The sequence below is a fragment of the Thiomicrospira sp. S5 genome, assembly GCF_003991075.1.
GTDB classification, from domain to species: Bacteria; Pseudomonadota; Gammaproteobacteria; order Thiomicrospirales; family Thiomicrospiraceae; genus Hydrogenovibrio; species Hydrogenovibrio thermophilus.
Map to the genome: position 1 here is coordinate 1605749 of NZ_CP014470.1, position 115343 is coordinate 1721091.

Consider the following 115343-nt stretch of genomic DNA (forward strand, 5'->3'; position numbering starts at 1 on the left):
GAAAGACATGGTTTAAAGCGTAATAAAAATGCATTGAAAATCTATATGATGTGCGAGATTCCCAACAATGTACTTGAAATGGATGCCTTCGCGCCCTACTTTGACGGTATCTCCATCGGCTCGAACGATTTGACGCAGCTGGTGCTTGGTGTGGATCGGGATTCCGCTTTGGTCGCAGACAGTTACGACGAACGTGCCGAAGGCGTGAAAACCATGATTAAATGGGCGGTTGAAGGAGCTAAACGCAATGGTCTGCACTCCGGACTATGCGGTCAGGCGCCGTCGGATTATCCGGAAATGGCCGAGTTCTTGATTGAACTGGGTATTGACTCCATCAGTTTGAATCCGGATTCGGTGTTGAAAACCATGCAATGCATTGCTGAACTGGAAGGTCAGGCCAAAACCTGATTGAAGGTGAAAGCACTTTCCTGAAAAGTCGCCAGGCCTGGTGACTTTTCATACTCGCTTGAATTAAAGTGTTGGTGTCTCTGGCGGACGATTAAAGGCCTGTTTAATCAACTCCGGCGCGGAATCCAACAGCTTGCGAGTGTAGTCATGCTGCGGGTTCAGCATAATGTCTTCCACCGGCCCCTGTTCGACAATCTGCCCTTCTTTCATCACCGCCACCTGATGGGCGATGGCGGGAATAATCGATAGGTCGTGGGTGATGAACAGATACGACATGTGATATTGCTGCTGCAATCGGTTCAACAGCTCCAACACCTGCGCCCGTACCGATACGTCCAAGGCGCTGGTCGGCTCGTCGCAGATAATCAGTTCCGGCTCCACCGCCAAGGCACGGGCAATGCCGATGCGCTGGCGCTGGCCGCCGGAGAACTCATGCGGATAACGGAACTTGTGCTCCGGCAGCAGCCCGACCTGCTCCAACAATTCATCAATGCGGTCATCCTGTTCGGCCAGCGTTTTCGGGCCGACCTTCAAGGTGTTCATGCCTTCACGGATAATGTCACGAATCTGCATTCGCGGGTTCAGCGCCGAGAACGGGTCCTGAAAAATCACCTGCACCCGTTTGCGAAACGGCTTCATATGGCGTTCATTCAAGGGCAGCAAATCGACGATTTCCGATTCGGTATGAAACTCCACTTCGCCGAACGTCGCGTCCACCAAGCGTAAAATCGCCTGCCCGATGGTGCTTTTGCCACTGCCGGATTCGCCGACCAGCGCCAAGGTTTCCCCGCGATTAATCGCCAGATTGACGCCATCTACCGCTTTCACATAACCGACGGTGCGCTGGAAAATGCCTTTTTTAATCGGAAAATGCACCTTCAAATCGCTGATGCGCAACAGGCTGCGCGCTTCCGAAACCGGCTTGTAAGTCAGTTTCGGCACGGCATCGGCCAGCAGTTTTTGGGTATACGGATGGGTCGGGTTGGCAAAGAAATGCGCTTTATCGGCCTGCTCGACCAATTCACCCTGCTTCATCACCGCCACGCGATCCGCCATTTCGTTGACCACGCCCATGTCATGAGTAATAAACAAAATCGCCAGGCCTCGCTCATCGCGCAACCGTTTCAGCAGCTCCAACACCTGGGCTTGAATGGTGACGTCCAAAGCGGTCGTCGGTTCATCGGCAATCAATAAATCCGGCTCACAGGCCAACGCCATCGCAATCATTACGCGTTGCTTCTGCCCACCGGACAATTGGTGTGGATACCAGTCGTAACGTGCCTCCGGGTCGGGAATGCCGACTTCCTCAAACAGGCTGATCACCTTTTTGCGGGCGGCCTGACGATTCATTTTTAAATGAACCTTCAAGGCTTCCGCGACTTGATCCCCCACTTTCATGACCGGGTTCAAGGATGTCATCGGTTCCTGAAAAATCATCGCCACTTGCTGACCGCGCACTCGCTGCATTTTCACTTCTGGCAACAAGAACAGACTTTCGTCGTTGAGCACAATTTGCCCGCCGGTGATGTCCAGTGCTTCCGGCAGCAGACGCATAATCGCTAATGACGTCAGGGATTTGCCGCTGCCCGATTCCCCGACCAACGCGAAAATTTCCCCCGGTTGAATCTGAAAGCTGATGTTTTTGACCAGCGAAGTTTCACCGGCTTTGATTGCCAGGTGTTCAACGCTCAATACGGGTTCTTGTGATGCCATAGATTCATCCTAACATTATTTCTGATTACGCGGATCCAGCACGGTCTGCACTCGATCCGAGAATAAATTGGCGGCCAGCACCAAGATAAACATAAAGAAGAAAGCCGAAAACAGCGACCACCAGACCATGGGTTCCCGCGCCATTTCCAAGCGCGCCTGGTTGATCATATTCCCCCAACTGTGCATGGTCGGGTCCACCCCGACACCAACGTACGACAAAACGGCCTCCGCCAACACCAGGCCACTGAAATCCAGCACCACCGCGATCAATACGATGTGCATGACATTCGGCATGATGTGGCGGCCTATGATGCGGAAGCGGCTGACGCCAAACGCTTTCGAGGCCGTAACGTAATCGACTTGGCTGATTTTCAGGGTTTCGGCGCGAAGCAATCGGCACAGTCCGGTCCAACTGGTCATGCCGAGAATGAAAATCAAGAACAGCAATCGAATGTCCGCTCGCTCTTCCGTGCTGCTGAACCATTCCGGATTGTTGCTCATAATCGCTTGCATCACCAGGACGGCGGCGGCAATCAACAAAACACCGGGAATCGAGTTCAAGGTGGTGTAAATGTATTGGATGACGTCATCCACCCAGCCGCGGAACAAACCCGCGCTGATGCCCAGAATCAACGATAGCGGCAACATCACCAAAGTGGTCAGCACCCCGATCAACACGCCGGTGCGGATACTTTTCAAGGATTCGTACAAGACATCATTGCCCACCTTGTCGGTTCCGAACACATGGTAGAAGAAACTGAGGTGATACAGCCAAGTCAAAAAGACAACCACCAATATCAGCGTTAAATAGCCGGTCCGCCAAGGCAGGCGTGTTTGGTTAAGCCATACTTGGCGGCTGTAAGCCAGTAACGACTGCCGGTGAACCCGTGAGCGCCACAAGGCGTGCAATAAAATCAACAACAAGCCGATCAGTAATCCGGCTAAAGCGGCTTCCAAACTGGCCTGAACAATCGACACCGGTTCCACATGCGTCAAGGGACGGTAACGCTGTTCGACGCGACCATCGTCGCCGACTTCCAAACTCTTGTTGTATTCGGTCGTCGCAAACGGTGCGGAGTAAGTGCGTTCCTGATCACTCGCCAAATGCGGTAAGACGGTGTCCAGCACACTTTGATTATCCGATAACTGCGTGGACGACGCGTCAACGCGGAAATGCACCGAATCCATCAGGGCAATCAACAAATACACCATCAACAAAATCGCGGAAATCATTGCCAAACGCGATTCAAAAATCTGCAGCCATTGTTGACGCACCTGCGGTGAACGGCTGATCAAACGCGCCCACACCAGCAAGGCCAGCATCAGCCCCCAGATCATGTAATCCGTCCAAAGCATTTCCAAGCTGATGTCCATCATCCGTCCAACCTCACTCTCGGGTCAAACACCGTATAGGAAATATCGGTGAGAATCAGGCCGATGATGTACAACACCGAACCGAGGAACACCATCGACTTCACGATGGCGAAGTCCTGCGCATTGATGGCGTCAATCGTATAACTGCCCAGGCCTGGAATACCGAAGAAAGACTCCATAATCAAGCTGCCCATGAACAAGCTCGGAATCACCACCACAACGCCGGTCAGAATCGGCAACAACCCGTTTTGCAATAAATGGCCGAACAGCAATTTGATTTCGGACAAGCCTTTGGCCCGAGCCGTGCGGATGTAATCCTTATTGATTTCTTCCAGGAAAATGCTGCGATACCAACGCACGCCGGCACCCAACCCGGCGAAAACACCGATGGCCACCGGCAAAATCAGGAACTTAAAGGCATCCCAGCCTTCGCTGTAACCGGAAATCGGCACCCAATGCCAAATTTTGCTGAACAGCACCTGGCCGGCGATGATGTAGAACAACCCGGAAATCGACATAATCGCCACCGCCACCATCATGGTCACGCTGTCGAGTACCGAGCCTCGAAACAGGACAATCAACAACGCCAGTGAAATATTGGTCACCAAACCGATGAGGAAGGTCGGCAAGGCAATAGCCAGACTCGGCCACATACGCTCCTGAATGTCGGCGGAAATCTGCCGACCGTCATCCGATTGACCGAAATCAAAGGTAAAGAGCTTGACGGATTCATTCACAAACAAGGTATCGGTCAAAACGCCCAGGCCTGGCGCTTTTTCATTATAGAACAGCGGTTTGTCGTAACCGTGGTCCTGCTTCCAGGCTTCGATCATTTCCGGCGTGGTCTGCTTGGCACCTAGATGCGTGCGCGCCATATCGTCCGGTGTATTCACCATGAAAAACAGTACGAAGGTAATCAGGTTCACCCCGATCAAAATCGGAACGGCGAACAACAAGCGTCTTACGATATAAGCCAGCATTTACACGCCTCCCGAGTCATGCGTTTCAATTGCGGTTTTTTGCCGTTTTTGATAGGCACGTACCAACGGGTAAATGGACACCAATAACAGGACCAGCACCAAAATCAATGGCCACAACACCGGTGGATTCCATTCAACCTGTTTTTCCGCTCTAAGTTTTGGGTCCAAGCGCTTGTATTTTAAGGTGTTATTCGCCAACGGGTTCGCCCAGGCATTGTGGTACCAACTGTGATACAGCGCCAGGCTTTTCGGATTAAAGCCCCAAGACCAAGGCGCGTCCTGTTGCGCGATGCGCACCATTTGGCGAATCAATTCTAAACGCTCCGGCCCGTTTGACATGGTTTTGATTTGCTTGAACAAACGGTTGAATTCCGGATTATCGTAATTGGCGTAGTTGATACCCGCGCCCTTGTTTTTAACGGTCGCCTGCTCGCCGTCCAGCAGGAACAGGAAGTTTTCCGGATCGGGGTAATCCGCGTTCCAACCCCAGGAAAACATCTGCCCTTGCCCGGTGCGCATTTTGTCCTGAAAACGATTGTAATCGGTGGCGCGAATCACCAGCTCAATTCCCAGCTTGGCAAACTGCTTACGGTACCAATTAAGCTGTGATTTGCTGTTCGGGCCAGTGGCCGCCGTATCGTAATGCAACACCAAGGGGTCGCCGTTCGGTTGACGGCCATTCGGGTAACCCGCTTCGACCAGCAAGCGTTTGGCTTCTTCAATCGATTTGCGTTGCGGACGACCGTTTCGCCAATCATACACAAACGGATCCATGCCCGCCTTGCCGGGTTCAAAACCGAAAATACCCGGCGGAATCGGGCCTTGCGCCGCCACCCCACGCCCGTTCAGGAAAATGGAAATGAATTCTTCCTCGTTCAGCGCAATGCTGATCGCTTGACGCAGTTTGCGCTGCTTCTTACTGTAGCCGCCGACCACCGGGTCAAGCATATTGAAGCCGAAATAAAACACCGTGGGTTCCACCACATTCAGAAAGCGAATGCCTTTGTCCCGCATCTCGGGGGTCAAACTCAAATCGCCGCCGGAAGAAACCGAAATCGCCTGATCGAAGCTGTCCGAACTGACACCGGAGGCATCGTAATACCCTTGCAAGAACTTATTCCATAACGGCACACTTTCCTTTTCCAGGGAATAGATGACTTCCTTAATGAACGGCAGCGGCTTTCCGGCATCGTTCAGCAGATTCGGATTCGCATCGTCCGGCAAGCCGTCGGTCGGGTAAAAACCGTGGTGGTAATTCGGGTTAGCCAACAGGCGCATGCGACGGTTCGGGTCATTTTCCACCAATTGGTACGGGCCGGTGCCGACCGGATAGGTGTCCAATGAAATATTCTTTTCCGCCAGGCCTGGCTGATCGTAAAACACCTCCGCTTCCCAAGGAATCGGCGCGAAGAAATTCATGCTCAACCAATACAGAAATTGCGGATAAACCCCATGAATGCGGATGCGCAATTCACGGTCCGACACCACCTGCACGCCGGGTAAATCCTTCTGTCTGAGCTCGGGTACCGTTACCGGTTGCGCCGACACCGCTTTCGAAAACGATGCCATGCCGACAATCAGCGGCTTCATCGTACCCAGAATCGGCGAATGATTACTGGTCACCGCCATACGCTTGATGGCATAAGCATAATCGTCCGCGGTCAAAGGACGGGTATCGGTTTCGGTAAAGTCTTCCAAGGTGCGGATACCTTCCAACTGCTCGTTGGTAAGCGACACCAATGCCGGTTGCCCCTGCGCATCTTTGACAAAGGCCGGATGGGGTTGGAAATAGATGTTGGGTTTCAGCTGCAGCCGATATTCCGAAAAGGCAACCTCGCCGGAATCCTCCGACACCACTTCCCCGGCCTGATTTAAAAAGGTCACTGTGGGCATTTCCGTCAGGGTCAAAGGCTCAAGGGTATAAGGGCGTTTCAAATAATGGTATTGCAGCGGCGGTTCATAGACCTGGCTGATAATCGACCACTCGTTGGCATTATAAGAAATCACCGGATCAAGATGTTTCGGGCGGGATGAAAAAGCCGAAAACAGCACCGGCTCTTCCACTTGCGACAGTTCATAAGGATTGTTCCAACGGCTGCCGTCACAGCCGGAAAAAAACATGATTACCGATAAAATCACACTGATTTTTAAGAAGTTACCAACCACGCTTCATCCGCTTTATAAGAGAGATTTGAATCGACTCGACATTCCGACTAGGTTATCAAAATTACGAATGGTTTTTCAAATAAAAAGAAGATCATTATAGCCCGATTTTAACGTTATAATGACCCAAATTATTTTTGTACATTTTTCGGAAACAACCTAGTAGAACAAAGGAGTCAAAATGGGATTTCTTGCGGGAAAAAAAGCCCTGATCGTCGGGGTCGCGAATAACAAATCCATCGCATACGGTATCGCCAAACAAATGCACGAACAAGGTGCGGAAATCGCCCTGACCTATCAAACCGAAAAACTGAAAGGTCGCGTTGAGAAAATCGCCGAAGAACTGGGCAGCAGCATCGTTCTCCCTTTGGACGTCACGTCCGACGAACAAATCGACAACGTCTTTGCCGAACTGGGCAAACAATGGGACGGTTTGGACATTCTGGTTCACTCGGTCGCTTTCGCACCGCGTGAGGAATTGGAAGGCCGCATGATTGACGCCTCAACCCGCTCCGGCTTTTCGGTGGCGCACGACATTTCTGCTTACAGCCTGACAGCTTTGACCAAAGCCGGCTATGACATGCTGAACAAAAACAACGGTTCGGTCCTCACCGTCTCTTACCTGGGTGCGGAAAGAGCCGTTCCAAACTATAACGTCATGGGCATCGCCAAAGCGTCTCTGGAAGCAACCGTACGTTACCTGGCGGCCGACTTGGGACAAGATGGTATCCGTGTTAATGCCGTATCGGCCGGTCCGATCCGCACCCTAGCGGCTTCCGGCATCAAAGACTTCCGTAGCATGCTGGATAAAGCCGCGGCAGCCACGCCACTGCGTCGTAACGTCAGCATCGAAGAAGTCGGCAACACCGCCGCGTTCCTATGCTCAGACCTGGCATCAGGCATCACCGGTGAAATCACTTACGTGGATGGCGGTTACAACACCACAGCCAGCAACTGATATCATCAAAAAATGGCCAGGCCTGGTCATTTCATACAAAAGCTCCGCAAGGGGCTTTTTTTATGCCTGAAGCACGGATAGAAAATACCGTAGAAAACAAAACCGCAAAGGCCTGTGAAAGGTTATTTTTAAATAAGAAAAAGGAAATCGAGAATCGATAAATGGCGGAGTGGACGGGACTCGAACCCGCGACCCCCTGCGTGACAGGCAGGTATTCTAACCAACTGAACTACCACTCCGAACAGGGATGATGATTGGAAATCATCGAAATAATAATGGTGGGTGATACTGGGCTCGAACCAGTGACCCTCGCCTTGTAAGGGCGATGCTCTCCCAACTGAGCTAATCACCCGAATCGTAGAAACAATTCGAATCAGTGCAAATAATGGCGGAGTGGACGGGACTCGAACCCGCGACCCCCTGCGTGACAGGCAGGTATTCTAACCAACTGAACTACCACTCCGAATCGAATCAAAACTGGTGGGTGATACTGGGCTCGAACCAGTGACCCTCGCCTTGTAAGGGCGATGCTCTCCCAACTGAGCTAATCACCCAACTCTGATCTATTCTTTTGCGCTTGAGGCCGTTTCAGACGCTGTCTGAGCTTGCCTCAACTGATGGGCGTATTATAAGTACTTAAGCGACGTTGTCAAACAATTTGGATGCTTTTTTTACAAATTTCTGACATAAAAAAACCCCTCAGAATTTAACCTATTGATTTGATTAAATTTGAGGGGTTGTGACAGCTATTAAGACAAATTCGGTCTTAGTTAACAGCGTCCTTAAGTGCTTTACCAGCTGAGAACTTAGGAACTTTTGCCGCAGGGATTTGCATTTCTGCACCTGTTTGAGGGTTACGACCAGTACGTGCTGAACGCTCACCAACTTTAAAAGTACCAAATCCAATGATGGCGACTGAATCACCTGAGCTCAAGGCTTTTGTAACAGTGGACACAGTTGCTTCTAGCGCTTTAGCGGCATCTGCTTTCGTTAAACCTGCTTCTTCAGCGATCGCACTAACTAATTCGGTCTTATTCATGATGTGAGTTTCTCCATAAGTATTAAGTATTCTTTCCACCCAAATTAAGGCTTGTGGTAGTTATATCAGCGTTCAACATTTACTGTCAAGCCTGTTCAGAGGAAAAATTTACAAAATTAATGCCTTTTCTGACCTTTTTTAAGAATTTGCTTGGAAGTTTCTTTATTTGCAATGATTTTGTCCATTTCGGCATCTTTCATGCTAATGTCCGCAAGCGCCTCTGCATCGTCGATTTCGGGCATGGATTCCAATGCAATCTTAAAGACTTCGTCAATCCATTGCACCGGATGAATGTCCAAACCGGCTTTCACTTCCTCGGAAATTTCCGACAAATCCCGGACATTTTCATACGGAATCAAAACGGTTTTAATGCCGCCTCTCGCCGCCGCCAGCAATTTTTCTTTCAAGCCCCCAATCGGCAAGACTTCACCACGCAAGGTAATTTCACCGGTCATGGCCACATCGGAACGTACCGGAATTTGGGTCAGCACCGACGCAATGGCGGTACAAATCGCAATCCCCGCACTCGGCCCATCCTTTTTAATAGCCCCTTCGGGAAAGTGCAAATGAATATCTTGTTTTTCATAGAAATCGTCTTCCAACCCCAATTCTTTGGAACGGCTGCGAATGACGCTCATCGCGGTTTGCGTCGATTCCTGCATCACACTGCCCAATTGACCGGTTGAGGTGTTTTTCCCCTTTCCGGGCATAGCCGTGGCTTCAATGCGTAATAAGTCACCGCCAACACGTGTCCAGGCCAAACCGGCCACTTGCCCGATCTGGTTTTTTTCTTCCGCCAGACCGAAACGGTATTTGGCGACACCGAGGTATTTTTCCAAATCCTCCGGCAACACCTGAATCGGCGCTTCGGCCTCGCCCGTAACGATTTCCTTAACCGATTTACGACAGATTTTCGCCAACTTCTGATCCAACAATCGCACACCGGCTTCGCGGGTGTAGGTTTGAATAATCTTCAAAATCGATTCACGCGGCACTTCAATTTCGTCTTTTTTCAAGCCGTGATCTTTCATTTCACGCGGTAACAGATGTTGGGAAGCGATATTAAGCTTCTCATTTTCGGTGTAACCGGCTAAATCGATGATTTCCATTCGGTCCAACAACGGTTCCGGAATATCCATGGAATTCGATGTTGCCACAAACATGACGTCGGACAAATCATAGTCGACTTCCAGGTAATGGTCGTTAAACGCCTTGTTTTGTTCCGGATCCAATACTTCCAGCAACGCACTGGCTGGATCGCCGCGCTGGTCACGCGCCATTTTGTCAATTTCGTCCAACAAGAACAGCGGGTTCCGAGTTCCGGCGGTTTTCATTTTTTGAATCACACGTCCCGGCATGGCACCCAAATAGGTTTTACGGTGGCCGCGGATTTCCGCTTCGTCTCGCACACCACCCAATGACATACGCACGTAATGACGGTTGGTGGCTTCTGCAATGGAGCGAGCCAAAGAGGTTTTACCGACCCCCGGAGGCCCCACCAAGCACAGAATCGGCCCTTTCATCTTTTTAACGCGCTTCTGGACTGCCAAATATTCAATAATCCGTTCTTTGACTTTTTCCAAGCCGTAATGCTGTTTATCCAAAATCGCCTGAGCTTTATTCAAGTCTTTAGAAACACGGGTACGCTTCTTCCACGGAATCGCCACCAACCACTCAATATAAGTGCGAACAATATTGGCTTCCGGCGATTGCGGTGACATCATTTTGAGTTTTTTCAACTCTTCTTCGGCCACCTTCAAGGCATCCGGCGTCATACCGGCCGCATCGATTTGTTCTTTCAACTTGGCCATTTCGCTGACGCCGTCTTCCGAAGCTTCGCCCAGCTCTTCGTGAATCGCTTGCAGCTTGGTGTTCAAATAGAAGTTTCGCTGGGTCTGATCCATCTTTTTCTTAACGCGCGAATTAATGCGCTGTTCCGACTCCAACAAATCGATCTCGGTTTCGATGGTACTGAGAATGTGTTCCAAACGATCATTGATGGACAAGATTCCCAGCAATTGCTGTTTTTCTTCAATGCCCAATTTCAAATTCGCGGAAATAGTATCCACCAAACGATTCGGTTCGGTCGTCTTTTGAATGCTTTTCTGGACTTCAGATGGAATCTTTTTCTTCAAATCCGCATAATCCTGAAAACGCTCTTGAATGGTGCGCACCAGCACCACCCCATCGTTATCCAAGCTTTCGTCCGACTCCACCTGCTGAATGTCACCGGTCAGGAAAGACTCTTCGTTGTTCAATCCCAGCAAGTCAAAGCGCTTAACCCCTTCCACCAGCACCTTCAAGGTTCCATCCGGCAATTTCAGCAATTGCAGAATATTCGCCATCACCCCGATGCGGTAAAGGTTATCGATGGTGGGCGTCTCCTCGGTGGCATTTTTCTGGGTAATCAGGAAAATCTGCTTATCTTCTTTCATGGCCGCATTCAATGCATTCATTGACTTCGGGCGACCGACAAACAACGGCACCACCATCCCGGGAAAAACCACCACGTCGCGTAAAGCTAAAACAAACACGTTGGTTTTAAATTCAATTTGGTCTATGTCCATAATGCGTTCCAATCTTTTTTATCGTTATTATCCACGCGTCCACGCAGTGGCAACCGTTAATTACCCGGAAACTTTTTCGTCCGATTCATGGTACATCAGCATCGGCTTTTTACTGCCTTTGATAACGGCTTTGTTAATCACAACTTTCTCGACATTTTGCATGCTCGGTAGGTCGTACATGGTATCAAGCAAAGTTTTCTCCAAAATGGAGCGTAACCCACGCGCACCGGTTTTACGTTCGATCGCCATTTTGGCGATTTCCGTCAAGGCATCCTTACGAAACTGTAGTTCCACGCCTTCCAGCTCGAACATTTTCTGATATTGTTTGACCAAAGCGTTTTTCGGTTCGGTCAGAATTTGAATCAAGGCTTTCTCATCCAACTCTTCCAAAGCCGCGACCACCGGCAAGCGCCCGACAAATTCCGGAATCAAACCGAACTTGACCAAATCTTCCGGCTCGATGCCCTGGAAACGTTCCGACAATGATGCCTTGGTGTCTTGCGACTTCACCTCAGCCGAGAAGCCGATGCCTGTATTCTTATCCGTACGCTGCTCGATAAGCTTATCCAGCCCCTCGAACGCCCCACCGACGATAAACAGAATCTTCGAGGTATCAACTTGAATCATATCCTGGTTCGGGTGCTTGCGCCCGCCCTGCGGAGGAATGTTCGCAACGGTGCCTTCAATCAGTTTCAGAAGCGCCTGTTGAACCCCTTCGCCGGATACGTCGCGCGTAATCGATGGGTTTTCCGATTTACGGGTAATCTTATCGATTTCATCGATATAGATAATGCCTCTTTCGGCTTTTTCCGCATCGTTGTCACAACGTTGCAACAGTTTCAGCACAATGCTCTCAACATCTTCCCCCACATAACCGGCTTCGGTCAGCGTGGTGGCGTCGGCGATGGCGAATGGGACATCCAGCAAGCGCGCCAGAGTCTGAGCCAGCAAGGTTTTACCGGAACCGGTCGGCCCAATCAGCAAAATATTACTTTTGTTCAGTTCGACATCGTCTTTCTGATAACCGTTTTGTAAACGCTTGTAGTGGTTATACACCGCCACCGACAGCACTTTTTTGGCGTGGTACTGGCCAATGACGTAGTCGTCCAGAATTTGGCTGATTTCATGCGGCGTCGGCAAATTATCCAACTCGAACGCATTCAATTCTTCTTCGCCGAATTCCTCTTTAAGAATGTCATTACACAGCTCAACACATTCGTCACAAATATAAACAGAAGGGCCTGCAATCAATTTTTTCACTTCATCCTGCGCTTTACCGCAAAATGAACAATACAACGTTTTTTCACTCATCCGACTGCCTTTTCTTTCTATTAACGACGTGTTAGTACTTTATCAACCAAACCGTAATCACACGCTTCCTGCGCGCTCATGAAATTATCACGATCCGTATCACGCTCAATCACATCCAACGGCTGACCGGTGTGGTCGGCCAAAGCCTGATTCAAACGCCCTTTAATTTGCATAATCTCTTTTGCATGGATTTCAATATCCGAAGCCTGCCCCTGAAAACCACCCAACGGCTGGTGAATCATCACACGGGAATTCGGCAATGCAAAGCGCTTGCCTTCCGCGCCGGCGGACAGCAAAAACGATCCCATGCTCGCTGCCTGGCCAATGCACATGGTGCTAACATCCGGCTTGATGAATCGCATCGTATCGTAAATGGCCATGCCCGCCGTTACGCTTCCGCCCGGTGAATTGATATAAAGATGAATATCCTTATCCGGGTTCTCGGATTCCAAAAACAGCAACTGGGCGACAATCAAGTTCGCCATCTGGTCTTCGACTTGTCCGACCAAAAAGATGACGCGTTCTTTCAGCAAACGGGAATAAATGTCGAACGAGCGTTCTCCCCGGCTCGTTTGTTCGATGACCATTGGAATCAAAGCGTCTTGGATCGGTGTTGAATGCATTCAAATAAACCTTTATTTTTATTTAGTTTTTATTTCAAAGACCTGAAAGCAGGCTCGAAATTTCAATTGTTTCGTCAAAAATTTACCGTATAGATGGTTCTATCTTAGCTTTTTATCAGGCAAAAAAAAACTTAACTTTGTTACAAAATTACATCATTTTGCAACAGAAGTTAAGTTTTTTACAGACGTTGAAAAGCGGTTAAGCAGCCGGGCTAACAATCTCTTCGAACGATTTTGAAACTTCTTTGACCTTGGCGTCTTTCAAGATGGTGTTGGCAATCTCTTTTTCCACCAAAATCGCATCGATTTCTTTTTGAGCTTGAGGGTTTTTCGCGTACCAGTCGATCACTTCTTTCGGATCTTCATACGCCGAGGCTTGATCTTCGATAAACGCTTTTCTCGCTTCTTCCGTCGCTTCGATTTTGTTTTCTTTGATGACTTCACCTAGAACCAAACCGATTTTGACACGTTTTTCCGCATCCGGCTTGAAGGTTTCCAACGTCAAACCGATGTCTTCCGCCTTCAAACCTTGTTGTTGGAACTGTTCCACCTGACGCTGCATCAAGGCCGACGCTTCTTGGTCAATTAGGGCTTGTGGCAAAGTAACGTCTACTTTGTCAGACAGCGCATCCAAAACAGCGGTGCGGTTTTGGTTCTCAACGGCACGTTGCAATTCTTTCTCCATATTGGAACGAATTTCGTTCACCAACGCTTCTTCGGTCCCTTCTTCGATGCCGAATGACTTAACGAATTCTTCGTCGATCTCAGGCAAGACTTTCTTTTGTACGGAGTGAACGGTAATGTCGAATGTAACCGTCTGGCCTTTCAATTCCTCTGACTGATAGTCTTCTGGGAAAGTCACCTCAATGGTTTTTTCCTCTCCCTTTTTCATGCCGATAATTCCGTCTTCAAAACCAGGGATCATGCGACCGGAACCAATTTCTAAAGGTACGTTTTCGGCTTTACCACCTTCAAACTCAACGCCGTCTTTCTTACCGACGAAATCGATAATCACTTGCTCGCCTTTACGGGCTTTTTTAGCCGCACTGGCAGGTTTCCAAGCCATTTTTTGTTCACGCAGCTTGGTCATCATGTTCTCAACGTCTTTATCCGTGACTTCAGACTTAACCGTTTCCACGGTCAAGCTTGAGAACTTAGGCAATTTGATTTCCGGGAAAACTTCGAAAGTTGCCGAATAGATGATGTTGCCGTCTTTTTCATCCAACTCTTGAAATTGCGGATAACCGGCAACATTCAATGATTCGTTTGCAATCGCTTCATAGAAAGACTGCTGAACCGTTTCGCCCATCATTTCCTGACGAACCTGACCGCCATAACGCTTTTTCACAATGCTCATAGGGACTTTTCCAGGGCGGAAACCGTCCATTTTCACGGTACGACGCATTTGGGCCAAACGTTTTTCAACTTTACTGTCTAAATCACCCGCTGGCAGCGTGACGTTAATTTTGTGTTCAAGGCCTGTATCCGGCTTTTCTACTGTTACTTGCATGTGTTTAATCTCAAAAATTAAAATCCAGTTCGTGAACAGAATTACAACATCCCGTTCGGCGGTTTATTCTCTAACTAAAATAAACGCGGGATTATACCGATTTTATTAAATTAATGAAAGACATAGCTGGAAATTTAATCCCCTCTTTCACCAAAGAGCACGACTGTGATAAAATTAACATATTGGGTTATATGAAAAATATATCTATTAACGCTCATTTATATAAAGATATTTACAAGAGGCTAACAACGATGGTTATTGAAAAATTCATGATGCTAGTGGTTGGGACAATGGTGCTATTGTCCGCCATTCTAGCGTACGCTTTCACACCGGCTTGGTTACTGTTGACCGGTTTCATCGGCATCAACTTACTGATCTCCGGCTTGACCGGGTTCTGTCCAATGGTTTACATCCTGCGTAAATTTGGTCTAAAGCACGGCTGCGCATTCCGCAACTGTTGAACACCGAACCGCATCAAGTAAAAAGGCTGCCCATGGCAGCCTTTTTTATTGAAACCAATTAACATTCCACCCAGCTATTCAAACGTTTCGGTGATCTCTTCGATTTCCGCTTCCAACAGCAACCACTCTTCTTCCAGCGTTTCAATGTCAGCGGTTAAACGCGCTTCGTCTTTGAGCAATGCGGTCAATTCTTCGGAACGGCTCGCCTCATATAAACCGGCATCTTCCATCGTCGTGTGAATTTTCGTCAATTCATCCTGCGCTTTCGATAGCGCCTTTTCCACTTGGGCTAACCGTTTGGTTTGCGCACGCGTCGCTTCCTTAAGACGCTTACGGAACTGGGCATTTTCCTGGCGCTGCGCTTTTTTATTCACAGCCCCTCTGTCATCCGAAGAATCACCAGGCCTGGCCGAATTGGCCGCTTTTTCAGCTTTGATACTTGCTTGCTGTTCTTTCAGGCGTTTTAACCGCTGTTGCAAATAACTTTCCAGATCACCGGCATAACGCTCGACCCGCGTATCGTGCACCCACCAAAACTGATCGACAATACTCGACAATAAATGCTGATCGTGCGTCACCAGAATCAAAGCGCCGGAAAACGCCTGCAACGCCATTTCCAGCGCGTCACGGGTTTCCATATCCAAATGGTTGGTCGGTTCGTCCAAAATCACTAGGTTGGGTTCTTGATACACCATCAGCGCCAGCGACAAGCGGGCCTTTTCGCCACCGGAAAACGGCTTGACCGGCGACAGAGCTTTATCATGCCCAAACCCGAATCGCCCGAGAAAATCCCGTGCTTCTTGATCGGTAATGTTCGTCATCATTTCCTTGCCAAGCGCCAGCATATGCGCCAAAGGCGTTTGATTTGGGTTCAAGGCTTCCAATTGATGCTGTGCGAAATAGCCGATTTTCAGCCCTTTGCTGTGTTTGACCACCCCGCTTTTCGGTTGCAGCTCTCGTATCAACAGTTTCAACAACGTTGATTTCCCGGAGCCGTTCACCCCAACCAAACCAATGCGGTCACCGGCGCGCAAAACTAACGAAGCCTCTTGCAGAATCGCTTCATCGCCATAGCCAAAACTCAATTCTTCGACATTCAGCATCGGGTCGGGAAGGTGGTCCGGTTCCGCCAATTGAAATTGAAATGGGTTCGTCGCTTGAACCGCCGCCACTTGTTCCATACGCTCCATGGCTTTGACACGACTTTGCGCCTGCTTGGCTTTGGACGCCTTGGCTTTGAAACGTTCGATAAACGATTTCAAATGCTGCATCTGCTTTTTCTGCTTGTCGTGCAACGCCTGTTGCTGCATCAACTGCTCGTTCCGCTGACGTTCGAAAGCGGCGAAATTGCCGGTAAAATAGTGAATACGTCCTTGGTCGAGTTGCGCAATGCCCTGCACCACCTCGTCTAAGAAATGGCGGTCATGGGAAATGACGATGACCGCCCCTTGAAAGGATTTCAACCACTGCACCAGCCAGGAAACCGCTTCGATATCCAAGTGGTTGGTCGGTTCGTCCAGTAAAAGTAAATCCGCGCGCTGCATCAAGGCTCGGCCTAACTTTAAACGCACTTGCCAACCACCCGAAAAGGCTTCCAGCGGTTTATCGAAATCCGCCTCTTTAAATCCCAAACCATACATCAATTGCTGGGCTTTCATCGGCACATCGTAACCGTCGATATGATCTAACTCATCGTAAGCCGCCACCAGTCGCTCGTGGTGGTTGTCGCGCTCCGCCTGCTGGATTTTGTTGCGTGCTTGAGCATACAACGTATCGCCAAACATCACATAATCCAGCGCTTTCATGTACAGGTGCGTTTGCTCTTGCTCCACATACCCCACCTGCCAGGCCTCGGGCATCGCAATGGTGCCAGTATCCAGCGGCACTTCATTCAAAATGGCTTTGAGCAGCGTGGATTTCCCGGCCCCATTGGCACCGATTAAACCGATTTTTTGCCCCGGATGAATCACCAGAGACGCATTTTCTAACAGGACTTTTGTCCCGGCCATCAAGGTAACGGATTGAATACTGAGCATATCAGGCGGGCGTCACCACGCGATCAGGCGTCACAAAATGGCCTTCCGACAATTGATATTGTCGATCCATTTTCGCGGCCAATTTCAAGTCGTGCGTCACCACCAACAGTGCCGTATCAAGTTCTTGATTCAACTCCAACATCAAGTCAAACACCTGTTGTGCCGAGGTTTCATCCAGGTTACCGGTCGGTTCATCGGCCAGCACGCAGGCCGGGCGAGTAATCAAGGCCCGAGCTATCGCAACCCGCTGACGCTCCCCGCCCGACAATTCGGCTGGCTTATGCGCCATACGATGCGCCAACCCAACGCGTTCCAGCAAAGCTTCCGCTTCTTGCTGTGCTTGATGCGCCGGTTTTCGGGCCACCCGCAACGGCAACATAGTGTTTTCCAACGCGCTAAGCTCCGGTAATAAAAAATGAAATTGGTACACAAACCCCATGTATTCATTTCGGAGTCGGCCGCGCTTGACTTCGCTGAGACGGGAAAAATCCTGCCCCATCAGCCCCACTTCGCCGCCGGTCGGCGTATCCAATCCGGCCAACAAATGCAGCAAAGTACTTTTACCGGAACCGGAACTGCCGACAATGGCCACCTTTTCATTGGTTTTCAGCTCAAAGTCCAAACCTTTGATGACCGGCGTCACCAGTTTGCCGTCACGGTATTCTTTTTCCAGATTCGTGGCATGAAGAATAACATTACTCATAGCGCAAAGCCTCCGCCGGTTGAGTTTTGGCCGCGCGTCGGGCCGGATAAATCGTCGCTAACAAAGTCAGAATAAACGCCAGGCCTGACACCACCCAAACGTCCTCCCAATGCAGGTCGGATGGGATTTTACTGATGTAATAGATATCCGCCGGGAAGAACTTAAAGCCAAACAGATTTTCAATGAACGGGACGATGACGTCGATATTCAAGGAAATGGTCACCCCACCAACAATCCCCATCAAGGCCCCGACAATCCCGATGATTAAGCCTTGTACCATGAAAATGGTTTGAATACTGGCCGGACTCGCGCCAATGGTGCGCAACACGGCAATGTCTTTCTGCTTGTCGGTCACCACCATGACCATGGTCGACACGATATTGAAGGCCGCCACCATGATAATCAACGCCAGCACAATGAACATCATGCGTTTTTCCATTTCAATGGCTTTAAAGAAATTGGCATGTTGCTGTGTCCAGTCTCGGATGTACAGCACCTGATCAATGTCATCGGCAATTTCATTGCGCACCGTGCGAACCGCAAACAAGTCGTCCAATCGTAATTGCAAAGCCGAGACGGCATCACCGAGTTTAAACACTCGCTGAGCATCATTCATATGCACCAGCGCCAACGCACTGTCATATTCATGCATCCCCACTTCAAACAGACCGGACACGGTAAATCGCTTTAAGCGCGGCATAATTCCCATCGGCGAAATTGACGCTTGCGGCGCGACCAGGGTGACCTTGTCACCCACCGACACCCCAAGGCCATTTGCCAACTCCGTGCCGAGAATAATGTTGTAATCGCGGGATTTCAAATCATCCATTTGACCGTAAATCATTTTGGATTGTACGTCCGCCACCTGGCCTTCATACTGCGGCAAAATGCCTCGCACCAAAACACCTTTAACACGATCGCCAGCCGTCAACATGCCTTGCCCCATGGCGTTCGGCGCAGCCCCTTTTACATGCGGCAACGTTTTCACAATGCCGTATAAGTCCTGCCAATGGTGTAACCGTTCGCCGCGCTCGGACAAGGTCATGTGCGCCGTCATGTCTAAAATACGGTCGCGCAACTCTTGCTGGAACCCATTCATAATCGACATCACCGTCACCAAGGCCGTCACACCCAAAGCAATCCCGATAATCGAGGACAGCGAAATAAACGAAATGAACCCATTCCGTTTTTTAGCCCGGGTGTAACGCATCCCCAATAACAACTCAAAAGGCAGTTTGAACATAGAAAAACTCTTACTTTAATCCTGCGTATTCACGGGCTGAAACACCGGCAATCCAATATTGAATTGCACCGCCCAAGCCCGCAAGATGAAAATCACTAAGATCGACACGATGACCGACACGTCAGCCGACACACCCCAACCTTCCAGTAGCAACAACAAACTGATACCAACAAAAGAAGCCGTTGCATAAATTTCCTTACGGAAAATTAACGGCACTTCGCCCATCAAAACATCCCGAATCACACCGCCGACCACACCGGTCATGACGCCGGTCATAATCACGATCGGATCGGACAATCCTAAAGCCATCGCTTTCTGCGCCCCGATAACGCTGAACACCGCCAATCCCAATGCATCCAAAAACAGCAACAAACGTGTCGGCAAACTGCGAAAGCGCGCGTAGAAAAACAGGAACAAGGTGGAAATCACCACCACATAGATATAGATATTTTCCGACAACCAAAAAACCGGTTGATCGAGAATTAAATCACGCAAAGTGCCGCCACCGACCGCCGTCACCATGGCAATGACAATGGCACCGAATAAATCGAGCTGTTTCCGGCTGGCGGCCAGCAGACCGGTCATGGCAAACACGACGGTGCCCAGCAGGTCCAGATAATGAAGAGTGGCGGCTAAATTCATGGCGCTTATTATAAAGCAAAGCCTTGCGGCAATGATGACTTTAAACGTTAAGCCTTTTCACTGAATGCCACAAACAAAAACGCCCTCACAAGGAGGGCGTTTTTACTGAAAGACGGAGAACGTCTTATTTGTCGGATTTCAAACGGTTGATCCCCAACATTTTCATAATGTACTTCTGGTAAATCGGCTCGGAATTACCGGCTTTCATGTTACGGATGAAGTATTTTTCAAATGCGATTTTCGCCAAGTGAACCCATTTACCACGTTTCGCCCAAGTCAGGTTACGTGGTGGAATCTGTGGCAAGGCCACAAACGCCGCACCGGTATCACCCATATCGGCTAGACACACCGTGTTCCAAGTTGGCTCGGAATCCGGCTCTTTCCCTTCCAGGTTCGCTTCGATGTTGTGGCAGATCGCAGTCACCATTGATTCGATCATCAAACCGGTTTTTGGCGTCCCCACTGGAACCGGCGTTTTTTCAACGGGTGGAATCGCAATCCCCACACCCAACGCATAAATGTTGTGATATGTTGGGTTGCGGCTGAAGCTGTCCACTTTCACGAAACCACGTGGGTTGACCAACGGTCCGCCCATGTTTTCTGGTTCAGCCAATTCTTGCAAGAATTTAGAACCTTTAAACGCCGGCAACATCATGGAATATTTAAATGGCAACTCGTGCTGGTCAATAACGTCACCTTTGTTATTGTGCTCGTCGACATACATTTTGCCGTCTTCGATTTTGGTGACTTTAGCGTTGCAGATCCAGTTGATGTGACGGTTACGCATTTCGGTTTCCATCAACCCTTTGGAGTCACCAACACCACCTAGCCCCAAGTGACCGATGTAAGGCTCAGACGTCACAAACGTCATTGGCACCTGGCTACGAATCTTACGCTTACGCAAATCGGTTTCCATGATCATCGCAAACTCGTAAGCCGGACCATAACAGGATGCGCCTTGAACAGCGCCCACAACGATTGGTCCAGGGTTTTCGCAGAACTCTTCCCACTGCTCAAACGCTTCAGTCGCGTGCGGCGTCGTACAAACGGAAACCGTATTCCCGCCGTGGCTCTTCGGCCCGAAGCCTTCGATTTCTTCAAAGGCCAGTGCCGGACCCGTGGCCAGAATCAGGTAATCGTAGTCCATTTCGTTACCGTCATCCAACGTGATTTTGTTGTTCGGAGCATCCAGCTTCGTCACAGTCTGGTGGTAAAACTCAATGCCCTTACGCGTCAAATGCGGCTCTAGCTTGAAAGAGATGTCTTCCGGTTTACGCCAGCCAACGGCCACCCATGGGTTGGATGGGACGAAGTTAAACTCGTCGATTGCGTTTACGACTTTGATGGTGTGTTCTTTGCCTAGGTGCTTACGAACATCGTAAGCCATCGGTAGACCACCGGTGCTTGATCCTACTACAACAATTGTTGCCATTTTTCGTTCCTTTTCATTCGTATCTCTAGAAATTGCACTTAACCGTCAAACAAGAATAAGGTTTTAGGCTTCAGATCCCGAAAACTCTGAATCCCGCTGCAACATCAAGCGCTTATCTGATTTTTATTTGAGAAATCCGAGCCGGAAAGTGGCGGCCGTCTTGATCAAGACGCCCTATCCGTGCTGTTTTTGAGTTACCACAGACTTCTTGACCGGAAATAATGAAGCATTAATATTCAAATTAAAAATAAATTTTTCGTATATTGAATAATAAGTTTTACTGATTTTGTGGAATAAATTTTATTAGCGGTTGTTTTTGGCCTTTTTTAACCCCAGCGCCGGCAGCCAAACCAACACAATATACGAGGCTAATAAAACCGCCAAAAGTGTAATCAAACTCGCCTGTTGCACCAGTGTATTTTCGCTGAAACTCAACACCAACAATCCGGCGATCAAAATCTGCGTGGTGGCCCAGATCGGCCGCCCTACGCTGGCCAGCGCAAACCGGTGACACGACTCCACATCGTTAAAATACCCCCGCTTTGACTTCAAGTAACGCGCAAAGTAATGAATGGCATCATCCAATACGATCCCGAGCGGCACAATCAAAATGACCGCCGATATCGCTTGCAAATTTTGCACGGAAAAATACGCAGTCAAAACCAAAATAACCGACAAAACACTGTTTAATAGGGTCATTAAAGTTATTTTAAGGTCATGCCAAAATACTAATAACACCACAAAACTCGTGGCTAACATCACGCCCACCGCGCTTAGGTTATCCAGCTTACGGGCTAAGTACACCAGGCTCATCACCACCAGTAAAGCGGACAGCCACAACATGAGCGTCACCCACTTAGGATACGCCTGAAATTTTTCCGCCAAACCAATAAAACCATGGCGATCTTCATAGTGTCCGACGCGGAATTCCAAAAACCAACGCAACAAAATCAGCGGCAGCGCCGTCATCAACATGGCGTAACTTACGGCGGCACCCAACACCACAATCCAGGCCGCATCCATTAAACGTGGATCGTAAAAAGCGGCCACACCAAATCCCAGCCCCGTTGTCAGGTTGGATAACAAAATCGGCGCCGCATTCATATTCAAGGCTTCGGCCAAGGCATCATGCTGAAACCCGCCCCGTGCCATTTCCCGCAACAAAGCCGCCATCACATGCACCAGGTTGCTCATCATCAACGCCAACACCACCACCATGCCCAGCACCGATGTTTCACTCAACGCCAAACCAAACCAGCCCAATAGCCCCAGCACAGCACCCAGCACCGCCAAACTCAATCCAAACAGCAACACACCGGCTTTCACCGAATCCATCACCTTAACCGCGACCGCGCCCATCAGCGCCAACGCCAATCCAACCCACATAAAATTCATCTGCTCGAATAACGCTAAAGACTGAAATAGCCCGCCCAGCGCCAGCAACCACAAGGCACCGAACACCACAACACTTTTCCCGTAATGATGCGCTAAAATTTGTACCCAGTTGTAAGCCCAGCGACCCTTCACCATTGATTCAACCCTTTTCCCGATGCGATTTGGTATCGTTCTACACGACTGTATTTATACGAACAGATGGCGGCTATTATGCTGCCTGAAAACGCCAGTTGAAAGCAATATTTTGATAAAATACCGTCATTTTTCAAACCAATACAAACCCAAAGTCATAGAAAATCGCATGCCCAAACCCTACTCGTTGCTGGAAGCCGATCAGGTTCCACTAAAAGGCCAGACGTCACACTGGTCGCTCAACACCTCGGCCGAAGACGCGCTCGTCATCATGGAAAAAGCCCGAAACCACCCAGGCCTGGTGGTTTTGCTGACTCAGGAAATGAGCGAAGCCAATAAATATGAAGACGCGCTGAACTTCTTTTCCGAAGGCGACCTTTCGATTCTGAACTTTCCGGAATGGGAAACCCTGCCCTATGACCAGTTTTCGCCGCACCAGGACATCATCTCGCAACGCCTGCGCACGCTCTATCAACTGCCGCAAACCCAAAAAGGCATTTTGATCCTGCCGGTCAGTACCCTGTTGCAAAAAGTGGTTCCCCATACGTTCATCGAACAATACACCTTTATATTAAAGTGTGGCGATACCCTCGACATCGAACCCTTTACCCAACGTTTGGAATCCGGCGGCTATCAACGCGTCAGTCAGGTGATGGAACACGGCGAATTTGCGGTGCGCGGCTCGATTATCGACCTCTTCCCTATGGGCAGCCGCACGCCTTTCCGATTGGACTTGTTCGACGACGAAGTCGAAACCATCCGCTGTTTCGACCCAGAGACCCAGCTCAGCACCGAGCAGATTGACCAAATCGAACTCCTGCCCGCCAAGGAATACGACCTCAACCCGGACGGCATCACCTTATTCAAACAACGCTTCCGCCAAACCTTCGGGGACGAATCGCGCAACAGCCTGTTGTACCAAGCCGTCCATAACGGCCAAACGGTCGATGGCCTGGAATATTATCTATCGCTGTTTCATACCGAAACCGCCACCCTGTTCGATTACATCCCGGAAAACAGCCTGTTCTTCAACCAACCGGCCATTCAGGATGCCATTGAACAGAACTGGCGCGATTACCGTGAGCGGTATCAAATCGCACAGCACAACCCGGATTATCCGGTACTGCCGCCGGAAGAACTGATTCAATCCGAAAACGACATTTTCAGCGCCCTGAAAAACCATCATCGCATTCAACTGGAACGCATCGCCTCCGGCAAAAACCAGGTGGACTTCAAAACACTGCCGACACCGGATTTGAATGTACAGGCCAATAGCGAATACCCGATGGCCAAACTCAATGCCTTTCTGGATCAGTACCAAAGCGAATACGGCGGCCGCATTCTGTATTGCGCCGAATCCACCGGACGCCGAGAAACGCTGTTAACATTGCTCGGAAAACACACTGAATTTAAAGGAAAAGTTCCGAAAATCGTCGATGATTGGAATGCGTTCAAACACAACGATTTACCACATCAAATCGTGGTCGGCCCGTTGGAAGAATCCATCTTCACACCGGATTTTTGCCTGATTTCCGAAGCGCAGATTTTCGGCCAAACCGTCATTCAGAAACGACGCCGTAAGCGCAAACACTCCGAATTCGACACCACCATCTCCAACCTCATCGAACTGGACATCGGCAGCCCGATTGTGCATTTCGACCACGGGGTCGGCCGCTACCTTGGCCTGGAAACCATGACCATCCAAGGTGAAGAACACGAATTCCTGATGATCGAATACGCCGGCGAAGCCAAGTTGTACGTGCCCGTCACCTCGCTGCACCTCATCAGCCGTTACACCGGCGCCAGCGCCGAAACCGCACCGTTACACAAACTCGGTTCCGACAAATGGGACAAGGCCAAACGCAAAGCCGCCGAAAAAGTCCGCGACGTCGCCGCCGAACTGCTCGACATCTACGCCCAGCGCGAAGCCAGGCCTGGTCATTCTTTCGAAACCGACGAAGAAGCCTACGCCCGCTTCAGCGCCAGCTTCCCGTTCGAAGAAACGCCCGACCAGGAAGCCGCCATCGATGCAGTGGTGCATGACATGCAAGCCAGCAAACCGATGGACCGCCTCATTTGCGGCGACGTCGGCTTCGGCAAAACCGAAGTGGCCATGCGCGCCGCCTTCATTGCGGCTTACGCCGGCAAACAGGTTGCCGTCTTGGTGCCGACCACCCTGCTGGCCCAGCAACACATGGAAAACTTTAAAAACCGTTTTGCCGACTGGCCCGTGCGCATTGAAGGCTTATCCCGTTTCCAAACCGCCAAGGAAACCAAACAGATTCTCGAAGCGGTTCAAAACAAACAGGTCGATATCGTCATCGGCACCCATAAGCTGATTCAAGGCGACATGAAGTTCGACAACCTCGGGTTGATCATCATCGACGAAGAACACCGTTTCGGCGTGCGCCAGAAAGAACAACTCAAAAAACTCCGTACCGAAGTGGACGTGCTCACCATGACCGCCACGCCGATTCCGAGAACGCTGAATATGGCGATGAACGATTTACGAGACCTGTCGATTATCGCCACGCCGCCGGCCAAACGTCTGGCGGTGCAAACTTTCGTGCAAGAATGGAACCCGGATGTGGTCAAAGAAGCCTGTCTGCGGGAAATCCGTCGCGGCGGGCAGATTTACCTGCTTTACAACAATGTCGACCGCATCGAACAGATGGCGGAAGACATGCGCGAACTCCTGCCGGAAGCCAAGGTCGACGTCGCCCATGGCCAAATGCACGAACGCGAATTGGAGCAGGTGATGCAGAATTTCTATCATCGCCGTTTCAACATTCTGGTCTGCACCACCATTATCGAAACCGGCATTGACATTCCGACCGCCAACACCATTCTGATTCACCGTGCCGACAAATTCGGTCTGGCGCAATTGCACCAGTTACGCGGCCGTGTCGGACGTTCGCACCACAAAGCCTATGCTTATATGTTCACCGCCGGTAAAAGCCTGATGACCACCGACGCCGAAAAACGCCTCACCGCCATCGCCAAACACGATACCCTCGGTGCCGGGTTCATGCTTGCCAGCCATGATTTGGAAATCCGTGGCGCGGGTGAACTGCTCGGTGACGGCCAATCCGGCCAGATTCAGGAAATCGGTTTCGGCCTCTATTCGGAATTGCTGGAACGCGCCGTCAAGTCGTTAAAATCCGGCAAACAACCCGAGCTGGAAGCCAAGCTCCACACCGGCGCGGAAATCGAACTCGGTTTGCCGGCCTTGATTCCGGAAGACTACCTGCCGGACATCCACACCCGTCTGGTGTTCTACAAACGCATCGCCAGTGCCGACAACACCAACGGCTTACAGGAACTGGAAGTGGAAATGATCGACCGTTTCGGGCTGCTACCGCCGCAGGTCAAAAACCTATTCGAGGCCACGCGCGTCAAACTGTTGATTGAACCGCTGAACCTGAAAAAACTGGAAGCGTCCGAGTCGATGATTCGCATCCAATTCGGCGACAGCCCCAACATCAACCCGGTGGAATTGATTAAATTGATTCAAAATCACCCCAAGAACTATCAACTAAAAGGGCAAACGGAATTAAAATATTTCGATACAATGCCTGACATGAAACAACGAATCAACGCCATCGAACTCATCGTGGCCACCATTTCGAACAAGGACACTTAAATGCATACACGATTGTTTTTCAGCTTGATGACGGTTTGCTTTCTCAGTCTGGGCCTTGCCACCAAAGTCCAAGCGGAAGACCTGCCGAAATATCAAGTGGAACTGATTGTTTTCGAAACCCTGGCCTTGCGTGGCTGGACCGAAGAATACTGGCATGAACCGGACCCGGTCAATATTGATGGCACGGTTAACCTTACCACCCTTCCGGCCAGCCGTTTCATGCTGGAAGGTGAAGCGAATAAAATGACGCCGCAAAAAGGTTATCACATCCTCTACCACACCAGCTGGGTACTGGAAGGCAAGCCGGAAGACAAAACCAAACCGATTCTGATTGAAGCCCTGCCGGACAAAAGCTATCAGTCCAAACTGCTCGGCACCTTGGTGTTTTACAAATCCCGTTACGCCCATGTCCGTTTGGATTTGGAACTGGACCGCAAAATCCCATTGCGCATCCGCGACGAATTCGCCGCCAACCAGAATTTGGAAGAAGCCGAGTTACCGGAGTTCTGGCGCTTTCAGCTAAAAGAATCCCGCAAAATCAAATCCGGCGAACTGCATTATTTCGACCACCCGATTTTCGGTGCACTGGTCAAAATCCAATACCTCGGACGCTAAGCGTTCAAACGCGACGACCGAATGGTTTCGCCATTCGGTTTTCAAACCACCTTCTCGCTTGCCTAGCCCAGCCGTTTCAAGGCTTTCTCAAGCCTTCATCCATCAAAACGTGACACCATAACAACCACGCTTAAACACACTTTCAATAAGACCGAACGGCGTTTTTGACGCGGTTTTCAAGAGGAAAAACGATGAACTCCCATCTTAAATTACTTTACTGGCTGGCTCTGCTGGACGGTATCGCTTTGCTGCTACTGGTTTTTGTAGCCGTACCGATTAAATATCAATTTGATTGGCCTTACGCGGTCAAAGTGCTCGGGCCAACCCACGGCGTTTTGTTTATTTCACTAACGCTCACCATGTTGACGGCCGTGTCGAAAAAGCTGATTCGCCCAGGCCTGGGCGCTTTGATCTTTGTCGCCGCCTTGATTCCACTGGGCGCTTTCTATGCCGACTACCGTTTGAAAAAGGCCGTCACGCAAGCATGAATCGGAATCAACCAAAACCGCCAGGCCTGGTTGTTTTGGTTTTTTAAAAACCAAAGGCTCCAAAATAAAAAAGCCGCTGGGACAATCCTCAGCGGCTTTTTTAATCGATCCGTCTTAAAGTAAACGCTTACTTATCCGGCAACACCAAATTCAGTTCCAAGACTTCAAACCCATTAGCTTCATCCACCGAAATCTGCAATTGATCCTGATCGATGCTGACGTATTTGGCAATCACTTCCAGAATCTCTTCACGCATTTTCGGCAAATAATCCGGAGCTTTACGCTCGGAACGCTCGTGCGCCAACAGAATCTGCAAGCGGTCTTTTGCGACATTCGCCGACTTCTTCTTTTTCTGTCCCAGTAAATAGTCTAGTAACGCCATAGCTTACTTCCCGAAGATTTTCTTGAAAAGGCCTTTCTTTTCAGCGACAAGGAAACGGTGTTCTTTCTCTTCACCCAGGAAGCGGTCCACCACGTCCTCATACGCCTGAGCGGCGTCGGAATCTTTCGTCATGATTACCGGCTCACCGGAGTTGGATGCATTCAACACCTGTTGCGACTCCGGAATCACGCCCAACAATTTGATGTTCAACAATTCGGTCACGTCTTCCACCGACAACATTTCGCCGGTTTCCACGCGGTCCGGGTTGTAGCGCGTCAACACCAAGTGCTCGACAATCGGCTCGTCACCGTTTTCGGCACGGCGTGACTTAGCTTGCAAAATGCCCAGAATACGGTCGGAGTCACGCACGGAAGACACTTCCGGATTGGTGACCACAATCGCTTCGTCCGCGAAGTACAGCGCCAATTGCGCGCCTTTTTCGATACCGGCCGGAGAGTCACAAATAATGAAATCGAAACCGTCTTCTTTTAGGTCTTCGATGACTTTTTCCACGCCTTCCTGTGTCAACGCATCCTTATCGCGGGTTTGAGACGCCGCCAGGATGTACAGGTTATTGATACGCTTATCGCGAATCAACGCCTGCTTCAAAGAGGCTTCACCTTGCACCACATTAACGAAATCGTACACCACGCGGCGTTCGCAGCCCATAATCAAATCCAGATTACGCAGCCCCACATCAAAGTCGATTACCGCGACTTTATAGCCCTTCAACGCCAGGCCGGCTGAAATACTCGCACTGGTCGTGGTTTTGCCCACGCCACCTTTACCAGAGGTTACAACGATTACACGTGACACCTAAGCTTCTCCTTGCATGAAAACCGCCCGTCGAAACGACCGGCGAATGAAAACAAATTTTGAAAATTATAACGGACTTGATGGGTTGCGTAAATTTACTCGTGACAAAAGTTTTCAAACCGTCACGGTTACGCCAGAATATCGGTATTGAACACCAACTTCCCGTCTTGAAGACGAATCTCCACAAAACCGGATTTATAGGCTTCGTCAATGTCTTCCGACAATTGATACATCCCCGCGATGCACACCAGTTCCGGGTTCAACTGTTTGGCAAAAATCCGCGCCGACGTATCGCCCGACGAACCGGCAAACACTTTGCCCATCACCTTGCCGAATACGTGCACATGGCCGTCCGCCACCACTTCCGCGCCCGGGTTAATCGGTCCCATCACAATCAAATCTCGGTCCTTAGCGTAAATCTGCTGGCCGGAACGCACCGCCCCATTCACCATCATCGCGGTTTTCAAACCGGCCTCTTCCGCCGCCGCTTTGGGTTTGCTTGCGCGGGCCGCTTTCGGTTTCTCTTTCGGGAAAATCGCCAGGCCTGCATACTCCGCCTGTTCTTTAATACTCTCGTCTTCGGTACGAATCCCGATTGGGATCATCTGCTGCTGGGTCAAATACTCCACCAACAACGCCAAAAAGGTCGGGTCTTTCAATTCGATTTGCGGTTCCAATACAATCGGAATCCCCACAAAGAAATCCGGCGCCTGGCCAATTTTCGCCGCAATCGCCTGCTTGGTTTCATCAATTTGATCGGAAAAAAGATTTAGAACGGTTAAGGAAAGGATTGAGCCTTTTAAATCGATTATTTTGCTCATAGCGTAAGGTCGAACCTGAAACAATTAAAGAAGGGAATATTACTTGACCCGCGGGGTTCCGTCAAAGGCAAATACCGAAGAATGTATGGATAAATACTGAAAATGAAAAGAACCCAATCAACAAACCCTCAAACCCCATGAAAAACACTTTCTCAATTCACCAGTAATGACTTATTTTTTTACTTCGGGCATCATGAATAAACGTATTTACAAATCCCATTATTTTATTCAGCGTTTGCTATACCAGCCTAACGAATACCTTTATCAAATCGACATTAACTCCCAATATGTCGATAAAAATCAAAAATATCGACATATTATTCTTTAACGAACATTCTATGAACTGGAATCCAAGCCAACCTTACAATTATTTACCGTTATTGCCTCCTGAGCAAGACTTGGAAACTAAATCAATTTTAAAAGCCTGTATTTCAGCTCGTGCTAAACCAGTCTGCCAGTCTGATTCCCAACCAAGGTATTCTGATTAACACCCTGCCTTTGTTAGAAGCACAGTCATCATCAGAAATTGAAAACATAGTCACAACAACAGACAAGTTATTTCAATATGCGCAAAAAGAGCAAAATTCCGACTCAGCAACCAAAGAAGCTCTACGCTATCGCACCGCCCTTTTTACAGGGTTTCAAGGGCTGGTAAAAAAGCCACTCAACACCAATACCTGTGTGGCGATATGCAGTCATATTAAAGGTCAGCAAATGCAAATCCGTAAGGTGTCGGGAACCGCATTAGCAAGTGATCAATCAGGGACAGTCATTTATACCCCACCAGAGGGTGTGAAGATATTATCAGAAAATTATTGGGCAATTGGGAAGAGTTTATACACAATAAAACCGATTTAGACCCGTTAATTCAATTAGCTGTTGCTCACTATCAGATTGAAGCGTTCCACCCTTTTACAGATAGATGGTAATGGACGAACGGGACGAGTGGTAAACAGTCTATTCCTAATCCAAGAAGAGCTGTTAACTCTTCCAATTCTATATCTAAGCCGCTATATCATTCAAAACAAGCAAGATTACTATCAACTACGGCTAAAAGTGACCAAAGAACAAGCTTGGGAAGAGTGGATTATTTTTATCCTTAAAGGTATTGAGCAAACCTCTCGTTGGACAACCGATAAAATTCAAGCTATTACCTAATTAGTGGACCATACCCGAGAATACATCAAAGCGTCCCTGCCCAAGATATATAGTTATGAACTCGTTGATTTAATTTTCGAACAGCCTTACTGCCGAATCAACAATCTCGTGGAAAGAGAGATTGCCAAACGCCAAACAGCTTCTGTTTACTTAAAGCAACTTTGTGAAATTGGTGTATTGGTTGAAATTGAGGGGGGGGGAAGGGAAAAAATATTTATTCATCCCAAACTACTAGACTTGTTAACCAATGAAGACAATATTTGTTCATTAGTTTATCAAACTAAATAGTTTAGATTAGTTCTAAAAGTTGACAATAAACACTTATATCAAGGCACCTCAATAAAAACCATTCGTTGTTCATTTTCTGTGATCGTTCTCTCAAAGGAGACATCAAAACTGCTTAGCTGATCTTGGAACTTGCAAAAGGCAGTATTGTAAAAATTTTGCAAGATAAAACGAATAAAATAATAGGGAGATACCGGCGCTGAAACTGGAATACGGCAGTTTAAATATTGTCCTAATGTTAGATGTGACTTGGGATGGTCAACATCAACAACAACGTTTTCATCTAAGTCAAAATCAAACCTTACAGGGAAGGGAACGATATCCCTTCTAACAATATCAGCATATATTTCATCTGATTCATAAACCTCGGGATTTTTTTGATACTCCTCCAAATACGGAGATGGAAAAAAAGCGAGCCTGTGTTTTACTAAACTATCATCATTGAATTGATACATTAATTGAACTACAGCACCATCAATAAGCTTAAAGCTAAAAGATTTAGCCTGAACTAGCTCATCATATATTTCTTTATAAGGTTTATTTCTAAGTGCCACACTAATATCAGACTTCCCAAAATCAACTTTTATTTCACTATGAGTTTGTCTGAGTGAAGGAAAAGTTTGGTCAACACTTAAGCTTGAAGAAATTAAATCACTAATGATTGTCTCAATTTGTTTGCGAACTTGTTCTGCTGTAAGCATTCTATTATTCTCTTGTCGCTAAAAGCTCTTGTAACTTAGACAACTGTTCAGTATCCAAATCTTCAACCTGAACATCGCCATTATTTAAACTTGAAAGCAAAGTATTTAAAGAATAATCAGCGTTCTGCACCTTCTCTTTTTCTGCTTCAGACATATCTCTATTAACAATATTTAGTTTTTCTCTCAATTCAGCAGTAGGATATTTAAACTGAAGAGTATACTTAAACTCTTTTACACGCATATATTCTTCAACTAATTTATCCATACTTGGACCAACGCCCAAAACCCTTACCCAAGCCTTACTTCTAGTGATAGCAGTAAATAATTGATTTCGAACTGTTGAAAGTTTGCCAAATGAATCAAAACAGTCTTGACCATTGATCACATAAACCATTCCTGCTTCATTCCCTTTGGCACGATAAATACCAGTAAAAGCAATTGATTCCGCATCAGAATCAAAAAACACATCTGGAGAAGTATCTACACCAGCAAGGTGTGAGTTGATGCCTTCTTTAAATAACTCAGCTCTGACGATACCTGCAGCACTTTTTGTTGACAAAGGGTCAGGATTTATAACGATAATATCATCTGGTCTCAATTCATCATTTTGAATATTTTGTTTTATTTCATTAACAATCCATTGAGCTTGTTCTTGTTCGGATTGAAAAGATTCAAAATGAATAAGATCATCAATAGCAATTTCTTTATGAAGAAATTCTGGGCTACTAGCTGATGTCCTCTCAAGCACTACATCTTCGCCATCTTCAAGGCTTCCACTTCTTACTGAATAACCAACATCAACCCAAAGTTGACTGTTATCGAACATCTGAATTAAACCGGTACCAGTTTTAGGATCCTCATCTCGATAAATACCAAAACCTAGTGCGTGAGCTGTAGTTAAAACAGGCTTGGAGTTCCTGTAACATTTTTCAAGAATAATATCCTGTGACTCTTCAGACAGGACTACTAAAGGCTCCCCTTTCTCATTATTACCAAAGATTTCTTCTGGGCTTGGCAATGATTGAGAATTTAAACTCTGTAATTCATCATAGGCGTATACCAATCTTTTCTTGCTACCCAATATTCTGTAACATAAGTTCAAAAACTCTGGTGGAAAATCTTGAGCCTCATCAACCAATATAGCCTCATAAGTTGGTGATATATATTTTGCTGCATCTACAGCATTTCTACATACCCCTTTAAACTCGTTACCTCTTCCATATTTATTTTTTGCTTGACCAAAATCTAAATACTCAACAGCATTATCTTTACAAAAGTTAAAGTAAATACCTTCTTTTTCACCACTTCCAGAACCCCAGGCGTGAATTATTTTTAAATTTTCCCAGTTGGGTTCCTCACCTGTTTGCTCAATAGTAAAAGTATTAATTAGTCTTTTAAATTGACCTTTTAGAGAGCGAGTATGGAATGTGACTGCAATTTTCCAGTCTGGATGCTGGGAGTGTAGATATGCTGCTTTCAAAGCTAAAACTATTGTTTTTCCAGAACCTGCCAGCCCTCTAATCCTTTGCACTGTATCAACAGTTTCAATAACTGCTTTACCTTGCTGATTATCTAAATTGGCAATTGCTTCTTCAAGTTTTTGCAGTTTTGCACCTTTTGACTCTGGATTAGATATAGCTCGTTTTTTCTGTCCTTTTCTGATTGTAGAAATTGACTGAATTACTGACAGCACAGGCTTATATAAATTAAAGTTTTCATCAGGTAGATCGTTAATTACGCTCTCTAGATTTGCAGAACCACATAACGGGTAATCTTCATCAAAAACTGGAAATTCAGATAGGTTTGGCGCAAAAGTTAAAACTGATATCGGTACATCTAAATTTCTGCCCTTCATTAAGGCCTTGTAATTTCTAAACTTAGCTTCTAATTTGTTATAGGAATCATCTTGAACACCTTGATAATCACTAGGAAGAACACTCCCTTCCACAACATTTAAAATTACAATCCCTTTTGTTTCAGAAATAAGGATTGCGTCTATAGGGTATCTACCTTCAGGAGTGGAGAAAATTGGATAACCGACATACAAAACTCCATTAAACTTATCGACACTTGATAGGCGATCAACAAGTGCTTGGGAGCTTTTGGGCTTTTGAGTCGCCCCCTTTATTATTTCAATCATTTTTAACTCTATACTCCACTATTCAGAATGGCTTTAGTATCAAATTTTTTGTATTTGCTGCATTTTAATACAATCACATAAATTCCATCAAAATTAAATGATATCCCTAATCATAGATTGGGCGAGGTGGATTTGGGTTTGTTGGGCGGTTTGAAGTTGGGTTTTGAGCTGGTCGCAAAGGGTCATGAGTTCATTGACTTTGGCGACTATGCGGATTTGTTCTTCTACTGGCGGCAAAGGGAACCACGTAGATTTAATGATATCCGTATTAAGATTAGGCTGACCTTGCCCTCTTGAAGCAAAATCTAAAAACCATTTACTTAATCGAGTTAAATATAAATACAAAAATTCGTCATCAACTGAATCCGAAAGATATATGAATGCAGCAATACCATCATTAAAAGTCGCTGGGAATTCACAAATTGCAGGAATGCCTAATGTAGCCCCGCTATTTGTTAGGAGAACTGTTCGTGTATCGATAAATCTTGTTTTCTTTAAACCAGCTTCCTTGATGGAATAGTTAAACCCTTCAACATACATTCCTGTTTTATTCGTTACATCACCAACCTTTAAAAACGGTATGTCGCCGTCGTAAAATTTGGGATCACCTGCTGGGCGAGGTGAACCTCCACGGACAATATCAGCAATATCAGACAAGCGAATCCACGCCCAGTTATTTGGAGTATCGAATCTAATTTCTTCAAGCCCCTCAAAATCAACTAAGGACTTAGGTTTTTTAATTTTTTTATCGGCGATTAGCTGGGCTTTTTCGGCAGCGATTTTTTCGAGCAGCTTGCTGGCTGGTTCGTCGTTTGGGTTTTGCGGCACGAGTTTGCCCATTACGGCTAATTGCAAAATGGTTTGTTTTAGGGATTCAATACTGTGCTCAGTAGTGAAAAGCACATCAAAGTTTTGGGCAATTAATGACCAGGCCTGGTCAAAATTGGCGGTATTATCTGGATTAACCAAATTACCTAAAAGCGTTTCCACCAAGGTTTGATGGGTGTCGATATGATTCAGCGTTTCGCTTTCCAACTGGTCGCATAAAGCCATCAATTCATCGACTTTCGCTACAATGCGGTTTTGTTCTTCTAGTGGAGGGATTGGAACAGGTATAGAAGACCATTTACCTTTATTCAAAATAGCAATCGTTGTGCTGGATGACAACTCCCAAGCAGAACTTACGAAATAATTTGTAGCCATAGCCCAGTACAAATATTGTCCAATTTCCACATGAGGCGAAATTGAATTGATTTGCTGATTAAACGCACAGTCTCTATCAATTAATGCCGCTTTTCCAATCGTACCAATACAGACCATCAAAACAGAGCCTGAATTTGCAATTCGCCCTAAAGAGTCAGCTCCTTCAAATGTTAAACCTTCATTGAAATAATCAACAATTCCCTTTTCAATATCTCCAGGTTTAATAAATGGCACATCACTTCCAAAATGATGTTTATTAGCTTTAGGTGGTGTTGCGCCTGTTTGTGTTTCACCTAAATCACCAAGCCTTACCCACTCCCACCCATTTGGCAAATCAAATGGTTTTTCATCCTCGCTAATTTCAGGCAATGCTTTTGTTTTTTTGATTATTTTGTCTTTAATCAGTTGCGCTTTTTCGGCGGTAATCTTTTCAAGCAAGACACTGGCAGGTTCATCGTGTGGGTCTTGCGGCACAAGCAAACCATGCACCGCCATTTCTAAAATCAGTTCACGCAGTTTTTGAATACCAACAAGATTGAGCTTATTGCTGGAACCACTTCCAGCAGTGAATTTAGTTTCAATGGCTTGTGTCCAAGTGTCGAGATGTTCGGTAATCAAATTGTTTACAGACAGTTGCGCACTCATTCCGCTTTACCCTCAAGAGCATTACCTAAAATGGTTTTGAGTTGGTCACGAATCGTTTGAATGCTTTGTTGCTGTTCATCATAGTTGGCCAGTAGTTCTTCTGGATCATGCACCACTTCTTCGGCTTGATGCGGATTTTTAATATCAAGGTTGTAGTTACGCTCAATAATTTCATCAATCGAAATTGACCAGGCCTGGTGGTTTTCAACCCTTTCTGCAAAGCCATTTTCTTCATTGCCCCACCAGTCGATTTCGGTTTGGAACTCTTCGAACTTCATTGGTTTGGTTTTGGAGTAGTTTTTTACGCCTTCTGGGTATGGGTGTTCGTAGTACCAAATCTTTTCGGTTTTTTGCCCTTTGGTAAAAAACAGGATATTGGTTTTGATGCCTGTATATGGGTTAAACACGCCATTCGGTAAACGAACAATGGTGTGCAGATTACATTCTTCAACCAGCATTTTCTTAAGCTTGGTTTTAACACCTTCACCAAACAAGGTTCCATCGGGTAAAACGACTGCCGCTCGGCCACCTTCGTTTAGCACTTCAACAATGAGTTGCATAAACAGATCAGCGGTTTCACGGGTACGGAATTCGGCCGGGAAGTTTTGTTCAATCCCGTCTTCTTCTGTGCCGCCAAAGGGTGGATTGGTAATCACCACATCGGTATCAGAATCCCAACTTGAGAGCGGTTTACTTAAGGTATTGCCGTGACGGATTTGCACTGGTACTTCAATACCGTGCAACAACATATTGGTCGTACAAAGAAGATGAGGAAGCTGTTTCTTTTCAACACCCCAAATTTGACCTTGAAGTTGTTTTTGATCTTCGGTGGTTTTAATCTGCTTTTTTAAATGCTCGGTTGCCGAGGCTAAAAAACCGCCGGTACCGCAGGCCGGGTCAAAGACTTTTTCGCCCAATTGCGGATTGATGCGATTGACCATAAATTCGGTCACAGCTCGTGGCGTATAGAACTCACCTGCATTGCCTGCCGCTTGCAGGTCTTTGAGGATTTGCTCATACATATCGCCGAACAAGTGGCGCTCTTGTGAGTTACCAAAATCAATTTCATTGAGTTTATTAATCACTTGACGCAGCAGCGTACCGTTTTTCATGTAGTTAAAGGCATCGCTAAAGGCTTCTTTAACCACAAATCCACGAGGGTTGGTATTCATTGGAGCCGTTAGGTCTTTAAGCGTTGGAAATAAGTCACTGTTAATAAAATCCAACAGTGAATCTCCTGTGAGACCATCCGCATCGGCCGCCCAATTACGCCAAAGGTATTGTTCTGGAATCGGTGCTTGGTAGTTATCCAATTCAAATTCCAGTTCTTCTTCTTGAGCATCAAAGATTTTAAGAAACAGCATCCAAGAAAGCTGGCCTAAACGCTGGGCATCACCATCGACCCCGGCGTCTTTGCGCATAATGTCTTGGATGGATTTGATTACAGTAGAGACGGACATGAAGAACCTTTATTTGTTTTTATTATTGGTATGGGAATTAAGCGGATTGGTCGCTATTATAGAGTTTTTGCTCTAAATCGGTAATGGCTTGTTCATAGGCTTGTTTGCTGCCAAAAGCGTTCTTGACGATTTCTAAAGGTCTGCCCATTTCTGAAAATGGTGTGACTTTGAAAATATCTTTAGATTCGATCTCGGTAATGCCAGTGTCGGCATATTTATCCAACAAGGCATTTAACACTTGCTGAGCGGCTTCGGAATATTTGGTGAAGTAGTTGCGCTTTTTGACGTTTTCCGCACGTTCTTTACGAGTAAGCAGCGGTTGGTCAAAGGCGACGTGACAGATTAAATCGAATGGGTCCATCTCACGGCTAACATCTTCTTCCAGTGCTTGCCAAATCACACCTTGGGATTCTAACTCTTCAATAATCGCCTGTTTGCGCTCAGTGGATTGCCACTTTTTCACAAACTCATCCATTGAGGCGAATTCTTTTTGAATGGTCTTTTTGGTGTAATCTTTGAAAGATTCCGTGACCAATTTTCCATCTGCATCGTAATACTGAACGCGCTCAGCGATCTTTTTAACCGTTACCCCTGAGACGTGATATTTGATAAATGGCTCTCGTTCACCACCAGTGTCTTCACCCGAACCAGTCCATTCATTTTCTGAAGCGGAGTTATATTCGCCTTGCGGCTCTTCAACACTATCGGCATCTTCATTATGGTTTTCAGGATTGTTTAGCTGTTCATCAAACTCAGGATTTTCTTCATCAATGATTTTGTCTGGTTGGGTAACCATTACTTTTTCTGGAATGCCATCAAAACGTTCATCGGCAAACAATTCAGTCGCTTTTTTGAAATCGAGAATGGTGAACCATAGCTTGCCGTAGCGGTCATCAATACGAGTACCACGCCCAATAATCTGTTTGAACTTAGTCATCGATTGAATGGATTGGTCAAGCACAACCAACTTACAGGTTTTAGCATCTACCCCAGTGGTCATTAACTCTGAGGTAGTGGCAATGACAGGGTAAGCTTTTTTAGGGTTAATAAAGTTATCCAACTGAGCTTTACCTATCTCATCATCGCCTGTAATTTTCATTATATATTTTTCGTTTTTCTGAACCTGGTCTGGGTTCAAGTTAACCAACGCACGGCGCATTCGCTCTGCGTGGTCAATGTCATTACAGAAGACAATGGTTTTAGCCATTGGATCGGTACGCTTTAGGTAAGCAGTAATCGTTTCAGCAACCAGTTGTGTTCTTTCATCTATAACCAATGTACGATCAAAATCTTTGGCATTGTAAACACGGTCTTGGATAACTTCACCGTGTTTATCAATTTGTCCTTTGGTTGGTCGCCAACCCAAAGCATCAATGTCTAAATCAACACGCACGACTTTGTAAGGTGCTAGGAAGCCATCTTCGATCCCTTGTTTAAGCGAATAGGTATAAACCGGCTCACCAAAATAGTCGATATTGGAAACCTCTTTCGTTTCCTTTGGTGTGGCGGTTAAACCTATTTGAGTGGCAGAACTGAAATACTCCAATATTTCACGCCAAGCCGAATCTTCTGCCGCACTTCCTCTATGACACTCATCGACAACAATTAAATCAAAAAAATCTGGATCCACTTGCTTATAGGCTTTTTGATGCTCTTCTGGGCCGGTTAAGGCTTGATACAGAGCTAGATGAATTTCATAAGCAGGATCAACCGTGCGTTTTTCAACCTTGGTCATAGCGGTATCAAATGGCTGGAAATCGTTGATTCGAGTTTGATCCACCAGAACATTGCGATCGGCTAAAAACAGGATGCGCTTTTTGGTCTTAGAACGCCATAAACGCCAAATGATTTGAAAGGCAGTATAGGTTTTTCCTGTGCCCGTTGCCATCACCAAGAGAATACGGTTTTGCCCTGCTGAAATCGCTTCAATGGTTTTGTTAATTGCTTGCAGCTGATAATAACGAGGAGATTTACCCGAACCATCATCGTGGTAGGATTGAGTAATGATAGGCAGTTGTTTTTCTGAATAGCCCTTCCAAACACAATACTTTTGCCAAAGCTCTTCTGAGGTTGGAAATTGATCGAGTGAAATTTCAGTTTCGATTGGGCCGGAGTTTGCCGTTTTATCGTGAAAGATAAAACCGTCACCATTAGAAGCAAACACAAAAGGCGTTTCTAGCAGGCCTGCGTAATCTAAGGCTTGTTGCATACCCTTACCAATTTCATGCTTATTGGCTTTGGCTTCAATCACCGCTAAAGGAAGGTTCGGTTTGTGATAAAGAACAATGTCAGCCGACTTTACCTTTTTACGAGCCGCAACCTGACCACGAACTATGACTTTACCGTCTCGAAGTTTGACCTCTTGACGAATTTGCGTCATTGAATCCCAACCTTTTTGTATGACAGCTGGAAGAATGTATTTAGTAATAATATCGGTTTCGGTAAGTTGCTTTTTGTTCATATACAACCACAAGCCTTTGCATTTAGCACAATTGCTTAGATTTTACAGGAAGCAGACTTTCAAACAAACCAAAACTCCCACCCTTTTTCGCTTTGAATTTATTTACTGGTTTCAGAAAATTTACAAACCAGAAATAAACCAAAATTTTGAACATTTCGTTTTTTTTAATCAAAAGGGTGAATTCGGTTCCCGAAATGGTTAAATTTCACAAAACCGTTGACGTACATTACCGTACTTTCGTCTGCGATTTAATAAATTTTCATGAAACGGCTGAGACATGCAAAACGAAAAACGTATTAATTACAAAGAGTTTTTTAGGATTATTGAGATTTTATGAAACTGGGTGAGAACAAGTAATGGTGCCCAGGGCCGGAATCGAACCGGCACGGTGTTGCCACCGAGGGATTTTAAGTCCCTTGCGTCTACCAATTTCGCCACCTGGGCGGGCATAGAAAAATAAGAGGTGTTACGAAGAACCGATAAATGGAGGCGGAACCCGGAGTCGAACCGAGGTCCACGGATTTGCAATCCGCTGCATAGCCACTCTGCCATTCCGCCATATTGGAGCGGGAAACGAGGATCGAACTCGCGACCCCAACCTTGGCAAGGTTGTGCTCTACCGCTGAGCTATTCCCGCATTCGTAATGAAGGCGTATTATAGGGCGAGACGGAAAAATTACAAGCTTTTTTAACGAAAAAACCCGAATCCGTGACGGAAAATAAACCGTCTGGAATTCGGGTTTTCAAAAACGCATCGCAAGTTGTTGATTAGGATGGGTCTTTTGCGCTCTCCGCCGAAGCATCCAAAATCACCGGCAAGGCGGCACGGCCGTATTGATACCAGGTGATAATCGTCAGAATCGCCGCGAAGTACAGCATCGGAAAGCCCAAAGCGCCCCAATCCACACCCCAAAGCTCACCGCCGTACAGCAGCCAGGTCAAGGCCGCCAATTGCGAGGCGGTTTTGACTTTGCCGAGATTGGACACGGCCACGACTTCACGGGCGTTGTTTTCCGCCATCCATTCTCGCAAGGCGGAAATGCTGACTTCGCGCATCATAATGACGATGGCCGACAAGGTCACCCAAATGTTTTGGTACTCCACCGCGACCACAATCAAGGCGGCGGCGACAATCAACTTGTCCGCTACCGGGTCGAGAAAGGCGCCCAGTTTGCTGCTGACATTGAGTTTGCGTGCCAGGAATCCGTCGAACCAGTCGGTGATGGCGGCAATCATAAAGGCCAAACCGGCCCAGAAACGCGCATCGTCAATCGGAGCGTAATAACAAATCAGAAAGACGGGAATCAACAATACGCGCGACCACGTCATCATCATAGGTAAGGATTGCAGGGACATAAAACTCTAAATCTTTTTTATTTCAGCTGGTAAAAACGCCGCCCGACGGACGGTTTCTTGGTCAAAATCGAAAAAATATTACCATAGACCCGCGCCGCTATGGCAATAAATAGCGGGGTTTCGTAAAAAGTTCATACCCCGACTTGACGGACATCATAAATACATCGGATTTGGTTTTTATTTCGAGGGTCAGATTTCACCGTGAAAGAAGTCGTAAATCGTCTGCGCCATCTTCTGACTGATGCCGGGCACCTTTTGCAACTCGGCCACGGCGGCGTTTTTCACTTCACCCAAGCCGCCGAAATGCGTCAACAGCTTATGGCGAGTTTTGGCACCGACTCCGGGAATGTCTTCCAAACGCGAATGGGTTTGTGCTTTCTGACGGCGACTGCGGTGGCTGGTAATGGCAAAGCGGTGCGCTTCGTCGCGAATATAATTGATTAAATGCAAGGCGATGTCGTCGGGTTCTAGGTCGATGCCTTCGTCATTAAACGGTGTATACAAAATCTCCAGACCTGCCTTGCGCCCTTCCCCCTTGGCAACCGACACCAAAGGCACATTATCCATCTCCAAGGTTTTGAAGACTTCAATCGCCTTATTCAACTGCCCTTTCCCGCCGTCGATGACAATCAAGTCCGCCACAGGCAAGCCTTCTTTCTTCACCCGGCTGTAACGGCGCGTCAGCGCCTGATGCATGGCGGCGTAGTCATCGCCCGGCTGAATGCCTTCGATATTGAACTTGCGATAAGCACTGCTGTTCGGCACCCCTTCGCTAAACACCACGCAACTGGCGACGGTTTGATTGCCTTGGGTATGACTGATGTCGAAACATTCCATATGATTCGGCGGCACCGGCAAGGCCAACACTTCCTGCAAGGCTTTTACCCGTTCGGCTTGCGAGGCTTTCTGCGTCAGTTGCTGCTTCAGGCCGGACGTGGCGTTGGTCATCGCCAGCTTCATCAGGCCTTTTTCGGTTTGTGAATTGGCCTGGCGGATTTTCACCTTACCGCTCGCTTTCGCTTCCTGTCGCCGTTGCGACAACCAGCTTTCCAACGCGGTTTTGTCTTCCAAAGCTTCCGACACCAGTAACAACTGCGGCACCGGTAAGTCGCTGTAATGTTGACTGATAAAGGCAGTAATCACTTCGTCGGCGTCCACTTCCTGCCCACCGGTTTTCGGAAAATAATTCTGACTGCCCCACAGGTTGCCGCCGCGATACATCATAATCGACACACACACTTGATTGGCTTCTTCAGCCATCGCGACCACGTCGGTGTCCTTGGAGCCGGGCTGATTAATCAAGTGCTGGCTTTGAATGGCGCGCAGCGCGGAGATTTTATCGCGATACACCGCCGCCGCTTCAAATTCGAAGGCATCGGACGCCGACTGCATTTTATGCCCCAGGTTTTCGATGACTTCAAAGCTTTTGCCTTCCAAAAACGCAATGGTATTGGCCACGTCTTCGTCGTATTCTTCTTTGGTGACCAAACCGTCCACGCACGGGCCGGAACAACGTTTGATTTGATATTGCAGACACGGCCGCGAACGGTGGTTGAACACACTTTCCGCGCACTGGCGCACCGGAAAGATTTTCTGGATGGCGTGTAACGTCTGATGCACCGCCGAGGCATTCGGAAAAGGTCCAAAATAACGCCCCACCCGACGTTTGGCCCCACGATGATAACTCAAGGACGGAAACTTCTTGCCGGTGGACACAAAAATGTACGGATACGATTTATCGTCACGAAACAGGATGTTGTAACGCGGTTTATGACGTTTGATTAAAGTGTTTTCCAGAATCAAGGCTTCGGATTCGGTGTCCGTGACCGTGACCTCAATCGACGCGATTTGCGCCACCATCGCCTCCGTCTTGATGGCGTCATGGCGTTTTTTGAAATAACTTGATACCCGCCGTTTCAGGTTCTTGGCCTTCCCGACGTATATGATCTGATCCTCGGCGTCTTTCATCATGTACACGCCCGGCCGCTCGGTCAGGTTCTTCAAAAAGGCATCGATGTCGAATTGGGTATCTACTTGCTTTGTCATTTCGGTTAGAATGGGGCTTCTTGTTCAATCAGCCCGGCGCGTGGCGGGCTGTCATAATTCAGATAATTTAGAAATCTCTAAACGAAACGGCCGATTTTCGGCATTCGGAGTGCCGGCTTGCATTCCGGTTTTCGTCAGACGATTTCGACACATTATAAGGTATTGTCAATGGAGAATCCGAATCAAAACGATGGTTTGAACCGTTTAGCCGGTGCGGCGGAAAAGTTCATCAAGCAGGAACGTTGGAGCCGCCGCTGGACCAATCTGCTGAAACTGGCCGTCGTGGCCTACATTATCGTCACCTTCGTGATGTTGACTCGCCAGATTCCGTCCGAACAGGAAATGCTCGGCACCGATAAGCATGTCGCGATCGTCAAACTGGAAGGCGCCATTATGCCGGGCACTTATACCAGTGCGGAAAAACTCAACCCATTATTGGACAAAGCCTTTAAGAACCCGAATTCCGAGGCCGTCATTATCCAGGCCAATTCACCCGGCGGCAGCCCGGTGCAATCGGCGCTGATCAATGATGAAATCACCCGTTTGAAAAACCTGTATCAAAAACCGGTGTACGTGGTGGTGGAAGACGCCTGTGCCTCCGGCTGTTATTACATTGCCGTGGCCGCCGATAAAATTTACGCCAACAAAGGCTCGCTGGTGGGCTCCATCGGCGTGCGCATGGACAGCTTCGGTTTCACCGGCCTGATGGATAAAATCGGCGTGGAAAACCGCTCCATGCACGCCGGAGAGCACAAAACCTTTTTGAACCCGTTCGGCCCGATTGATAAAGAAGGCCGAGAGTTCTTCCAGAAACGCATTCTGGACCGAACGCATGAACAATTTATCGAAGCGGTTCGTAAAGGCCGAGGCGACCGTTTGAAAGAAAATAAAAACACCTTTACCGGCTTGGTCTGGTTGGGCGACGAAGCGGTTGAAAACGGTTTGATTGACGGTTTGGGCGACATGGGTTACGTGGAGCGTGAAGTCATCAAACAGACCAACACCCGTTACTACGAAACCGAAAAAGGCTTTATGGAACAGCTATTGGGCGACATCAGCACAGAAACCGCGACCAAGCTGTCTCTCTACCTCACCTCCCTGCGCTAAGCGCCATTCCATTTTCCGCCAGGCCTGGGCATTCTTAATGTCCGACTTGGCGTAAACTTCACGGCATAACCCACTGAGTTTTAGTGTTATTTTGCAGAAATGGTATAATGAATGTTTCACCTAACTGCATTTGATTTTTTTATACCATGCCGACACCTGCCAAAAGAACATTCCGACGCTGGAAAAATCTGCCCTCCCGGCGATTGGCGCTTATCGTATCCATCGCGGTATTCATTTTACTCAGTGCCGGCAGCATCTGGACCACTTACAGCAATTACAGCACCCAGAAACAGCATTTGATTCACTACGCCAGTCAGCAGGAAATCAACAGTTTCAAATCCAGCCAGAAAGCGCTGCGCATCAATGCCGACGTCATCTTCACCTCCGCCATCAATCAGGACGACATTCTTAGCTTGATGGCCAAGGCTTATCATGGCGACGCGGCCGTGCGCAACGAGATGCGCGAAACACTCTACAACCGCCTGGAGCCGTTGTATCGACTGCTGAAATCGGAATACATCCGACAACTGCACTTCCATTTACCGGACAGCTCCAGCTTTTTGCGCTTTCACCGCCCGGCCAAATTCGGAGACGATTTATCCGACGTCCGTTACAGCATCGAGCAAGTGCACAAAACTCAAAAGCCGGTCTTCGGGTTTGAGGAAGGCCGCATTTTCAACGGCTTCCGTCATGTCTATCCATTGCATTACCAAGGCGAGTTGGTGGGCAGTGTGGAGATTTCCTTCTCCATTGACGCTATTTACCATCTCATCACCCACGATCACAACGAAGCGCACGACCTGCTGTTGAAAAAAGACCTGATCAAACACAAGGTGTTCGAAAACGAGCAAGGCAACTACGCTCCGTCGGAAATCTCCGCAAACTATGTGGTGGACAAAAGCGTGCAATACCATGAGAAACGCCCAAACAGCATTTCCCGAAAACGCATTCACGCCATCAACGAGAAACTGCACGATGACTTCCAAAGCGTACTCGGCCAATGCAATGTTTGTCATTTAGTGACTAATATTAACCAAACCTATTATTTGGTCACCTTCTTCCCGTTGAAAAATACCGAAGGCCAAGCCGTCGGTTACATCGTCAATTACATTAATGAACCCGGCTTGCGCATCGTGACTGAAAACTTCATGAAAATCAACGTCGTAAATGAAAGCCTGCTGTTCATTATCAGCTTACTGACCTTCTTCTACCTACGTAACCAGATTCGTCAGAAACGTTTGTTGCACAAAATGGCGCGAACCGACAGCTTGACCAGCCTGCCGAATCGGAATGTGTTCAAACGCGCCTTGAACGAGCAGATGAAACTGAGCAAGTCCAAACAGTTGCCGCTGAGTCTGGTGTTTTTCGACATTGACCACTTCAAGAAAATCAATGACACCCACGGTCACTTGATGGGCGACAAAGTGCTCAAAACCGTGGCGCGTGCCGTCGAAGACGGCTTGACCAACAAGGACGTCTTTGCCCGCTGGGGTGGTGAGGAGTTCGTGATACTGTTGCCGGAAACCTATCTGGAAGACGCCGAGAAAGTCGCGGAACGCCTGCGTAAAAAGTTGGAAACGCTTGATGCGCACGACCTACACATCACCTCCAGTTTTGGCGTGACCGAACTGAAACACAAAGACACCGCGGAAAGCCTGATGCACCGTGGCGACAGTTTGCTGTACCGCTCCAAAGAAGACGGCCGCAACCGTGTCACCGTTGGTTAAACCAATCCCAATATTCACCAGGCCTGACCGACACACCAAATAACAGACATAAAAAAACCGCCGTTAAGGCGGTTTTTTTATGGGGGAATGACTGACACTTACGCGACGGCCACACCGATGTCCGACAATTTCTTCGGCTCTTCCACTTTGTAATCGGCCATTTCGTCGAACTGCAGATAACGGTAGACATCGTCGGACATGGTATCCAACATCGCCACGGCATCCATGTACTCGGCCACAGTCGGAATACGACCTAAGACCGAACACACCGCCGCCAGCTCCGCTGACCCCAGGTAAACGTTCGCGCCGTTCCCCAAACGGTTCGGGAAGTTACGGGTTGAAGTCGAGAAGACCGTCGCGCCGTCGGCAACACGCGCCTGGTTCCCCATGCACAGGGAACAACCCGGCATTTCGGTACGTGCGCCCACGCGGCCGTAAATGCTGTAATAACCTTCTTCAATCAACTGGCGCTCGTCCATCTTCGTCGGCGGCGCAATCCACAAACGGGTCGGTACATTGCCCATTTGCTCCAGCACCTTACCGGCCGCGCGGTAGTGACCGATATTGGTCATACAGGAACCGATAAACACTTCGTCGATTTTCGAGTTCTGAACGTCAGACATCAATTTCACATCGTCCGGATCGTTCGGGCACGCCACAATCGGCTCTTTGATGTTTTCCAAATCGATTTCGATGACCGCCGCGTAATCCGCATCGGCATCCGCTTCCATCAATTGTGGGTTATCGATCCACGCCTGCATTTCGTCACGACGACGCAACAAGGTCTTGGCATCCTGATAACCGTTTTCGACCATCCAATCGATCAACGCCATATTGGATTTCAAATATTCGATAATCGGCTCTTCGCCCAGTTTCACCACACAACCGTTGGCGGAACGCTCGGCCGAGGCGTCGGACAACTCAAACGCCTGCTCCACTTTCAAGTGATCCAAGCCTTCAATTTCCAGAACACGACCATTGAAGATGTTTTTCTTACCTTTCTTCTCGACGGTCAGCAAACCGTCCTGAATCGCTTGATACGGAATGGCGTTCACCAAGTCACGCAAGGTGATGCCCGGCTGCATTTGACCTTTGAAACGCACCAAAACCGACTCCGGCATGTTCAACGGCATCACGCCCAAGGTTGCGGCAAAAGCCACCAGGCCTGACCCCGCCGGGAAGGAAATCCCGATTGGGAAACGGGTATGCGAATCGCCGCCGGTACCGACGGTATCCGGCAACAACAGACGGTTCAGCCAAGAGTGAATGACCCCGTCACCCGGACGCAAAACCACGCCGCCACGGCTGGTCATGAAATCCGGCAAGGAGTGTTGCAGTTTGATGTCCACCGGCTTCGGATAGGCCGCAGTGTGGCAGAACGACTGCATCACCAAATCCGCCGAGAAGCCCAAACAGGCCAACTCTTTCATTTCGTCACGCGTCATGGCACCGGTGGTGTCTTGCGACCCAACCGTGGTCATGCGTGGCTCACAGTACATGCCCGGACGAACGCCTTCGATACCGCAGGCTTTACCGACCATTTTCTGCGCCAGCGTATAACCGTGCTCGGCTTGCGACTTATCCGTCGGGCGGATAAAGACGTCGGACGGTTCCATGCCCAGCGCTTCACGCGCTTTGTCCGTCAAACCACGGCCGATAATCAGCGGTACACGCCCACCGGCACGTACTTCGTCCGGCATGGTGTCCGGCGCCAATTCGAAAGTGGAAACCACGTCGCCCGCTTCGTTGGTGATTTTGCCGTCGTATGGGTGAATCGTAATGACGTCACCCATGTTCAAATTGTCTACTTCACATTCAATCGGCAAAGAACCGGAGTCTTCCGCCGTGTTGAAGAAAATCGGTGCGATTTTGCCGCCCAACACCACGCCGCCTTGGCGCTTGTTCGGCACGTAAGGAATGTCATTCCCGAAGAACCACATCACCGAGTTCATCGCCGATTTCCGCGACGAACCGGTTCCCACCACGTCGCCCACATAAGCAACCGGGTGGCCTTTGGCTTCCAATTCGGCAATGGTACCGTCCACATCGTCCATGCGCGCTTTCAACATTTCCTTGGCGTGCAATGGAATGTCTGGACGTGACCAAGCCGCTGTCGCTGGCGACAGGTCATCGGTGTTGGTTTCGCCTTCCACTTTAAAGACGGTCACAGTGATTTGTTCCGGCATCTTAGGCTTATCCAAGAACCACTCGGCATCCGCCCAAGATTTCAATACTTGCATGGCGTAATCGTTGGTTTTCGATTTTTCCACCACGTCGTGATAAGCTTCATACACCAATAGCGTTTTGGAAAGGGCTTTCACCGCTTCTTCGGCCACTTCGGCGTTCTCGCTGTCCAGCAAACCGATCAACGGCTGAACGTTGTAACCGCCCAGCATGGTGCCCAGCAAGAAAGTCGCTTTCACCGGCGAAATCAAATCGACAGACACTTTGCCCGCCGCCACGTCCGCCAAGAAGCTGGCTTTCACGTAAGACGCCTCGTCAACGCCCGGCGGTACGCGGTTGATAAACAAATCCAACACGAAATCCGTTTCACCCGCCGGTGGGTTTTTAATCAGTTCAACCAGTTGCGCCGTTTGCTCCGCATCCATCGGTAACGGTGGGATACCTTCCGCTTCGCGTTCGGCCACATGTTGACGATAGGCTTCTAACATACTCTCTCTCCAGTGCTTTATATATTTTTGATTACGCGTATTTTATCACAGCCCAAGTGAATATCTGAACGCCTAAACTCAAATTGCCCGCATCCTATCGGAATTTCAAATTTCACCGCCCCGCTTCAATGCTAAAATGCATTCAAACTATCGAGTGAAACGGTATGAATACAAAGCCAAAAACCCTGTCTCATTCCACAGAAACCGCCAAGCTGCGTCTGGATGTTCATAACAGTCTGACCGAATTTTCCGCCGAACAAGCTGCGCAATGGGATGCCTTGGTGCAGGACAACAATCCCTTTCTCAAACACGGTTTTTTATCGGCTTTGGAAGCGCACGGCTGTGTGGGCGAACATTTCGGCTGGTTGCCACATCATCTCACGCTCACCCATGAAAGCCCAGACGGCGACCGTATCGTGGCCGCCCTGCCGTTGTATGAAAAACACAATAATTACGGCGAATTCGTTTTTGACCAGGCCTGGGAACAAGCCTGGAATCACGTCGGCCTGCCGTATTACCCCAAACTCGTCTCCGCCGTGCCTTACACCCCCGCGCAAGGACAGCGTTTTCTGATTCACCCGCAGCTGGAAACCATCGGCCATGGATTATTTGACGCCGAACAACTGCAAACGCAGCTATTTGACAGCGCATTGGCCTTAGCCGAAGAACTTAATATGAGCGGCATTCACTGGTTGTTCGCCAACCCGGAACAGCAGGCCTGGCTGGAATCGCACAAACGGGATTACAAACGAGATAATGAATACTTCCGGCACGATTGCCAATTTCATTGGTTCAATCAGGATTATCAAACCTTCGACGATTTTCTCGCCCAACTCAAAAAGAAAAAGCGCAAGAACATCCGCCAGGAACGCAAAGCCGTCGCCGAAAGCGGCCTCCAATTCCGTCAACTCAACGGCCACACCGCCACCGAAGACGATTGGGACAACTTCAGTTATTTCTACCAGAAAACCTTTATCGACAAATGGAGCACCCCCACGCTCAATCTCGACTTCTTTAAAGCCATCGCTCAAGCCATACCCGAGCAAGTCTTGCTGGTGCTGGCCGACTTGGACGGCCGCTGCATTGCCGGAGCCCTAATGTTCCGCTCCGACACCACGCTTTACGGCCGCCACTGGGGCTGCATTGAAGACGTCAAACACCTGCATTTTGAAACCTGTTTTTACCAGGGCATCGACTACGCGATTGAAAATGGCATTCAAAAATTCGAACCCGGCGCCGGCGGCGAACACAAAATCGCCCGCGGTTTCATTCCCGTCAAAATGCGCTCCACCCACTGGCTCGCCCAAAACCCATTCCCGGCAGGCCTGGCCAGATTTATCGAAGAAGAAAAATATATGATTGATAAATATGCCGCGGACTGCTGGGCACATTCGCCCTACAATGAAAACTAGAATTTTTACTTAATTTTTAAAATCAAGTCGAGTAGGATAATCACATAAACCGAAACAACCGCCTCTGATAAGAAAGTTAGGTAATACCCGATAATCGGTCAAAATGACACGTTCATAACACCAGCCTAGCAAACAGTCCAGAAACCCGTTTCAATACATAATACTACTAGGGCAAAAGTGCCTTATACTAAATGTTAGAAGCTACAAGGAACATCATATGGCATCACTTGCAGAAGAATTAATGCATACGACCGTAAGGCTTGAAGGACAAAAAGCGCAAGGAACTTCTGTTGGTACTGGATTCTTCTTCATGCATGAGCAACGGTTGTTCCTAATAACAAACAAGCATGTTGTAGAGGGCGTAACTCATGGAACTTTTGTCGTATTGAAAGGGGTGATTGACGGAGATGCTAAGAAACCTTTGTTTGGGCAAGGCTACAGTATCCCATTCAATGCAACTAATTTTATAGGGCATCCAGATCCCAATGTAGATGTGGCCGCGATGAATGTTTCAGTAATATTTAGTGAATCAGAAAATGATGGGAACATACTGTATTGGAAAAATCTTAGAGAAAGTGAATTCCCGACCCAAGAACAGATTGATAAATTTATTTCACCAATAGAAGAGGTTGTGTTTATTGGCTATCCAAGTGGTATATGGGACTCCACAAATATATTGCCAATAATAAGAAAAGGAATAACAGCCACCCCATATTATGTTGACTTCGAAGGCCAAAAGCGATTTCTGATAGATGCATCAGTTTTTCCAGGTTCCAGCGGCAGCCCTGTATTCATCTACTACGCTGGCGGGCACCCAGATAAAGAGGGAAATCTCTATGCTGGAAACAGGATGCACTTTTTAGGAATTGTGGCGCAGGTATATAAGCGAGTAGAGCAAGGGGGTATTCGCATTGTTAATATCCCAACACAGCAACTACCAGTCGCGGAAATTGACCAAATGATTGATCTCGGCATCGTTTTCAAGTCAGAAACAATAAAAGAATGTGTGGAGCATTATGTCAATGTGGTCAATGCTTCTAACAATCAAATCCAGCCGACGCAGTGAACTGCGCGGCTGATTTCAGCGTTATATTTCAATCCAAAATTTATTTTTGAGAACAAAATGAATCCTATAGTTCACTATGATCTGGCATATAAATACCTTTCTACTGATACTCTGTCTCTGATTGTTAATGGAGGAAAGCTTTGGTTTAGTCGTGCAGACGTACTAAATGATACTTTTGAACTCAGCCCATTTCTGATGCCGTTAAATTGGCCTGAAATCGTTGAAATGAAAGAAAATAAACCACAAATAGCTGATGCACTCGTTTCAAAAGCTTTTAAAAAAGTTAGTAGTTCCTTGTACATAACATGTTTTTCAAAACATTATAAAGACCCAGAGTCTCAACTGATGTGGGCTCATTATGGCGATAATCATAAAGGTTGTTGCATCTGTATTGATTTTTCTATTTTGAAAAATAACAAAAATTCAACAGGCCTGTATCCTGTCGAGGTTCAGTATGTAGACTCTTTACTTGAAGAGCGTAACTCAAGAACGCCCAACAGTGATGATCTGGGATTACTTATAGGTGCAACTAAAACAAAAATTTGGGAGTATGAAAAGGAAGTCCGATTTGTACTAGAATCCGAGAGTTTTGATAAAAATAAATTTGAGTATGTTAATGACAAACAAAATATTTCAGTGGATTTTGACATTACTTTTATTTCTAAAGTTATTTTTGGCCTTAAATCTTCATCAGAAGAAATTGAAAAAGTTGTGAAGGTTTTTTGTGATAAGGGGCATTTGCCAGATTTTACGCGTTTAGATATTGATCCATTGACTTTAAAAATTATGGAAAAAGACACTGGACATAAAAGTGAAATACTTCAATATAACAAATCACTCCAGCCGACCGCTGAAACCAATGGGGTCAGACTCGATTGATTTTCAAAGGAGTCTGCCCCATTGATTACTCTAGATTGCTTTAATACCTTTTCAGTAAAAACGACCAGGCCTGGTAATATTGGTCATTTGATTGAATTCCCCATTTGCAAAGGATATGCAATGAACGAAACAGGCACCTTGATTTTTTTCAGTGGCAAAATGGGCGCGGGAAAATCGGCCTACGCCAAACAACTGGCGAACGAACTCAAAGCAATTTTGTTGTCTGAAGACGAGTGGCTGGCGGCCCTTTCCTGACGAAATTCAAAACTTTGACGATTACATCCTGTATTCGGCACGCTTGAAACCCTTGCTAAAAAGCCATGTTCAAAGCCTGTTGCATTCCGGCGTTTCGGTGGTGATGGATTTTCCGGGCAACACCCGAAAACAACGGGCTTGGTTTAAAGCAATATTCGACGAAAGCCAGATTCCCCATAAGTTGATTTATCTGCAAACCGACGATTCGCTGTGCTTACAACGGCTGGAAAAGCGCCGGCAGGAATCACCGGAACGCGCCCAATTTGATACCGAAACGGTGTTTCACCAGGTCAACCGTTACTTTCAGGCTCCAACGGAGGATGAAGGCTTCAACATCGACATTGTCCTCAATACATAACCACTAAACACATTCAATCGAACCGGTTCGAACACCCCTCTCATCCAAATTCACCGCCACGTTATTTGCAATCTAATTTAGATAAAAGTACCCTAAGACCAAGGTTAACAAGGCACTCAAGCGGACTGTTCCAAGGCTCGCTCGCTGAGTTTGGTGTTAACGGGTGAAAAAATAACGCCGCACACACTTCATTGAAAACACAAAGGTAAAAGAGAACAAAACATGATCAAAGAATTCCGTACGTTCATTAATCGAGGAAATGTGCTTGATTTGGCTGTCGCGGTCATTATTGGGGCGGCTTTCACCGCGATTGTAAAATCATTGGTGGATGACATTGTTATGCCCTTGATTGGTATTGCGTTGGGCGGAGTGGACTTCACGGCGTTGGCCTTCCAAGTCGGCGCGGCGACCATCACCTACGGCAACTTTATTCAGGCGATCATTAACTTTGTGTTAATTGCGTTGGTGGTCTTTTTCCTGGTACGGAGCATCAACCGATTGCAGGAACGAATGGCTCGGGAGAAAGAGGAAGCCGAGAAAGTCGAAGAAACCAAACCGGCTGCACCGCCAGAGCCATCTTCAGAGGAAAAACTGCTGACGGAGATTCGAGATTTGTTGCGGGAACAGGGCAACACCAACGCTTAATGTTACGCTTGATGAATGAATCGAATTTGACCCGGTTGAATATCAGGTCAGTCTGGCCAAACCCGTTTCGAGCCCATGGGTTTCACCGTTTCGTTTGAATCTTCTTGTTTGACGGCTGGCTTGGCGGGTGGTTTCTGACGCGATTGGGTTGCGGTTGTTTTACTGGCGGATTTTTCCTGCGTGGTTTTGGCACGACGCAGACTGTCGGTTAACTTGGACGCGGTGGTATTGGTTTTTGTGGTCATAAAACCTCCTGAATAATGTCGTCGATTTCATTGGCGGCCATTTCGCCACGTTTGCCCATACAATAGACACTCACCCCATCGACCGCCGCATTGCGATAAACGGCTCGACGACGAAGGCCGCTTTTCAGAGCGGGAATATCGAACTCTTGCAAGGCTTCTTTCATGGCGGTGGACAGAGCACTGCGGGGTTCCAACTGATTGATGACGATATAAGGCTGTAATGGCCGATTGCGCATTTTGGCTTGTTCGATGGCTTCGGCAATGCGAAGGCTGGCCCATAAATCCACCGGCGACGGCAACACGGGAATCAGCAACGTTTGCGACACCTTAAGTGCGGCTTGCATGACACCGGTTTCCAGTGTTGGCGGGCAATCGATGACAATAAAATCGTAATCTTTTGCAAAGCGTTCCACTTCGTTGACCAAATGGCCGGCCACGGCGATCACGGAAACCGGAAACGGTTTGTCTTCGGCCGACAGTCGGCACCACTGGGTGGCCGACCCTTGCGGGTCGGCATCAATCAGCAGCACACGACCGTGGTTGACCAGGCCTGCGGCCAGATTCATGCTTAAAGTGGTTTTGCCGGTGCCGCCCTTCTGATTGGCCACCGCTAAAATCCGTGCCGATGTCATGCTGTGTTTTGCCCTTTCAAATTCATCCTTAAAGCCCCCGCCTCAAAGAGGCATTTTGTGCCGTTAAAACCGGGTGGTATCCGCCATGGCTCGGGCAGTGCCATTAATGTTTAAAAATGCCCAGGCCTGGTGATTATCGTTAAGGAGAGCTTTGCACGGGTGGGACGCGTGCAAAGCTCTCTTAAGATAAAGTGTTACAGATAGAGCGTGCAAAAGGCGTATTTTTGCATTCGAATATGCTATTGGTGGCGGGGAAACCGGGCCAAATCCCTATACAATACAGGGCGTTTTGACTCGGTTTTGTTGGATTCACTCTCCGATTAAGTGTTCCTTGATGAGGATTTGCATAAAATTTTGGTCAAAGCCCTCATGTTCAATATCGTCAATCCAGCAAGGATTGGGATCGTAACCTTTGTATAGAGCAAAGCCCACTTTATATTCATCGCCGAAGCGGGCGAACAAGAACACGAACTTATGGTCATTCTGGGTGTTTTTCATACTACAGGAGTTGTTTTCAGACACCTCAAAGGTGATGGAAGCCTCCGGGTGTTCGGCTAAATAACGTTCAATTTCCGTCGACACCAACTGGTGTAAGTCTTCGTGGGTTTTGATCATCAAGGGTCTCCATTCAATATTAGCCAGGCCTGGTGATTTGTTTGTTAGCCTGTTGAAACCAAGGGCATGCCGCGCCTTCTGTTTTGCAAAGTGATAAGCATAGCCCAGCCGCTGACCGATAAGCAACCCCACGAAAAATCGACCAGGCCTGGTCAAATTGATTGGTTAAAGCTTCGGCATGACCGTCAAACCGAAAATAAAGCCTTTTCGAAATTCCATTCACTGTCACCAGCCATCTTGTCGGATGAATTACATTTTTTAATGTTTTTGATTCGAAAATTCCGTTAAGGTGGTAGTCAAGGGATCATTGTTCTCCCGTCATCATTTTTAAATGGAATCTTTCAAACCATGGTCGATAAAGTGCAAAATTTAAGCCTTTCGCAAGTCATCAGTGCCTTGAGTTATGCCTTGGACTTAACGGAAGGACAGCCTGCGGGGCACAGTGTGCGCTGCTGCTGGATTGGGATGCACATTGGCAAGATAATCGGCCTGGAATCCAAACACATTTGGAATTTGTACTACACCCTTCTATTGAAAGATGCCGGGTGCAGCAGTAATGCCGCGCGTTTATATGAACTGTATGGTAGTGACGAGCGCCAAGCGAAAAAAGATTTTAAATTGGTCAATAATGACAGCTACAAGCAAATGCTTGACTTTGTCCTCAAACATACGGCCGTCGGAAGTGGCTTAATCTCCAAGACGAAACGTTTGATCAATATTGCTCGCTTCGGCGACGAACAAAGTACTGAAATGTTCGCCACGCGCTGTGAGCGCGGCGCGGATATCGCAAAACGCCTCGGGTTTAATGATGAAATCGCCGACGGCATTCGTTATTTAGACGAGCACTGGAATGGCAATGGAAAGCCCTATGGCGTGGCCGGAGATCAAATTCCAATCAATGCGCAAATTGCACTGCTTTCGCAAGTGACCGATGTGTTTTTTCAAACCGGTGGTCAGGTTGCGGCGTTAAACGAGGTTCGTTCACGAAAAGGCACCTGGTTTAACCCGGCGTTGGTCGACGCCCTATTGAGTCTTGAAACACAGGCGCCCTTTTGGGAAACCTTAACGAAAACAGACCTTGAAAGCGATATTCGTTCGCTCGAACCGGAAGCCGAAAAAATCACACTGACTCAACAGAAAATTGATGACATCACCTATGCGTTTGCGATGATTGTCGATGCGAAAAGCCCTTTTACGCACGATCACAGTTCTCGGGTGGCCGATTACACCGTCAAACTCAGCCAGCATTTTGGCTTTTCCTTTGAACAGCAGAGAGAAATCAACCGCTGTGCCCTGCTGCATGATATTGGCAAACTGGGGGTGAGCAACCACATATTGGATAAACCCGGCAAACTGACGGATGATGAGTTTAAACAGGTTCAACTACACCCGCTGTATTCCGAACAAATTTTACAACGCATTCAACCGTTTAGCCGAATTGCCAAAATCTGCGGGGCTCACCATGAAAAGCTTAATGGAAAAGGTTACCCTTACGGATTAAAAAGTGAAGAGATTTTATTTGAAACCAAACTGATCACGGTGGCGGATATTTTTGATGCCCTGACCGCTTCCCGCCCTTACCGAGACGCCATGCCGATCGACAAAGCGCTGTCGATACTCAAAAGCGAGTGTGGCAGTTCCATTGAACCTGACATTTATGAGGCCCTGATACAGATTTTGCCGCAGTTGGCGATTGGCGCAGAAAGCCAAAATGGTTAAATCTGATTATAGATAACCGGCATCTGCCCTTTCCATTGTTCCCACAAGTCTTTTTCGGTTATCAACCGGGCCATCAAATCGGCGACATTGATTCGGCTGGTTTCACCGGCATTGAAAATCGCGCTTCGAGTCGGCGATGGGTGGATTTCATAGTCGGTAACATCCGAGCGATCCACCAAGGAATCCGGCCGTACGGCGGCCCATTCGATGGCGGGATGATTTTGTCCGACTTGGGTTCGCAGGTAATCGGCGGCGTGTTCGTTATCCGAATGCGGTGGCAATAGAAGGCGAATCAACCCGACAATCAGGGTTTCCGCAAACGAAATGGGTTCATCCAAATCACGGTTCCGGTTCCCGGAGGTGTTCATCAAAACAAACCGGGTGGGTTCGGTTTTATGGTTGGCTTGAATGGCTTCACACAAACGTTGCACGGCGTCGGTCACCAAACGGCGCGGTTGACCGAAAAGGCCTTTCCAAGTCAGGTTATGCCCCAAGCAGGAAGCCACGGCGCTACAATCACTTACGAGCTCGGCGAGTTCCGTTTCCGACAAGGCCAAAATGTCGGCTTCGATGAGCGTCAAATGCGCATGCGCTCGAACCGTTTCCGGCAGGCGTTCCGCAGAACGAACCACCGCTTTGACATGACACCCACGGTTGAGCAATTGACTCACCAATAACCGCCCCGTCGCACCCGTTGCCCCGACCACTAAAACATTCATTTTCCAAGCACTCCATCAAAATCCATTACAATGTCATGACTGGATGATTTACCGCGAAATCCTAATCAAAATTTCGTATCATTTTGAATCCATTCAATCACAAACCATTCTAAGGGAAAGCACGGTGAGAAACCTACTGATTTTGACAAGCCTCTTTATGTTAGCCGGATGCAGCAATCAGGCCGTTTACGACAATATTCAGCACAATAACCGTAACAGTTGTTACAAAAAACCACCGTCACAATACGATGCTTGCATGAAGGCCGCGAATAAACCTTACGACCAATATGAACGGGAACGCGAAGAAGTCAACGCGCAATAAATAATTGCAGGCTTTGGCCTGAATGCCAATTCATTACCTTCTACCCTAATTAAAAAGATATAACAAATCATGTATAAAACCAGTCGATATTACATTATGGCCCTGCTTACCGTGCTGATTCCCGTGGTTTCGAATGCCGACGATTCGGTGATCGCCAAGCTTTTCGCCCAACAAAATGTTGAGGGCACCATGGTCATTGAATCGCTGAAAACCGGGCAAACATTTGTCCATAATGCAACAAGAGCAAGGCAGCCGTTTTCACCCGCCTCAACGTTTAAAGTAATGAATACCCTGATTGCCGTTGAGGATGGCGTAGTTCAAGATGAACACACTGTATTTAAATGGGATGGTCACCATTACAGTGTGGCCCGCTGGAATCACGACCAAACGTTGGACAGCGCTTTTAAGGTTTCCTGCGTGTGGTGTTACCAGGAAATCGCCCGTAAGGTTGGAACCGACGCTTACAAACGTTATCTCAAACAAACCAATTACGGTCATTTACAGAACGAATTCGATGTCACGACCTTTTGGCTGGATGAAGGCTCACTTGAAATCAGTGCATTCGAACAGGTGGATTTTCTAAAAAAACTCGTCCGTCGCCAGCTTCCTTTTAATGAGAAAGCTTATGACACCTTACAAAAAATCATGCTAGTGAAAAAAACACCCTCTTATTCCTTATGGGCTAAGGCGGGTTGGGCCGCGCGCGTTCACCCAAATGTGGGTTGGTATATCGGCTATGTCAAAACATCACAGGATACCTGGTTGTTTGCCTTGAATATGGTGCTCGACAATAAAACGCAATTGCCCTTGCGCCAAAAATTGGCACTGGAAGCGCTGAAGGCCAAAGGCATTATCGATTGACCCCTAATTGCCCCCTATAAAAAGAGACCGCCTATGAAGCGCAAACAACTTGGAATCGTTATTTTTGATGACGTCGAAGTCCTCGACTTTTGCGGCCCGTTTGAAGTTTTTTCCGTCACACGATTGGATGAAAATCGACGCTTTGAAGACACGTCTCCGTTTGACGTTCATCTGATAGCGCAGTCGCCCGAACCGGTAACCACTACCGGAGGGATGAAGGTCATCCCCGACTGTACGTTCGAACAAGCCCCGCCGTTGGATATTCTGGTGGTGCCGGGCGGCATGGGCACTCGTCAGGAAATGCACAACGAAACCTTACTGTCGTTTGTGCGTGATGCGGCCGCTTCGGTTGAAACCCTGGCTTCGGTCTGTACGGGGGCGTTGGTGCTCGGAAATGCGGGCTTGTTGGACGGTTTGAGCGCAACCACCCATTGGCGCTCGTTGGATTGGATGCAATCACTTTTCCCGAACGTCACGGTCGATAAGCAGTCGCATGTGGTCAACCACGGTCATATAATCACCTCAGCTGGCATTTCCGCCGGCATCGACATGGCCTTGCAGATTGTCGCCATGCAGTTCGGTGAAGACGTTGCCCGCGCTTCGGCTCGCCATATGGAATATCCCTATCCGGAAAGCAACGAACGCCGAATCAACCTCTCCTCCTGATAGGATTAGGCCGCAAATAAACGCTGAATGCTTATTCCATTCATCTGACCCGCCTCCCATCCTTATTTTTCAACAAATATGCAATATTCAAAAGCCGGGCCATTAGGGCTTTTTGAAACGTGTTTAAGGCTGGCTACCACGTACAGTTCAAAGACGAAAAGTCCCCATAATGAGTACTCCCTCAGGGGTATGGATTTTTTTAGGGTATGATTGAAAATACACGCCATGGCGAGCCATTGGCGGTTTTTTTGTCCTACGATCAAAACGATAGTCGTTTTCGTTTATTCATTGACTCCTGCCTTAGCTCCCCTCCCACTGTATATTCAATGACCAAAAAAATAAGGACTTAAACAGATGAAATGTAAAGCAGCAGTCGCTTGGGAACCCAAAAAACCTTTAGAAATTGAAGAAGTTGAAGTAGAAGGCCCAAGAGAGGGTGAAGTCCTATTAAAGGTAGTTGCTTCAGGCGTTTGCCATACGGATGCGTTCACCTTGTCTGGTGATGACCCTGAAGGTGTTTTTCCGGCCATTTTAGGACACGAAGGTGGCTGCGAAGTGGTCGAATGCGGCCCCGGTGTTAAAGATTTGAAACCTGGCGACCATGTCATTCCGTTGTATATTCCCGAATGCGGAGAATGCGAATACTGCAACTCCACGAAAAGCAATTTATGCCAATCCATTGCCGGAACGGTTTGGACAGGCTATATGCCGGATGGAACGCGCCGTTTTTCCAAAAATGGTAAGCCAATTTACCATTACATGGGCTGTTCCACTTTTGCTGAATACACGGTGGTTCCGGAAATCGCATTAGCTAAAATCAATAAAGAGGCGCCGTTGGATAAGGTCTGTTTACTCGGTTGCGGCGTCACCACCGGAATTGGCGCGGTACTTAATACCGCTAAAGTGGAAGCCGGTTCGACGGTGGCCGTATTCGGTTTAGGCGGAATCGGGCTTTCTTGTATTCAAGGCGCGGTTATGGCCAAAGCTTCACGGATTATTGCGGTGGACCTGAACCCAAGCAAATGGGAAATGGCCAAAGCACTCGGCGCGACGGATTTTGTGAACCCAAGAAGCGTGGATGGCAAAGTCAGCGAATACATCGCCGAGATTACGAACGGCGGCGTCGATTACTCCTTTGAGTGTATCGGCAATGTCGAGGTGATGCGCGATGCTCTGGAATGTACTCGCATGGGCTGGGGGGTTTCCACCGTTATTGGTGTGGCAGGCGCCGGTCAGGAAATTTCGACTCGTCCGTTTAACTTGGTCGTCGGTCGTACCTGGAAAGGAAGCGCTTTTGGTGGCGTGAAAGGTCGTAGCGAACTACCAGGTTATGTGGAACGTTATATGGACGGTGAAATCGAGCTGGATGCTTTCGTGACCCACACAATGGGCTTGGAAGACATTAATAAAGCCTTTGATTTAATGCACAGCGGCGAAAGTATTCGCTCGGTCATTATTTTTTAAATAACGCTGACGGAATGAATGTAAAACATGAAACAGATAGAAAGCATTAAAGAATTTGGCGGTTTTCTCAACCGCTACACGCATTTTTCGGATAGCTGCAAATGCGAAATGACCTTTTCAGTCTATTTGCCGCCGCAAGCGGAAACACAACCCGTACCGGCTTTGTACTGGTTATCCGGCTTAACCTGCACAGACGACAATGTACGCGTTAAAGCGGGGGCACAACGTTATGCCGCCGAAAACGGCATTGCCTTGGTGATGCCGGACACCAGCCCTCGAGGGGACGAGGTGGCGGATGAACCCGATCGCTATGATTTAGGAAAAGGTGCCGGTTTTTACGTAAATGCCACTCAAGAACCTTGGGTGAAGCATTATCAAATGTATGATTACGTGACGGCTGAACTGCCCGATTTGATTGAGCAGAATTTTCCGGTGATGGCTGGCGTGAAGTCCATCAGCGGCCACTCAATGGGTGGGCACGGAGCTTTAATTTGCGCGTTAAAAAATCCGGGAGCGTTTCGATCGGTCTCGGCCTTTTCGCCCATTTGTCACCCTACGCAATGTGGTTGGGGGCAAGGTTGTTTTACGGCCTACCTAGGTAAAGAAAACCAATCTGATTGGGCCTCTTATGATGCGGTTGAATTGATTGAAAACGGCGCGTCTTGTGAACACATTTTGGTTGATCAGGGTACGGCGGATGAATTTTTAACCGAAGGTCAGTTACAGCCCGAAGCGTTGCAAAAAGCCTGTGACGCTAAAGGCATTAACCTGCAACTCAGAATGCAGGATGGCTACGACCACAGTTATCACTTTATCGCCACGTTTATTGGTGAGCATATCGCCTACCACGCTAAGGCCCTTTCGCAAAAATAACGCCTCCCCCTCGGCCGGCATTCCGCCGGCACGCCACTTGAATATCCCCAACCGGAAAGCGACAAACGTCGCCAACCGGTGTCACTCTGATCCTCTCCGAAACAAGCTCCATTCATTGGTCGTCTCATAACCCTGAATCCAGTAATCAGGTCATTCCCGATTGGCTTTCTGACCTTGGGCGGTTATCCTGTTTCAATCAGACCATGATTCATCAGGGCCATTCATCAGGTTTTTAAGGATATTCTATGCACGATATGATTGGGGAGAGGCGCACTTCAATCCTCACCCCTGGCGAAAATTGCTGGCAAAAAGTGAATGCGAACCGTGCCGCGGTGGCCATTGATGGCGAAGCCTATTTTCGCGCGGTTCGTGAAGCCATTCTTTCGGCGCATGATTCGGTGTTCATTCTGGGGTGGGATTTGCACAGTCGATTAAAGCTGGTAAGAGACGACTCTGACCATGAGCACCCAACTGAACTGGGCGAATTACTGGATTTCGTCGCACGAGAACACCATGTCGATGTTTTTGTGCTGACCTGGGACTTTGCGTCCATCTATACATTGGAACGCGAAAGCCGCCCTTCGTACGTGTTTAACAAAAAAACCCACTCGCGTGTTCATTTTCATTTAGACAGTCAGCACCCGGTTGGCGCTTCTCAACACCAAAAGGTCGTGGTCGTTGACGATCGTGTGGGCTTTTCCGGCGGCTTTGACCTGAGCAAATGGCGCTGGGACACTCCTGAACATGCCATTGACGACCCGAGACGACAAGACCCAGACGGCAAGCCTTATCCCCCTTTCCACGATGTTCAAATGCTCGTGGATGGCGATGCGGCTAACGCTTTAGGGCAGCTGGCACGCAAACGCTGGCAACGTGCGACCGGAACTCAAATGGCCCCGGCCGCCCCGGCTCAACCGGATTCGCCAAATGCGCCGGACAATGACCTAGAGCATGATCCTTGGCCCGCTTCCATAACGCCATTGATGCGTAATGTGCCCGTCGGCATTGCACGAACACAGGCGCAATATCGTGGACACCCCGCGGCCCAGGAAGTGAAACAACTTTATCTGGACAGTATTTCAGCGGCCAAGCACTTTATTTATATCGAAAACCAATACCTGACATCGAATGCGATTCAACAAGCGCTCGTTGCGAGTTTACAGCTTGAAAACGGCCCCGAAATCATCATCGTGATGCCGGAAAAAACCGGCGGATGGCTTGAGCAGCATACCATGGATGTATTGCGTGCCCGTCTGGTCAAAAAACTGCAGGAAGCCGATCACGCAAACCGTTTGCGGTTGTATTATCCGCAACTCGTAAGCGATACGGATGTCTCTTTAATGGTTCATGCCAAGTGTATGATTATTGATGATTGCATGCTTCGGGTGGCATCCTCCAACCTCAGCAACCGTTCGATGGGGCTGGACAGTGAGTGCGATCTTTTCATTGAAGCGGAAATCGAATCAGAGGCCTATTACGCGATTCAAAAAATCCGGCGCACCTTGATGAGTGAACACCTAGGTATCGACACTACGACACTGCAAAACAGTGAAGCGGAACATCCATCGTTGATTCGCGCGATTGAATCGCTCCAAGGCACCGAGCGCACCTTACAGACGCTGAATACAAACGTCACACCGGAAGTCGATCAACTGGTGCCCGAATCCGCCCTAATCGACCCTGAACAGCCGTATCACCCCGATCATCTTGTGAACCATTTCGTGCCGAATAAAGACAAACCCCATACGGCCCGGCATTTTCTAAAAGTCACGTTGCTATTGACGATGTTATTGGTTTTGGTCGCCGTATGGCGCTGGACGCCGTTAAGCGACTGGCTGAATATCGACCAGATGATGCGCTATATCACCTTACTGGAATCGCAATCACTTGCGCCCTGGCTTGTGATTCCAATATTTGCCGTCGCCGCCACGCTCGCCGTGCCCTTAACCCTATTGGTGGTGGCCGTGATATTGGTCTTCGGGTCTTCGCTGGGGTTTGCCTATGCCTTGTCGGGGGCTCTTCTCAGCGCGGTTATGTCCTATTGGGTGGGTCAATGGGCCGGACACGGACTGCTGAAACGTTACGCGGGGAATCGTTTGCATCGTATCAGCCAGAAGCTATCCAAACGTGGTGTTTTAACGATTATTACAATGCGCGTCATCCCAATCGCACCTTTTGCGGTGATTAATGTGGTCGCTGGCGCCTCCCACATTCGCTTACGGGATTTCATATTAGGATCTTTCATTGGTTTTTTACCCGGTATGGCGGCCATTGCGCTGTTTACCGACAAGGTGTTACGCTCAATAAAAGAGCCAAGTGGCATCAACCTCATTTGGCTGGTCTTTTGGGTGGTGGTGATTGTTTTGATGATGTTTGGACTGCGTAAATGGCTGCGCCATAAATCCCGGAAACGCGAGCAAGGACAATAACGAAAACCATGAACATCAAATTAGTCAGCTGGAACCTGCATCGCTGTATCGGTCATGATGGTCAGCAATTCGTCGAACGTTGCGCGGCGGTACTTCAGGAAATCAATGCCGACTTGATTGTCTTGCAGGAAGTGGAGTCTTGCCCAGGCCATGAATTTGACGCGCTGAACCATTTAGCACAAGCGACCCAATGCACCGCCCTGGCGGGCAACACCATGAAGTTAGGCGACAGTGATTACGGCAATGCTGTCCTGACACGGCTTCCCTATCAAGACGTCCGGTCGCATGATCTCAGTGTGACCGGCCGCGAACCTCGAAAGGCAATGGATGTTTCTTTCACACTGGACGGTATTCGGTTACAACTGGTGGCGACCCACCTTGGCTTACGGCCATCAGAACGCCGCGAACAAGTGGAACGTCTATTAACGATTTTTAACGATAATGCTCATGACGTTGTCATACTGGCTGGTGACCTGAATGAATGGTGGTTATGGGGACGACCGTTACGAGCCTTACATAGTCGCTTCCCGGACACGCCCTTTCGACGAACCTGGCCAACGAAATTACCGATGTTGTCATTGGATCGTATATGGGCCGCCCCTCGCCCCGTATTGAAAAGTTTAAACACTCACCGCAGCCCGTTGGCCAAACAAGCTTCCGATCACTTACCCCTTGTGGCCGAGCTTGACCTTAACGCCGCTTCATAAGCTCTTTCAGCCCACTCTTTGGCCTCTTCCGGATCATCGAAAATAACCTCCGGCGCCGCATAATAAGATAATTGCACCCGGCCCCCATCCCGTGAATACTCGAACGGCAGCAACTCTTGCTCGATAAACGTTTGCGCCGATTCATCGTCCGTTTTCAAAAACAATTCGTTACCGGACACCAACCCAAGCATCACCCCTTGATGATACAAGCCATAACCGCCGAACATTCGTTTGGCCTCAATGGCGCCGAACAACGCAAACACATCATTTAATGTCGACAGGAAATCATTGGAGGTTTTCATGACGGTCGTTTTCGGCTCAGTGCGTTATTTATGACGAAAGCCAGCGATACTGAGTCGGATTATCCGGACATTCCTGCAAACCACACTCCAATAAAACCGTCGCCACATCCGCAAACAGCATCACACTCAATGCCACAAATGCCAACCAACTGAATCGTTGAAACGCTATAGAGGTATCCGCGCTTTGTTTCAGCGCATACTGTCCGGCATAGCTCATCACGATGGCGATATAAATCACCGCCACCACGGCGATGACAAACACCCAGGTGTACATATGCAATCCCAGTACGGCCGAACCATAGCCTTCCGAATCATTAATGTGCAAACTGACTTGACGCAACGCAATGAGCCCGGTCAAAACCGCCGCCAGCAATGACAATCCATAATGGCCGGGATGCGCGCCGTATCGTAAATTCAGCATAAAACCGAATGCGATGGCCAACAGCCCCATGCGCTGCAACAAACATAAAGGACACGGCAGTTCGTCCAGGAACAACTGATAATAAAACGCTGCGGCGATGATCAGGCAAATGCCAAGAATTTCAACGATACTTTTCCATTTGAACAGATTGGGAAAGGTAAAAAATGACATAAACGACAACGGCCTTTAAAAATGCAACCCGAGGTGATCGGTTGCATGTTGCAGGAAAACCGCCAACGCCACCACCAGAAAAACCATGAACAAAGCAATGCCCGCTTTGCGGTGATACCAAGCCGTGACCGTCGCAATAAACAACAGGCTGAACGCAATTAGAATTCCCGGCACCGAATCACCTCGTAAAATGGATAAACGTTGATTATAGACTGAATTCCCTAAATCGCCCAGGCCTGGTGTTTATTCAGGATTGAATGCGAATCAAATTATGCTTTTAAGACTTTTTTCCAAGCCTCGGACAAGATGTCATTGACACCTTCTTCAATGGTTTCACCATGCGCAATAATCACCCTTTCCGCCTGCCAGCCCAGAATTTTATGCAATGCCGTCTGAACGATTTGTTTATTTCCCCAGCCCATTTGATATTCCGGTGCAGGCTTAGGTTTATTCCACATTCTGAAAACAAACTTCCACCAGAATCGCAAAACCCAATTGGCATGATGCCGGTAGTCGTCACCAATATTTTCCAGTAAATCAACGAGAATCAAGGTCTTGGAAGGTTTATGGAAAAAAGCGACTTCCCACATATATTTGGTGCCACTCACCACCACTTGGTCGATTTCATTCGCCCATCTCGGATCCGGTTTATTACCGAGTATCCAGTCAAAGGGAATATCCGGTCGTTTTCTTTCCAAACCCGGGCATAAAAAAGTTTCCGCTTGCGGATACTTCGCTTGAAAATCCATCACGAATAAATGGTGATAACTGCCCGGCGCAACAATGTATTTCACCGGGCCAATGTCATCAATCTGCTGCCGGATAGCATCGGTTATTTTGCAGGGATCATGAATAAGCAGATCGCCATTTTCCAAACGGATAATGGTCATCCGCCCAAACAAATCCATACCCTCAAACCTAATTGGGTATTCAAGCAACCATACTTGATTTTTTACATATTCCGTTAAGGCTTCCATTGATGCGCTTTAAATTCTCCATTCATATTAAATTAGACATAATACGTATATTCTAATATGACGGATGAATTTAAAGCAAAAATAACCAGGCCTGGACGATTTAGGGCAAACGGTTGATTAAGCCTTGTCTTTGGCCTCGCCGTCTTTTAAAGCTTTTTCGGCGGCTTTGCGTTCTTCAATCCAGGCGCGTTGGTCGAAGTCGACGTTCATACAGTCATAACAGTGCTGCTTGAAAATATGCAATTTGGCCAGCAACCAGTGCATTTTACAGCCCAGGCAGAAACCGAATACCGCTTCCATCCACATCAGCAGGAAACAGATGCCCACCAGCAACGGAATGAAGTCCGGCATCCAGTTCTGGTCGGTTGGCAGAATCTGCGAACCGAACAAGTCGTTGACGAAACGCGCCGCGGTATCCGGGTTAAAGAACAGCAAACACAAGGTAATCAGCGTGGCGCCAATCAGCCAGGCGAAACGTTTGGGTTTCAGCGGCTCCCATTTCGGGCGGATATTACGGGTTAAAAAGGTGGCGATGTGAATGGTCGGCGACAAATAAGCGGTGCGGATGAACATGCCGACAATCATTTCGAACATGCCGTACAGCAGAATCAGACTGGGAATGGTGTAGTCGAACGGCGTGCGGAAGGCTTGCACATTGAAGATGGTGCGCCAATCGTCGGTCACGTCAAAGGTCTCTTCCACCATAGTGTTCGGCAATACCGTCCAGGTCGGAGCCAGTACGGTGGTGAACAGAACGATGACCATGTAAATCGGCAGAATCAACATCAACCCCGCTCGCATTTGAACCGCGTATTTATTGATGAAAACAATCTCTTCCGATTTATCTCGGAACCACAGGTTTTTAAAGTGGTATCTCAAGTAATCCAACATTTTTTATCCTTTTTAATCATCTCTCTCGTCGAGATAAGAACGTAAGCATAAAAACCTAGAGCGGAATTATCAATCAGGATAAACCCTAAATTTTCTTACTCGCGCATAACAAAACATTATCAAATGCTTATATAGTCACTTATATATTCTTTATACGGCCTTACATATCGCCGTTTTCAGCCAGGCCTGGTGAGTTTGCCTCTTGCCATTAAATCACTTCCAAAGCGACATTCAGAAACCATTTTGGTTTCATACGACCGAAATCGGTTCGCAGGTGTTGTTTCAATGTCGCTTTGGAATCCAGGACATACGCCTGACCATCCGCCTGACGGATAAACACCACCCAGTGCCAAAACGGTCGGTCGTTTTCCAAATGCCATTTAATCGCCAATAAAGCGCAATCCGGCAAATCATGCCAAGCGGTGAACGGTACCGGCTCCGGCTGAACGCCAATGCCAAGTTCGCCCAGCAATCCCACCACCCAATCGGTGCTTGACCACAAACGTTTATCCGCAGCGGAAATGCCCATTTGTGCGGCCACGCGTTTGGCTTAGGCATAAGAAATGCGCGCCAGTGCCGCCGACGCGGCAATGCCGCACCCGGTGGCCTCCTCCTGTACCACTGGCGACCATTTCATCGGCAAGTCCGATTTGGGTTTCATGACTTAATCGTCCACCTGACACAATTTTTCCAATACCTTCGCGCCACCTTGCTGGCCGGGCGGGAAGTAACTTAAAAAGCCTCTGTCGCCAACCCGGTGCCAACGCAGACTGTTTTGCTCGTCCAGTGCCAGATACTTCACACTGTCACCCGAGGCGCGATACGGCTTCATCAACCGCATGACACCGTCGTAATCGATCACCGCCAAATGGCCTTGCGGTTCGATGTTCATGTAAATCACCGTCACCTTCTTACCGGAACTGCATTTGTAATGCACTCGATCGCTTTCCCAACGGAACTCGCGGTTGCGTCCTTCAAAATGGGTTTCCCCTTTTTTTTCCTCAAACCCGGCTGCCTGCGCCGTCGGCAAAACTGCCAGGCCTGGCGAAAACAATAGCACCGCCAGACAGAAGCTTTTCACTCGTTTGAACACCATCTTTTTCTCCCTTGTGTTGCGCTTGCACAGCGTGAATATGCATCAAGCATGAATCAAACCATTATGGCCGATGGCTTTCGACCGCATCAAGCGCATCCGGAAGAATTTTTTGTGTCACATCGGTTATAATGGGCGCAAATTTTTCAAGCATTATGAAATTAAAAAGGAAGCCAACGGATGCAACTTTCAGAACTTACCGCTATTTCACCTGTCGATGGTCGCTATGGTGCGCGTTTGTCCAACCTTAAAGAGATTTTCAGTGAGTACGGTCTCATCAAAAATCGTGTGAAAGTGGAAGTGTCCTGGTTGCGTATGTTGGCCAACCACCCGGGCATTCCGGAAGTTCCGGCTTTGAGCCAGGAAGCGGAAAGCCATTTGATGAAATTGGTGGACGAATTCACCTTGGACATGGCACAACGTGTCAAGGACATCGAAAAAACCACCAACCACGACGTGAAAGCGGTGGAATACCTGATCAAGGAACACTTCGGCGACAATACCGAACTGAACGCCATCGGCGAGTTCGTGCACTTTGCCTGTACGTCCGAAGACATCAACAACCTGGCCTACGCTTTGATGTTGAAAGACGCGCGTTCCAGCGTCATCGTGCCTGAAATGCAAACGCTGGTCGATAAAATCGCTGAAATGGCGACCGAAATGGCCGACATTCCGATGATGTCCCGCACCCACGGTCAGCCGGCTTCCCCGACCACCGCCGGTAAAGAATTCGCTAACGTCGCTTACCGTTTGCAACGTCAAATCAAGCAATTGATGAACGTGCAGATCATGGGTAAAATCAACGGTGCCACCGGCAACTACAACGCTCACTTGGCGGCCTACCCATCCATCAACTGGTATGAACTGACCGAGCAATTCGTGCAAAGCCTGGGCTTGGCGTGGAACCCTTATACCATCCAAATCGAACCGCACGACTACATTGCGGAATACTTCCACGCCATGCAGCGTTTCAATACGATTTTGATTGATTTCGACCGCGACGTCTGGAGCTACATCTCCATCAACTTCTTCAAACAAAAAACCGTCGCCGGCGAAATCGGTTCTTCGACCATGCCGCATAAGGTCAATCCAATCGACTTCGAAAACTCCGAGGGCAACCTGGGCATCGCCAATGCCATTTTCGACCACCTGGGTCAGAAGCTACCGATTTCGCGCTGGCAGCGTGATTTGACCGACTCCACGGTTCTGCGTAACCTGGGTGTGGGCGTGGCGCACACGATGATTTCCCTGCAAGCCACCTTGAAAGGTTTGAACAAATTGGAAGTCAATGCGCAAGCCATGGCCGACGACCTGGACAATAACTGGGAAGTGCTGGCGGAAGCGATTCAAACCGTCATGCGTCGTTACGGCATCGAGAAGCCGTATGAAAAGTTGAAAGAACTGACGCGTGGCCGTCGCGTCAACAAGGAAATCATGCAGGATTTCGTCGATACCTTGGAATTACCGGAAGAAGCCAAGCAAACGCTGAAAGAAATGACCCCGGCGTCTTACATCGGTAATGCCGCACAGCAGGCGCAAAACATCGAATTGGCGTTGACCATGTTGAAAGGCCGCTAAACGGCGCCCCATCAACCCAAAGGTTCTTCATTTAAAAACCGGCTTTCAGGCCGGTTTTTTTATATCCGACTTCCGGTTCTTTTCGAATATTTCGACCAGGCCTGGCCGTATTCAAAGGTATACGCCTTGGAGATGACGTCCCCGCCAAGAATCATCGTCAGCCCAAGCTTTAACCGTTATAATTGCCCTAATTTTTCAACCAAATACTGAGCCGATGACGATGATTGATTTCAATGCGCTAAGCAAAACCGACTTCTTAAGCCACTACTGGCAAAAAAAACCCTTGCTGATTCGCAACGCCCTGCCGGGGTTCACACCACCGATTTCCGCCGAAGAATTGGCCGGGTTATCACTGGAAGAAGAAGTGGAAAGCCGCATTGTCATCCAGCACAGCGACACCGATTACGAACTGAAAAAAGGCCCCTTCCCGGAAAGCGTATACCAGGAACTGCCGGAAGAAAACTGGACATTACTGGTGCAAGGCATGGATCGTTTAATACCGGAAATCAATCAGTTACTGAATGAATTTAACTTCATTCCTCGCTGGCGAATCGACGACATTATGGTCAGTTATGCGGCGGTTGGCGGCAATGTCGGTCCCCACTACGACCACTATGATGTTTTCTTGTTGCAGGCGCAAGGCGAACGCCGCTGGCAATTGTCGTCACAAAATTGCACACCGGAAAATTACATCGAAGGGGTGGATTTACGATTGATGAAAAAATTTGACGTGGAAGACGATTATGTTTGCCAACCAGGTGACATCTTGTATCTCCCTCCGAAATGGGGTCACCACGGCGTCGGCCTGACCGACGACTGCATGACATTTTCCATCGGTTACCGCAGCTACCAAGGTCAAGAACTGTGGGACAGCTTTGGTGACCATTTATCGGAAATGTCCGCCTTTCAGGCCATTTACCAAGACCCGACCTGGTCGGACAACCTCAATCCCGGTGAAGTCACCAACAATGCGGTGGAACAAGCACAGGCCCTGCTGACATCGGCGCTGCAAGATAAAGACTTACTGCAAACCTGGTTTGGCCGCTTTGCCACCCAATTAGACCAGGAAGCCTCACGCCAACTGCCAGAACCCTTAAGCGAAGATGAAACCCCGGAATTCGAGGATTTCTGTACCGCTCTGACCGAATGCGACGGCATGGAAAAAGACCCGGTATGCCGCTTCGCTTACGCTCAAGTGGCCAACGAGACCTTGCTTTACATCAACGGTGCCATTTGGGACAAACAAGGTGCCGAAGACAGTTTTATCGCCGCTTTATGCAATCAAAGCGAACTGTCGCCAAACGATTTGCAGGCCGCGGCCAATCAAGCCTTGCTATTTGATTTGTGGCAATTGCAATATCTGGTGTTTATCGAATAATATTCAAATAACCTGAAAACGGCCAGGCCTGGTCGTTTTTTATATTCCGACAGTTTTGTATACAACACCATAAAAACCCCACGAAAACACGCTGTTCTTTTTATTCACCGCCGCGTAGAATATTTTTTCTTTTTTTGTCCCCTTATTTGGAACCCGATCATGACCCGCAGCCTGATGATGCAAACCGCCCTTTTGACCTTTTTATCCGTCACTGCGTTTGCCGCCAATGCCGTCATTTGCCGTTGGGCGCTGGACCACCAACTGATTGATCCGGTCAGCTTCACCAGTTTGCGTTTGGGTTCCGCCGCACTGTCTTTGTTTGCGGTCATGACGTTGATGCATTGGTCAAACCGCCGCCGTCAAACCACCATCGCCCAGCCGACGTCAAAAACCAATCACGGCTCCTGGTACGCGGCCGTGGTACTGTTTCTATATGCCCTGACGTTTTCTTACGGTTACGTGGCAATCAGCACCGCGACCGGTGCATTGGTCTTGGCCGCGGTGGTGCAATTCACCATGATTGGTTATGCCTTGCGCAAAGGCGACAAACTGCATTCGGCGGAGTGGATTGGCGCGGCGGTGGCGTTGGTCGGATTACTGTATTTGGTTTACCCGAAACTGACCACGCCTTCCTGGTGGGGCTTGGTCATGGTGATGGCGTCGGCTTTTACCTGGGCTTTGTACACCCTGAACGGTCAAAAATCGTTGAAACCCCTGTCGGACACGGCGTTTAACTTTTATCGTACCCTGCCGATGATTGCCGTCGCCAGTGTATTGAGCCTGTTGTTCATCGGAGATCAGGTATTTATGACTTCAAAAGGATTTTGGCTGGCGGTGATTTCCGGGGGCGTCACCACGGGATTGGGTTATATTTTATGGTACACGGCCTTGCCGAGATTGTCGGCCAGTCTGGCCTCCGCCACGCAATTATTGGTGCCGCTCATCGCCGCTTTCGGGGCGACTTGGTTGATTGATGAGCCGATTACGCTGCGGTTTATGATTGCCGCGGCCTTAATGCTGGGCGGCTTAGGCCTGGTGCTGCACGGTCGGAACGAACACCGTAAAACCGCGCTGAAAAGCACCGCGGCCTAACCCGGCAACAGGCTTAATCCGACAAATAATATTCCACCGTTGATACAACCCGCACTTTCTTGATTTGCGGGTTGTTACGGTCACGCGCCCGAATACTGAATTGCCCTTGGGATGCGCGTTTGATTTTGCCCAGCTTGCTATCCGAATCGGCGGCGAACTTCTCTGCCACCTGACGGGCCTTTTTGGTGGCTTCCTCGATCATTTCCGGCTTCACGTCATTCAAACGGGTGAAAATATACTCCGTCTGACCTTCATAACCGCCGCCGGTCAAAACAATGCCCTCTTTCCCTAACGCCGATAACTCTCCCATCACTTGACGCACGCCATCGACATTTTTGGAATAGACCGTCACCGTCTGACGTGCAATGAATCGAAACTCCGGTTTAGGGCCGTTGCCGTAACTCTGAGCGGACTTATCGGTAATATTCGGCGTCGAAAAACTGATTTCGCTGTCCTGAATGCCATTTTTGATGAGAAAACGCTTGATGGTTTGTGAATTATCGTCGATAGAACTGTACAGTGCCTGAACATCATTCTCCGCCACACTGAACGCAATCGGCCAAATCACAATATCGGCCTTGTATTCTCGCTCCGCCAGACCTTTGACCGTCACGACACGGTCATACTGCTTCACGTCGATCGCCGCATTGGCCAGAATCAGCCCGAGAGAGGACAGCCCGAGAAAGATGAAAAAACCCAGTGCCAAAGCACCGGTGCGTTGGTTCGCTTGCATATTGACTCCCTTGGGCATTCGCCTCACTGGTTGTATTAAAGCCTAACGATACTAAAGCGTGATGATTTCAAATCCGTTGTCTTTGACTGTATCGCTCATACCGCTATGCGTCAACACGGCGGACGAGGCGACATCCGATTTCAAATAACGTTCGGCCACGGAACGAATGTCGTCGAGCGTGGTCGATAAGACCCCTTCCCGATACTGTTTGCGCATTGCGTGTGTGCGACCATACAACTGCTGATAAAACGCCTTGCGCGCTTCACCGGCCGGTGAACCCGGTTTGTCCATGGCACTGATGACATTCAGAATTGCTTCGTCCACTTTCGCCTGGGTGGCGTCTTCGCTCAAGACCCAATCCAGCGCACGGTCGAAGTCGGCATAGGTTTCCATCAAACGCGGATCACGATACGAATAGAACACAAAGGTGCCGGCTTCCGCATTGTAACTGGCGCCACCACCGTAAGCCCCGCCTTTCTCGCGGATTTCGGAATGCAGGAAGCCATTGCGCAAACAGGCACCGAGAATCGACAGTTTCGGCGCGTCTTCATGTCCGGCGGTCACCGCCGGATACGATTTGGCGCAGAAATTTACCTGCGTGCTGGTCACCCAGGCCTGGTGAATTGGAGTGTGCGGCACCGCCAACTGCAATCCGTTACCGATTGCGTTTGTCGATAAAGCGCCTTGCCATTCCGAGATGCTGGCGATGCCGGAATCCAACCCGGTTTCATCCGAAATCACCAGCGCTTGCTTGGAGGCCTGCAACAATTTTTGCTGGATACGGCCGAACAATTGACTGATGCGTTCCAGTTCGCCGTCGGTCTCCAGCGATTTGTAAATCGACTTGATGGTTTGAATGCCGGCGAAGCCGGAACGCTTAAAGTTCCAGTTCGCCACCGGCGAGGCCGTTTGGTTGGCGGCCGACATGGCCAAACCATGCCCGTTACCGGTAATGCCATGATCCATCGACGAACGGATTTGCCCGATTAAATCGCGAATACGATCGAATTCGTCAAAACGCACCTGCTCCAACGTTTCCAACATCAAATCGGCCAGGCCTGGCTGATTTTTATTCAGAGCCTTGCCGGACAAAATGAAGTGGCTGTAAAACGCATCACGGTCATGCAGGTTGGCTCGTACCGTCGATTTGGCACTCAAGCCACCGGTAACCGCCGCTTGCAAAGATTGGGTTTCCAGATAGTCGCGTCCGGCGGAACCCAGCTCCGTCATGCAGGCATTGAATAATGGTAAAACCGCTTGTTCGTCTTCGGTGAAATCGGGTAGATCCAAAATCATCTGCAGGTAACTCAAACCGTTGGTCCCGGCCTGATAGGCCGTTAAATGACTTTCAGAGTCGGATTTAACTGGTTGAATATCCTTAATTTCTGATGGGACATCCTCTTTGGTCACTTCCGGCAGGATCGACGCATCATCTAACTGTTCCTGACGTGCTTTCAAGGCCAGAGAGCGCTCAACTATCGCGTGTTTGTCCGCGTCACTCAAATCATCCTGAATGCGTTTCAGCTTGGCTTTTTCGTCCGCATCCTGTTCGGCCGACAGTTTATCGTCCGGCGACAAGGTCAGGCGCACACGGTGTGGGTTATCCAGAATCCATTCTTTAATCAAGTTCGGAATGAAATTCGGGTCGGTGACTTCATCGCGTAAAGCTTGCAATGCCGCATCCGTATCCAATAGCGCAATCGGATCGCCTTCGTGCATGGCGCCTGCCAGAGATTGCAGAATCAGCTGTAAGCCGTATGGATAAGAATCGCCGCCGATTTCACGCTGCGACAATTCCAATTGATGCAACATCGCCTCGACCTGATCCGTGTCGATGCCGTCACGTACAATGCGCTCCAGCGTCTCCAGAATCAAGGTTTCGATTTCGTCTGCATGTTCCGCTTCGGAACCCTGTACACCGGCCACAAAAACCATTTCCTTATTGGAGTCTTCCAAACCGCATAGCGGCGACGGCGCGGTGGCCAAATGCGATGCTTCCAATGCTTGACGCAAAGGCGACGCACTGTTGTCGAGCAGCACGGCGGACAGCAAATGTCCCTTCAGAACGTCCATCGGGTTCTGGTTTTCACCCAGTAACCAGCCGAGCACAATGTGGGTTTTCTTCGACAAATCGTCTTCATTCAAGGCATAACGGTTTTCAAACTGCATCGGCTGAGTGTAGCGTTTTTCCTTGCCGACCATAATGCGTTCCACTTGCTCGTTAAAGCGATGCAATGCCAGGCTTTCAAACTGGGTTTGATGCTCGGCGGCGGAAATATCGCCATAAGTCATAAACACCGAATTCGATGGATGATAATGGTAACGATGGAATTCCACCAATTGCTCATAGGTCAAATCCGGAATATCTTTCGGATCGCCACCGCTGTTGTAGTGATAAGTTGACGTCGGATAGATTTCCGCGGAAAAGGTTTGCCAAAGCGTCGAAACCGGCGAACTCATCGCGCCTTTCATTTCATTGAACACCACGCCTTTATAGGTCAGATCGGAAGTTGGATCGTCCATCTCCGAAAACTCTAAACGGTGCCCTTCCTGAGCGAAATCCAACGGATCAATGTTCGGAAAAAACACCGCATCCATATAGACTTCCAACAGGTTCTGGAAATCCTTACGGTTTTCGGTCGCAAACGGATAAGCGGTCCAATCACTGGAAGTAAAGGCGTTCATAAAGGTATTCAAGGAACGACGAATCATCATGAAAAACGGGTCGCGCACCGGATATTTTTCACTGCCGCACAAAACGGTGTGCTCCAGAATGTGCGCCACACCGGTGGAATCCATCGGCACGGTCCGTAAAGCGACCATAAAGACGTTTTGCGGATCGTCCGCCGCCAAGTGGTAATGCTCGGCTCCCGTAACCTTGTGCTTGAAATGCTGAACGGTAATATTCAACGATTCGATAAAATGCTCGGTGATGAATTCAAATGCAGGATGATTCTTTGACATAGTCCCTTCTTAATCGCCTTCTGGATCTTTCATAAATGCTTTCAACAAAAAAGGCCGACAAATGCGGCCTCTTTCAATACAACGTAACGGCCATGACCGTTATGGACGGTTACACTTCCTTGATGGACAGTTTAACGCGTCCTTGCTTGTCGATGTCAATCAAACGTACCTGAATTTCCTGACCTTCTTTCAGATATTCATTGACGTCTTCAACACGTTCGTCGGCAATTTGCGACACATGCACCAAGCCTTCTCGACCCGGCATATACGACACAAACGCGCCGAAATCAACGATTTTAACGACCTTCGCATCGTAGACCTTACCGATTTCCGGCTCGGCCGTGATTTCGGCAATGCGTGCCTTCGCGGCTTCCGCAGACGCATCATCCACGGCGGCGATTTTCACGTTACCGTCGTCGTCGATTTCGATGGTAACACCGGTTTCTTCAGTGATGGAGCGAATGGTCGCGCCGCCTTTACCGATGATTTCACGCACTTTCTCCGGCTTCACTTTGATGTTAAAGAAGCGTGGTGCCGTGCTGGCCACACTGACGTTCGAGGCGGTGATGGCTTTATCCATCTCTTTCAGAATGTGCAAACGCCCGTCTTTCGCCTGACCTAAAGCGATTTCCATGATTTCACGGGTAATACCGGTGATTTTGATGTCCATCTGCAAAGCGGTCACGCCCTGCTCGGTACCGGCCACTTTAAAATCCATGTCGCCCAGGTGATCTTCATCGCCCAAAATGTCGGACAAGACGGCAAAACCGGATTCCTCTTTTACCAAGCCCATCGCGATACCCGCAATCGGCGCCGCAATCGGCACACCGGCATGCATCAATGACATGGAGGTACCGCACACCGTGGCCATGGAAGAGGAACCGTTGGATTCGGTGATTTCCGATACAACACGAATGGTGTATGGGAATTCTTCAGACGTCGGCAACAACGCCGAAACCCCGCGGCGCGCCAACATGCCGTGACCGATTTCACGACGTCCCGGCGAACCGACACGACCACATTCACCCACGGAATACGGAGGGAAGTTGTAATGCAGCATGAAACGGTCCGAATAGGAACCGGTCAGTTCATCGACAATCTTAGCGTCCTTTTCGGTGCCCAATGTCGTCACAACCAATGCCTGAGTTTCACCACGGGTGAACAAGGCGGAACCGTGCACTTTCGGCAATACACCGACCTGACAATCGATTTGACGAATGGTCTGAGTATCACGTCCGTCGATACGCGGTTCACCGGCAATAATGCGACCACGCACGATTTCTTTCTGCAACTTCCCGACCATTTTCTCAATGTCGCCCGCCTCGTAACCGTCGGCGTTCTCTTCCGTTGCTTCCAACGCATCCATTGCTTTGGCTTTCGCCGCGTCGATGGCGGCATAACGGTCCATCTTATCGGCAATCGAATAAGCCGCTTCGATATCGCTGCGAATCAAATCGTAGACTTTGTCTTTCAATTCGGTGTTTTCTGCCGCCGCTTCCCAGTCCCATTGAGGTTTACCGACTTCCGCCTTCATTTCTTTGATGGCGTCAATAGCGACTTGCATTTGATCGTGACCGAACATCACCGCACCCAACATGACCTCTTCGGACAATTCGGCCGCTTCGGATTCCACCATCAAGACCGCTTCGGATGTCCCGGCGACGCTCAATTCCAAATCGGAATCCAACAATTCTTCACTGGAAGGGTTCAACAAATAGTCACCGTCTTTATAACCGACAACCGCCGCACCAATTGGCCCGTCAAACGGAATGCCGGAAATGGCCAAGGCTGCAGACGTTCCCAGCATGGCCGGGACTTCGGTGCCGACTTCCGGATCCAAGGAAACCACGGTGGCAATGATTTGCACTTCGTTCATGAAACCTTTCGGGAACAACGGACGAATCGGACGGTCAATCAAACGTGAAGTCAGGGTTTCTTTTTCGGAAGGACGACCTTCACGCTTCAGGAAACCGCCTGGAATTTTACCGGCAGCATAAGTTTTTTCCTGATATTGAACGGTCAACGGGAAAAAGTCCTGCCCCGGTTTCGCGCTTTTGGCCCCAACCGCCGTCACCAATACTTGGGTGTCGCCCATTGCGACCATCACCGCACCATCGGCTTGGCGGGCGATTTCACCGGTCTCTAAACGAACTTGATGCTTTCCATACTGGAAAGACTTAACGTACTTTGCCATACATTTTTTCCTTATCAGGTGACGACCGAATCGATCCTGTCATTCAGCCAGTGAAACCTGAATCACCAGGAACTTTAAAGCGTAAAGCTACTGAGGATTCAGGCTTGTCTCGGTTTCCGGCCCTAGGATTATCGGGGGTCGTCGGAGGTCAATTACAAATTAAAACAGTCGAGACATTTTACAATAAATCCCCCGACAAACAACCGACCGAACGCATTTATCCCAAAACTTTTTCGGGGCGCTTTCGACGGTGTTCAGGCAAAAAAAAACCCCGCAGTGCGGGGCTTTTTTGACAGCGAAGTCGATTACTTACGCAGACCAAGCTTTTTGATCAAATCAAAATATCTCGGTGCATTTTTCTTATGCAAGTAATCCAGCAACTTACGACGACGGCTAACCAAACGCAATAGACCGGTACGAGAGTGGTTGTCGTGGATGTGTGACTTGAAGTGGTTCGTCAAATAAGTGATACGGTGTGTCAACAAGGCAACTTGTACTTCCGGAGAACCGGTATCGCCTTCTTTAGTTGCGTATTCAGCAACGATTTTGGCTTTATCTTCAGCTGTTAGCATGGTTTTATCCTTTGATAAATCGGTTTATAAAAATTCCCATTCCGCAACCGATGGCAGAATGAAAACGTGAATTATACATAAACAAATCGGCTTGTCCATGCTTATATTCACGAAAAGGCTTAAAAAATCAGTGTCTTCCGAAGCCGACCATATAGTGTTCGAAATGCGACAGATCGTTACTCAAGGCACGAATCAAATGGTCCAGACTCACCACGGCATTTTCGACCAGATTCACCGCAATGTACGGATGCTCCACTTTCAAGCGATCGTACATAGGGCGCTTGATTTCCAACAAAATCACTTCCTTGGACATGGCGAACATTTTCAACATGCGTGGCTTACGGTCGAAAAACGACATCTCACCAATCAAGTTGCCCGGCCCCTGATAGCCGACTTCCGCCTCGTCTTGACCGTCATTGACGGAAAAGCCGACCTTGCCTTTCACAATGAAAAACATCGAATCGCCGACATCGCCCATATCAAAAATCACGTCGCCTTTTTTCAGGTTCTTTTCCTGTAAGAACTGCGACATCACCTCGACATCGGCACGCGTCAAGGATTCGCAAATGGCGTTGCTCTGGAAATAATCGAACAGATCGGAAGGGGTCATTTCTTGCATAGTGAGTCTCTTAAGTTTTCTTTTGTGCGATAAAAGACGAAACCGGACGCCCGTCTTTCAATGTGTCTATTTTATCAACAATTATCGTGAAGTCGGAAAAGGTTTTTGCCAACTCGCCGCGTTTTAAAATAAAGTTCGGTTTTTTCGGTGAACCAAACGCTTCCACGCCCTCGACAAAGGTTTGCATCACCACCAGGCCACCGGGACGAATCGCTTGGCGCAACCTCGGAAACAGGTCGCGATTCAAGTAACGCATCATCACCACCATATCCACCGGTTCATTCGGCAAACAACCGGTTTCGCCCAACGAACAGCGTTTCCAATCTACGGTCACGCCCTGCCGTTCGGCAAATCGCCGGGCACGGGACAAAACCGCTTCCTGTTGATCGATGGCCGTCACCTCAAGACCCTGTTGCGCCATATAAACCGCATCGCGGCCGCCGCCGCAACCGATGTCCCAAAGGCGTTGCGCCGAAGTTGAATGAGACGTCGAAGCGAAGCATTCTGACGATTCCACCAACCAGACCAATAAAGGGTTCGGCTGCCACAGCCGTTTGGAGGCCAGCCCGGAAACCGCCAGGCCTGGTGATTTTTCCAATTCGCTTAAACAAGCGGTTTCATCCAATGCTTTGACAATGTCATAACCTTTTTCGCTCAGAAAAGCGCTGGCTTCGGCCAGGTCAGCGGCCTCGCCCATCAACTGCAAGGCCGCCGGGCGCGGTGGCAGTTCCGACAAACGCTCTTTCAAATCCGGCCAGGGTAAATGCGTCGCACCACGGAAGTGAGCGGATGCATAGCTGTCGGCCGGCCGCAAATCGACTATTGGAAGCGTTTCATCAAACGACGCAGGCATGTGAATCAGTCCGCCAAATTAAACAGACGTTTCGGCTTGAGCAGATTTTTTTCCGTTTGCCATTCACCCACGCCGATGAAACGCTGCTGCGGATCATAGAAACGCACCAACTCCGTCTCCGGTTTCGCCACCGCCAATTTACCACCGTGCTGAATCGTCCGCGTATCGGCTTCGTTCAAATACATGGCTTGCAAGTGCTGCAATGGCAAATCCAACGGTTGCAGATGGGCGGCCAAATCCTGTTCGATGGTTTCCAGTGTCGCCATATCGTCACCGCGCAGGCTGCCGGTTTGAGTGCGATGCAAAGCCGTCAAATGCCCGAGTGTTCCCAGCGCTTTGGCGATTTCTTCGCCCAGTGTACGAACATAGGTGCCTTTGGAACAAAAGACCTCGAAGGTGATTTCAGTTGGGTGAAAATCAATGAGCGTCAATTCGTGAATGGTGATGGGGCGTGCCACCCGCTCCACTTCCACGCCTTTACGGGCGTATTCATACAGCGGAATACCTTGATGCTTCAATGCGGAATACATCGGTGGCACCTGCATGATATCGCCCTCGAATTCCGTTAAAACCGTTTGAATGGTGTCGGCGGTCAAGGACGGTACTTCTACGGTTTGCAGCGGATTACCGTCCTTATCTCCGGAATCGGTTTCGACGCCGAGGCTGAGCGTGGCGATGTAACGTTTATCGGAATCCAACAACAAACCGGAAATTTTAGTCGCCTCACCAAAACACACCGGCAATAGGCCCGTTGCAAACGGATCCAAAGCGCCGGTATGGCCGGCTTTTTTGGCGTTGTACAGTCGTCGTACCTGCTGCAAAATACCGTTGGAGGTGACGCCCTCCGGTTTATTGAGCAAGACGATGCCATCAACGGCTTGCCATTGTTTTTTTGCCATAAGAACCCGCTCGACGCTTACTTTTTGTTCTGGTGCAAGGCTTTGAAAATCAGTTCTTCAATGTGACTGGCGTTTTCCGCCACCGTGTCATAGAAGAAACGGATTTCCGGCGTAATGCGCAGTTTCATGCGTTTACCGATTTCGGAACGGAAGAATCCTTTGGCTTTTTCCAATGCCTTGATGGCATCCTGAGCCGCCGGATCATCTTCGTTTGCCCCGATAATCGTAAAGTACACCGTCGCGATGCTTAAATCCTTGGAAATCTTACACTCGGTGATATTGACCTTTTCCAAACGCGGGTCTTTGGTATCACGGTGCAGAATTTCACTCAACGTCTTGCGGATTTCCAACGCCACCCGGGTCGGTCTGCTGACTTCGTCGTTCATAATATCTTCTCTTCATAATTGGCGATTGCGCCAAACAACAATGCCCCTCTCGGGGCACTGAAAAAATAGTCGAATTGTCGTGGCCTGTTCCGTCAAAAACGGCCAGGCCTGGCAACCATTAACTTAAGGTACGCTTGACCGCAACGCGTTCGTAGACCTCGATCTGGTCGCCGACTTTCACGTCATTGTAGTCTTTCACACCGATACCGCATTCCATGCCTTGACGGACTTCCTGAACATCGTCCTTGAAGCGACGCAAGGATTCCAAAGCGCCTTGGTAAATCACCACGTTATCACGCAACACGCGAATCGGGTTGTTACGCTTGACGATGCCTTCGGTTACCATACAACCGGCAATCAAGCCGATTTTCGGTGCTTTAAAGACATCACGCACATCGGCCACACCAATGATTTCTTCCTTGAAGTCCGGTTCCAGCTTCCCTTCGATGGCACGTTTCACTTCATCGACGATTTCATAGATGACACTGTAATACTTCAGGAAAATACCTTCGTTGTCAATCAAACGCTTGGCTTTCGCATCGGCACGCACGTTAAAACCGAAAATCAACGCATCGGAGGCCAAGGCCAAGTTGGCGTCGGTTTCGGTAATCCCGCCCACACCGGAGGAGATAACCGATACTTTGACTTCGTCGTTGGACAATTTGACCAACGCGTCCACAATCGCTTCGATGGAACCTTGCACATCCGCTTTCAAGATGATGTTGACGTTTTGAACTTCGCCCTCTTCCATCTTGTTGAACATGTTGTCCAACTTGGCTTTCTGCTGACGGGCAATTTTCATTTCCTTGTGCTTGCTTTGACGGAACATCGCCACTTCACGGGCTTTACGTTCACTTTCGACCGTGATCATATCGTCACCCGCCACCGGCACTCCGGACAGTCCCAGAATTTCGACCGGAATCGACGGACCGGCACTTTTCACCTGTTCGCCGTTTTCGTTCATCAGGGCACGCACCCGGCCATATTCCATACCGCACAACGCGATGTCGCCTTTTGACAAGGTACCGGCCTGAACCAATACCGTCGCTACCGGCCCACGCCCTTTATCCAAGCGAGACTCGACCACGACGCCCTTCGCAGGGCCTTCCAACGGCGCTTCCAGCTCCAGGATTTCCGATTGCAACAAAATGGCGTCCAGCAAGTCATCGATGCCTTCTCCACTTTTCGCGGAAACACGGATGAACTGGACATCGCCGCCCCATTCTTCCGGCACGACTTCTTCATTGACCAGCTCCTGCATAACACGATCCGGGTTGGCGCCTTCCTTATCCATCTTGTTGATGGCGACCACCATGCCCAAATTCGCCGCTTTGGCGTGCTGGATGGCTTCTTTAGTCTGTGGCATCACACCGTCATCGGCAGCGACCACAATGACCACCACGTCAGTGACCTTGGCACCACGTGCACGCATCGCCGTAAAGGCTTCGTGCCCCGGGGTATCGATAAAGGTGACGCCACCGTGCCCGGTTTCAACATGATAAGCACCGATGTGCTGGGTAATCCCGCCGGATTCGCCATGTGCGACCTTCGCTTTACGAATGTAGTCCAGCAACGACGTCTTACCGTGGTCAACGTGACCCATAATGGTGACCACCGGCGAGCGCGTAACGGTTTCGCCCGTGTATTCTTGATTCACCACATCGTCTTCGATTTGGTTTTCGTTGACTAACACCGGCTTATGCCCCATTTCCTCAACCACCAGCTGGGCCGTTTCCTGATCCAACACTTGGTTGATGGTGACCATGCTCCCGAAGCCCATCATGGTTTTGATGACTTCGGTGGCTTTGACCGCCATCTTGTCGGCCAAATCGGCTACCTTAATGGTTTCGCCCAACTGTACTTCACGAACCTGTTTTTCAACCGGCTTTTGGAAACCGTGTTCGTTCGAGGACGGCGAGGTCTTCTTGTGCCCGCCTTTATGTCGACGACGGCCGAAAGACTGTTCATCGGACATGGCCAAGGTTTTCTTGGACAGTTTTTCTTTCGGCTTAGGTTTACCTTTGTGCTTCGGTTCGTCTTTTTCGTCGACCTTGGCTTTAGTGGTCTTACCTTTTTTGTCGTGCTTACCTTTCTTATCTTTGGCCTCCGCAACCGGTTCCGGTGCGACGGCTTCAATGATTTCTTCCGTCGATAAGGCTTCTTCCGGTTGAGCGGTTTCTTCCGACGTCGTCTCGGCCACTGTGGTTTCCGGCGTTTCGGCCGTTACCACTTCGTCCGGCACCGGTGTTTCCACCGTTTCCTCGATGACTTCCGGTTCTTGCTCTTCAGCGGTTTCCGGCTTTTTCACATAGGTTCGTTTCTTACGAACTTCCACATTCACGGTGCGTTTACCGGAACCGGAGGACAGGTTCAGCTTCTGAACCTGTTTACGCTTCAAAGTCACCTTTTTCGGTGTGTCGACTTTCTCGCCGTGCAGACCTTTCAAATAATTCAGAAGGGTCATTTTTTCGTCATCAGACAGAAAATCCGCTTCTTTTTTACCGGACACCCCAGCGTTTTCAAGCTGAGACATCAGCTTATCGACTGATAATTTCAGTGTTTCAGCAAACTGTTTTATGGATACTTCAGACATACAATCGTGTCCTCCTAATTATTCGAACCATGGTGCGCGTGCTTTCATAATCAACTCACTCGCGGCCTGCTCGTCCATTTCGACCATTTCCAACAACTCGTCCGTTCCGAGTTCCGCCAGATCTTCCTGAGTGACGATACCTTGAGCGGCAAGCGATTTCGCCAGCTCTTCCGTCATCCCTTCCAGATCCAGCAGGTCTTGTGCAGGTTCAGCCATAGCTGTCTTTTCTTCATTCGCAATTGCTTGAGTCAAAAGCGCATCCTTGGCTCTTTCTTTCAATACGGAAACGATATCGTCGTCAAAGCCGTCGATTTCGAGCATTTCCGCAGTCGGCACATAAGCCACTTCTTCAAGCGTCGTAAAGCCTTCGGCCACCAAGACTTCCGCCAAGTCTTCGTCCACGTCCAGGCTGTTCACAAACAAAGCCATCTGGCTTTGCGATTCGGTTTCGTGTTTTGAAGCCATGTCGCTTTCGGACATGACATTCAATTCCCAACCGGTCAATTCGGTCGCCAGGCGGATATTCTGACCGTTTTTACCGATGGCTTGCGATAGTTGTTCGTCGTCCACCGCCAAGTCCATGGTGTGCTTATCTTCATCGACCATAATGGAGGTGACTTCGGCCGGCGCCATGGCGTTGATCACGTACTGGGCATCATTGGAATCCCAAAGCACGATGTCGATACGCTCACCGTTCAATTCATTGGTCACCGCTTGCACACGGCCACCGCGCATACCGACGCAAGCACCGATTGGATCCAATCGTGGGTCGTTGGCACGAACCGCTACCTTGGCACGTAATCCGACATCACGCGCCGCGCTCATGATGTCAATCAAATCGTCACCGATTTCCGGCACTTCGATTTTGAACAATTCAATCAGCATTTCCTTACAGGCTCGCGACATGAAAATTTGCGGCCCGCGAGGACGGAACGAAACGTCTTGCACATAGGCACGAACGCGATCGCCCATTTTGAATACTTCACGGTTAATCAACTCGGAACGCGGGATAACCGCATCGACATTGTCGCCCAAATCCAAAATCACATCGCCACGGTCGATACGCTTCACCTGACCGGTCATGATCTCACCGACTCGTTTGGCGTATTCTTCCACCACTTTTTTGCGCTCGGCTTCGCGTACTTTCTGGATAATGACCTGCTTAGCGGTCTGAGCGCCGATACGGCCGAATTCAATCGACTCGATCGGTTCTTCAATATATTGTCCCGGTTCAATGTGCGGTTCGATTTCAACAGCATCCATATGACGCATGTACCAACCGACATTGTCTTCGATTTCGACATCGTCTTCGATCACTTCCCAGCGACGGAACGTTTCGTAGTCCCCTGTGTGACGGTCAATAGAAACGCGGGCATCAATTTCGTCATTGTGGCTTTTGCGAGTCGCGGTCGCCAGCGCAGCCTCAATGGCTTCGAAAATAATATCCTTATCCACGCCTTTTTCGTTGGACATGATTTCAACAACGGCTAAAACTTCCTTACTCATTTCTATTTCCTCAAAAGTAGGGGCTAAATTTTTAAAAGATTCAACGTGTATTTCAAAAGATTAAAACTGCGGCACCACATTGGCCTTATCAATTTGGCCAAATGGAATATCATACGCCTCACCGTCCACTTCAACGACGATGCCGTCCTCGTTCACTTGCGTCATAATGCCTTTAAAACGCTTACGGCCCATGATCGCCACCGCCGTCCGCAACTGGATTTCCTGCCCTTCGTAGGCACGATATTGTTCCGGACGAAACAGAGGACGATCCATCCCCGGCGAAGACACTTCCAGCATATAGGCATTGGAAATCGGGTCTTCGACATCCATGATGGCGCTCACTTGCCGACTCACGTCTCCGCAATCATCGACGGTAACGCCTTCCGGGTCCTTATCAATATAGACACGCAAGGTCGAGTGTTTACCCGCCGGCAAATATTCGCAGCCCCACATTTGAAAGCCCATGCTTTCAATGGTCGGCTTCAGCAAATTTTCAATCTTTTCTTCCAGAATCACGCAGGCTTTTTCCTTAATTCAAAAAATAAAAAACCCCGTAAAGACGGGGTTTTTAAAATTTAAGCGGAAAGACGCTCATTAACCCGCCTCTCCCTTAATACATGATTTAAAAAACTGAGCAGAATTATATGAAACGCTTAAGCATTTGTCAAACAAAGCATTTCATTTACCCGCATTTAATCAAACCTACCCGAGTTTTTTCAGTTTGATGAAAATCAATGCTGTCATCAATGCATCGCTAAAGGCATCATGTTGACCGAAATTCGGCAGGGCCAACTCCTTCAAAATGGCATCAAACGATAAATCGATGACCTTTTTCGGAATCGGGTCTTCTTTATAATCGTAATACAAGGCCGACACTTCGATTTGCGGGTTCGGCAAACCAATTCCCAGCCAAGGCTTGAGCACCTGATTGACCATCGCCACATCGAATTCCAGATAATACCCCACCAGCGGACGGGAACCGATAAAATGCAGAAACTGTTCAATGGCTTCCCGCTCACTCAAGCCATGCACCGTATCTTCGTTGCGAATCCAATGCACCTTGATGCTTTGTTCGGAAATCGCTGCATCCTGTGCCAACGTCAAGTTCAAGGCTTCGCTGGTCAAGATTTCCTGCCCACGAATCTTCATCGCACTCAGGGAAACGATTTTGTCTTTTTTCGGATCCAACCCGGTGGTTTCGCAGTCGAAACACACCCATTCATTTTCCGGCGGCACGGCATCAAACAAAAACGCAAATCGCTCGTCCTTCAACTGGCGACGATGCCAACGACGTCGTAACGAGCGCCACATCTCACATCACCGCATGGAGTTTATAATGCTGCTCAATCAGCTTTTTGAACTGATTGACCACATTGAACGCGTCTTTGAGCAGGTCTTGCTGCAACTGCGTCAGCCCCGACACCCCAATTAAGTTGTCCGGTGCCTGCTCCAGCTGCATTTGCTCAACCATCGACTCCAAGCGCAAGGTGTTCAGAAAGTTCAACGTTTCCCCCAGTTCAATACCGAAATGCTCGGTCAGCACCCCCATGTCCATCAAGGCTTTAATACGCCAATGGGTATTGGTTTTCAAAATACCGTGTTCCAACGCCAGACAACGCACACCATGAACGATGGGGAAAATCCCGCCCTTTTTCAAATCGATTTTCGGGTCTTTGGCGTCTTTGTCGGTCACCAACTTTCCGAAAAAGCCGATGGGCGTCTCGAACTGCAACACGGATTTGGCGAAGTGCGGTAAAAAGTGACGGTTCGAATCCACCCAACTCATCATGGTTCGCTTGGCGTCGAGCAACAACTGTTCATCGCCCAACACCGCCTCGGCATCAAAGAAAATCGACAGGTTCATAAACGCATCGCCGGAAGGCGCGGTCATCCAATCACGCAGTTGCTGTTTGAAATCCGATAACGGCCGAGCCCAAACCGGGTTCGACACCATGATTTGCCCCGGGCAAGGCGGAAAACCCAACTCGATCAAACGGGCACTGAACGTTTGCATGAATGCCGCCAGGCCTGGCGATATTTCAACCGTATCCGGCAAAATGAACGCATTATCCTGGTCGGTACGAATCACCTGCTCGGCACGGCCCTCACTGCCCATCACCAGCAAACACCCTTTTTGCAAAGCTTCCGGTGGCGATAAGAACTCGAAAACCCGCTCCAGCATCTTTCGGTGCAATTCATTGACCAATTTGGCGATGTAATGCGTCTTGACCCCGCGATTATTCAAATTCACCACCAAGTGATCAATGCGGTCCGCCACGCCCTTCAGTTCGTCAAACGATTCGGCTTGCTGAATACTCAAAACCACCAGGCCTGACTGGTTGGCAAACATGCCCATCAAGTCTTTCTGATGCAAAATACCCAACATGGCGTCATCCGAGCGCACCACCAAACGGTTGATGCGATACTTGGTCATTTTCAACAACGCATTGAACAAATAATCGAATTGATGCACGGTCATCACCGGCCGCGTCGCCAAGGGACCGACCGCATCCGTCACCGCGTACTCGTTCAACGCCAACCCATTGAGCAAATCGATTGACGTGACAATGCCCCTTTCAGCCTCGTCCTGAAACACCACCACACACGCATCGGTTTTCAACGCCTGCATCTGCCGAACACAGGCCTGAATGGTTTCCGTTTCACTCACCTCGATCAACGCTTGGCGCGGAGCGTCTTCAACCACTCCCATCAGCGACTCACTGGACGACTCCGCTTGAATCTGGGCATGCATTCGGTTGAGTTTAGCGGTGATGTCATCAATGAAAAAGCCCTCGATTTCCGGTTGTTGCATCACTTCCAGAAAGGCTTCCTGCGGCAAGCGATAGACAATCGCTTCTTCAATCACATCGTAACGGCGATAAGCCGCACGTTTTAATAGAAAGCTTTCGCCAAAATACGTGTGGCTGCCGTAAACGGCCACTTGGCGCTGATTTTCATCGAACTCGGCCACATGGCCCTTAATCACAAAATACAGAAATGCATTTTCGTTTGCAGCTTCGCCGGAAGACAATTCCAGACGTTCACCCAAAGGAAAATACACCACATCCAAGGCTTCAGCCAATGACAGTAGCGTCGATTCATTCAGTGCCGAAAACGGTTCGACTTGTTTGAGAAAGTTCAATTGTTGTTGAACGGACATAGGTTCTACCTCTTAAGACCTTTGCATTGTGCCACACTCGCGCAAAGGCATACAAAAAAGGGGCTGAAAACAGCCCCTTTTTATTCTAACGAATCACACGTAACTTACCTTAGTGGTTCGAGGCACCTTCGGCACCGATCCCGGTTTGAGATCGAACGAACTGTGCTTCAAAGCCATCCAAGTCTTCTTTCGCACGTACCGACTTATCGGTAATGGAGAAGAACCAGATGGAAACAAAGGCAATGATTACGGTGAACAGAGCCGGGAACTTATACGGCACGATGGCTTCGCCCATTCCCAGAATCTGAGTCCACACGACCGGACCAAGAATAACCATGACCACGGCGGAGATCAGACCCAACCAGCCACCGATAACGGCACCACGGGTTGTCATCTTGCTCCAGAACATGGACATAATCAACACAGGGAAGTTCGCGGAAGCGGCGATTGTAAAGGCCAATGCCACCACGAAGGCGATGTTTTGGTCTTTAAAGCCGATACCGAAAATAATCGCCAAAGCACCAATCACAAAAGTTGCACCTTTCGCCACTTTGGTTTCCTGTTCTTCGGTCGCATTCTTGTTGATCACATTCGCGTAGATATCATGCGAAATCGCAGACGCACCGGCCAAGGTCAACCCGGACACCACCGCCAAAATGGTCGCGAAAGCTACCGCTGAGATGAAGCCCAGGAAGAAGTCACCACCGATTACATGCGACAAGTGAATCGCCGCCATGTTGTTACCGCCAATCAGTTTGGAACCGTCCATGTATTCAGACGCCACCACCATCGCAATCGCACCGAAACCGATAATGAACGCGAGAATGTAGAAATACCCGATAAAGCCGGTCGCATAGAATACGGACTTACGAGCTTCTTTTGCATCCGGAACCGTGAAGAAACGCATCAGGATGTGTGGCAAACCAGCGGTACCGAACATCAGGGCAATCCCCAGGGAAATCGCATTGATTGGATCGGAAACGAAACCACCGGAGAACAAGATGTCCATATTGCCATCACGGTTTTCAACAGCGGTTTTAAACAAGGTTTCGAAACTGAAGCCCATGTTGTACATAACCGCTACAGCGATAAAGGTCGCACCGGACAGCAACAAAACGGCTTTGATGATTTGTACCCAGGTCGTCGCCAACATCCCGCCAAAGGATACGTAGGCGATGATCAAGACACCGACCATCACAACCGCATAGTTGAAGTCCAAACCGAACAACAACTCGATCAGCTTACCGGCACCGACCATTTGCGCGATCAAATACAGGATAACAACCGCAATCCCGCCAAAAGCCGCCAACACACGAATCGGTGTTTGTTGGAAACGGTAAGCCGCGACATCGGCAAACGTGAATTTACCCAAGTTTCTCAAACGCTCAGACATCAAGAACAGGATAATCGGCCACCCCACCAGAAACCCGATGGCAAAGATCAAACCGTCATACCCTTTCAAGTACACCATCCCAGTAATCCCCAGGAAAGACGCTGCGGACATGTAGTCACCCGCAATCGCCAGACCGTTCTGCAACCCGGTGATACCACCGCCGGCCGCATAGAAGTCTTTTGCGGACTTGGTACGCTGCGCCGCCCAGTAAGTGATGTAAAGCGTTGCGCCAACAAAGACGATAAACATTGAAATAGCGGACCAATTGGTCTCTTTCTCAACCGGAGCCGATACATCAATCCCAGCCGCATATACCGATACCGGCATGACGACCAAAACCAACAAGGCCAATAACTTATGAATTCCCATCTTCATTATTCAACCTCTTTCTTGATTTTTGCCGTGAGTTCATCAAAATCCGAATTCGCTTTTCGGACGTAATAACCGGTCAGCAAAAACGCAAAGATAATGATCGCAACCCCTACCGGGAAACCGATGGATACGTATTGACCGCTGACAATCATCGTAAAGAATGCCGGATCAAACGCCAACAGCAGGATATACCCGTAATACACAACCAGCATGGCAATGGAGAGTTTCCATGCCAGCCCCGCACGCTCTTTGACGAGCTGTTGATACTCCGGAAGATTTTTAATCTTCTCAATTTTAGACTGTTCCAAAGTCTTCCTCCTTGATTATGAAACTCGGGTCGTTTCGTTGTATCTATTTAAACGAACCCTTGTTCGACAATGAGACCGTTTAGGCCTCGTTTATATGAAAATAGCCAGGCCTGGTCATTTTGTAACCAGTCTGGCTATCTCAACATTTGGTTCAGCTCATGCGCCCTGTTTATTTATGCGGCTGCATGAACTGATCCAAAATACTTGGATCTTCAAGCGTCGATGTATCGGAGGTGATTTCCTCACCCTTAGCGATACTGCGCAACAAGCGACGCATGATTTTACCGGAACGCGTCTTCGGCAGGTTGGAACCGAAGCGGATGTCATCCGGCTTGGCAATCGGGCCGATTTCCTTAGCCACGTGATTACGCAACTCCTGAACCAATGCCAGACGCTCGTCCCCTGGCGGTACTTCCATATTCATCACCACGAATGCGAAGATGGACTCCCCTTTCACATCGTGCGGCTTGCCGACCACGGCGGCTTCGGCCACATGCTCGTGCGACACCAGCGCCGACTCGATTTCCATGGTTCCCAAACGGTGTCCGGACACGTTTAGCACGTCATCGATACGCCCCATAATCCAGAAGTTACCGTCGTGATCCAAGTGAGCGCTGTCGCCCACCACATAATACTTGTTCTTGAACATCGCGAAGTAGGTATCGACAAAACGCTCGTCATCGTTCCAGATGGTACGCACCATCGACGGCCAAGGCTTACGCACCACCAGGTACCCCCCTTCACCGTGCGTCAATTCAACGCCTTCTTCATCCACGATGTGCGCATCAATGCCCGGTAATGGTTTAGTACACGAGCCCGGTTTCAAGTCGGTCACACCCGGGACCGGTGCAATCATGTGCGCGCCGGTTTCAGTCTGCCACCAGGTATCCACGATTGGGCATTCACCACGCCCAATCACATCGTGATACCAGATCCAGGCTTCCGGGTTAATCGGTTCACCAACCGTGCCCAGCAATCTCAACTTCGACAAATCGTATTGCTTCGGCAAGTCATCACCGAATTTCATCAGGGCACGAATCGCCGTCGGCGCGGTATAGAATACGGTCACACCGTGGTCCTGACAGACTTGCCAGAAACGACCCGCATCCGGATACGTCGGAACGCCTTCGAACATCACAATGGTCATCCCCATCGACAAAGGTCCATACGCCACGTAAGTGTGGCCGGTAATCCAGCCCACATCCGCGGTACACCAGAAGACATCGCTGTCTTTCAAGTCAAAGACCCACTCATTGGTCACATAGGCGTTCAACAAGTAACCGCCGGTGCTGTGTTGAATCCCTTTCGGCTTGCCGGTTGATCCGGATGTATAAAGCAGGAACAGCGGGTGCTCGGCATTGACCATCACCGCGTCGTGATAATTGCTCATACCGGCGATGGCATCATGCCAGGAAATGTCGCGCCCTTCTTTCATCGGCACTTCATCATCGGTACGCTTGTATACGATGACTTTACGAACCGAGTCGCCGCCTTTTTCCAAGGCGCTATCCACCGCACCTTTCAACGGCACGGACTTCCCGCCGCGGCAACCGGCATTCGCGGTAATGACCATACGCGCACCGGCGTCTTCAATACGGTCGCGCAAGGCTTCCGCCGAGAACCCACCGAATACGATGGAGTGGATGGCGCCGATACGGGCACAGGCTTGCATGGCGAAAACCGCTTGCGGAATCATCGGCATGTAGATGATGACGCGATCGCCTTTCTCGATGCCTTGCGCCGTCAAAGCATTCGCCAAGCGGCAGACTTCATCGTGCAGTTCTTTGTAAGTGTATTGTTCGACCGAACCGTCATCGGCTTCGAAGATAATGGCCAGTTTGTCTTCTTTTTCTTCCAAGTGGCGATCGATACAGTTATAGGAGGCGTTCAGTTCACCGTCGGCGAACCATTTATAGAAAGGGGCATTGGAATCGTCTAACCCAACCGTGAAATCCTTGGACCAGTCCAGTTTTTCCCTCGCCAAATCACACCAATAACCTTCATAGTCTTCATCCGCTTTGGCTTTCAACGCATGGTACTTTTCTTCGGTAATGTTTGCTTGACTCTTGAAGTCGGCGGTTGGTTTAAATATCCGATCTTCGTGTAAGATCGACTCGATATTGTTAGACATTAATGTCTCCTATTTGACAATTTCTCTACGTAACTTTTTAAGTTCACTGGGAACGGTTCGTCGAATTCCGTACATTCTAAAGGTTATGGGCAACCAATAGGAATAAAAATACTTTATAACCAAATTTTATGACCTTAAATTCGGCCTCTCATCAACGCTCAAATTCCGCTCCGCTGAACTCCCCCAATTGACTCAGACAACCACTTCCGGTTGCCAACCGTGACTTCTGAGCACTTCCAGTAACTCGTCGTCCGGAAAAAATTCAATCCCTTCCTGGGTAATCATCTGCGCTCTGGCCTGGTCGTTTCGGTAATCCACCACCAACGGCAAGCCGGCCTCCACCCGATAAGGCGTCAACACCGATGACAAATTCTGTAAACGATCCGGTTGTAACGTCGCATCGGCGAACACCTTAATGGCCCGCGCTTTTTCGACGCGTGACTCCGCCAGAGTCACCACCTGTTCGGCGTCCAGCTTGATCCCGCCGTTAAACGTATCTTCCGACACTTCGCCGTAAATCAACACCACCGTATCGGGCAACAAAATATCCCGGCACGACTCGAACACCGCCGGGCGCAACACCACTTCCATACGAGCGGTCTGATCGTCGATGGCGACAAAGCCCATTCGGCTACCGCTTTTGGTCACCTTGCTGCGCGCTTCGACAATCAAACCCGCCGCCCATTTCTTAGCCCATTTCTCCGGACGCAAGGCGGATAATTTCTGCTCAACCAGCTTATCCAATTCTTCCCGATAAATTTCAATCGGGTGGCCGGTCATGTACAAGCCCAAGACATCTTTTTCGCCTTTCAGGCGCAATTTTTCCGGCATCTCCGGCACATCAACCAGCTCGGAAGCATTTTCCGCTTCAAACGACATGGCATCACCGAATAAATCGCCTTGACCGGCTTCTTCATCCTTGTGCTTTTGTTCCGCTTTCTGCAAGGCCAAACCGACACTGTCCAACATGGCTTGTCGGTTATCGTGCAGGCAATCCATCGCGCCCGCCAGAATCAACGCTTCAATAACGCGCTTATTGACCTTTTTGGTCACCCGCAAACAGAAATCGAACAAATCCTGATAAGGCCCATGTTCCTTGCGCTCGGCAATAATGCCTTCCAGCGCCGATTCACCAACGCCTTTAATCGCACCCAGGCCGTAACGAACTACCTTTTCTTCCGTTTTGACTGACTTAAAGTGGATTTCGCACTCATTGATATTCGGCTGGCGAACATCAATTCCCATGGCATAACATTCGTTGACCATGTGCACCACTTTTTCGGTGTTGTCCATGTCGGATGAAATCTGCGCCGCCATGAACTCGGCCGGGTAATGCGTTTTCAGCCAGGCCGATTGATAAGACACCAACGCATACGCAGCGGAGTGGGATTTGTTGAACCCGTACCCGGCGAATTTCTCCACCAAGTCGAAAATTTTCATCGCCAAGTCGCCGTCAATGCCGCTTTTTTCCGCACCCTCTTTAAACACCGAGCGTTGCTTGGCCATTTCTTCGGGTTTCTTTTTCCCCATCGCACGACGCAGCATATCGGCGCCGCCCAGCGTATAACCGGCCAACACCTGTGCAATCTGCATGACCTGTTCCTGATACAGAATGACCCCGTAGGTCGGTTCCAGAATCGGTTGCAGCGATTCGTGCTGATACTGTGCGTCCGGATAAGAGACTTTTTCCTTACCGTGCTTACGGGCGATGAAGTTGTCCACCATCCCTGACTCCAACGGTCCGGGGCGGAACAAAGCGACCAGGGCGATAATGTCTTCGAAACAGTCGGGACGCAAACGGACAATCAAATTCTGCATCCCGGCCGATTCCAACTGAAACACCCCGGTGGTCTTACCGGTTTTAATCAGGTCGAAGGTTTCGGTATCGTCCAACGGAATGCGCGCGATATCCACAAAGCCGTCATCGCCGGGTTGCTTGCCATCATTGATAAAGTGCAACGCCCAATCGATAATGGTGAGCGTCCGCAAGCCCAAAAAGTCGAATTTGACCAGACCTGCGGTTTCCACATCATTTTTATCCAGCTGCGTGACCACACTGGTGCCGTCCGGTTCACACAATACCGGGCAAAAGTGATCCAACGGTTTCGGGCCGATGACCACCCCGCCGGCATGCTTACCGGTATTCCGAACCGTGCCTTCCAACTTCAAGGCCAGATCGATGAGCATACGGACGTCTTCTTCATTATCGTAACGCTCCTGAAGCATCTCTTCTTGCTCCAGCGCATCCTTTAGCTTGATACCCAAGTCATTGGGTACCAACTTGGCAATACCGTCCACCATGCCGTAACCGTGGCCCAATACCCGGCCCACATCACGCACCACGGCTTTCGCCGCCATGGTGCCGAAGGTCACGATTTGCGACACGTGATCCTGTCCGTATTGGCGCGACACGTAATCGATGACTTCATCCCGTCGTTCCATACAGAAATCGACGTCGAAATCGGGCATGGACACCCTTTCCGGATTCAGGAACCGTTCGAACAGCAGGTCGTATTCCAGCGGATCCAAATCGGTGATTTTCAGCGCGTAGGCCACCAAGGAACCGGCACCGGATCCCCGCCCCGGCCCCACTGGTACGTCGTGATTTTTACCCCACTGAATGAAGTCGGCAACGATGAAGAAATACCCGGGGAACCCCATTTGGATAATGATGTCGAGTTCGAACTTGAGACGATCGTCGTATTCTTTACGCTTTTCGGCAAATTCTTCGGCCGACAAATGCCCGAACAGGAATTTCAAACGCTCTTCCAAGCCGTTCCGAGATTCCAGAATGAAATACTCGTCCATTGTCATGCCTTCCGGCACCGGGAAATCCGGCAGGAAGTAAGTGCCCAATGTCAGGGTGACATTACAGCGTTTGGCAATCTCCACCGTATTTTCGATGGCTTCCGGCAAATCGGCAAACAGTTCAACCATCTCATCCGAGGAACGGAAATACTGCTCTTCAGAATAACGTTTCGGTCGATTCGGGTCGTCAAGAATGTAACCGTCGTGAATACAGACCCGCACCTCATGCGCGTCAAAGTCATCCTCGGATTCAAACCGTACGTCGTTGGTGGCCACCACCGGCAACTCATAACGCTGTGCCACTTCCACGGCACCGACCAGGTAGGCTTCTTCATTGTCACGACCAGTACGAACCAACTCCAGATAAAAACGATCCGGGAAGGTTTCCTGCCACCAGGCCGTTCGCTTCGCCGCCAAGTTCGGTTTTTGGGCGAGAATCGCCTGACCGATATCGCCGTCTTTGCCGCCGGACAGGATAATCAGGCCTTCGTTGTAGGCTTTCAGCCATTCTTGCTTGATCAAGGGTTGCATTTCGGTAGCGACGATCTTCTGATTCTTCAGATACGCCATCGAAATCAAATGGGATAGGTTGAGATATCCTTGGTCATTCTGACACAAGGCCACCACTTTGAAGACATTGCCGTCTTCGGCTTCAATCAACAGGTCGGAACCGATAATCGGCTTGATGCCGGCGCCGATGGCGGCAGAATAGAATTTGACCAGTGCGAACATGTTCATCTGGTCAGTCAAAGCCAGGGCGGGCTGTTCGTGACCGGCGGCATTCGAAATCGCCGATTTCACCCGTAAGGTGGCATCCACGACCGAATATTCCGAATGAACATGTAAATGAACGAACTGGGTCATATATAAACTAAGGGAACCGTTATTTTTATCTCAACAATACAGTGCGTTTTCACCAGGCCTGGTTCATTTCCGCATTTTATATTTGCGTTTTCGCACCCTGGAAGAGGTATTGCGAATTCACGGCCTGATTTCATTGGTTATAATAGCCGCATATTCTATGATAAATCGCATGCTGAATTCAGATAATTTCCAATGACCAAGTCAATTCACCAACCTTTTTGGCTCGACACTGAACCGGTGGTCTTTCCGCCGACCCATTATGCGCTGGCACAGCCGGACGGTTTGTTAGCCATCGGCGGTGATTTGACGCCCGAATGGTTGTTGACCGCTTACAGCAAAGGCATTTTTCCCTGGTTTAATGAAGACGACCCCATTTTATGGTGGACGCCGAACCCGCGCTCGGTCTTATTTATCGATTCACTCAAGGTGCGGCGCAGCCTGGTGAAAACCATCCGCAAACAACAATTCACCGTCACATTGGATCAGGCATTCGGCGACGTCATGCGCCAATGCGCGGAAACGCCCAGGCCTGGTCAGGATGGCACCTGGATTTCCGACGAGATGCTGCAAGCTTACAGCCGCCTGCATCAATCCGGTCATGCTCACTCGGTCGAAGTCTGGCACCAGGATCAACTGGTCGGCGGACTGTACGGCGTCGCCATCGGCAAGGTCTTTTTCGGCGAATCCATGTTTGCCAAAATGAACGATGCTTCCAAAGTCGCCTTGGTGGCGCTGTGCCAGCAACTCAAAGCCTGGGGCTTTCGCATCATCGACACCCAGATGGAAACTGACCACCTCAAATCACTCGGCGCCCGCCTGATTTCACGCGAGCACTTTGAAAGTCTACTTCGGGAAGACACGGCCAAATCTTTTCCGGCCCGAAAATGGCAATTCGACCAGGCCTGGGACCGCGCTTTCCTTCCCGAAAGCCACGCCGACGCGCCCTAACACGTTCCGGCGATTCCAAAAATGACAAAATCTTGAATAAAAACAATCCCTCTGCTATAATCGCCGCTTATTTTTTACAGGGGCACTAAAAGCTAATAATCTCTATGTCAAAACAAGATGTCATCGAATTTGATGGTGAAGTCATTGAAACTTTGCCGAATACCATGTTTAAAGTTCGTTTGGAAAACGGCCACGAAATCTTGGCACACATCTCCGGACGCATGCGTAAGAACTACATCCGCATCCTAGCGGGTGACAAAGTTAAGGTTGAATTGACGCCTTACGACCTGACCAAAGGTCGCATCACTTACCGCGGAAAATAATTCCCGCAACTTTGACAGCCCAATGTAAAAACTAAAAAAACCGCTGAAAAGCGGTTTTTTTATATCTGAAAGTAATGACTTAACGCCGATCCGCCTTACTCAACCAGTTCATCGGCTTTCAACTGAATCGTGTCGTTCTCGATATCGATGATGACACGGCCGCCGTCCTGTAAATCACCAAACAACAGCATTTCCGCCAACGGCTGTTTGATTTTCTCCTGCACCAGACGCCCCATCGGTCTCGCACCCATAAACGGATCGTAACCTTCTTTCGCCAGCCAGGCACGTGCCGCAGACGTCAATTCAATGGACACTTTCTTATCCTGCAAGCTGTTCTCCAATGCATAGATGAACTTGTTGACCACCGAGCCCATGATTTCCGACGACAGTCGATTAAACTGCACCACCGCATCGAGACGGTTTCGGAACTCCGGTGTAAACACCTTCTTCAATTCGCTTTGGAAGTCCAGCGTATGATCCTGCTCGGTAAAACCGATGCTGGCACGCGAAGCCGCTTCCGCACCGACATTCGACGTCATAATCAGAATCACGTTACGGAAGTCAGCTTTACGGCCGTTGTTGTCGGTCAAGGTGCCGTTATCCATCACCTGCAACAGCAAATTGAACACATCCGGGTGCGCCTTTTCGATTTCATCCAGCAACACCACCGAATGCGGATGTTTATTGACCGCTTCGGTCAATAAACCACCCTGGTCAAACCCGACATACCCCGGCGGCGCCCCAATCAAGCGTGATACGGAATGGGCTTCCATGTATTCGGACATATCGTAACGTAACAACTCGATGCCCAGATGTTTCGCCAACTGTTGCGTCAACTCGGTTTTCCCGACCCCAGTCGGCCCGGCAAACAGGAAGGACGCCGTCGGACGATTCGGCTCATTCAAACCGGAACGCGCCAACTTGATGGACGCCACCACTTTATGAATGGCTTCATCTTGCCCAAAGACCACCCGTTGCAAGCTGCTTTCCAGCGAAGACAGCTTATCTTTTTCTTTTTGGGTGATTTGCGACACCGGAATGCGCGCGATATTGGCGACGATTTGCTGAACCTCCGCCACGGAAATTTGTTTGCGGCGTTTGCTTTTCGGCATCAGCGCCTGTTTCGCACCGGCTTCGTCGATCACATCAATCGCCTTATCCGGCAGATGACGGTCGGTAATGTAACGTGCCGACAAGTCCACCGCCGTTTTCAACGCCGGCAAGGTGTATTTGACATTGTGGTGCGATTCGAACTGCGACTTCAGCCCTTTCAAAATATCAAAGGTTTCCTGATTGGTCGGTTCGCGTACGTCGATTTTCTGAAAACGGCGCGCCAAAGCGCGGTCTTTTTCGAAAATACCACGGTATTCTTCATAGGTGGTCGCGCCGATACAACGCAACTTACCGGACGACAACGCCGGTTTCATCAGGTTGGATGCGTCCATCGCGCCGCCTTGCACTGCTCCGGCACCGATAATGGTGTGAATTTCATCAATGAACAAAATCGCGTGAGGTTTTTCTTCCAGCGCTTTCAGCAGGCCTTTGAAACGTTTCTCGAAATCCCCGCGATAACGCGTGCCCGCCAACAACGCGCCCATGTCCAAGCTGAACACTTCCGCGTCGAGCAGTTGTTCCGGCACTTCACCGCTGACGATTTTATGCGCCAAGCCTTCCGCCACGGCGGTTTTCCCGACCCCCGGTTCACCGACCAACAGTGGATTATTTTTACGACGGCGGCTTAACACTTCCAGCGTCCGCGTCAATTCCCACTGGCGACCGATAATCGGGTCGATGCGCCCTTGTTCGACTTCGGCGTTTAAATTCAAGCTGAAATTGGCAATCGGATCATTTTCCGGCTCCGCCGTTTGAGTGTCTTCCACGCCTTCTTCCGTTGGCGAGCTGGACAGAAAATCTTCCTGCTGTTGCGCGGTCACGCCGTGCGAAATGTAGCTGAGGATATCGACACGATGCACGCCGCAGCTTTCCAGAATGTACACAGCTTGAGAGTCTTGTTCGGAATAAAGCGACGCTAGAACGTGCAAACCGGTCACTTCGGCATAGCCATTGGATTGCACCAAGTAAATGGCGCGCTCAATCACGCGCTGGAATGCCATGGTCGGCAGCAATTCTTCTACTTTGTGACCGGTGCCTTCCGCGTCCAGGTATTTTTCCAATTCGGTTTCAATCATGTTCGGCTTGACACCGCAAGCTTCGATGGCTTCGCGCACAGAAGGCAACCCGAGCAACTCCAACAATAGGTGCTCAAGCGTCACATATTCGTGTTCGTATTCGTTCGCCAAGCTGAACGCATTGCTAAGCGTTAACTGCAATTCCTTGCTTAACATTTAAACCACCTCCATTTCGCACTGCAGAGGATGTTGATGCTCTCTCGCATATTGATTCACTTGCATCACCTTCATTTCAGCCACTTCCCGACTGTATACGCCACAGACGCCCTTTCCTTGGGTATGCACCGCCAACATCACGGCATTGGCTTTGGCTTCGTCCATGCCAAAAAAGCGCATTAATACGTCCACTACAAAATCCATCGGCGTAAAGTCGTCATTCAACAACACCACCTGATAACGTTTCGGTGGTTTGACGGCCAAGCGCTCTTTTTCCAGCACCACACCGTCATCTTGAAAAGGTTGACTAGCCATTCGAGTTCCTTAGATTTAATTTAACAGAGCCGGCGTTATGCGGCAATCAATTTTGCATAGAGATGACCGGGGACATTGGCCTCGTCGCCCGGTAACCCCATGTTTTCAATCAGAATGTATTCATGCGGAGAATAATTGACCGGAACGGTTACTTTCATGCTGCCCGCTGGCGATTCGAGATCCAACTTGGTTCCGGGCACTAACAAAGTGCTCGGCACTTGAATCGTACCGTAAATATCGCACCCCTTAAGCTCCCACTTCAACGAATCCAGTTTAAGTTGGAATTTGACCAGATAATCCCCCGCTTCGCCGCCGAAAAGGCCTTGATAACCTTTCCCTTTCAAACGAAAGGTTTTATTCATAAAAGCATCCCGGGTAAACTTCATCTTCACCTTCAAACCGGGAATGTAAAAATACCCGATTTTCAGTAAACGTATCGCATAACGTAATGTCAGCGGATAAGTAATCACCCGGTCCTTGCCACGAATCGGCCGTTGTTTTCGCCATTGATAAGGTCCGCTGGATTCGGAACCTTGACGTTGTCGGGAATGCGTCTGTGAACGCGTTTGTTGCGACGCATACCCTTTTCGGGTCTGACGACAAAAATCACGCCAGTAAGCGTCTTTGAATTTTGTCAGTACTTCGTAGGCTTCGGAAATTTCCTGAAACTTTTCCGTGGCGTTATGAATTTTAGAGACGTCGGGATGATAGCGTCGAGCCATCTTTCGATAGGCTTGCTTAATCGTTTTATCGCAGGCTTGATGATGAACACCGAGCAATGCAAAGTAGTCTTTGGAACTGTCGTAACGATTATTCAACATCTAATATTCGTCACACTCTGAAGCGTTAGAATTAACAACGAAAATCACCCAAAATGGAGGTTTTTATTAGACTTTATTCTAACGGTTTTCCAGTACAAAAAAAAGCCTTAACCCTGTCGGCCAAAACCCTCTGGTAACCGTTTGAAAAATAAGCATTAGCACGAAAAAACCGTTGGTTTTGCATTCAAATTATCAATAATTTTTTAGAGCGCCTTAATGCCATTATTTTTTGTGGCCGTCTCACCCCTTTCTCCGCATTCCCTTTCCAAAACAACACTTTTATGCATAATAAGCCCCGAATTACAAAAGGAAATAAAATGAGCATTGAACAAACCCTGCAAGAAAGAAGCGGTTCCAAGTGCGAATTGTGTGGCGCAACCGACCACCTGAGCGTTTATGAAGTGCCGCCTTCGGACGGTTCCGCCGATCAGGCGATTTTAGTGTGCGACACCTGCAAAAGCCAAATCGAATCGCCGGACACGATGGATGCCAACCACTGGCGTTGCTTGAACGACAGCATGTGGTCGCCGGTTCCCGCCGTTCAAGTCATGGCTTACCGCCTGTTGAATGCCCTGCGTGCCGAAGGCTGGCCGCAGGACTTGCTAGACATGATGTATCTGGAAGAAGAAACCAAGGCTTGGGCCGATGCCGGTTTGCCGGATGACGACGACGATGCCATCGTCCACAAAGACAGTAATGGCAACACCTTGCAGGAAGGTGATGACGTCACCCTGATTAAAGATTTGGACGTCAAAGGCGCCGGCTTCACCGCAAAGCGCGGCACCTTGGTGAAAAACATCCACTTGACCGACAACCCGCTGCACATTGAAGGGAAAGTCAACGGCACCCAAATCGTTCTGGTCGCCGCTTATTTGAAGAAAGCGTAAAGACGTTTCGAAACGAACACAGAGAAAACGCTTTGATTCAAAACCAAAAAACGCCCAGGCCTGGGCGTTTTTCATTGATACCGATTATATTTCCATTTTGACGTTTCAGGACGAAAACGACTCGGTCCGTTCCAGCAAGTTATTCATACAGACTTTATTGCGTCCGGCTTGCTTGGCCGCATACAAAGAATGATCCGCCGCGCGGAACAACGTCTCGTAATCCAATACCACTTCATCATGCGGCGTCTGGTTCAAATTCTTCAATAACGCCACCAACTCCATCGCCACCCGCTTATCATGACTAGCCACACCCACGCTGACAGAGACATCAATGCCGCCCGGGCTTAATTCGGAAACCTGCTGACGCAGCGACTCGGCCCGTTCAAACGCCTCATCATGATTGCAGCCTGGCATCAATACCACCAGTTCATCCCCGCCGTAACGGACGACAATATCGGTGGAGCGACACATGCTTTTCACCAACGTCGAAATTTGCTTCAAAACCAAATCCCCTGCGGCATGCCCCATGGAATCGTTGATGGTTTTGAAGTAATCGATGTCAAGAATCATCAAGGAGACGCCTTCGTTGTTCTCGATGGACTCCTGAACCATTTTGTCACCGAACTCTTCGATGAAGTGACGATTATTCAGCCCGGTGGCCACGTCCAGGTTCGCTTTTAAATACAGCGCTTTTTGAGCCGCTTTGGATTCATCGAAACGTTTTTTGTTCAGGATCAGGTTGATGGCCCGCGCCAGAAAATCGGTTTCATGGAACGGTTTGGCGATAAAATCCCCCGCCCCATGCTTCAGGACATAAACTTGCCGCAACAAATCGTTCCAGCCGGAGACCGCCAGAATCGGAATATTGCGAATGTCTTCATGTCCTTGACGAATCAGGTTGATGAGTCCAATACCGCTGATGGAACCTTCCAATACCAGGTCGGTCACCACCAAATCGAAATAGCGTTTTTTCTTATCGAGAATCTCGGCGGCGGCTTCCCCGCTTTTAACGTGGGTAACTTCCCAGCCGGCCGAAGCCATGATGTGACTGGTGTAATCCGCGGTGCTTTGGGTGTCTTCAATGTACAACACCCGAGCGGAAATATTGGTGGTGGCATACAGCATCAAGCTGCGCAACGCACGCTTTAAGGTTTGAATATCGGATTTCAAAAAGATTTCGGTAAACCCGGCATCATAGGCCGAACGTTTGAAATCCTGAGAGGCATTGGACGTAAGCAAAAACTTCGGAATATTGCTCAGCACCTCTTTCAGCTTCAACTTACGCAGAAACTTAAAGCTGTCCATATCCCCGAGTTCATGGGAAATGCTGATTGCATTCGGAATCTCTTTTTTCAGGTAAGCCAGTGCATCCTCACCACTTTTCGCCTCGATGACGGTGACGTCCTCGGTGGACAAAATTTCTTTAATCAGCTCCCGATAACTCAACGAGGGGTCGATAATTAGAATTTTCATGTGTTATACCCAACCCCGATGTGCTTTGCGGTTAAATCAATCATTCAAACTCTTCTTTACGGAGCGGCCTACCACGAGCCACTCAACGCCGGTTGATGAATTGGCGGCAATATTAACGAAATTTCATTGAAAATGAAACAGTTAAAATTTCCCACCCGTCTTTCGGGCCTTCAACGAACTTCCTCTCACGTCCCTGTAAAAGCAATGCGGATAATTATACCCCCTTCCATGACCGTTTCCCATGTAAAAACGGGTTGCGCTCGCCTTTTTCAAGTTTAAGAAGTCTCAAATTCCCTGCATCATCAAAACGTTATTGTGTAAAATTCCACTTTTCAAAAAACGATAACGGAAAGACAAGATGGGTAGAGCTTACCAAAACCGCAAAGAATCCATGGCGAAAACGTCTGACGCCAAAGCCAAAGTCTACAGCAAATTCAGTCGTGAAATTTACGTCTGCGCCAAAAGCGGCGGCGCGGAAACCGACAGCAATCTGGCCCTACAGGGCCTGATCGAACGCGCCAAAAAAGCTCAAGTGCCCGCGCATGTTATCGACAAAGCACTCGACAAAGCCAAAGGCGGTGGCGGTGAAGACTTCGCCGTGGCCCGTTACGAAGGTTATGGACCGGGCAGCAGCATGGTGATTGTCGAATGTCTGACCGACAACCCCAACCGCACCTTCGGCGATGTGCGCAGTTGTTTTACCAAGACCAAAAGTAAAATCGGTACTCAAGGCAGCGTCAGTCATATGTTTGACCATTCGGCGATTCTGGTCTTTGCCGGTCAGGATGAAGAAGCCGTTTTGGAAGCGCTCTTAATGGCCGACGTCGACGTTTCCGACATTGAAAATGAAGACGGAAAAATCAGCGTATTCGTCCCGCACACCGAGTACGCCAAAGCCAAGACCGCACTGATTGAAGCCTTCGGTTCAATCGATTTTGAAGTCGATGAAATCCAGTTCCTGCCACAAATGACCAAACCGTTGGAAAACGACGAAGACCGCGAAATGTTCGAAAAACTGTTGGAAATGCTCGAAGACCTGGACGACGTCCAAAACGTCTACTTCGACATCGAACTGTAACGCTGCATTTCAAATCGCTCTCAAACGTATAAAAAACCACCAGGCCTGGTGGTTTTTTCTTTTTCAAAGCCGGATTATTCCGTCATCCGGCTGTCATCCAAAAGCCGTTAAACTATAATATAATGCTAATTTGATCGGCACCTCAACCGTAGGCGGGCGCTGTCCAGACGACCTGATCAAATTTAAACCCATTATAATTTCAACCTAGGGACACACACGTGCCAGGAACGCATTACGACAACGACCACTCTTTTATCGAAGAGCTGCCTTTTCATTTGAAAAAGATAGCGCATCGAATCATTCGGGACGATTCCTTGGAAACGATGATTCTGAGTGTCGACAGTCAAGCTTCGACCCATTTCAAAGACATGGATAAAGTGTCCGTTGACGACATCCTGAAAACCCTCCATGCCTGCCTGGTCGCAAAGATCACCTTCTTCGACAAACAACTGTATGTGCTCGACAACGAAATGGCTTTCCTATACGAGCAATTGTATCGTTCCTTGCGTTATTTACTGACCGATCGACTGAACGCCGAGGCATCGGACGACGAACTGCTCGACTTCCTCAAACAGTATTACCCCAAAACGCACTACTGGATTCACAAAACCGATACCGCCGACCGCTACTCTTTAGCCATCCGCTCCCGACGTGAAAACACCCGTCGTTTTTACCGTTACACCGCGAACATGACCTACCATTTCGTTCGCCTCGGCGCCCATGAAAACGCCACGGAACTTCAAGGCGACATCTACACGTCCGGTATCAAGCACTTTACCAAGATCGTCAACCAGAAGCTGGACACCCTGATGGATCACTATCAGAAAAATATCCGCGAAGCCCTGGTGGACAGTCACCCGGAAGCCTATGACCTCTTTACCGTCGTGGCGGAAAAAAACGAATATTTACGGGAAGTCCTGAACGGCATCTCCGTCGGCCGTCTTTCGGTGGAAGAATCCAAACGTTTCCTGAAAGCCAATTTGGAGTCCACCCTGGATTTTGCCTCCCTCAAAGGCAATATCCGAACCGAATCCATCCTGCGCGATTTCGAAGAAAAGGTCGACCACATCGGCCAGAGCACCTTAACGCTGTTGGAAAACTCTACGCCCCACAAGCTCTACGAAGGGCCTGTGCTCGAAAAGGTCAAAATCGACTATGACATCCGAGACTATGTCGAAAAGAAAAAACGTAACAGTTCCAGCTTGCTGATGTCATTCATCAACCTTTATCATTACGCCGCACTGTTGGAAAAAATCTACAACAATATCTCGAGCAGCAACTACATCATCGTCTTCCCGGAATACTGGAGTGCGGATTACCACGATATTTCCTCCGGCGGCTTCTCTTTCTTCACCCCTTTCCTGGTCGACATCAACGACCATTTGGAGCTTTTTTTCCGCTTCGACCTTTCGGCCTCCGATAAAACCAACGATTACGAAATCGTTCATCAAAAAGCCAAGGTGGTACGGATTGATGAAAAAACCGACATCGGCGCCTACCAGATTTCCTGCCAATTCCTGCATCCGGACAAAAACACCATGGATTTGATTCGAAAAGCCACCCAGTCCAAAGAACTGAAAGACGCTTTCTCGAACGCCGAGCTGATTGATACGGTAGACGAATACAACCAATAACCCCTTTCAAGGGCCATATAAAAAAACCGCCAGGCCTGGCGGTTTTTAAAGGTTAGACTCGTGAAGTTCAACCGCTTTAAAAAGCGGCTTATCACTTTCTTTTATACGGCATCAATCAGCGTATTCAAGGTTGCGCTTGGGCGCATGGCTTGGCTGGCCAGCTCGGCATTTGGCTTGTAATAACCGCCGATGTCCATGGCCTGTCCTTGCGCGCCGTTCAGTTCATCCATGATTTGTGCTTCGTTTTTCGCCATGGCGTCGGCCAAGTCGGTAAAGCGCGCTTTCAATTCGGCATCCGCGTCCTGGGCCGCCAATTCCTGCGCCCAGTACATCGCCAAATAGAAATGACTGCCACGGTTATCGATTTCACCCACTTTACGCGATGGCGACTTGTTGTTTTCCAGGAAACGCCCGGTCGCTTTATCCAAGGCATCCGCCAGGACCTGCGCTTTCGGGTTGTTGAAATGGCTGGACAAATGCTCCAACGACACGGCCAACGCTAGGAATTCACCCAGTGAATCCCAACGCAAATGGTTTTCGCTCATAAACTGCTGAACGTGTTTCGGTGCAGAACCACCGGCACCGGTCTCAAACAAACCACCGCCATTCATCAACGGCACAATGGACAGCATTTTAGCGGACGTGCCCAACTCCAAAATTGGGAACAAATCGGTCAAATAATCACGCAATACATTCCCGGTCACGGAAATGACGTTTTGCCCTTCTTTAATATGACGCAGGGTAAAGCGTGTGGCTTCTTCCGGCGACATAATATGAATTTCCAATCCGGCCGTATCATGCTCCAATAGATAATGATTGACCTTTTCAATCAACTGGTGATCGTGGGCACGATTAGTATCCAGCCAGAATACCGCCGGCCAACCGGTTGCGCGGGCACGGCTTACCGCTAACTTAACCCAGTCACGAATCGGCGCGTCCTTGACCTGACACATACGGAAAATATCACCGGCTTCCACGTTTTGTTCCAACAAAACCTGTCCCTCTTTATCCAGCACCTTGACGGTTCCGGCATCGGTCATTTCAAACGTTTTGTCGTGCGAGCCGTATTCTTCGGCTTTCTGCGCCATCAAGCCGACGTTCGGAACCGTGCCCATTGTCGTCGGATCAAACGCGCCATGATGTTTACAGAAATTAATGGTTTCTTGATAGACACCGGCATAACAACGATCCGGAATCACCGCCAGGGTATCTTGTTGCTGACCGTCCTTATTCCACATTTGCCCGGAAGTGCGAATCATCGCTGGCATGGACGCATCGACAATCACGTCGGACGGCACATGTAGGTTGGTGATGCCTTTATCGGAATCCACCATGGCAATATCCGCTTTGGCACTCACAGTATCGGCAATCGCTTTCTCGATTTCCGCACGTTTGTCATCGCCCAGACTTTGGATTTTGCTGTAAACATCCCCCAAACCGTTGTTCGGATTGACACCGACTTGCTCGAACTCGGCCGCGTATTTTTCAAACACCTCGGCAAAGAAAACCGATACGGCCTGTCCGAAAATAACCGGGTCGGACACTTTCATCATAGTCGCTTTCAGGTGCAACGAGAATAAAATCCCCTGCTCTTTGGCTTCCTGAACCGCCTTCGCCAAGAAGGCACGTAACGCTTTTTGGCTCATGACCGCCGCGTCGATGATTTCGCCCGCCTGCAAAGGTGCATAGGCTTTCAGTTCTTTAGTGTCGCCGGACTGTGAAACGAATTCGATTTTAAATTCCGTGGCATCCGACAAGGTCGTGGATTTTTCGGAACCATAGAAATCGCCTTCGGACATATGAGCCACTTTCGATTTGGAATCCGCCGACCAGGCGCCCATAGAATGCGGGTGCTTTTTCGCGAAATTTTTCACCGAGGTCGGCGCACGACGGTCGGAATTCCCTTCACGCAAGACAGGGTTAACCGCACTGCCCAACACTTTGGCGTAAGTGGCTTTGATTTTCTCTTCTTCGGCATTCTGCGGGTTGGCCGGATAATCCGGAACATCATAACCTTGGGATTGCAATTCCTTGATGGCAGCATTCAACTGGGGAATGGACGCGCTGATATTCGGTAGTTTAATGATGTTGGCGTCCGGCGTTTTCGCCAGGTCGCCCAACTCCTGCAACGCATCTCCAATGCGCTGCGCTTCGGTCAGTTTTTCCGGAAAGTTCGCCAGGATACGCCCTGCCAGCGAAATATCGCGCGTCTCAACCGCCACACCGGCAGCTTTGGTAAAGGCTTCGATAATCGGTAGCAACGAATAGGTGGCCAGCGCCGGTGCTTCGTCGGTTAGGGTGTAGATAATCTTGGAAGTCGTCTTAGCGGATTCTGTCATTGGAAGTTCCTAAATTAAGCGCGCCTCAAGGTCAGGCGATGAAAGGTTAAAGAATGTTAGAATAACGCCTATTTTACATCACCGACCGAAAAAATATAAGTCAACGATGAAACGATGAGTTCGAACCCATGAGTCACCTGCTGCTTTTCAATAAACCGTTCAATGTGCTGTGTCAGTTCACCGATGAACCCCTGTACAAAGGACAACGCGAAACCCTGGCTGATTACATCCAGCGCCCAGGGTTTTACGCCGCCGGACGCTTAGACCGAGATTCCGAAGGCTTGTTGCTGTTGACAGACGACGGCAAACTGCAGCACCAAATCGCCGACCCGAAACATAAACAACCGAAAACCTACCTGGTGCAAGTGGAAGGCGAGCTCACAAAACAGGCGATTCAGCAATTGCAACAAGGCGTTGAACTCAAAGACGGTTTGACCCAGCCGGCGAAGGCTCGAAAAATGCCAGAGCCCAAATGGTTGTGGCCGCGCAATCCTCCGATTCGCGAACGCAAAAACATTCCAACGTCCTGGCTGGAACTGACGATTACCGAAGGTAAAAACCGCCAAGTGCGCCGTATGACGGCTGCCGTCGGCTTCCCGACCTTGCGCTTGATCCGCACGCGAATCGGCGATTACCAGTTAAAGAACTTACAACCCGGCGAATCGATTCTGCTGGAAAAATCGTGATAAAATAAGCCCATGCAAAACACCACTCAAACTCCAACCGGAGACAACTCTCAAATTAAAGTCATCGTCGGCCTTTCCGGCGGTGTGGATTCGTCCGTTACGGCGTTATTATTGAAACAACAAGGCTATGACGTCGAAGGCCTGTTCATGAAGAACTGGGAAGGCGACGATACCGAAGACTACTGCCCAGCCGCCGAAGACCTGAAGGACGTCCTGGCCATTTGCGAAAAGCTCGACATCCCGCTACACGTGGAGAACTTCTCCGGCGAATATTGGGATCGGGTTTTCGAGCATTTCCTGGCAGAATACAAATCCGGTCGCACACCGAACCCGGACATCCTTTGTAATAAGGAAGTCAAATTCAAGGCCTTCCTGCAACACGCCATGACCTTGGGCGCGGATTTCATCGCCACCGGCCATTATGCCCGCATTCATCGTGACGACAAGGGTCAGTGCCACCTGATGAAAGGTTTGGATGCCAATAAGGATCAAAGTTACTTTCTCTACACCTTGCAACAGCATCAATTGGCGAAATCCCTGTTTCCCATCGGCGAATTGGAAAAGCCTTACGTGCGCCAACTGGCTGAAGAAGCGGACCTCATCACCCATGACAAGAAAGACAGCACCGGCATCTGCTTTATCGGCGAGCGCAAGTTCAAAGACTTCCTGCAGCAGTTTTTACCGGCGCAACCGGGCGACATCGTCAATACCGACGGCAAAGTCATCGGGCATCATGACGGCTTGATGTACCACACCTTGGGGCAACGCAAAGGCCTAGGCATCGGCGGCGGGCATGGCGACTCGGGTCTGCCTTGGTTTTCGGCCGATAAGGACTTGGAAAAAAATCAACTGATTGCGGTGCAAGGAGCCGATCACCCACTGTTGAATCACGCTTATTTGACCGCCGACACCTGTGACTGGACCTCCGGCCAATGTCCCGAGCTGAACCAGCCGCTCAAGGCCAAGGTGCGTTATCGTCAACCGGAAACCGATTGCATGATACTGTCGGAAACCAACGGAGAAATCGTTGTAAAGTTCGACGAAGACCAAACCGCCATCACGCCGGGCCAGTCCGTGGTATTCTATGAGGGTGACGAGTGCCTGGGCGGTGCCGTCATCACCGGACGTTATCACCATTTAAACGAGATTGAAGCGAGATAAAATCGACGTTATGACGCAAGCTTATACCGACCAAGACAAAGCCATCGCGCTCATCGGCATCTACCAAGTCGCGCAGCAAGTGTATCAACTGGCCACCAGCGGTAAAACCGACGAAATCGCTTACCAAACCAGCATCAACTCACTGTTTTGCGAAAACCCCGACGATACGCTGGACGTATTCGGTGGAGACGTCCAAAACATTCAACTGGGCGTCAATACCCTTTTAGCACAGATGAGCTCCAACGAATCGGTCTCAGCACGGAATATCGAAGTCACCAAATACGTACTCAGCCTGATGATTTTGGAAAAAAATGTCTCGAAAACGGAAGGGACTTTTGATAAGGTTTCTAGAGTCATTGAATCCGCCCGTGCACAAAGAACCCATTTTGGCGACTTCCATGAAAACGTCATCGCCACGTTGGCGAGGGCTTATTCGGAAAATATCAGTCCGATTAACCCGAGAATCATGGTCAACGGACAGCACGGGCATTTACAGAACCCCAAAACGGCCAATAAAATCCGCGCACTGCTTTTGGCGGGGATTCGAGCGGCGGTTTTATGGCGCCAGGTCGGAGGCAGCCGCTGGGGCTTGTTGTGGAGCCGCAAAAAATACTTACAGGCGGCGCAAGCGCTCTATAGAGTACCGGCCGACAACTCTGAATCGACAGAACAATAATCGGTGATACTTGGGCGCTCTGTAAGCCAGAACCGCCAGACAAAATCCACCGAAAGCACTTCGAACGTTAGTCAAACGAAAGGCGATGCGCAGCGACTGCCGTCGCCATTTTCAAACCCCGTCCTAGATTGGAGGACCGCATGAACGACGTTACCATCGAATCCAACCCGTCACAGGAAAAGCTCGACCTGATGGGGGTCATGCAATGGCCGATATGGGAGAAGGAAGTGTCCAACTTCCCTTGGCATTATGATGAGCGCGAAATCTGTTACTTACTGGAAGGCGAAGTCACTGTCACCACCGAAAACGGTACCCAATACCACATCAAAACCGGTGATTTGGTGACCTTCCGCCGTGGCTTGAACTGCTACTGGGCGGTTGAAAAGCCGGTGAGAAAACATTATCAATTCGGCTGAAAACATTTCGGCTCCAAATAAAAAAGCGCCTAAACGGCGCTTTTTTATTATCGCTTTGATTCCTTCTTAAAAAACGCCCAGGCCTGGGCGTTTTTCAGAAACGATTCGATTTATCGAACTTAAAGCCCAGCCGGCTTAATGGTTTTGTAGTTCGACATCTTTTCAATTTTCGCGGCATCCATCATGGTCTGAATACGCGCGTCAACTTCCGATGTGGCCGACAAGTTGATTAACGCCTCTTTCAACTGAGCTTTAATCGCTTCGTCTTCCGGCAAGGTGCCTTCTTCCACGCGCAAGACTTCAATGACCACCGAATCACCGGTCGGCAATTGATAAGTGGTATAACTTGGTGCTTCACCGCTCGGTTTCGGCGCCTTGAAAATGGCTTGCGTCAGCTGCGGCAAAACGCGACGGTTTTCACGCTCCAACCAACCGACCGGCGTAAACTCAACGCCCTCCTTAACCAAATCCTGCATCTTGGAATCGCCTTTTTGCAATTTAGCCAACAATTCACCCGCTAAATCCGCCGACGCGTTCACCGCCGCTTCGCGCTTCAGAATGCGCACGATGTCCGCTTTGACTTCGTCCAAAGACTGCTGTTTGGCAGGCATGCTTTCATCCACGCGCACCACCACCGATTCGGTTGGCGACAACTCAATCGCGGCACTGTTCAATCCGGATTTTTTCACATCTTCGGAAAAGGCCGCCGCCATGACTTTGGCATTGGACGTCACTTCATCCCCGCCACCGCTTCTTGGAATCGGGTCGGTCGTTTGTACTTCCAAACCGACCACTTCCGCCGCCGGTACCAGTGAATCGGCTTGTTCATAGGCAACGGTATTCAACTGTTCCAACTGCTCGAAATACTGTTTTTCGGCTTGCTGATTGCGGTACATGTCGTCCACTTCGTCTTTTACTTCCGCATACGGCAGTACTTTTTTCGGTTGAATTTTCGTCAATTTGATCAGGTGATAACCGAAATCGGTTTTCACCGGCTCGCTGACTTCGCCGACTTTCATGGTGAACACGGCTTCGTCGAATTCCGGTACCATCATGCCTTGTTGGAACAAGCCCAAATCACCACCCATGGCCGCCGAACCGGGATCGTCCGAATACTCTTTCGCCAAGGCCGCAAAGTCGTCACCATTCGCCAATTTCGCCTGAATGTCCTGGATTTCTTTCAAGGCCGCCGCATCGTCGGTTTCTTCATCGATTTTCACCAGAATGTGACTCGCTTGACGTTTTTCCGGATCGGTAAACTGGTCCTTGTTGTTCTCATAGAACTGTTTCAAAGTTTTATCGTCAACACTCACTTGCTTCGCCAGTTCTTCTTGCGACAACAACACATAACTCAATTTGACCATTTCCGGGGTCACAAAGTCTTCTTTATGCTGTTCATAGTAAGCTTGAATCGCATCATCCGGCACGGTCGCCGTTTCAATGAACGGACGCTGGTCCACACGCAGATAATTCACGTCACGCTTTTGGAACTGCAGGGCGGCCAATTGTTTTACCTGGTCATCGGTCACAATCGCCGAGGCCGCCGTCAACTGACGGTTTTGGTTTTCAATCAGATACTGACGCTGTTCGTATTCGAAACGTGCCACGTTCAAGCCGTTGCGCATCAAAATATCTTTATACAGCGCATCATCGAATTGGCCGTCTTTCTGGAACACCGGAGCCGACTGAATCGTCATCGCCAACTGCTGATCGGAAATCACCATATCGTGTGCATCGGCCCATTGACGCACCACTTCGGATTCAATCAAGGCATCCATCACCTGGTCACGCAAATCTTCGTCATTGACGACCTGGTCGTAAAGCTCGCCAAACTGATTTTTAAGGCGTGATTGCTGGCGGGCATAAAGCGTTAAGAATTCCGTTGCGGTAATGTCTTCGCCATTGACTTCGGCGACCACCACCGTCTTGTCACCTTGGGCATATTGATCGATGCCGAACAGGGCGAACGTAATGATGATTAAACCGACAATCGTCCAGGCAATCCAGCCTTGTGCATGCTCTCTAATGCTTTGTAACATCTTGTTCCGATACCTTAAAAAGTAAAAAAAATTATTGTAACAATCTCTGTTAGGCCTTTCAGATAATTTTTAGGAAAAAACCCTTATTTCTGTGATAAAGTTAAACGGTTTCAATCGAAAATAAAACCTAAAATAAACCTAAAGTAACCCTCATGAAAAAAGTCCTGTATATCGACGACGCCTCTTCCATGCGTAAACTGGTCGACATGGTTCTCGGAAAAGAATTTGACCTCACCATTGCCGAAGACGGCCAGCAAGGACTCGACGCGTTGAAAAAAGAGCAATTCGACGTCATCCTTTCCGACATCAACATGCCGGTCATGTCCGGTTTGGCGTTTTTGGAAGCGGCGCGAAAGCTTGAAAACTACCGTTTTACGCCGATTTTAATGATGACCACCGAAGCCAGTCAGGAAATGAAAGAACAAGGCCGTGCCTTGGGCGCCACTGGCTGGATTGTCAAACCCTTTAACCCGGAAACCCTACCGGGCGTCATCCGTAAAGTTCTTTAAGCTGGTTTCCTGAAAACCACCAGGCCTGGTGGTTTTGCGATCTTGCCAGTACTCAAACCTAACGACTCCGTTTTGGACCGTTGAACCAATAAACCTGAAAACAACGCCCATAAAAAAACCGCCGTTGGCGGTTTTTTTAACGTCAATCAAAGCAGGATACTTATTCCTCTGCGAATGGGTCTTGCAACACCAGGGTTTCACTACGATCCGGCCCGGTCGATAAAATCGACACCGGCACACCCATTTCTTTTTCCAGAAAACGGATATAAACCTTGGCTTCTTCCGGCAAGGCCTCCCAGCTCGCAATCCCAACGGTTGAGGTATTCCAGCCTTTTAACGTTTCATAATGCGGCTTCACCAATTCGTACTCATCCGCGCTGGACGGTGGCAAGAAAATGTCTTCGCCGTCTTTGATGTATTTCGTACAGACCTTGATTTCGTCCAACTCGTCCAACACATCCAGTTTCGTCAAGCACACGCCGGTCAAGCCGTTGATTTGAGCGGAACGACGCAAGGCCACCGCATCGAACCAACCACAACGACGTTGACGTCCGGTGGTCGCGCCAAATTCACGTCCACGAGTCCCCAGTTCTTTACCGACCGGGTCACCTTCATCCGTCGCACAATCGTAAGTCAATTCGGTCGGGAAAGGCCCACCGCCAACACGCGTGGCATAAGCCTTGGTGATCCCCAGCACATAATCCAGTTGGCAAGGCCCGATACCGCTACCGGAAGCCGCGCCGCCCGCCGTAGTGTTGGAAGATGTCACATACGGATAGGTGCCCTGATCAATGTCCAACAACGTCCCCTGCGCCCCTTCAAACATCAGGTTTTTACCGGCACGGTTGTACTGATCGATCAGGTTCGGAATATCCGCCAACATCGGAACAATCAAATCGGCATACGCCTGACATTTATCCCACAAAGCGTCGAACGAAACCGGTTCTACCTGATAGTAATTTTCCAGCATGTAGTTGTGGTAAGCCAAAGTGCCTTCCAGCTTTTGCTTGAACTGGGCCATATCACGCAAATCACCCGCACGCAGGCCGCGACGGGCGACTTTATCTTCATACGCTGGCCCGATTCCACGGCCGGTGGTACCAATTGCCTTATTGCCGCGCGCCAGTTCTCTGGCTTGATCGAGTGCGACGT

At 49.0% G+C, this 115343-nt stretch carries 99 protein-coding genes and 7 tRNA genes (2 of these 106 running past the window's edge); 38 read left to right on the forward strand and 68 right to left on the reverse strand.

Features of this window, described 5'->3' with window-relative positions:
* Window positions 1-408 carry the final stretch of a phosphoenolpyruvate synthase gene (gene ppsA, locus AYJ59_RS07370; RefSeq protein WP_127119732.1) on the forward strand. 2007 nt of this gene lie to the left of the window's left edge, so the window shows 408 of its 2415 coding nt (coding positions 2008-2415); its start codon lies off the left edge, out of view; its stop codon occupies window positions 406-408.
* Between the two features lie 63 nt (window positions 409-471).
* Here the strand turns inward: ppsA and AYJ59_RS07375 are convergent, their stop codons facing one another.
* Genes AYJ59_RS07375 through AYJ59_RS07390 form a run of 4 tightly spaced genes read right to left on the reverse strand, consistent with a single transcriptional unit; the run spans window position 472 to window position 6641 of the window.
* The gene (locus tag AYJ59_RS07375) at window positions 472-2121 is read right to left on the reverse strand and encodes an ABC transporter ATP-binding protein (RefSeq protein WP_127119733.1); all 1650 of its coding nucleotides are present in this window, start codon (window positions 2119-2121) and stop codon (window positions 472-474) included.
* A gap of 15 nt (window positions 2122-2136) precedes the next feature.
* Window positions 2137-3498: an ABC transporter permease gene (locus tag AYJ59_RS07380; RefSeq protein WP_237260289.1), complete on the reverse strand. Its 1362-nt coding sequence runs from the start codon at window positions 3496-3498 to the stop codon at window positions 2137-2139.
* Window positions 3495-4475, reverse strand: coding sequence for an ABC transporter permease (locus AYJ59_RS07385; RefSeq protein ID WP_127119734.1), 981 nt, complete (start codon window positions 4473-4475; stop codon window positions 3495-3497). The genes AYJ59_RS07380 and AYJ59_RS07385 overlap by 4 nt, the downstream gene beginning before the upstream one ends.
* Window positions 4476-6641, reverse strand: a complete 2166-nt coding sequence (locus AYJ59_RS07390) for an ABC transporter substrate-binding protein (RefSeq protein WP_335930351.1) — start codon at window positions 6639-6641, stop codon at window positions 4476-4478.
* 178 nt (window positions 6642-6819) lie between these two features.
* Between AYJ59_RS07390 and AYJ59_RS07395 the strand changes: the two genes are divergently transcribed.
* The gene (locus AYJ59_RS07395) at window positions 6820-7596 is read left to right on the forward strand and encodes an enoyl-ACP reductase FabI (protein ID WP_029938088.1); all 777 of its coding nucleotides are present in this window, start codon (window positions 6820-6822) and stop codon (window positions 7594-7596) included.
* A 162-nt stretch (window positions 7597-7758) separates the two neighbouring features.
* Here the strand turns inward: AYJ59_RS07395 and AYJ59_RS07400 are convergent.
* The 9 genes from AYJ59_RS07400 to tig form a co-directional block, all read right to left on the reverse strand.
* A tRNA-Asp gene (locus AYJ59_RS07400) sits at window positions 7759-7835 on the reverse strand.
* 37 nt (window positions 7836-7872) lie between these two features.
* A tRNA-Val gene (locus AYJ59_RS07405) sits at window positions 7873-7948 on the reverse strand.
* 34 nt (window positions 7949-7982) lie between these two features.
* Window positions 7983-8059: transfer RNA gene (locus AYJ59_RS07410), tRNA-Asp, on the reverse strand.
* 15 nt (window positions 8060-8074) lie between these two features.
* Window positions 8075-8150 (reverse strand) — tRNA-Val (locus AYJ59_RS07415).
* Between the two features lie 212 nt (window positions 8151-8362).
* Entirely contained in the window at window positions 8363-8635 is a 273-nt protein-coding gene (locus tag AYJ59_RS07420; protein ID WP_029938087.1) for an HU family DNA-binding protein, read from the reverse strand.
* 116 nt (window positions 8636-8751) lie between these two features.
* Window positions 8752-11202 (reverse strand): endopeptidase La, encoded by a 2451-nt coding sequence (gene lon / locus AYJ59_RS07425; protein ID WP_127119735.1) that lies wholly within the window; start codon window positions 11200-11202, stop codon window positions 8752-8754.
* Between the two features lie 60 nt (window positions 11203-11262).
* Window positions 11263-12513: an ATP-dependent Clp protease ATP-binding subunit ClpX gene (gene clpX / locus AYJ59_RS07430; RefSeq protein ID WP_029938085.1), complete on the reverse strand. Its 1251-nt coding sequence runs from the start codon at window positions 12511-12513 to the stop codon at window positions 11263-11265.
* Window positions 12514-12533: 20 nt separating this feature from the next.
* Complete coding sequence (gene clpP / locus AYJ59_RS07435; RefSeq protein ID WP_029938084.1) at window positions 12534-13136, reverse strand: ATP-dependent Clp endopeptidase proteolytic subunit ClpP; 603 nt, start codon at window positions 13134-13136, stop codon at window positions 12534-12536.
* 199 nt (window positions 13137-13335) lie between these two features.
* Window positions 13336-14646 carry a trigger factor gene (tig, locus tag AYJ59_RS07440; RefSeq protein WP_127119736.1) on the reverse strand — a complete coding sequence of 437 codons (1311 nt, stop codon included), beginning with the start codon at window positions 14644-14646 and terminating at the stop codon, window positions 13336-13338.
* 269 nt (window positions 14647-14915) lie between these two features.
* Between tig and AYJ59_RS07445 the strand changes: the two genes are divergently transcribed.
* Window positions 14916-15107: a YgaP family membrane protein gene (locus AYJ59_RS07445; RefSeq protein WP_237260290.1), complete on the forward strand. Its 192-nt coding sequence runs from the start codon at window positions 14916-14918 to the stop codon at window positions 15105-15107.
* Window positions 15108-15181: 74 nt separating this feature from the next.
* Here AYJ59_RS07445 and AYJ59_RS07450 read toward each other — a convergent pair whose 3' ends face one another.
* The 6 genes from AYJ59_RS07450 to AYJ59_RS07475 form a co-directional block, all read right to left on the reverse strand.
* The gene (locus AYJ59_RS07450; protein ID WP_127119737.1) at window positions 15182-17143 is read right to left on the reverse strand and encodes an ATP-binding cassette domain-containing protein; all 1962 of its coding nucleotides are present in this window, start codon (window positions 17141-17143) and stop codon (window positions 15182-15184) included.
* Window position 17144: 1 nt separating this feature from the next.
* Window positions 17145-17846, reverse strand: a complete 702-nt coding sequence (lolD, locus tag AYJ59_RS07455) for a lipoprotein-releasing ABC transporter ATP-binding protein LolD (RefSeq protein WP_127119738.1) — start codon at window positions 17844-17846, stop codon at window positions 17145-17147.
* Entirely contained in the window at window positions 17839-19089 is a 1251-nt protein-coding gene (locus AYJ59_RS07460) for a lipoprotein-releasing ABC transporter permease subunit (protein ID WP_029938079.1), read from the reverse strand. Before AYJ59_RS07460 ends, lolD begins: the two co-directional genes overlap by 8 nt.
* Window positions 19090-19104: 15 nt before the next feature.
* The gene (locus AYJ59_RS07465) at window positions 19105-19731 is read right to left on the reverse strand and encodes a trimeric intracellular cation channel family protein (protein ID WP_029938078.1); all 627 of its coding nucleotides are present in this window, start codon (window positions 19729-19731) and stop codon (window positions 19105-19107) included.
* A 124-nt stretch (window positions 19732-19855) separates the two neighbouring features.
* Window positions 19856-21163: an NAD(P)/FAD-dependent oxidoreductase gene (locus AYJ59_RS07470; protein ID WP_029938077.1), complete on the reverse strand. Its 1308-nt coding sequence runs from the start codon at window positions 21161-21163 to the stop codon at window positions 19856-19858.
* 303 nt (window positions 21164-21466) lie between these two features.
* Window positions 21467-22693 (reverse strand): hypothetical protein, encoded by a 1227-nt coding sequence (locus tag AYJ59_RS07475; protein WP_127119739.1) that lies wholly within the window; start codon window positions 22691-22693, stop codon window positions 21467-21469.
* A gap of 166 nt (window positions 22694-22859) precedes the next feature.
* Between AYJ59_RS07475 and mfd the strand changes: the two genes are divergently transcribed.
* The 3 genes from mfd to AYJ59_RS07490 all read left to right on the forward strand — a co-directional run bounded on the left by mfd (window position 22860) and on the right by AYJ59_RS07490 (window position 27436).
* Entirely contained in the window at window positions 22860-26333 is a 3474-nt protein-coding gene (gene mfd / locus AYJ59_RS07480) for a transcription-repair coupling factor (RefSeq protein ID WP_127119740.1), read from the forward strand.
* A complete protein-coding gene (locus AYJ59_RS07485) occupies window positions 26334-26948 on the forward strand; it encodes a peptidoglycan binding protein CsiV (RefSeq protein WP_127119741.1) in 615 nt (204 codons plus the stop codon).
* A gap of 191 nt (window positions 26949-27139) precedes the next feature.
* The gene (locus AYJ59_RS07490; protein ID WP_127119742.1) at window positions 27140-27436 is read left to right on the forward strand and encodes a DUF3817 domain-containing protein; all 297 of its coding nucleotides are present in this window, start codon (window positions 27140-27142) and stop codon (window positions 27434-27436) included.
* 127 nt (window positions 27437-27563) lie between these two features.
* On the opposite strand, the gene minE is transcribed toward AYJ59_RS07490, so the two are convergent.
* The 3 genes from minE to minC all read right to left on the reverse strand — a co-directional run bounded on the left by minE (window position 27564) and on the right by minC (window position 29455).
* On the reverse strand, window positions 27564-27818 hold the full coding sequence (gene minE / locus AYJ59_RS07495; RefSeq protein ID WP_029938072.1) for a cell division topological specificity factor MinE: 255 nt from the start codon (window positions 27816-27818) through the stop codon (window positions 27564-27566).
* 3 nt (window positions 27819-27821) lie between these two features.
* Window positions 27822-28634, reverse strand: a complete 813-nt coding sequence (gene minD, locus AYJ59_RS07500; RefSeq protein WP_029938071.1) for a septum site-determining protein MinD — start codon at window positions 28632-28634, stop codon at window positions 27822-27824.
* 128 nt (window positions 28635-28762) lie between these two features.
* Entirely contained in the window at window positions 28763-29455 is a 693-nt protein-coding gene (minC, locus tag AYJ59_RS07505) for a septum site-determining protein MinC (RefSeq protein WP_068648687.1), read from the reverse strand.
* 438 nt (window positions 29456-29893) lie between these two features.
* Here minC and AYJ59_RS13125 point away from each other — a divergent pair, with 438 nt between their 5' ends.
* The 3 genes from AYJ59_RS13125 (at window position 29894) to AYJ59_RS13160 (ending at window position 30901) form a co-directional block, all read left to right on the forward strand.
* Window positions 29894-30313, forward strand: coding sequence for a Fic/DOC family N-terminal domain-containing protein (locus AYJ59_RS13125; RefSeq protein WP_206197854.1), 420 nt, complete (start codon window positions 29894-29896; stop codon window positions 30311-30313).
* Window positions 30271-30384, forward strand: a complete 114-nt coding sequence (locus tag AYJ59_RS13155; protein ID WP_206197855.1) for a Fic family protein — start codon at window positions 30271-30273, stop codon at window positions 30382-30384. Before AYJ59_RS13125 ends, AYJ59_RS13155 begins: the two co-directional genes overlap by 43 nt.
* Window positions 30385-30616: 232 nt before the next feature.
* Complete coding sequence (locus AYJ59_RS13160) at window positions 30617-30901, forward strand: hypothetical protein (protein ID WP_443080142.1); 285 nt, start codon at window positions 30617-30619, stop codon at window positions 30899-30901.
* A 38-nt stretch (window positions 30902-30939) separates the two neighbouring features.
* Here the strand turns inward: AYJ59_RS13160 and AYJ59_RS07515 are convergent, their stop codons facing one another.
* From AYJ59_RS07515 to uvrC, 10 genes are all read right to left on the reverse strand, one after another.
* On the reverse strand, window positions 30940-31599 hold the full coding sequence (locus AYJ59_RS07515; RefSeq protein ID WP_127119743.1) for a DUF2290 domain-containing protein: 660 nt from the start codon (window positions 31597-31599) through the stop codon (window positions 30940-30942).
* 4 nt (window positions 31600-31603) lie between these two features.
* Entirely contained in the window at window positions 31604-33739 is a 2136-nt protein-coding gene (locus AYJ59_RS07520; RefSeq protein ID WP_127119744.1) for a DEAD/DEAH box helicase, read from the reverse strand.
* A 93-nt stretch (window positions 33740-33832) separates the two neighbouring features.
* Window positions 33833-35587 (reverse strand): restriction endonuclease subunit S, encoded by a 1755-nt coding sequence (locus tag AYJ59_RS07525; RefSeq protein ID WP_127119745.1) that lies wholly within the window; start codon window positions 35585-35587, stop codon window positions 33833-33835.
* Entirely contained in the window at window positions 35584-37047 is a 1464-nt protein-coding gene (locus tag AYJ59_RS07530; RefSeq protein ID WP_127119746.1) for an HsdM family class I SAM-dependent methyltransferase, read from the reverse strand. Before AYJ59_RS07530 ends, AYJ59_RS07525 begins: the two co-directional genes overlap by 4 nt.
* Window positions 37048-37084: 37 nt before the next feature.
* Window positions 37085-39514: an EcoAI/FtnUII family type I restriction enzme subunit R gene (hsdR, locus tag AYJ59_RS07535; protein WP_443080143.1), complete on the reverse strand. Its 2430-nt coding sequence runs from the start codon at window positions 39512-39514 to the stop codon at window positions 37085-37087.
* A gap of 351 nt (window positions 39515-39865) precedes the next feature.
* Window positions 39866-39952 (reverse strand) — tRNA-Leu (locus AYJ59_RS07540).
* Window positions 39953-39992: 40 nt separating this feature from the next.
* Window positions 39993-40066, reverse strand: a tRNA-Cys gene (locus tag AYJ59_RS07545).
* Between the two features lie 4 nt (window positions 40067-40070).
* Window positions 40071-40145 (reverse strand) — tRNA-Gly (locus AYJ59_RS07550).
* Window positions 40146-40276: 131 nt separating this feature from the next.
* The gene (gene pgsA, locus AYJ59_RS07555) at window positions 40277-40864 is read right to left on the reverse strand and encodes a CDP-diacylglycerol--glycerol-3-phosphate 3-phosphatidyltransferase (RefSeq protein WP_237260291.1); all 588 of its coding nucleotides are present in this window, start codon (window positions 40862-40864) and stop codon (window positions 40277-40279) included.
* 189 nt (window positions 40865-41053) lie between these two features.
* Window positions 41054-42910: an excinuclease ABC subunit UvrC gene (uvrC, locus tag AYJ59_RS07560; RefSeq protein ID WP_127119748.1), complete on the reverse strand. Its 1857-nt coding sequence runs from the start codon at window positions 42908-42910 to the stop codon at window positions 41054-41056.
* A 168-nt stretch (window positions 42911-43078) separates the two neighbouring features.
* Here uvrC and sppA point away from each other — a divergent pair, with 168 nt between their 5' ends.
* Both sppA and AYJ59_RS07570 read left to right on the forward strand, forming a co-directional pair.
* The gene (gene sppA / locus AYJ59_RS07565; protein WP_127119749.1) at window positions 43079-44017 is read left to right on the forward strand and encodes a signal peptide peptidase SppA; all 939 of its coding nucleotides are present in this window, start codon (window positions 43079-43081) and stop codon (window positions 44015-44017) included.
* Between the two features lie 203 nt (window positions 44018-44220).
* Window positions 44221-45744 carry a sensor domain-containing diguanylate cyclase gene (locus AYJ59_RS07570; RefSeq protein ID WP_164730750.1) on the forward strand — a complete coding sequence of 508 codons (1524 nt, stop codon included), beginning with the start codon at window positions 44221-44223 and terminating at the stop codon, window positions 45742-45744.
* A 98-nt stretch (window positions 45745-45842) separates the two neighbouring features.
* Here AYJ59_RS07570 and acnB read toward each other — a convergent pair whose 3' ends face one another.
* Complete coding sequence (gene acnB, locus AYJ59_RS07575; protein ID WP_127119751.1) at window positions 45843-48416, reverse strand: bifunctional aconitate hydratase 2/2-methylisocitrate dehydratase; 2574 nt, start codon at window positions 48414-48416, stop codon at window positions 45843-45845.
* A gap of 164 nt (window positions 48417-48580) precedes the next feature.
* Here acnB and AYJ59_RS07580 point away from each other — a divergent pair, with 164 nt between their 5' ends.
* The 6 genes from AYJ59_RS07580 (at window position 48581) to mscL (ending at window position 53031) form a co-directional block, all read left to right on the forward strand.
* Window positions 48581-49828 carry a GNAT family N-acetyltransferase gene (locus tag AYJ59_RS07580; RefSeq protein ID WP_127119752.1) on the forward strand — a complete coding sequence of 416 codons (1248 nt, stop codon included), beginning with the start codon at window positions 48581-48583 and terminating at the stop codon, window positions 49826-49828.
* 217 nt (window positions 49829-50045) lie between these two features.
* Window positions 50046-50894, forward strand: coding sequence for a S1 family peptidase (locus AYJ59_RS07585; protein WP_127119753.1), 849 nt, complete (start codon window positions 50046-50048; stop codon window positions 50892-50894).
* A gap of 57 nt (window positions 50895-50951) precedes the next feature.
* Window positions 50952-51773 (forward strand): DUF2971 domain-containing protein, encoded by an 822-nt coding sequence (locus AYJ59_RS07590; protein WP_127119754.1) that lies wholly within the window; start codon window positions 50952-50954, stop codon window positions 51771-51773.
* 120 nt (window positions 51774-51893) lie between these two features.
* Window positions 51894-52028, forward strand: coding sequence for an AAA family ATPase (locus AYJ59_RS13065; protein ID WP_237260292.1), 135 nt, complete (start codon window positions 51894-51896; stop codon window positions 52026-52028).
* A gap of 43 nt (window positions 52029-52071) precedes the next feature.
* Entirely contained in the window at window positions 52072-52386 is a 315-nt protein-coding gene (locus tag AYJ59_RS13070; protein ID WP_237260293.1) for an AAA family ATPase, read from the forward strand.
* A 222-nt stretch (window positions 52387-52608) separates the two neighbouring features.
* Entirely contained in the window at window positions 52609-53031 is a 423-nt protein-coding gene (mscL, locus tag AYJ59_RS07600; RefSeq protein WP_127119755.1) for a large-conductance mechanosensitive channel protein MscL, read from the forward strand.
* A gap of 47 nt (window positions 53032-53078) precedes the next feature.
* Here mscL and AYJ59_RS07605 read toward each other — a convergent pair whose 3' ends face one another.
* The 3 genes from AYJ59_RS07605 to AYJ59_RS07615 all read right to left on the reverse strand — a co-directional run bounded on the left by AYJ59_RS07605 (window position 53079) and on the right by AYJ59_RS07615 (window position 54523).
* Window positions 53079-53276: a hypothetical protein gene (locus AYJ59_RS07605; protein ID WP_029937997.1), complete on the reverse strand. Its 198-nt coding sequence runs from the start codon at window positions 53274-53276 to the stop codon at window positions 53079-53081.
* Entirely contained in the window at window positions 53273-53908 is a 636-nt protein-coding gene (gene parA, locus AYJ59_RS07610; protein WP_029937996.1) for a ParA family partition ATPase, read from the reverse strand. Before parA ends, AYJ59_RS07605 begins: the two co-directional genes overlap by 4 nt.
* A 309-nt stretch (window positions 53909-54217) precedes the next feature.
* Window positions 54218-54523: a hypothetical protein gene (locus AYJ59_RS07615; RefSeq protein ID WP_127119756.1), complete on the reverse strand. Its 306-nt coding sequence runs from the start codon at window positions 54521-54523 to the stop codon at window positions 54218-54220.
* A gap of 348 nt (window positions 54524-54871) precedes the next feature.
* Between AYJ59_RS07615 and AYJ59_RS07620 the strand changes: the two genes are divergently transcribed.
* Window positions 54872-56242 carry an HD-GYP domain-containing protein gene (locus AYJ59_RS07620; protein ID WP_206197856.1) on the forward strand — a complete coding sequence of 457 codons (1371 nt, stop codon included), beginning with the start codon at window positions 54872-54874 and terminating at the stop codon, window positions 56240-56242.
* On the opposite strand, the gene AYJ59_RS07625 is transcribed toward AYJ59_RS07620, so the two are convergent.
* Window positions 56239-56961, reverse strand: coding sequence for an NAD(P)-dependent oxidoreductase (locus AYJ59_RS07625; protein ID WP_127119757.1), 723 nt, complete (start codon window positions 56959-56961; stop codon window positions 56239-56241). The genes AYJ59_RS07620 and AYJ59_RS07625 overlap by 4 nt on opposite strands.
* Window positions 56962-57118: 157 nt before the next feature.
* Here AYJ59_RS07625 and AYJ59_RS07630 point away from each other — a divergent pair, with 157 nt between their 5' ends.
* From AYJ59_RS07630 to AYJ59_RS07660, 7 genes are all read left to right on the forward strand, one after another.
* Window positions 57119-57283, forward strand: a complete 165-nt coding sequence (locus tag AYJ59_RS07630) for a hypothetical protein (protein WP_206197857.1) — start codon at window positions 57119-57121, stop codon at window positions 57281-57283.
* A gap of 96 nt (window positions 57284-57379) precedes the next feature.
* Window positions 57380-58144 carry a class D beta-lactamase gene (blaOXA, locus tag AYJ59_RS07635; RefSeq protein ID WP_127119758.1) on the forward strand — a complete coding sequence of 255 codons (765 nt, stop codon included), beginning with the start codon at window positions 57380-57382 and terminating at the stop codon, window positions 58142-58144.
* Between the two features lie 33 nt (window positions 58145-58177).
* On the forward strand, window positions 58178-58810 hold the full coding sequence (locus AYJ59_RS07640) for a DJ-1/PfpI family protein (protein ID WP_127119759.1): 633 nt from the start codon (window positions 58178-58180) through the stop codon (window positions 58808-58810).
* A 354-nt stretch (window positions 58811-59164) separates the two neighbouring features.
* Entirely contained in the window at window positions 59165-60274 is a 1110-nt protein-coding gene (locus tag AYJ59_RS07645) for an S-(hydroxymethyl)glutathione dehydrogenase/class III alcohol dehydrogenase (protein ID WP_029937988.1), read from the forward strand.
* A 27-nt stretch (window positions 60275-60301) separates the two neighbouring features.
* Window positions 60302-61147, forward strand: a complete 846-nt coding sequence (gene fghA / locus AYJ59_RS07650) for an S-formylglutathione hydrolase (RefSeq protein WP_127119760.1) — start codon at window positions 60302-60304, stop codon at window positions 61145-61147.
* A 245-nt stretch (window positions 61148-61392) separates the two neighbouring features.
* Window positions 61393-63576 (forward strand): VTT domain-containing protein, encoded by a 2184-nt coding sequence (locus AYJ59_RS07655; RefSeq protein WP_127119761.1) that lies wholly within the window; start codon window positions 61393-61395, stop codon window positions 63574-63576.
* Window positions 63577-63584: 8 nt separating this feature from the next.
* A complete protein-coding gene (locus tag AYJ59_RS07660; RefSeq protein WP_127119762.1) occupies window positions 63585-64283 on the forward strand; it encodes an endonuclease/exonuclease/phosphatase family protein in 699 nt (232 codons plus the stop codon).
* Here the strand turns inward: AYJ59_RS07660 and AYJ59_RS07665 are convergent.
* The 7 genes from AYJ59_RS07665 to AYJ59_RS07690 all read right to left on the reverse strand — a co-directional run bounded on the left by AYJ59_RS07665 (window position 64238) and on the right by AYJ59_RS07690 (window position 68141).
* Entirely contained in the window at window positions 64238-64585 is a 348-nt protein-coding gene (locus AYJ59_RS07665) for a TfoX/Sxy family protein (protein WP_127119763.1), read from the reverse strand. The two genes, AYJ59_RS07660 and AYJ59_RS07665, sit on opposite strands and share 46 nt — an antisense overlap.
* Window positions 64586-64613: 28 nt before the next feature.
* Window positions 64614-65177, reverse strand: coding sequence for a disulfide bond formation protein B (locus AYJ59_RS07670; protein ID WP_127119764.1), 564 nt, complete (start codon window positions 65175-65177; stop codon window positions 64614-64616).
* Window positions 65178-65192: 15 nt separating this feature from the next.
* Complete coding sequence (locus tag AYJ59_RS12960; protein WP_164730751.1) at window positions 65193-65351, reverse strand: DUF5993 family protein; 159 nt, start codon at window positions 65349-65351, stop codon at window positions 65193-65195.
* 95 nt (window positions 65352-65446) lie between these two features.
* On the reverse strand, window positions 65447-66154 hold the full coding sequence (locus AYJ59_RS07675) for a DUF4336 domain-containing protein (RefSeq protein WP_127119765.1): 708 nt from the start codon (window positions 66152-66154) through the stop codon (window positions 65447-65449).
* Window positions 66155-66271: 117 nt separating this feature from the next.
* Window positions 66272-67045 (reverse strand): DUF4395 domain-containing protein, encoded by a 774-nt coding sequence (locus AYJ59_RS07680; RefSeq protein ID WP_127119766.1) that lies wholly within the window; start codon window positions 67043-67045, stop codon window positions 66272-66274.
* A 208-nt stretch (window positions 67046-67253) separates the two neighbouring features.
* Complete coding sequence (locus AYJ59_RS07685) at window positions 67254-67586, reverse strand: hypothetical protein (RefSeq protein WP_237260294.1); 333 nt, start codon at window positions 67584-67586, stop codon at window positions 67254-67256.
* A 123-nt stretch (window positions 67587-67709) separates the two neighbouring features.
* Window positions 67710-68141 (reverse strand): MliC family protein, encoded by a 432-nt coding sequence (locus AYJ59_RS07690; RefSeq protein ID WP_127119767.1) that lies wholly within the window; start codon window positions 68139-68141, stop codon window positions 67710-67712.
* 177 nt (window positions 68142-68318) lie between these two features.
* Between AYJ59_RS07690 and purB the strand changes: the two genes are divergently transcribed.
* From purB to AYJ59_RS07705, 3 genes are all read left to right on the forward strand, one after another.
* The gene (gene purB, locus AYJ59_RS07695; protein ID WP_029937978.1) at window positions 68319-69716 is read left to right on the forward strand and encodes an adenylosuccinate lyase; all 1398 of its coding nucleotides are present in this window, start codon (window positions 68319-68321) and stop codon (window positions 69714-69716) included.
* A gap of 214 nt (window positions 69717-69930) precedes the next feature.
* Complete coding sequence (locus AYJ59_RS07700) at window positions 69931-71094, forward strand: cupin domain-containing protein (RefSeq protein ID WP_237260295.1); 1164 nt, start codon at window positions 69931-69933, stop codon at window positions 71092-71094.
* Between the two features lie 159 nt (window positions 71095-71253).
* A complete protein-coding gene (locus AYJ59_RS07705; protein ID WP_029937976.1) occupies window positions 71254-72186 on the forward strand; it encodes a DMT family transporter in 933 nt (310 codons plus the stop codon).
* 13 nt (window positions 72187-72199) lie between these two features.
* Here the strand turns inward: AYJ59_RS07705 and AYJ59_RS07710 are convergent, their stop codons facing one another.
* The 17 genes from AYJ59_RS07710 to dnaE all read right to left on the reverse strand — a co-directional run bounded on the left by AYJ59_RS07710 (window position 72200) and on the right by dnaE (window position 96541).
* Window positions 72200-72919, reverse strand: coding sequence for an SIMPL domain-containing protein (locus AYJ59_RS07710; protein ID WP_029937975.1), 720 nt, complete (start codon window positions 72917-72919; stop codon window positions 72200-72202).
* 51 nt (window positions 72920-72970) lie between these two features.
* Complete coding sequence (locus tag AYJ59_RS07715) at window positions 72971-75883, reverse strand: insulinase family protein (protein ID WP_029937974.1); 2913 nt, start codon at window positions 75881-75883, stop codon at window positions 72971-72973.
* A gap of 109 nt (window positions 75884-75992) precedes the next feature.
* Window positions 75993-78077, reverse strand: coding sequence for a polyribonucleotide nucleotidyltransferase (pnp, locus tag AYJ59_RS07720; RefSeq protein ID WP_029937973.1), 2085 nt, complete (start codon window positions 78075-78077; stop codon window positions 75993-75995).
* A gap of 305 nt (window positions 78078-78382) precedes the next feature.
* A complete protein-coding gene (gene rpsO / locus AYJ59_RS07725; protein ID WP_029937972.1) occupies window positions 78383-78649 on the reverse strand; it encodes a 30S ribosomal protein S15 in 267 nt (88 codons plus the stop codon).
* Between the two features lie 127 nt (window positions 78650-78776).
* Window positions 78777-79268: a Crp/Fnr family transcriptional regulator gene (locus tag AYJ59_RS07730; protein WP_051673347.1), complete on the reverse strand. Its 492-nt coding sequence runs from the start codon at window positions 79266-79268 to the stop codon at window positions 78777-78779.
* A 10-nt stretch (window positions 79269-79278) separates the two neighbouring features.
* Window positions 79279-80121: a methyltransferase domain-containing protein gene (locus AYJ59_RS07735; protein WP_127119768.1), complete on the reverse strand. Its 843-nt coding sequence runs from the start codon at window positions 80119-80121 to the stop codon at window positions 79279-79281.
* A 5-nt stretch (window positions 80122-80126) separates the two neighbouring features.
* Window positions 80127-81020: a tRNA pseudouridine(55) synthase TruB gene (gene truB / locus AYJ59_RS07740; protein ID WP_127119769.1), complete on the reverse strand. Its 894-nt coding sequence runs from the start codon at window positions 81018-81020 to the stop codon at window positions 80127-80129.
* Window positions 81021-81037: 17 nt separating this feature from the next.
* The gene (gene rbfA / locus AYJ59_RS07745; protein ID WP_029937968.1) at window positions 81038-81406 is read right to left on the reverse strand and encodes a 30S ribosome-binding factor RbfA; all 369 of its coding nucleotides are present in this window, start codon (window positions 81404-81406) and stop codon (window positions 81038-81040) included.
* Window positions 81407-81524: 118 nt separating this feature from the next.
* A complete protein-coding gene (infB, locus tag AYJ59_RS07750) occupies window positions 81525-83999 on the reverse strand; it encodes a translation initiation factor IF-2 (RefSeq protein ID WP_029937967.1) in 2475 nt (824 codons plus the stop codon).
* An 18-nt stretch (window positions 84000-84017) separates the two neighbouring features.
* Window positions 84018-85505: a transcription termination factor NusA gene (gene nusA, locus AYJ59_RS07755; RefSeq protein WP_029937966.1), complete on the reverse strand. Its 1488-nt coding sequence runs from the start codon at window positions 85503-85505 to the stop codon at window positions 84018-84020.
* Between the two features lie 60 nt (window positions 85506-85565).
* Complete coding sequence (gene rimP / locus AYJ59_RS07760; protein WP_029937965.1) at window positions 85566-86021, reverse strand: ribosome maturation factor RimP; 456 nt, start codon at window positions 86019-86021, stop codon at window positions 85566-85568.
* Between the two features lie 186 nt (window positions 86022-86207).
* Window positions 86208-86816 carry a 3'-5' exonuclease gene (locus tag AYJ59_RS07765; protein WP_029937964.1) on the reverse strand — a complete coding sequence of 203 codons (609 nt, stop codon included), beginning with the start codon at window positions 86814-86816 and terminating at the stop codon, window positions 86208-86210.
* Between the two features lies 1 nt (window position 86817).
* A complete protein-coding gene (locus AYJ59_RS07770; RefSeq protein ID WP_127119770.1) occupies window positions 86818-88665 on the reverse strand; it encodes a putative nucleotidyltransferase substrate binding domain-containing protein in 1848 nt (615 codons plus the stop codon).
* Between the two features lie 109 nt (window positions 88666-88774).
* Complete coding sequence (locus AYJ59_RS07775) at window positions 88775-90433, reverse strand: cation acetate symporter (RefSeq protein WP_185748100.1); 1659 nt, start codon at window positions 90431-90433, stop codon at window positions 88775-88777.
* The gene (locus tag AYJ59_RS07780; RefSeq protein ID WP_127119771.1) at window positions 90433-90738 is read right to left on the reverse strand and encodes a DUF485 domain-containing protein; all 306 of its coding nucleotides are present in this window, start codon (window positions 90736-90738) and stop codon (window positions 90433-90435) included. Before AYJ59_RS07780 ends, AYJ59_RS07775 begins: the two co-directional genes overlap by 1 nt.
* 169 nt (window positions 90739-90907) lie before the next feature.
* The gene (acs, locus tag AYJ59_RS07785; RefSeq protein ID WP_127119772.1) at window positions 90908-92869 is read right to left on the reverse strand and encodes an acetate--CoA ligase; all 1962 of its coding nucleotides are present in this window, start codon (window positions 92867-92869) and stop codon (window positions 90908-90910) included.
* A 192-nt stretch (window positions 92870-93061) separates the two neighbouring features.
* Window positions 93062-96541, reverse strand: a complete 3480-nt coding sequence (dnaE, locus tag AYJ59_RS07790; protein WP_127119773.1) for a DNA polymerase III subunit alpha — start codon at window positions 96539-96541, stop codon at window positions 93062-93064.
* Window positions 96542-96733: 192 nt separating this feature from the next.
* Here dnaE and aat point away from each other — a divergent pair, with 192 nt between their 5' ends.
* Window positions 96734-97489: a leucyl/phenylalanyl-tRNA--protein transferase gene (aat, locus tag AYJ59_RS07795; protein WP_127119774.1), complete on the forward strand. Its 756-nt coding sequence runs from the start codon at window positions 96734-96736 to the stop codon at window positions 97487-97489.
* A 104-nt stretch (window positions 97490-97593) separates the two neighbouring features.
* The gene (infA, locus tag AYJ59_RS07800; RefSeq protein ID WP_011370535.1) at window positions 97594-97812 is read left to right on the forward strand and encodes a translation initiation factor IF-1; all 219 of its coding nucleotides are present in this window, start codon (window positions 97594-97596) and stop codon (window positions 97810-97812) included.
* Between the two features lie 95 nt (window positions 97813-97907).
* Here the strand turns inward: infA and clpA are convergent, their stop codons facing one another.
* From clpA to AYJ59_RS07815, 3 genes are read right to left on the reverse strand one after another with little or no spacing between them, the layout of a single operon-like run.
* Window positions 97908-100157, reverse strand: coding sequence for an ATP-dependent Clp protease ATP-binding subunit ClpA (gene clpA / locus AYJ59_RS07805; protein ID WP_127119775.1), 2250 nt, complete (start codon window positions 100155-100157; stop codon window positions 97908-97910).
* Complete coding sequence (gene clpS / locus AYJ59_RS07810; protein WP_127119776.1) at window positions 100158-100472, reverse strand: ATP-dependent Clp protease adapter ClpS; 315 nt, start codon at window positions 100470-100472, stop codon at window positions 100158-100160.
* 35 nt (window positions 100473-100507) lie between these two features.
* A complete protein-coding gene (locus AYJ59_RS07815; protein ID WP_127119777.1) occupies window positions 100508-101293 on the reverse strand; it encodes a DnaJ domain-containing protein in 786 nt (261 codons plus the stop codon).
* A gap of 317 nt (window positions 101294-101610) precedes the next feature.
* On the opposite strand from AYJ59_RS07815, the gene AYJ59_RS07820 reads away from it, so the two are divergent.
* On the forward strand, window positions 101611-102180 hold the full coding sequence (locus AYJ59_RS07820) for a PhnA domain-containing protein (protein WP_127119778.1): 570 nt from the start codon (window positions 101611-101613) through the stop codon (window positions 102178-102180).
* Window positions 102181-102285: 105 nt separating this feature from the next.
* Here AYJ59_RS07820 and AYJ59_RS07825 read toward each other — a convergent pair whose 3' ends face one another.
* Window positions 102286-103653, reverse strand: coding sequence for a diguanylate cyclase (locus tag AYJ59_RS07825; protein ID WP_029937953.1), 1368 nt, complete (start codon window positions 103651-103653; stop codon window positions 102286-102288).
* Between the two features lie 358 nt (window positions 103654-104011).
* Between AYJ59_RS07825 and AYJ59_RS07830 the strand changes: the two genes are divergently transcribed.
* Entirely contained in the window at window positions 104012-104731 is a 720-nt protein-coding gene (locus tag AYJ59_RS07830) for a YebC/PmpR family DNA-binding transcriptional regulator (RefSeq protein WP_029937952.1), read from the forward strand.
* Window positions 104732-104949: 218 nt separating this feature from the next.
* The gene (locus AYJ59_RS07835) at window positions 104950-106365 is read left to right on the forward strand and encodes a PilZ domain-containing protein (protein ID WP_127119779.1); all 1416 of its coding nucleotides are present in this window, start codon (window positions 104950-104952) and stop codon (window positions 106363-106365) included.
* Between the two features lie 101 nt (window positions 106366-106466).
* Here AYJ59_RS07835 and AYJ59_RS07840 read toward each other — a convergent pair whose 3' ends face one another.
* Window positions 106467-108704: an NADP-dependent isocitrate dehydrogenase gene (locus tag AYJ59_RS07840; RefSeq protein WP_127119780.1), complete on the reverse strand. Its 2238-nt coding sequence runs from the start codon at window positions 108702-108704 to the stop codon at window positions 106467-106469.
* A 128-nt stretch (window positions 108705-108832) separates the two neighbouring features.
* Between AYJ59_RS07840 and AYJ59_RS07845 the strand changes: the two genes are divergently transcribed.
* The 4 genes from AYJ59_RS07845 (at window position 108833) to AYJ59_RS07860 (ending at window position 111643) form a co-directional block, all read left to right on the forward strand.
* Complete coding sequence (locus AYJ59_RS07845; protein ID WP_127119781.1) at window positions 108833-109390, forward strand: rRNA large subunit pseudouridine synthase E; 558 nt, start codon at window positions 108833-108835, stop codon at window positions 109388-109390.
* 12 nt (window positions 109391-109402) lie between these two features.
* Window positions 109403-110551 carry a tRNA 2-thiouridine(34) synthase MnmA gene (gene mnmA, locus AYJ59_RS07850; RefSeq protein ID WP_127119782.1) on the forward strand — a complete coding sequence of 383 codons (1149 nt, stop codon included), beginning with the start codon at window positions 109403-109405 and terminating at the stop codon, window positions 110549-110551.
* A complete protein-coding gene (gene hflD, locus AYJ59_RS07855) occupies window positions 110538-111227 on the forward strand; it encodes a high frequency lysogenization protein HflD (protein ID WP_237260296.1) in 690 nt (229 codons plus the stop codon). Before mnmA ends, hflD begins: the two co-directional genes overlap by 14 nt.
* 140 nt (window positions 111228-111367) lie before the next feature.
* On the forward strand, window positions 111368-111643 hold the full coding sequence (locus AYJ59_RS07860; protein ID WP_029937945.1) for a cupin domain-containing protein: 276 nt from the start codon (window positions 111368-111370) through the stop codon (window positions 111641-111643).
* Between the two features lie 119 nt (window positions 111644-111762).
* Here AYJ59_RS07860 and AYJ59_RS07865 read toward each other — a convergent pair whose 3' ends face one another.
* Complete coding sequence (locus AYJ59_RS07865) at window positions 111763-113682, reverse strand: SurA N-terminal domain-containing protein (RefSeq protein ID WP_127119784.1); 1920 nt, start codon at window positions 113680-113682, stop codon at window positions 111763-111765.
* A 152-nt stretch (window positions 113683-113834) separates the two neighbouring features.
* On the opposite strand from AYJ59_RS07865, the gene AYJ59_RS07870 reads away from it, so the two are divergent.
* Window positions 113835-114191, forward strand: coding sequence for a response regulator (locus AYJ59_RS07870; RefSeq protein WP_029937943.1), 357 nt, complete (start codon window positions 113835-113837; stop codon window positions 114189-114191).
* Window positions 114192-114351: 160 nt separating this feature from the next.
* Here the strand turns inward: AYJ59_RS07870 and AYJ59_RS07875 are convergent, their stop codons facing one another.
* On the reverse strand, window positions 114352-115343 hold the 3' portion of the coding sequence (locus tag AYJ59_RS07875; protein ID WP_127119785.1) for an adenylosuccinate synthase. Its footprint extends 334 nt past the window's final position; the window shows 992 of its 1326 coding nt (coding positions 335-1326); its start codon lies off the right edge, out of view; its stop codon occupies window positions 114352-114354.

Coding starts and splice junctions, on each gene's coding strand:
- AYJ59_RS07825 (WP_029937953.1), bottom strand. CDS start 103,653: ATGAAAATTCTAATTATCGACCCCTCGTTGAGTTATCGGGAGCTGATT.
- blaOXA (WP_127119758.1), top strand. CDS start 57,380: ATGGCCCTGCTTACCGTGCTGATTCCCGTGGTTTCGAATGCCGACGAT.
- AYJ59_RS13065 (WP_237260292.1), top strand. CDS start 51,894: ATGAACGAAACAGGCACCTTGATTTTTTTCAGTGGCAAAATGGGCGCG.
- AYJ59_RS07690 (WP_127119767.1), bottom strand. CDS start 68,141: ATGGTGTTCAAACGAGTGAAAAGCTTCTGTCTGGCGGTGCTATTGTTT.
- pgsA (WP_237260291.1), bottom strand. CDS start 40,864: ATGTCCCTGCAATCCTTACCTATGATGATGACGTGGTCGCGCGTATTG.
- AYJ59_RS07465 (WP_029938078.1), bottom strand. CDS start 19,731: ATGAATTTAGCCGCCACTCTTCATTATCTGGACCTGCTGGGCACCGTC.
- minE (WP_029938072.1), bottom strand. CDS start 27,818: ATGGCGTTACTAGACTATTTACTGGGACAGAAAAAGAAGAAGTCGGCG.
- AYJ59_RS07530 (WP_127119746.1), bottom strand. CDS start 37,047: ATGTCCGTCTCTACTGTAATCAAATCCATCCAAGACATTATGCGCAAA.
- mscL (WP_127119755.1), top strand. CDS start 52,609: ATGATCAAAGAATTCCGTACGTTCATTAATCGAGGAAATGTGCTTGAT.
- clpA (WP_127119775.1), bottom strand. CDS start 100,157: ATGTTAAGCAAGGAATTGCAGTTAACGCTTAGCAATGCGTTCAGCTTG.
- AYJ59_RS07450 (WP_127119737.1), bottom strand. CDS start 17,143: ATGCTCAGTATTCAATCCGTTACCTTGATGGCCGGGACAAAAGTCCTG.
- nusA (WP_029937966.1), bottom strand. CDS start 85,505: ATGAGTAAGGAAGTTTTAGCCGTTGTTGAAATCATGTCCAACGAAAAA.
- truB (WP_127119769.1), bottom strand. CDS start 81,020: ATGGCAAAAAAACAATGGCAAGCCGTTGATGGCATCGTCTTGCTCAAT.
- clpX (WP_029938085.1), bottom strand. CDS start 12,513: ATGAGTGAAAAAACGTTGTATTGTTCATTTTGCGGTAAAGCGCAGGAT.
- AYJ59_RS07645 (WP_029937988.1), top strand. CDS start 59,165: ATGAAATGTAAAGCAGCAGTCGCTTGGGAACCCAAAAAACCTTTAGAA.
- AYJ59_RS07770 (WP_127119770.1), bottom strand. CDS start 88,665: ATGTCCGTTCAACAACAATTGAACTTTCTCAAACAAGTCGAACCGTTT.
- AYJ59_RS07445 (WP_237260290.1), top strand. CDS start 14,916: ATGATGCTAGTGGTTGGGACAATGGTGCTATTGTCCGCCATTCTAGCG.
- AYJ59_RS07820 (WP_127119778.1), top strand. CDS start 101,611: ATGAGCATTGAACAAACCCTGCAAGAAAGAAGCGGTTCCAAGTGCGAA.
- aat (WP_127119774.1), top strand. CDS start 96,734: ATGACCAAGTCAATTCACCAACCTTTTTGGCTCGACACTGAACCGGTG.
- AYJ59_RS07735 (WP_127119768.1), bottom strand. CDS start 80,121: ATGCCTGCGTCGTTTGATGAAACGCTTCCAATAGTCGATTTGCGGCCG.
- AYJ59_RS07830 (WP_029937952.1), top strand. CDS start 104,012: ATGGGTAGAGCTTACCAAAACCGCAAAGAATCCATGGCGAAAACGTCT.
- parA (WP_029937996.1), bottom strand. CDS start 53,908: ATGACATCGGCACGGATTTTAGCGGTGGCCAATCAGAAGGGCGGCACC.
- AYJ59_RS07840 (WP_127119780.1), bottom strand. CDS start 108,704: ATGACAGAATCCGCTAAGACGACTTCCAAGATTATCTACACCCTAACC.
- AYJ59_RS07765 (WP_029937964.1), bottom strand. CDS start 86,816: ATGTGGCGCTCGTTACGACGTCGTTGGCATCGTCGCCAGTTGAAGGAC.
- AYJ59_RS07625 (WP_127119757.1), bottom strand. CDS start 56,961: ATGAATGTTTTAGTGGTCGGGGCAACGGGTGCGACGGGGCGGTTATTG.
- mfd (WP_127119740.1), top strand. CDS start 22,860: ATGCCCAAACCCTACTCGTTGCTGGAAGCCGATCAGGTTCCACTAAAA.
- AYJ59_RS07395 (WP_029938088.1), top strand. CDS start 6,820: ATGGGATTTCTTGCGGGAAAAAAAGCCCTGATCGTCGGGGTCGCGAAT.
- fghA (WP_127119760.1), top strand. CDS start 60,302: ATGAAACAGATAGAAAGCATTAAAGAATTTGGCGGTTTTCTCAACCGC.
- AYJ59_RS07605 (WP_029937997.1), bottom strand. CDS start 53,276: ATGACCACAAAAACCAATACCACCGCGTCCAAGTTAACCGACAGTCTG.
- AYJ59_RS07865 (WP_127119784.1), bottom strand. CDS start 113,682: ATGTTACAAAGCATTAGAGAGCATGCACAAGGCTGGATTGCCTGGACG.
- AYJ59_RS07700 (WP_237260295.1), top strand. CDS start 69,931: ATGACGATGATTGATTTCAATGCGCTAAGCAAAACCGACTTCTTAAGC.
- acs (WP_127119772.1), bottom strand. CDS start 92,869: ATGTCTAACAATATCGAGTCGATCTTACACGAAGATCGGATATTTAAA.
- AYJ59_RS07620 (WP_206197856.1), top strand. CDS start 54,872: ATGGTCGATAAAGTGCAAAATTTAAGCCTTTCGCAAGTCATCAGTGCC.
- AYJ59_RS07380 (WP_237260289.1), bottom strand. CDS start 3,498: ATGATGGACATCAGCTTGGAAATGCTTTGGACGGATTACATGATCTGG.
- AYJ59_RS07675 (WP_127119765.1), bottom strand. CDS start 66,154: ATGGAAGCCTTAACGGAATATGTAAAAAATCAAGTATGGTTGCTTGAA.
- AYJ59_RS07525 (WP_127119745.1), bottom strand. CDS start 35,587: ATGAGTGCGCAACTGTCTGTAAACAATTTGATTACCGAACATCTCGAC.
- lolD (WP_127119738.1), bottom strand. CDS start 17,846: ATGAGTAATGTTATTCTTCATGCCACGAATCTGGAAAAAGAATACCGT.
- AYJ59_RS07385 (WP_127119734.1), bottom strand. CDS start 4,475: ATGCTGGCTTATATCGTAAGACGCTTGTTGTTCGCCGTTCCGATTTTG.
- AYJ59_RS07705 (WP_029937976.1), top strand. CDS start 71,254: ATGACCCGCAGCCTGATGATGCAAACCGCCCTTTTGACCTTTTTATCC.
- AYJ59_RS07520 (WP_127119744.1), bottom strand. CDS start 33,739: ATGATTGAAATAATAAAGGGGGCGACTCAAAAGCCCAAAAGCTCCCAA.
- clpP (WP_029938084.1), bottom strand. CDS start 13,136: ATGCATTCAACACCGATCCAAGACGCTTTGATTCCAATGGTCATCGAA.
- AYJ59_RS07420 (WP_029938087.1), bottom strand. CDS start 8,635: ATGAATAAGACCGAATTAGTTAGTGCGATCGCTGAAGAAGCAGGTTTA.
- acnB (WP_127119751.1), bottom strand. CDS start 48,416: ATGTTAGAAGCCTATCGTCAACATGTGGCCGAACGCGAAGCGGAAGGT.
- AYJ59_RS07715 (WP_029937974.1), bottom strand. CDS start 75,883: ATGTCAAAGAATCATCCTGCATTTGAATTCATCACCGAGCATTTTATC.
- AYJ59_RS07665 (WP_127119763.1), bottom strand. CDS start 64,585: ATGAAAACCTCCAATGATTTCCTGTCGACATTAAATGATGTGTTTGCG.
- AYJ59_RS07660 (WP_127119762.1), top strand. CDS start 63,585: ATGAACATCAAATTAGTCAGCTGGAACCTGCATCGCTGTATCGGTCAT.
- AYJ59_RS07585 (WP_127119753.1), top strand. CDS start 50,046: ATGGCATCACTTGCAGAAGAATTAATGCATACGACCGTAAGGCTTGAA.
- minC (WP_068648687.1), bottom strand. CDS start 29,455: ATGAGCAAAATAATCGATTTAAAAGGCTCAATCCTTTCCTTAACCGTT.
- AYJ59_RS07485 (WP_127119741.1), top strand. CDS start 26,334: ATGCATACACGATTGTTTTTCAGCTTGATGACGGTTTGCTTTCTCAGT.
- AYJ59_RS07680 (WP_127119766.1), bottom strand. CDS start 67,045: ATGTTGGATTACTTGAGATACCACTTTAAAAACCTGTGGTTCCGAGAT.
- dnaE (WP_127119773.1), bottom strand. CDS start 96,541: ATGACCCAGTTCGTTCATTTACATGTTCATTCGGAATATTCGGTCGTG.
- AYJ59_RS07490 (WP_127119742.1), top strand. CDS start 27,140: ATGAACTCCCATCTTAAATTACTTTACTGGCTGGCTCTGCTGGACGGT.
- AYJ59_RS07630 (WP_206197857.1), top strand. CDS start 57,119: ATGTTAGCCGGATGCAGCAATCAGGCCGTTTACGACAATATTCAGCAC.
- AYJ59_RS07870 (WP_029937943.1), top strand. CDS start 113,835: ATGAAAAAAGTCCTGTATATCGACGACGCCTCTTCCATGCGTAAACTG.
- rbfA (WP_029937968.1), bottom strand. CDS start 81,406: ATGAACGACGAAGTCAGCAGACCGACCCGGGTGGCGTTGGAAATCCGC.
- AYJ59_RS07475 (WP_127119739.1), bottom strand. CDS start 22,693: ATGGTGAAGGGTCGCTGGGCTTACAACTGGGTACAAATTTTAGCGCAT.
- AYJ59_RS07860 (WP_029937945.1), top strand. CDS start 111,368: ATGAACGACGTTACCATCGAATCCAACCCGTCACAGGAAAAGCTCGAC.
- lon (WP_127119735.1), bottom strand. CDS start 11,202: ATGGACATAGACCAAATTGAATTTAAAACCAACGTGTTTGTTTTAGCT.
- purB (WP_029937978.1), top strand. CDS start 68,319: ATGCAACTTTCAGAACTTACCGCTATTTCACCTGTCGATGGTCGCTAT.
- AYJ59_RS07655 (WP_127119761.1), top strand. CDS start 61,393: ATGCACGATATGATTGGGGAGAGGCGCACTTCAATCCTCACCCCTGGC.
- AYJ59_RS07470 (WP_029938077.1), bottom strand. CDS start 21,163: ATGGCAACAATTGTTGTAGTAGGATCAAGCACCGGTGGTCTACCGATG.
- AYJ59_RS07460 (WP_029938079.1), bottom strand. CDS start 19,089: ATGTTCAAACTGCCTTTTGAGTTGTTATTGGGGATGCGTTACACCCGG.
- AYJ59_RS07775 (WP_185748100.1), bottom strand. CDS start 90,433: ATGAAGATGGGAATTCATAAGTTATTGGCCTTGTTGGTTTTGGTCGTC.
- rpsO (WP_029937972.1), bottom strand. CDS start 78,649: ATGCTAACAGCTGAAGATAAAGCCAAAATCGTTGCTGAATACGCAACT.
- uvrC (WP_127119748.1), bottom strand. CDS start 42,910: ATGACAAAGCAAGTAGATACCCAATTCGACATCGATGCCTTTTTGAAG.
- infA (WP_011370535.1), top strand. CDS start 97,594: ATGTCAAAACAAGATGTCATCGAATTTGATGGTGAAGTCATTGAAACT.
- clpS (WP_127119776.1), bottom strand. CDS start 100,472: ATGGCTAGTCAACCTTTTCAAGATGACGGTGTGGTGCTGGAAAAAGAG.
- pnp (WP_029937973.1), bottom strand. CDS start 78,077: ATGGCAAAGTACGTTAAGTCTTTCCAGTATGGAAAGCATCAAGTTCGT.
- sppA (WP_127119749.1), top strand. CDS start 43,079: ATGGAGAATCCGAATCAAAACGATGGTTTGAACCGTTTAGCCGGTGCG.
- AYJ59_RS07730 (WP_051673347.1), bottom strand. CDS start 79,268: ATGCAAGAAATGACCCCTTCCGATCTGTTCGATTATTTCCAGAGCAAC.
- AYJ59_RS07375 (WP_127119733.1), bottom strand. CDS start 2,121: ATGGCATCACAAGAACCCGTATTGAGCGTTGAACACCTGGCAATCAAA.
- AYJ59_RS07515 (WP_127119743.1), bottom strand. CDS start 31,599: ATGCTTACAGCAGAACAAGTTCGCAAACAAATTGAGACAATCATTAGT.
- AYJ59_RS07710 (WP_029937975.1), bottom strand. CDS start 72,919: ATGCAAGCGAACCAACGCACCGGTGCTTTGGCACTGGGTTTTTTCATC.
- AYJ59_RS07815 (WP_127119777.1), bottom strand. CDS start 101,293: ATGTTGAATAATCGTTACGACAGTTCCAAAGACTACTTTGCATTGCTC.
- AYJ59_RS07670 (WP_127119764.1), bottom strand. CDS start 65,177: ATGTCATTTTTTACCTTTCCCAATCTGTTCAAATGGAAAAGTATCGTT.
- tig (WP_127119736.1), bottom strand. CDS start 14,646: ATGCAAGTAACAGTAGAAAAGCCGGATACAGGCCTTGAACACAAAATT.
- infB (WP_029937967.1), bottom strand. CDS start 83,999: ATGTCTGAAGTATCCATAAAACAGTTTGCTGAAACACTGAAATTATCA.
- AYJ59_RS07590 (WP_127119754.1), top strand. CDS start 50,952: ATGAATCCTATAGTTCACTATGATCTGGCATATAAATACCTTTCTACT.
- AYJ59_RS07640 (WP_127119759.1), top strand. CDS start 58,178: ATGAAGCGCAAACAACTTGGAATCGTTATTTTTGATGACGTCGAAGTC.
- mnmA (WP_127119782.1), top strand. CDS start 109,403: ATGCAAAACACCACTCAAACTCCAACCGGAGACAACTCTCAAATTAAA.
- AYJ59_RS07845 (WP_127119781.1), top strand. CDS start 108,833: ATGAGTCACCTGCTGCTTTTCAATAAACCGTTCAATGTGCTGTGTCAG.
- AYJ59_RS07580 (WP_127119752.1), top strand. CDS start 48,581: ATGAATACAAAGCCAAAAACCCTGTCTCATTCCACAGAAACCGCCAAG.
- AYJ59_RS07615 (WP_127119756.1), bottom strand. CDS start 54,523: ATGATCAAAACCCACGAAGACTTACACCAGTTGGTGTCGACGGAAATT.